Here is a 115,343-nt window from a genome sequence, read left to right as displayed (position 1 = left end):
CAATGGTCATAATTCCTCGAAACATTAAAAATATTGCTGCTATAAGAGCAATAATCCCTACGATTAATACAGGTATATAATATGGATGATCCTGATTATTAAATGCGGTAAACAGTACTGAAGGGCCTATTAAGCTTAGGGGCAAGGCAAACGCCAGGTACTTAACTCCTTTTCCTAATATTTTTTTGTTAGTATGTTTCATTTTAATTTCTTACTGCACAATATATGTAGTAGAATCGACTTCTGAAAGTCTAAAGTATCCAAATGGGTAATTTTCGGGATTGGTTTGGTTTACTATATTTCCTTTAACTGTTGCTGGTGGGGATTGAAACGGGCCTCCACCGCTATTGCCTCCCTGGGAGCGAAGTATGTATAGATAATTATAAAAGGCCTCTGAAATTCCTTCCATAGTAATATGAATTTCATTTTCTGCGGCCAAATCTTCGTTAGAATAGTTAGTGGAAACCTGGTTGCCGTCTGTAAATTCATCTTCATAAATTTCCAGGGTAAATTTTGAAGTAGATATATTACTAAAGCTAAAGAGATAAAAATTGTCTTGCCCGGCCGGGTCGGTAAAAAATACTTCAACTTCAAGGTCTTCCCGGGTAAACCCGCCTTCGTTGTTTTGCTCAATATAATCTATACCTGCTACAGGAACAAAACTGGACGTAGCCGTGTAAAGCTGGTCATTATAATTTATTTCCAGTGTATAATTTTTATCAAATTCCGGAATAAAATTGGAATTCAGGTATATACCATTTTCCTGGTGTGCAAATATAAATTCTTCGCCATTACCTGTATTAATAATAACTTCTGCATCAGTTACGGGTTCAACTCCTTCTTCGTAAAAGCCAATGGTCTCTGATAATTTTATTTGCTGATTATTCCCAGGAGTACCCAGGTACCAGAGCATAGATGCATCAATAACTAATCTTGGTTCACTTTCCTCCAAATCTAAATCTATTACTTCCTCACAGGAAGTGAAAGTAAAAAGAAGGGCTAAAAGTGATATAATATATAAATTTTTCATCTTAAAAATTGAAATTATAGGTTATGGAAGGAATAATTCCGAACAGGCTTAATTTTGCCGATTCGTTTCTTCCGGTATCGTCATTCTCTCTAAAACTTATAGAATTAGCGTTTTTTCTGTTGTAAACATTGTAAATGCCAAAATTCCATGAAGATTGAAAACCTTGTTTTTTATTAGGTTTCGGGATATAGGTAGCTGAAAGATCGAGCCTGTGGTAGGCCGGTAATCTATTACTGTTTCTATCTCCATAAACCGGGACATTTATTCCGTTAAAATCATATTGTCCCATAGGGTACGTAACCGGTAAACCGGTTTGAAAAGCAAAATTTGCGCTAAAATCCCATTTTTTATTATAATCGTAAGAGGCGGTAAGACTTATGTCGTGTGTTTTATCATAATTGGTAGCGTACCACTTTCCATTATTAATTCCGCTTTCAACCGCCGTTCTCCCGGGAGTTTGTTGTTCAGATCTGGACAAAGTGTAGGCTACCCAGCCGGTAAACCGCCCTTCGTTTTTCTTAGCTAAAAGTTCAAGACCATAAGCCCGCGATCTCCCATTTAAAATTATAGTTTCAATATTATCATTCGCGATAAGGTTTGCTCCATTTACGTAATCTATACGGTTTTGAATATCCTTATAGAAAACTTCAGTCTCTAAACTATATTTTCCGTCATTAATATTTCGAAAATATCCCAGTGCGTATTGGTCAAGAATTTGAGGTTTAATAAAAGGTCCACTGGGGGCCCACACATCTAATGGAGTGGGAGAGTTGGTATTAGAGATTAAATGTAAATACTGCGCCATCCTGTTATAGCTCGCTTTAAAGGACTGATTTTCGCTGAAATTATATGCTAATGCCAATCTTGGTTCAAGGTTGGAATAAGTTTTTATAACCTCAGACCTGGAATAGGAATTCTGGTCTACAGGTTGTGCTTCCTCATAAATATCAAGTGCTTCATTGTAAATAATCGGGTTGTCATTTTCATATTCATTTAAACTTTCCTGTCCCAGTCGTAAAAAATTACTAAACCTAAGACCATATTCTGCCGTAAGTTTATCTGAAATATTATGTTCTACCGAAAAGTAAGCTGCATTTTCAAGCGCATATTTATTGGTAAGTTTAAAGAAATTAATGCCAGAATTTTCATCTATTGGAGCAATCTCACCCGGGTTAAATTCGTGATAAGTGCTATGAAGCCCGTATTCTAGTTGAAAAGTATCGTTTAAATAATGGTTAAAATCATATTTAATATTTAGATTTTTAATACCACTGTCCCAATTGAAGCCCACAAAATTGAGGGTTAGTCCGTAGTAATAATCACTGTAAATAAGTGATAAATTGGTAAAAATATCATCTGAAACCACGTGATTCCATCTAAGGTTAAAGACTGAATTCCCGTAGGTATTCAGGAAATTCTGGTTGATATCAAAAACGTCGCGACCAAAATATCCTGAAAACAGTAATTTATTTTCATCATTTAATTTATAAGTCAGTTTGGTGTTGAGATCATAGAAGTAAGCAGAGTTTGGATTATCGGCCAGTTTCAGAAATAAGTGCGCATACGAACTGCGGCCAGCAACCAGGAAGGAACCTTTATCTTTCACAATAGGTCCTTCAGCCAGTAATCTGCTTGAAATCACCCCAATTCCGCCTTGTGCTTTAAACTCTTTACTATTTCCGTCACGCTGGTAAATATCCAGGACCGATGATACCCTGCCGCCATATTTGGCCGGAATTCCACCTTTGTAAAGTTTTAAATCTTTTACGGCATCTGGATTAAAAACCGAAAAGAAACCGAAAAGGTGAGATGAATTAAAAATAGTAGCTTCATCTAATAAAATTAGGTTTTGATCTACCGCACCACCCCGTACATTAAAGCCCGAAGCACCTTCTCCTGCATTAGAAACTCCCGGTAGAAGCAATAAAGATTTTACGATATCTACTTCACCAAATACAACCGGTAATTTCTGAATTGTATTTATAGAAAGTTTATTAACGCTCATTTCCGGGCTCTTAATATTAATACCTTCATTATTAGATTTTATAACAACCTCGTCTAAACTTTCAGAACCTTCAGTCATTTCGGTATTAAAGGTAGTATCTTCTGAAATTGTAATTGTTTCGCTTATCGTTTGAAAACCCAGGTAAGAAATTTCAAGTGTATACGTGCCTTCGGGTAGTTTTATGGAATAGAAACCGTATTCATTAGTAACCACACCTTTTTGTTCTTCGGGAATAATAACATTTACTCCTATTAATGTTTCATTACTAGATGCGTTGGTGATGGTTCCTTTAAGCGTATAGGTTTCCTGAGCATTGATTCCCATTGAGATACATAGGAAAAAGAGTAAAAGCGGAAAGTGAAATGATAAGTTCAAATTTTTCATGTAAAGATAGTGTAGAAACAGAGCAAATTAAAAATTTACAGAAATTATTAAGATTTGTTTAAAAACATTAAACAAAGAAATAATAAAAAAGCCGGAAAATTACTTCCCGGCTTTATAATCTATTAAAATTCTAACTAGTTTATCCTAGAATATCATTCAACAATTTGCTGGGTCTCATCGCCTTAGAAGTAAGATCTTCGTCTGGTTTATAATAGCCTCCAATATCTACCGAAGATCCCTGAGCATCGATTAATTCCTTATTGATTTGCTCTTCGTTTTCCTCTAATTTTGAAGCAACATTAGCGAAATGCTGTTTTAGCTCAGCATCTTTATCTTGTGCGGCCAATGCCTGAGCCCAGTATAGAGCCAGGTAAAAATGGCTACCGCGATTATCCAGTTCATTCACTTTTCTGGATGGCGATTTACTGTTCTCAAGGAATTTATTGGTTGCGTCATCTAAAGCTTCAGAAAGTACCAGGGCTTTTTTATTCTCATATTTTTCACCTAAATGCTCCAAAGAAGCTGCAAGTGCAAGAAATTCTCCAAGAGAATCCCAACGCAGGTGGCCTTCCTTAAGGAACTGTTGTACGTGTTTTGGGGCTGATCCACCGGCACCGGTTTCAAACAAACCACCACCATTCATAAGCGGAACGACAGAGAGCATTTTTGCACTCGTTCCTACTTCTAAAATTGGGAAAAGGTCGGTTAAATAATCTCTTAATACGTTACCGGTAACAGAAATCGTATTTTCTCCGGCTTTGACCCGTTCCAAAGTATATTTTGTTGCTTCAGCAACTGACATTATTTTAATGTCTACACCAGAGGTATCATGATTTGGCAGATATTCATTTACTTTTTTGATGAGTTCTGCATCGTGAGCGCGGTTTTTATCTAACCAGAAAATTGCCGGCCAACCTGTAGCTTTTGCCCGGTTTACCGCTAACTTAATCCAGTCCTGTACCGGTGCATCCTTTACCTGGCACATTCGCCAGATATCTCCTTCTTCCACTTCGTGCTCGGTTAAAACTTTTCCGTTTTTATCTACCACACGTACGGTACCAGCATTAGAAATTTCAAAAGTTTTATCGTGAGAACCATATTCTTCAGCTTTTTGAGCCATTAAACCTACGTTTGGAACAGTTCCCATTGTAGTGGGATCAAAAGCGCCGTGTTTTTGGCAGAATTCAATCGTTTCCTGGTAAAGTGGAGCATAACTACTATCTGGAATTACCGCCTTGGTATCCTGGGTTTCGTTATTTTTATTCCACATCTGGCCTGAAGTTCTTATCATTGCCGGCATTGAGGCATCGATAATTACATCACTTGGAACATGAAGATTAGTAATTCCTTTATCAGAATTTACCATCGCTAAATCGGGACCTTCTGCAATATCGGCCTTAATTTTAGCTTCAATTTCAGCTTTTTTATCTGCCGGAAGTTTTTCAATGGCATTCAATACATCTCCAAGTCCGCTGTTTGGATCGGCGCCTGCATTTTTAAGTTCTTCTCCATATTCAGTGAAAACATCTTCAAAAAATACACGTACTGCGTGACCAAAAATAATGGGGTCAGAAACCTTCATCATCGTGGCTTTCATATGTAAAGAAAATAGCACTCCTTTTTCCTTAGCATCTTTTACCTGTTCTCTAAGAAACTGTAGAAGCGCTTTTTTACTCATTAAAGTAGCATCAATAACTTCGCCTTTAAGCAGGTGCAGGTTATCTTTGAGCACTTTTTTGTCTCCACTTTTAGAAGTAAACTCAATTTTTACATCGGTTTCTTCACTTAAGGTTAAAGATTTTTCATTAGCTTTAAAATCACCACCGTTCATTGTCGACACATGAGATTTGGAATCTGAACTCCATTCTCCCATAGAATGAGGATGTTTTTTTGCAAAATTCTTTACAGCTTTTGGAGCTCGTCTATCTGAATTTCCTTCACGTAGCACCGGATTTACGGCACTACCTTTTACTTTATCATAAGTGGTCTGGATATTCTTTTCTTCATCATTTGAAGGTTCATCCGGGTAATCTGGTAATTTATATCCTTTCTCCTGAAGTTCTTTAATGGCAGCTTTTAACTGCGGAATAGAAGCACTAATATTAGGTAACTTAATGATGTTGGCTTCAGGTTTTTTAGCCAAATCTCCAAGTTCGGCCAGGTCATCACTTACTTTTTGATCGGCTGAAAGGTACTGTGGAAATTGAGATAAAATTCTACCTGCCAGGGAGATATCCTTGGTTTCCATCCCTACATTTGCCGCTTTGGTATACGACTTTACAATAGGATAAAAAGAATAGGTAGCTAAAGCCGGAGCTTCATCTGTTTTGGTATAAATGATCTTTCCAATCTGTGTCATTTTGTAATTTTTATAGCTGATTAATTTTGAAATGTCTAAACTCAATAAACGCCCAATTTTCACTGGGCGTTCGAGCTCTGCGCAATATAATATTTTTCAAGCTTTTATCATAGCTGAAGCAAGATTAAAGCTTGTTAATTATTCCAAAAAAGGCATGAAAAAAGCCACTTCATCTTAATAACTAAAATGAAATGGCTTCTACTGAAATAATACGTTCTCACTGAATTTTCGAAATTCATTAAGGGAAAAATCCCGGTGTGCATTATTTCAATGATTCAAAAATTAAAACTTCGAGAAGTTATATTTCTGAATCTAAGGGGTTTTTATCTTTCAAACTATTTTTGACCTGGCAAAACATGAGCGTTATATAGAAGATAAAAACCATATGTAAAGATTTTTAGACTTTACGCGGAATTTCAATTTAATAAGAAATCCTTTTGTCATTCCCTTCAACTAAACTCCATATTAAATATACAACAAAAGAATAGTAAAATAAAATTTTTAACTTTTTGTTATACAGGAACTTGAAGCTATATTGATTGCTGATATTTAAGTATAAAAAAAGCCCCGAGTTACGGGGCTTTCTATAATTTGAATAAGATGTATTCTATCTTTTAGCTTCCTTAATACGAGCTTTTTTCCCGGTAAGTTCTCTAAAGTAATAAATACGAGCTCTCCTTACTTTTCCTCGTTTGTTCAATTCAATTTTTTGAATTGCAGGAAGGTTTAAAGGAAAAATTCTTTCTACTCCAACAGTTCCACTCATTTTTCTAATGGTGAAAGTTTGTGAAGCACCGCTACCTCTTTTTTGAATTACTACCCCTTTAAAAAACTGGGTACGGGTTTTTTGACCCTCTTTAATTTCGTAATACACGGTAATGGTATCACCTGCAGAAAATTCAGGTAAATCTTTTCTTTCAACGAATTCGTCTTGTACGTACTTAATTAACGATTCCATAATTTCTTATTTAATGTAAAATCTAAAACAACATTCACGGACCTCGCCAGAGGTTATTTTAGAACGAGTGCAAAAGTATTAATTTTAATTTATAATGCAACTGAGAAATTGCAATTATTTTTCTGTTTCATCCAAAAGATCAGGCCTTAAGCGTTTGGTTCGCTCCCAGGCTTTTTCTTCCCGCCAGGCTTCTATCTTCGGAAAATTCCCCGAGGTTAAAATCTCCGGAACTTTCCATCCCTTATATTCTGCAGGCCTTGTATAAACCGGAGGAGCCAGTAAATTATCCTGAAAAGAATCAGTTAGGGCAGAGGTCTCATTACCCAAAACTCCGGGAATAAGCCTTATAATAGCATCACAGACCACCGCAGCACCAAGTTCCCCACCGGAAAGCACATAATCGCCAATAGATATTTCCTTAGTGATAAAATGATCACGAACACGTTGGTCCACTCCTTTGTAATGTCCGCAAAGAATAATTAAGTTTTCCTTTAAAGAGAGTGTATTTGCTGTTTTTTGATCAAAACGATCTCCATCGGGACTCATATAAATTACTTCATCATAATCCCGCTGACTTTTTAGGTCTGAAATACACTTATCTATAGGTTCTACCATCATCACCATTCCGGCGCCACCTCCAAATTGGTAGTCATCAATTTGTTTGTAGTTGTCGGTAACATAATCTCTTAAATTATGAAGTTGAATTTCTACGTGGCCGTTTTCTATAGCTCTTTTTAAAATTGAAGCTTCAAAAGGGCTTTTGAGCAAATCCGGCACTACCGTTATAATATCTATGCGCATACTTTCTTATAAAATGCAAAGATGAGAATTAAAAGTTTAGCTGAAGAAAAAGTTAATCCTTGGCTTTATTCTTCTCGTCCTGGAGCATGCGACCTAAACGTTGTTCTTTTTCTAAAGCTTTTGCGCGATAAAGGTCAAACTCTTTTTCGGTTTCGTCTAGTCTATGTCTTGCTTCTTTGGTAGTCGAATTGGAGTTTTTAAACTTATAGATAAAGAAAAGTAGCGCCAGGATAAGGACACCAACAATCCCCCACATTAAAGCCATATAACTTCCTTTGCTGAAAGGCATTCCAAGAAACTTGATCGCATCCTTTTCTTCATTTACGCGTTGAAGGTCTTCCTGGGTTTCTGCTAATTGATTTTCAAGGTTTTCGATTTCTTCATTTTGACTGGAAATAGTGCTTTGCTCTTCCTGAAGCTCGTTCTTTAAATCCTGAACGTGGCGTTTTGTATTATCCCGTAATTCAATTAAAGCATCATAGTCTACCACTTTGTAGCCCTGGTAATTATTTGAAGATTCAATAAGATTGTCAAATTCATCTTCAATAAAATTAGAGGTAGCCAAGGAATCCTGAGCCGATAAAAAACTGACTGAAAATATTAAAAGTAAACTTGAAAAAATAATGTTACGCATCATTTGGGTTTTTCTGGTTGGAATTTATATGCTTGAACGCCTTCTTTTTTTACTTATTGTAAAAGACCTCGCTATTTTGAATCTAATTTTTATAAATTCCTTTAAATTAATAATTTGAGCGCGCAAATGTAAAGCATTCCCAATAGAAAACCCACCAAATTTAGGTGGGTTTTTCGGTAATTTCGCTTATACCAAATATTAGTAATAAGTAAACCTTCTCACTTTCGCGATATACTTTGCCAGCCTTATTAATTGGTGGCTGTAACCATATTCGTTATCATACCAAATATAAAGAATCACATTTTTCCTATCTGCGGAAACTATAGTAGCCTTACTATCATAAATTGCCGGGGCGTTAGAACCCACAATGTCTGATGATACCAACTCATTATCCAGTGAATATTTAATTTGTTCCACCAGCTCGCCTTCCAACGCGTATTTCTTTAAAATATTATTTACATCTTCAACAGTGGTTTGACCTTCAATTTCCAGATTTAGAATCGCAAGCGAACCATTTGGGACAGGAACCCTAATTGCGTTTGATGTTAATTTTCCTTCAAAAACCGGTAAGGCCTTTGCTACAGCTTTCCCGGCACCGGTTTCGGTAATTACCATATTAAGAGCAGCAGCACGACCACGGCGGTATTTACTGTGCATATTGTCTACCAAGTTTTGGTCGTTCGTGTAGGCGTGAATGGTCTCTAAATGCCCATGAACCACGCCTAGAGTATCCTGAACCGCTTTTAAAACCGGAGTAATCGCATTGGTGGTACAGGAGGCTGCAGAGAAAATTGAAATTTTATCGGGATTATGTTCTTTATGGTTTACACCGTGCACAATATTGGGAATTCCTTTACCGGGAGCAGAAAGTAAAACCTTTGCCGCTCCTTTTGCTTTTAAATGCCGGCTTAAAGCTTCTTTGTCCCGAAAAGCACCGGTGTTGTCTATAATCAAAGCTTTATTGATTCCGAATTTTGTATAATCAATATCTTCAGGTTTATCTGCGGAAATCACTTTTACGGTGGTACCGTTTATAATAAGTGAACTGTTCTTTTCGTCTATGCTCACTGTGCCTGAAAAATCCCCGTGAACTGAATCATTCTTAAGCAAAGAAGCACGTTTTTCCAGAACGCTTTTGTCTACGGCACCACGGGTTACAATGGCTCTTAATCGCAACTGACTTCCCTTACCGGTTCTGGCCATAAGTTCCCGGGCTACTAAACGTCCAATACGTCCAAAGCCATACAGCACAACATCTTTAGGAACTACTTTATCATATTTTTTGGCATCTTTCAGTTTATCTGAAACAAAAGCCATTGCATTTAAATGTCCCTGGTCTTCTAAATGGTACTCATAAGTTAATTTCCCAATATCCAATTTTGCCGGTGGTAAATCCATATCCTGGATTGCTTTTGCTATTTCTACCGTATCAAATATTGAAATTGGTTTTTCTACAAATTCCCCGGCATATTCGTGTAGATTTAGAATATCGCTTACATTTCGGTTAAGTAATTGATTTCTGAATAAGACCAGCTCAATAGATTTATCGTACCAAAGATCACTTATAATATTGATGAATTGTACGGTCGCTTTGCGCCGGTTTGCCTGAAAAGAAAGTTCCTTTTCGTAAACTTTGTTGAAGCTCATGTGTGGTTTGTGTTGTTTTAATAATGTCGCAAAAGTATATATTTCAAACGTTTTCGTAAAGAATTTTTTGTATAAAAAAACTCCCTTACTACAAGGGAGTTTGTAAATATTATTCTTTGCTTTCTAGCGCCAAACCATTCGCTGCTTTTCGCCATTTCTATCAACTATGGTAATCACAATATCTTCGGCAAGATTTTTATTTCTAAAGATTCGTTCCACATCACTTACGCTTGATACGTTCTTATTATCTATGGCGGTAATAATAGTTCCTACCAATTCTTGTGCAGGTAGCCTGGGTGAAAGGGTTCGGTAAATTTTCACCCCGTTTTCAACATTCAATGCCTGTAATTCTTCCTTGCTTGCATTAGAAACTTCAATCTTTATAGGTTCTATGGTATAAGTTTCAAATTTGGTTAGCGTTACTTTAGCTTCTCGTTCCTCTCCATCCCTCAGAAATATCACTTCAATTTCATCATTTGGACGCTTGGAATTAATATAACCCGTTAGGTCAGAGAATTTATTGATATCTACATTATCTAACTTTCTAATTATATCGCCTTGTTTAAGTCCGGCTTTTTCAGCGCCGCTTCCTTCGGTTACTTCAGCAACCATAACGCCCTGGGTAGTTTCGAGGCCAAATTCTTCTACCGCCCTGGGGTTAATGCTACCACCTTTAATTCCTAAAATACCTTTTTGCACATCACCATACTCCATAATATCTTCTACGATCTTCCGGGTATTATTAGATGGTACGGCGAAGGCGTAACCTATATAACTTCCGGTTTGGGAAGTAATTGCAGTATTAATACCAACCAGTTCACCATTAATATTTACCAGGGCCCCCCCACTATTACCAGGGTTGATTGCCGCATCTGTTTGTATAAACGATTGCGGAGTAGCATCGTAGGTGTTTAAATCTCTGGCGGTTGCACTAATAATTCCCGCGGTTACCGTAGATTTAAGGTTAAAAGGATTTCCAACCGCAAGTACCCATTCGCCGAGTTTCACATTGTTAGAATCGCCAAAAGGAATATAATCTAAACCTTCGGCATCAATTTTTAATAAAGCGATATCTGAAGTTTCATCGGCACCAACAATCTCTGCGGTGTATGTTTTGTTATTGTTTAAGGTAACTTCCACCTCGTTTGCTTCTCTAATTACGTGGTTGTTGGTTACAATATAGCCATCCGGAGATATAATAACTCCCGAACCGGCACCCTGTAGTGCTTTTCCGCCACCATGATTTCCCTGAATTAGATCTCTCATAGAACGCGGACCTTTAAAAACGGCCACGTTTTTTACGTGTACAACGCCATTAACGGTATTTTCGGCCGCTTCAGTAAAATCGGCATTCGTGCCGTAGATATTTCCCGAATAATTTGCCGGGATTAATTCAGTACTGGTGTTAGAAACCGGGGGTAAACCTGCCGGAGTTTCTTCTTCAAAGAACATTTTATAGCTCCCTAAAGTCAGCGCGCCTCCCAGAATTGAAACGAGAAGTAGTTTAGATAAATTTTTCATTTTCATTGATGTTTTTATAAAATTCAACTTTAAAATTATAATATTAGTATTTTGAGTTTTTAACTTTAACGGACCTTTAACACGCCACAAAATCGTGTTATTTATAGTATCTTTGTAGCCCTTAAAATTCACCTAATGAAAATTCCATTTTATAAATATCAGGGTACCGGAAACGATTTTGTGATGATTGACAACCGTCAACAACTACTATCCAAAAACAATACCAGAATAATTAAAAAGCTTTGTGACCGTAAATTTGGCATTGGCGGTGACGGACTTATACTTTTGGAAAAACCTGACGTTGATGGTGACGATTTTAAAATGGTATATTTTAATGCCGATGGTAATGAAAGCAGTATGTGCGGTAATGGCGGGCGTTGCCTGGTAGCTTTTGCAAAATTCCTTGGAATTATAGAAAATGAAGCCACTTTTACGGCAATAGATGGTCCACATAAAGCGACGATTACCAACCACCAGGTTAGTTTACAAATGCAGAACGTTGCAGATATAAAACAACTGGGGAACAGTGCTTTTCTTGATACCGGCTCTCCGCATCACGTAATTTTCACTAAAAATGTCCCCGATCTTGATGTGAAAAAAGAAGGCGCTGTGATTAGATATTCAGATGAATATGCAGCTAATGGCGGTACTAATGTGAACTTTGTAGATATGCAGGAAGATAATACCTTTTTGGTTAGAACTTACGAAAGGGGTGTGGAAGACGAAACGCTTTCGTGCGGAACGGGGGTTACTGCAGTTGCTTTAGCTGCCCACGCTTCAGGGAAAGCAAATACAAATACTGTAAAACTAATTGTTCCGGGAGGTGAATTATCGGTTAGCTTTAATAAGGAAAACGAGACTTATACCAATGTTTGGTTAACAGGCCCTGCAATCCAGGTTTTTAAAGGAGAAATAGTATGTCAAGCTTAAGAGGGAATAAGGTTTACTTACGTGCTTTAGAGCCCGAAGATCTCGATTTTGTCCATACCGTGGAGAATACCGAAGACTTTTGGGAAGTAAGCGCAACCCAAACTCCTTATTCCCGTTTTCTTATTAAACAATACCTGGAAAACGCCCATCGTGATATTTATGATATTAAACAATTACGTTTGGTAATTTGTGATTTTCAGGATAATGAAGTTGGCCTAATAGACGTTTTTGACTTCGAGCCAAAAGACCAGAGAGCAGCCCTGGGAATATTAATTGCTGATCCTTCTGAACGCGGAAAAGGTTATGGTGCGGAAGCCCTAAAATTGCTTTGTAATTACTGTTTTACACATCTTGCCATGCACCAGGTTTATGCAAATATTACCGAAGGAAATGAGAACAGCGTAAAACTTTTTGAAAACCTGGGCTTCCAACGAGTAGGTGTAAAGAAAGAATGGACCCATTCTGAAGACGGATTTAAAGACGAAATTCTCTATCAATTGATAAAAAAATAATGTACATCAAAAAAATTCTACTGGCTATTGCCATTCTTGGGCTAATAGGCCTTTCTGTTTTTAGCTATTATATTTATACCAGTATTTTTTCGGGAAACACTAGTTTTTCAGGAGAAGAGAAGTTGGTTTACGTACCTACGGGTGCAAATTATCAAATCGTAATAGATAGCCTTCAGCCTTATGTTGAAGATATGGAGTCTTTTGATCTTGTTGCCCGAAAAAAAGGTTATGCTTCCAATATTAGAGCCGGGAGATATGCTATAAAACCGGGAATGAACAATAATGACCTGGTAAATGCTTTACGAAGTGGAAATGTACCGGTTAAATTGACTTTCAATAACCAGGAACGTCTGGAAAATCTTGCGGGAAGGATTGCCCAGCAAATAGAAGCCGACAGTACAACTTTAATTGAAGCTTTTAAAGATAAAGAATTTTTAGCTGAAAATGATTTCACTGAAGCCGAAGCTTTAGCTATGTATATTCCTAATCAATATGAATTTTACTGGAATACTTCAGCTGAAGAATTTAGAGATCGAATGAAGCGTGAATACGATCGCTTTTGGACCGAAGAAAAAAAGCAAAAAGCCGAAGAAATTGGCCTGAATCCTAAAGAAGTTTCAACATTAGCTTCCATAGTTCATAAAGAAACCGCTAAGGTAGACGAGCGCCCTAAAGTAGCCGGGGTTTATATGAACCGTTATAAAAACGGCTGGAAATTAGATGCCGATCCTACAGTCATCTACGCATTGAAAAATAAAACTCAAAAATGGGATACCATTATAAAAAGGGTGCTTTACAAAGATCTGGAATTAGATTCTCCTTATAATACTTATATATATAAAGAATTACCTCCGGGGCCAATTTTTATGCCCGATATTTCTGCAATAAATGCGGTACTTAATTATGAAGATCACGAATACTTCTATTTTGTAGCCGATGTAGAGAACTTTGGGTACCATAAATTCGCGAAGAATTTAGCCCAGCATAATCGAAATAAGCAGGAATATGTGCGTTGGATCAACAATCAAGGTGTAAAAAGATAAAAATAATTTTAGCTCAAAATTATTAAGAAAGCTCTAACGCCTTTACCTACGCTTTCTTAGAGCGATGTTAAGCCTTTACTTAACTTTACAATTTACTTAACAGGTTGTGCTTCAGATTTTTAAAATTTGTTGTACATTTGCACGGCAAAATTGAAAGGGGCGTAAGCTTAAGTTTTTAGCCCAAACCGTTAACCTTTCAGAAACAAAATGTAATGAGAAGGAAAATTGCAAAATTTTCAATCTTGCCTGTTCTTGCAGGCTGTATGTTTTTCAGTTTTTCAACTAGAGAAGCAGCAAATTTGGAAATTGAAGGTTATTCAACTTCCAATTTAGATCTAAACTATACTGTAGCCCTTGTAGAGGAAAGCGAGTTAGTAAAAGATCAAAGCCTTGAAAGGGCGTTACCTGAACTGGGAAAGTCCTATGTAGGTTTTAAAGAAGCGGTAGGTTTTAAAGAATCTCGCGGAAATTATCAAACAATTAATGAGTTTGGTTATATGGGGAAATACCAGTTTGGTATTGGAACCCTTGAATTACTCGGCATTTACAATAGTGCAGAATTCCTTAACTCACCCCAACTCCAGGAAGCGGCATTTTATACCAATGCTTCCAGAAACAAATGGATCTTAATTCGTGATATTGCCCGTTTTGAAGGTAAAGTAATTAACGGGGTAGAAGTAACCGAATCTGGTATTCTTGCTGCTGCTCATCTTGCGGGACCGGGAAGTGTAAAAAAATATCTTAGAAGCTGGGGCGCCCAGTCTTTTAGTGATGCTTTTGGAACTTCAATCAGGAATTATTTGAAAAAGTTCGGAGGTTATGATACTTCATTTGTAGAACCGGAGAAGAACCCGAGAGTGAATATCAAAGCTTTTAGGGCTTAAATTTCTCTCTGAAAGATAAAAATAGCAGGCCTCTTATGGAGGTCTGTTTTTGTTTTCTTCCATTCTGAAACCGGTTTGGTCATAATGTATTCCGTAGGAAGGGTAAGATCACAAGCCACGCACAGCCTGGTCGTGGGATTTAAGAGTTGAAACAGATCTTCAAGCAACTTATTGTTTCGGTAAGGGGTTTCAATAAAAATTTGCGCTTCCTGCTTTTCAAAAGAAAATCGTTCTAAATCTTTAATTTCTTTTTTGCGCTCTTTTTTATCTATGGGTAAATACCCGTTAAAAGTAAAACGCTGCCCGTTCATTCCGCTGCCCATCATAGCCAGTAGAATGGAGGAAGGCCCCACTAAGGGAATTACCTGTATGCCTTCGTTGTGGGCGATTTTCACAATTTCAGCACCCGGATCTGCTACACCGGGACAACCGGCTTCACTGAGTAAACCTATGTTTTTTCCTTCTTTACATTCATTTAAAAACGAAGGAATTTCTGAGGCTTCAGTGAACTTATTTAGATGAAAAAATTTCAGAGTAGATTGTTGCTTCTCTGGCACCAGTTGTTTTATATGTCTTCTGGCGGTTTTTTCATTTTCAGCAATAAAAATATCCAGGCTTTCCATAATTTCCTTCACCTGTTGTGGTAAAACCTGCATTGGGTTTGCCGCTCCCATAGTTGTGGGAATCAGGTAAAGTTTTCCGGAATACTGGAAGTCTGGCATTAAGCTTTGTTTTCTTCTTTAAGTTGTGCAGCTATCTTTTCGCAGGCTTCATCAAGCATCTGGTACACATTTTCAAACCCGTGATCGCCCCCAAAATAAGGATCTGGAACATCTACATTTTCAGAAGGGAATATTTCATTAAGAATTAAATGAACTTTCGCCCGGTCTTCATCATTTCTCGCCAGGGCCATTACATCCTGAAAATTGGAATTATCCATCACGTAAATGTGATCAAATTTATCAAAATCTTCTGTCTGAAATTGTCTTCCACGTTGGTAGGTGATATCCAGGTTGTTCTTTTTCGCAATTGCCACAGAGCGGGGATCGGGCGCATCGTCTATATGATAATCGCCGGTCCCGGCCGAATCTACAAAAACCTTAGATTGGTCCACCTTAGATTTCAAAATTTCCTCGGCAAGCGGTGATCTGCAAATATTGCCGAGGCACACCATCAATACCTTAGTCTTCATAAAATTGCTTTTATATGGTAAGTTTTTTGTTGAGGTCTTCAACAAATTTTTTGAATTGCTTATCGGTCGTAGCAAGGTTATCTACCGTTTTACAGGCGTGTAAAACCGTGGCGTGATCGCGTTTTCCAATTTGAGAGCCAATACTTGCCAAAGAAGCTTTGGTGAACTTTTTAGCAAAAAACATTGCCAGTTGTCTCGCCTGTACAATATGTCTTTTTCGGGTTTTAGACTGCAAAGTTTGCACATCCATCTGGAAATAATCGCTCACTACTTTTTGTATATAATCTATAGAAACTTCGCGCTTGGTATTTTTCACGTAGTTGTCTACGATCTTTTTTGCGAGTTCTAAAGTGATATCTTTTTTATTGAAAGAAGAGTGGGCGATAAGCGAAATAATTGCGCCTTCCAGTTCCCTGATATTGGTTTTAATATTATTAGCTAAAAACTCAACAATTTCTTCCGGCATTTCTACACCGTCACGATAAAGTTTGCTTTTAATAATAGAAATTCGAGTTTCAAAATCGGGATGTTGCAATTCAGCTGAAAGTCCCCATTTAAATCTTGAAAGCAGGCGTTGCTCAATATCCTGCATATCTACCGGTGCTTTATCACTGGTAAGTATAACCTGTTTTCCGTTTTGGTGTAAATGATTAAAAATGTGGAAAAATACATCCTGAGTCCCTGCTTTTCCTGAAAGCAACTGGATATCATCCACGATTAAAACATCAATAATCTGGTAAAAATGAATAAAATCGTTTCGGTTATTTTTCTTTACCGACTCAATGTACTGCTGGGTAAATTTTTCAGCAGAAATATATAAAACCGTCTTTTCCGGATATTTATCTTTTATTTCCACCCCAATAGCGTGTGCTAAATGCGTTTTTCCCAATCCCACACCACCAAAAATTAGCAGTGGATTAAAAGAAGTCCCTCCCGGTTTATTGGCTACTGCTAATCCCGCTGATCTTGCTAACCTGTTGGAATCTCCTTCCAGGAAATTTTCAAAATTATAACTCGGGTTAAGTTGAGACTCGATTTTTACATTTCTGATGCCCGGAATTATAAAAGGGTTTTTTAATTCGGGGTTCTTATTTTTTAAGGGCACATCTACTTCCTGGGAAGCCATATGACTGCGCTGCGTACTCGGGATTTTCTCGGTAAATGGCATTTTATTACCATAGGTATTTTCCATTTTGATCACATAGACCAATTTGGCTTTTTCGCCTAATTCTTTGGTAAGAGAAACTTTTAAGAGCTTAACATAGTGTTCTTCTAACCATTCGTAAAAAAACTTGGATGGCACCTGTATGCTAAGGGCACAATCTGTAAGTTTTACTGCTTGTATAGGTTCAAACCACGTTTTATAAGCCTGTGGAGTGATGTTATCTTTGATAAAAGCCAGACAGCTATTCCAAACTGATTGCGCAGTTTTTGACATGCTTTGTGTTGTATTATTTTAGATTAGTAGTGGTTTATTAGCAGTTAAAAGATTTAGGAGTCTCTCAACTTTGGTAGAACAAATATGTGAACAAATTATGTAATAAAAAAACCGGTTTAGGGTTGAATTTTAAGAAAATTATGTGCATACTTAATTCCGCTTATGAAAGTACAAAACCTCATTCAATTTACCTGTTAAATTCAATATGAAAAGTCACGTTTCTTATGTTAAAGTCCGTTATGCGGAAACCGATCAAATGGGTGTGGTGCACCACGGTAATTATGCCCAATACTTTGAAATTGCCCGTTTAGACTGGCTTTCGGCACTTGGAATTTCGTATAAGTCTATGGAAGAAAATGGGGTGATGTTACCTGTCTATGAGCTGAATACAAAGTTTTTAAAACCTGCAGTTTTTGATGATGAACTTAAAATTGAAGTGGGATTAAAAGAACTTCCGGCGGTAAAAATTACTTTTGAATATCTAGTTTTTAACCAACGTGAAGACTTAATCACAAAAGCTTACACAACATTGGTTTTTATGGACTCCAACACTAAAAAACCAATTCGTTGCCCCCAGGATATTTTAGATAAGCTGAAATAAAACTCCGACATCCTGTCCCGGAGCTTCGGGATTGTTCAGGATCTAAGCTGTTGGAAATTTTTTCATGCCCGAAGTGCATTCGGGATAAAATCTGAAACGAGTTCAGCTTGACGACATTTACTACAATTTAAATTCTTCAAATAATTAATTTATCTAGTATTTTACTCTTTCAACCTCTTAATCTCAACCTTATAGGTTGAATCAAACTTTTCAAAGATCTGATCAGCTTCTTTTTTCCGTACTGAAATATAAATCTTGCAATCCAGCTCCAGTTTTTGTTCAATGATATTAAGATTGTTTTCCTTAATTAAGCGCATCACAATATTCATTTCAGGATAATCAAAACTGATCTCAAAAACCTCGTCTATGGTTCGGGTTACGAGATTCGCCTCTTCCAGTGCCATCTGTGCGGCGGTTTTATAAGCATTTATCAAGCCGCCAACCCCGAGTTTTACACCGCCAAAATAGCGAACCACTACAACTAAAATATTAGTAACTTCAAAAGACTGAATTTGTCCGTAAATAGGCATTCCGGCAGAATTAGATGGTTCGCCATCATCATTGGCTCGATATTGAAAATCTGATTTTCCCAACTGCCAGGCATAGCACCAGTGTCGCGCTTTATGATGTTTGGTTTTTAATCCTTCTAACTGAATATTTGCTTCTTCTTCTGTCTTTACCGGAAAAGCATAACCAAAAAACTTGGAATTCCGGTCCTTAAACAGGACTTCAGGGGAGGCTGTGGTTATGGTTTTATAGGTGTCTTTCATTATGGTCGATATTGGATTCTATAATATGAAGAACCGCTCATTAATTGAAAAATAAATTACACATCATTTTTTCACCAACAAGGTCAAAAAAGAATCCTTGCAGGATAAGCCTTCCTGCGAGGTTTTTATAATCTCGTAGGTATATTCACTGAAACTTATTTTTAGACCTCACAGGTTTCAGAAACCTGTGAGGTCTTCTTGATAATACTACTGGCTGCTCGCCACCAGTATAATGCTTATTATGGCAAGTGCAATTCCAATCCAGTTTTTCTTTAGCAAAACTTCTTTAAAAAGCACAATTCCAAGAATTGTAGACGCCAAAACAATCCCAACATGGTTTAAAGTGAAAATAACCGAATTCTCAATGCCGGGAGCACGCAAAGCCATTACCAAGAAATAGATGGAAAAATAATTCGGAATACCCAGCGCGATCCCACCCGCTATATTTTTCCAGGTAATTTTTAATTTTCCTAAAACCGCCTGCCCAATTAAAATGCTTATCCCAATAATTCCGGCGATTCCAAAAATACTGGAAGAAAAAAGACCGACATCGGTTTCAGAAACATAAAAGTTTTCCAGGTAATTAAGGCTGGTGTCAATAATCCCACTTCCTATAAAAACCAAGAGCGGAAATATTAAATTCCTTTTCTTTATTTTAATGCCTTTTTCGGTTTTAATGGAACTCAAATAAACCGCTGCGAGTGCAAGCAAAATCCCCGAAATTTTTAAAAGGCCCAGGCTTTCATTATAAATAAATATTCCGAAGAAAACAGGAATCGCAACCGACATTTTTGTTGCAACCGAAACTACCGAAAGGCCGCTGCGTTGCGTGGTAATTGCAGCAAGATTGAAAACCGTAATAAACATAGCGCCCAGGAAAACCGTTCCTAAAAACCAGGGTTCTGAAGGAATTCTTATTAAATCGTCAACCCCTTCAATATATCCGAAAAATCCAACGATACAGGCAATAAAGTAATTCACGATAATTGCCTGAAGTGTATTTACACCATACTTTTTATAAAGCCTGAATACCACAAAAATAATTGTGGAAGATAAAATGCTAAGCAGCAGGTAGATCAAAATAATTCCTTTTTAGCGGTAAATAAATCGATCACATCTTCGCGGGTAGGTTCAATATTCCAGGTGTAAATTCCTAAATCTTCTGCTGCATCTGTATTTTCCCGGGTATCGTCAATAAACAGGCACTCTTGGGGTTTTAAGTCGTGTTTTTCCAGCACAAACTCATAAATTTCTGCATCCGGTTTTCTAAAATTAATCTCGTGCGAAAGGTAAAAAGCATCAAAACAAGCCTTGAAATCTTCAAAAAATGAAACATTTTTCTTGATCCAGTCAATATGAATTTCATTGGTGTTACTCAATAAAATAAGCAGGTAATTTTTTTCTTCGGAAAGTTTCTTTAAAAACTGGTAACGATATTCCGGGAAATCTACCAGAATAGCATTCCAGGAATTCTTGAAATGTTCTTTCTGAAGATGGGAATGTTCGCTCTGGTAAGATTTTACAAATTTTTCAGAAGAAATGAGTCCTTTCTCGTATTGCTGATTTATATCTAACAAATTCTCTGAAAGTTTTTCGATTTCATATTTATTCATTTCACGCATTATGGCCGGTTTATCCAGGTTTACGAATACGTCTCCAAAATCGAAAATTATCGTTTTAATCATTTCTGTAAATTTTTAAATTATCCCGCTCTAAACTGGTTTGGGAAACCATTTTTCCTGAAAATTCGGGTGCTTTTATTCCTTTGTGAAATTCAGCAATTCCGGTAAAAACCCTGGCTTCGTCCCAAAGTTTAGCATCAATAAAGCTTTGAAGCGTTTTTGCACCACCTTCAATAATTACCGATTGTAAATTATTTCGATATAAAACCTCACAAATTTGTTCAGGTAAATTTTGCTGAAAATCAAGCTTTTCAAAAACTAAATTCTCATTTTCAGGAGCCTTTTGAGGCTCTTTTTCAGTTAAAACAATGGTTTTTATACTGCCGTCCAACAAAGCAGATTCCTTCGGAATTTTTAAACCTTTATCGATCACCACCCGAACCGGATTTTTACCCTCCCAAAGTCTTGTATTCAGTTGGGGGTTATCGGCAATTGCGGTGTGGGTGCCCACTAAAATAGCCTGCTCTTCGCTGCGCCATTTATGCACCAATTGTTTGGAATATTGATTGGTAATCCAAACCGGTTCACGTTTTTCCTGAATTTCGGGAGCGATAAATCCGTCAGCGGTTTGAGCCCATTTCAAGATAATATAAGGGCGTTTTTTTTGATGAAAAGTAAAAAAGCGTTTGTTTAATTTCTGGCATTCTTTTTCCAGAAGCCCCACCTGAACTTCGCAGCCGGCTTCCATCAATTTTTTAATTCCCCGGCCTGCAACTTCAGCAAAAGGATCTACACAACCAATTACCACTTTTTTAATTCCTTTTGCGATAATTAAATCGCTGCAGGGAGGTGTTTTTCCAAAATGACTGCAAGGTTCAAGACTCACATAAATGGTTGATTTTTTTAAAAGCGATTTATCTTTTACAGAATTTACCGCGTTTACCTCGGCGTGTGGCGCTCCCGCTTTTTGATGCCAGCCTTCGCCAATAATCTTATCTTTATGTACAATTACGCTGCCTACCAGCGGATTGGGATAGGTAGATCCGAGCCCGTTTTTGGCCAGTTCATTACAGCGTTTTATATATTTTTCGTGTATATTCACGCCACTAAAATAGGATTATTTACCAAGAATGAGCACGCTAAAAATACGGGAAATTCAACCCGAAGACAATCAACAAGTTGCCGAAGTAGTAAGAAAGGTTTTGGTAGAAATGGGCGTTCCAAAAGTAGGAACTGCCTATGAAGACAAGGCCCTGGACAATATGTTTGCAACTTACCAGCATCCGCGAATGAACTATTTTGTGGTGGAAGACGAAGAAAAAATTATTGGAGGAGCGGGAATTGCCCCTTTAATTGGGCTGGAAGAAAAAATATGTGAATTACAGAAAATGTATTTTTTGCCCGAAGCCCGCGGAAAAGGCCTGGGAACGCAAATGATGGATACCTGCCTGAAATTCGCCAAATCCCAGGATTTTGAGCAATGTTATATTGAAACCCTGCCCTATATGGAAAGCGCCAGGAAACTCTACGGCCGCAGTGGCTTCAAATCTTTGGAAAAACCCCTAGGCGACACCGGACATTATAATTGTACGATGTGGATGATTAGGGAGGTGTAAAAGAATCAAGAGGCAAGAATAGAGATAAGAGAATAAAGAGAAGAGGGAAAATAAGAATTGATGAAAGTTTAAAGTTCTGGGTTTAAAGTTAATTGTTATACAAACACCCAGGACCGACAACTCACAAACCACCAAAAACCGACAACTCACAACTGAATGATGAGACTTAAAGCCCAAAAAGAAATCTTCGTAAAAACTCTGGAACACGAATATCCTGCGGAAGAAGTGCTTTCTTTTTTCTTTTTGCTAACTGAAGCTTTTTTTGGGATAAAACGGATAGACTTGGCTTTAGATCCTGAACTTGAAATCAATGAAAATCAGGTAAAAAAAATAGATTCGGCTTTGGTGCGGTTGAAAAAACACGAGCCTGTTCAGCATATTATGGGGGAAACCGAGTTTTTCGGATTGAGTTTTAAAGTCGATAAAAATGTTTTGGTGCCAAGACCGGAAACCGAAGAACTGGTGCAATGGATTTTAGACGATTTTTCTTTAGAAAATAAAGTATTAAAAATCCTGGATATTGGAGCCGGAAGTGGCTGTATCGCCATAAGCCTAGCGAAAAATCTTCCGGTGGCTAAAATTTCAGCAATAGATATTTCTAAAAATGCCTTGGAAATAGCCAGGATAAACGCCGAAAATAATAAAGTTCAAATCCAATTTTTTCAGCAGGATATCCTTCAAACTGAAAAGTTTTCGGAAGCCTTTGATGTTATTGTTTCCAATCCGCCATATGTGCGGGAGCTGGAGAAGAAAGAGATGTACCGAAATGTTTTAGACTACGATCCGCCCACCGCTTTATACGTAAAAGATGAAAATCCTTTAATTTTCTATGATAAAATCACGAAATTGGCTAAAAGTGCACTGAAGCCAGGAGGAAAACTCTATTTTGAGATCAATCAATATCTCGCAAAAGAAACCGAAGAAATGATGAAGAAGAATGGGTTTAAAACCGAATTACGAAAAGATATTTTTGGGAATTTCAGGATGCTAAAAGGGGAATTGCGCTAATTCCTGTAAGGTTTTAAAAACCTTTTAGGTATAACTTCAAAAACCAATAGTTTTGGATAACAACAGTAAAAATCAATTAAAAAGTATTGCCGTTTTTTGCGCGAGCAGCGAAGGCAATGACGAAAAAATATACACGGAGTCTTATCGTTTAGGGAAGGTTCTGGCTGAGAAAAATATCAAACTCATTTTTGGGGGAAGTAAACTAGGCTTAATGGGCCAGGTTGCTGCCGGTACGCTTCAAAATGGGGGAGAGGTCATTGGCGTAATTCCTGATTTTCTAAAAACAAAAGAAGTGGTTCATACCGAATTAACCGAGTTAATTACCACCAAAGATATGCACGAACGCAAGCTTAAAATGCATGACTTAAGCAATGGATTTATTGCCCTGCCCGGCGGATTTGGAACTTTTGAAGAACTTTTTGAGATCGTAACCTGGGGGCAATTAGGATTGCACCATAATCCTATTGGATTGCTTAATATTAATGGATTTTACGATGACCTGATCGCGATGCTAAAAACCATGGTAAGAAAAGGTTTGCTTAGAAAAGAGAATTTCGATCTTTTGATTATTGCCGAAGATATAGAGGAATTGCTGGAAAAAATGTATAATTTTAAACCTATGCCAGTTCCCAAATGGATAAATAAAGACCAGACCTAAAAAAACGCTATGAAAATCCATAAACTTCAAATTTATACCGATAATATAAAGGAGCAGCTTCGGTTTTACCGGGGTAAACTGAATTTTAAAATTACTGATTATTCCGATAATCATTTTGAAATTGAAACCGGATATTCTACCATAAGATTTCAGCATAAAGAAAACGCCACGCCTTATCATATCGCCTTTCATATTCCCGATAATCAGCATAATGAAGCACTGGAATGGGTGAAAGCACATGTTCCTGTTTTGGAAGGTAACGGGCAGGAAATTGTAGATTTTATGGCCTGGAGTGCTAAATCTCTCTATTTCTATGACGAAGATAAAAATATAATCGAATTCATTTCCCGTGAAAGTTTCAGTAAACCCAATTCGGCATTATTTTCGGAAAAAAGTATTGTGGGGATTAGTGAAGTTGGACTGGTAACGGAGAATATTCAGGAGAAATTCCATTTTCTAAATTCAAATTATCAATTGGAAAAATATGATGGGGATTTCGAGCATTTTTGTGCCATAGGTGACGATGAAGGTTTGCTTATTACCATTGATCAACAACTAAAAGATTGGTTTCCCACCGATGATAAAGCTTATAAATCTGAATTCGAGATTGAATTTACCCACAAAGGGGAAAAACATTCCTTTATTTTTGAAAACGATAAATTAAAAGCTCAGCACTAACTTACCAGCCCGATTTTTATGAGTACCGAAGAAAAGATCAAGCAATTACGCGAAGAATTACACAGGCATAATTATTTATATTACATAGAAGATAAGCCAGAGATCAGCGATTATGATTTTGATATGATGCTGAAGGAATTGCAGGAGCTGGAAGAGACAAATCCTGAATTTGATGATCCTAATTCGCCAACCAGGCGTGTTGGTGGCGCTGTAACCAAAAATTTTGAAACCGTAGTTCACGATTACAGGATGTATTCGCTTTCCAACTCCTATTCTAAAGAAGAGCTGGAAGATTGGGAAAAACGCATCGAAAAATCTATTGGAGGAAAGGTGCAATATGTTTGCGAATTAAAATATGACGGCGCCTCAATAAGTCTTACTTATGAAAACGGAAAATTAAAGCGCGCAGTGACGCGTGGTGACGGTTTTCAGGGCGATGATGTTACTAATAATGTAAAAACCATTCGCTCTATTCCTCTAAAACTGAAGGGAGATTTTCCCGAGAAATTTGATATTCGAGGGGAGATTGTTTTGCCTTACGAAGGTTTTGCAAAAATGAATGCCGAAAGAGTAGAAACAGGGGAAGAACCTTATGCAAACCCGCGAAATACGGCATCAGGAAGTTTAAAATTACAGGATAGTGCCGAAGTTGCCAAAAGACCATTAGACTGCCTGCTTTATAGTTTAGTTGCTGAAAAATTACCGGTAAAATCTCAGTTTGAAGGATTGGAAAAAGCCAGGGATTGGGGATTTAAAGTTCCGCCTGAAGCCGAATTAAAAAACAGTATTTCTGAAGTGCTGGATTATGTGAATTATTGGGATAAACATCGGCACGACTTACCTTATGAAACCGATGGGGTGGTGGTAAAGGTCAATAGTTTTGATCAGCAGGATGAATTGGGGTACACCGCCAAATCGCCGCGCTGGGCTATGGCCTATAAATTCAAAGCCGAGCAGGAAAGTACAAAATTAAATAAAATTACCTACCAGGTGGGAAGAACAGGAGCGATAACGCCGGTGGCAAATCTGGAGCCGGTTCAATTAGCGGGAACTACGGTAAAACGTGCTTCCTTGCATAATGCCGATCAAATTGAAAAACTTGATGTTAGGGAAGGCGATACCGTTTTTGTAGAAAAAGGAGGGGAAATTATCCCGAAGATTGTTGGGGTTGATTTCACCAAAAGGGACCCTGAAACTCCCGAAACCAAATATGCTGAAAACTGCCCGGAATGTGAGAGCGAATTAATAAGAAAAGAAGGTGAGGCCCAGCATTACTGCCCAAATTATAATGGCTGCCCGCCGCAAATTATAGGAAGAATTCAGCATTTTATTTCCCGAAAAGCAATGGATATAGAAGGCCTTGGTGGTGAAACTGTGGCTTTGCTTGTGAATGCAGATTTAATTACCAATTATGCTGATCTCTATATTCTCAAAAAAAAAGATATTCTCCCACTTGAGCGAATGGCAGAGAAATCGGCTGAGAATTTGATAAACGGAATTGAAAAATCCAAAGAAATTCCTTTTGAGCGTGTTTTATTTGCCCTTGGAATAAGGTATGTAGGGGAAACCGTGGCTAAAAAACTGGCAAAACACTATAAAAACATAGATGCCCTGGCTTCAGCTTCAACTGAAGATTTAACCGCTGTTGATGAGATTGGGGAACGCATCGCGGAAAGTGTAACCGATTTCTTTGCTTCCGAAGAAAACAGGAGAATCGTGCAGCGATTAAAAGATTACGGACTTCAGCTGGAAATTGCCGCAAAAGAGTTGGAAAACCAGAGTGATAAACTTGAAGGAAACACCTTTGTGATTTCAGGGGTTTTTGAAAAGGTTTCAAGAAACGAACTCAAGAAAATGATAGAAGATAACGGTGGAAAAGTTTCAGGCTCAATTTCAGGAAAAACCGATTATTTGGTTGCCGGTGAAAATATGGGGCCCAGCAAACTGGCAAAAGCCGAGAAACTCGGGACCAAAATTGTAAGCGAAGAAGAGTTTTTAAAAATGATTGAATGAAAAACTCAACATATTAAAGATTGAGTTCTTATTTTAAACCTCAATCTTTAATCCGTTAGCTTCAATATTATTTTTATCATCTAAATAAAAATCAATTCTCCCAAGGTAAAGTCCGTAGCAACCAACCTGGTTTACCAAAACCTTGTTTCCGGCCTTATTGGTTTCAATAGAGGGTTTATCAAGAAATGTATGCGTGTGACCACCAATAATAAGATCTATATTCTCCGTGGCTTTGGCCAGTTTAATATCAGAAATTTTATCGTGGCTGTAGTCGTAACCTAAGTGCGAAAGGCAGATTACCAGATCACAATTTTTTTCTTCTTTCAGGATTCGGCTTTGGTCCTGAGCAATTTCTACAGGATCCAGGTATTTTGTTTCTTTATAAAGACCTTTATTCACTAAACCCTGCAATTCGATACCCAAGCCAAAAATGCCGATTTTCACTCCGTCTTTGGTAAAAACTTTATGTTTTCGGGTATGCCCGTCCATTACCGTATCGCTCAAATCATAGTTAGAACAAATAAAATCGAATTCAGCGTGTGGCAGTTGAGCGTATAAACCGTCTATCCCGTTATCAAAATCGTGGTTGCCCAGGGTAGAGGCATCGTATTTCATTTTACTCATCAGTTTAAATTCCAGTTCTCCGCCGTAGAAATTAAAGTAAGGCATACCCTGGAAAATATCACCCGCATCTAATAATAAAGTATTGGGATTTTCATTCCTTATCTGCTGAATTAATGTGGCTCTCCTCGCCACTCCGCCCATATTGGGGTTTCTGGAATCATCAGGGCCAAAAGGCTCAATATGGCTATGTACATCGTTGGTGTGAAGAATGGTGATATGCTTTTTGTAATTCGGTTTAAACGAGAGCGAGCTTAAGCCACCAATTCCAATAAATGCAGTTGCCGCTGAGGTTTGTTGTATAAAATATCTTCTTTTCATGCCTTACTTTCTTATAAACCTATTGTCCTTTTCAACTTTTAAAGTGTCTGCTTTTTTAAAATAGTCTATGATGGCATTGCGCAATTTATAGTCTACTTTATATAGGTTGATAGGAGCTTTAAAAAAGTTCATATTGTCTCCACCCTGCTGTAAATAGTCTGAAGTTGCTACAAAATAGGACTTGTTTTCATCGATTTCTTCGCCGTTAATTTCAGCCCTGATAACTTTATAATTCTGATCCATTTCAATCTGAATTCCGCTAACGGGGTGAGCGGTTTTTGCGCGTTCCAGGTAAGAAAGCATTTCTTTAATTTTTTCTCCTGAAAGTTCAGCCACCACAATTTCATTTTCAAAAGGCATAAGCGCGTAGGCACTTCGGGTTGAAATATTTCCTTTATTCAGGCCAGATCTAATTCCGCCGTGATTTAGCAATACCATATCTATTTCATTGCCAGCCCTGCTTTTAAAAATTGGGTTGACCTGTTCCATCACGATATCGGCCATTAAGTTTCCAATCGCGGTGTTCAAGTCTCCATCACTTTTTACCATATCCTTCGGATTGTAGGCTAATGTACTATCCAGCGTTTTATTGAGATGTTCCTTATACGGCGCTACAAATTCTTCGATTTCGGGATCGGCTTCAATGTTTTCGTCTATAGCAATTCGTTTTCCTTTAATTTCGGCAGTTTCGACTTGGTTTCCTTTACAATTCAATAGAATTAGCGAAAGCAAGAGGAATAAACTTAATCTGATTTTATTCATTCGTATATAAATTTTCACCCAATTAAGAATTGACAGGAGTAGCGATAACCTTTCTTTAATTATCAATTCCAGGGATCCAGCATCACACTGGTTTTATCTGATTTTTTTAAAAACTCAAAGATAATTAGATTATTCGGGTCAATGTAAACTTTGACTGAAATTGAGATTAAAATGTTCTGATATTTATCGTCAAAACCAGAATTTATATTCAGGAAACACGTTCTTAACTTACTTTAAGTGGTTTTCCTTTAAAAATTTCAAGGTATTTCAACGGAATTATTAATCCTTTGGTCGAAAAACAGGTTAAAATATATAAAAATAGCAATGCTTTACTGAAATGGACTTTATTGGTAACATGAATTTTATATTTTCGGTCCGCAATTAAATGAAAATGAGTCTATTTCAATACATTCTTATATTACTTGTTCCGCTATTGGCTGTAAATTTATATGCAGCGGTAGCTGAAGCCGATTGGCTAATGCAGGCTACCCAGCTTATTTTTGTTCCGGGCCTTGCGGGAATTTATATTAAGCTTAAAAAGAATATGGGTTTAAATGCTATGGTCTTTTTTATCTTTTTCTTTCTGGCTCAAATTAACGGCTTCATATATAATACAAATAACTTAACTCTTCTATCCTTCTTTTTCTATATTATCGCCTATTTTGGTTTAAGCAGGGAAGCTTTACAGAATACCCAAATGGAAAGCGCCAGTAAAACCATACTGGTTTATTTTTTTCTCCTATTAGCGATAAATACTTATTTGCTATTTACCCACGTATTGGAACTTAAGCAATATATGAGCAGTGAACTGGAATTTGGTATTTATATCGCTTATTACGGGATTTTGCTAGTTATGGGTATTATTTCACTTATTTATTATTTGAATTCCTATTCTAAAAAGTCCATTTATTTTATCACGGTGGTGCTTACCTTTATATTTTCAGACGTTTTTAGGGATTCATCGCAATTTTATATGAAGGATTCTGCTATTTTAATTACCGCTAATTTACTCTGGTTTACAGGATTAATATTTAGTTTGCTATTCTTCTTAACTCCCGAGCGAAAGCTTCGTTTATTGAATCTCCTTTAAAAAGCTGAAGCTATTTCCTGTTTATTTTTTAACAGAAAAAACAAAGCTGTTAAATATGTGCTTTTCTTTAAATACAAAAGCAGATTTGAGTCGCTGAAATTGATGAATTCTATACATTTGTCGCCCGAAAATTTTGCATTTTTCAGTTGTAAGTCGAAATCCCGCAAATCTTTTCGATTATCATAAAAAATTAAAACAGCAATGAAATCATTTATTGGTACCGGTGTGGCTTTGATAACTCCTTTTAAGGAAGACTTATCTGTAGATGTGCAAGCACTGGAAAACCTGGTCGAAAACCAGATTGAAAATGGAATAGATTACCTGGTGGTTTTGGGAACTACCGCCGAAAGCGCCAGCCTTAATAAAGAAGAAAAGCAGCTGGTAATAAATACAGTTGTAAAACAGAATAATAAACGTTTGTCCCTGGTTTTGGGAATGGGCGGCAATAACACATACGCACTTTGTGAAGAACTAAAAGCTGCAGATCTTTCGGCTTTTGAAGCTATCCTTTCGGTTTCTCCTTTTTACAATAAACCAACTCAGGAAGGGATTTATCAGCATTTTAAGGCCGTTGCAGCCGCTTCCCCATTGCCAATAATTCTTTATAATGTGCCGGGAAGAACTGCCTCTAATATCCTACCGGAAACCATTAACCGTATTGCCAGGGATTTTGATAATGTAATTGGGGTAAAAGAAGCTGCTGGCGATATGGTGCAGGCAATGAAATTAATAAGCCTGGTACCCAAAGATTTCCTGGTAATTTCTGGAGACGATATGCTCACTTTGCCTATGGTTTTAGCCGGCGGAAAAGGAGTGATCTCGGTAATAGCACAAGGATTCCCTGCGGAATTCTCTAAAATGGTTGCGCTTGGATTAGAAGGTAAACCTGCCGAAGCCTACGAACTTCATTATAAAGTGCAACGTTCTATAGACCTGATTTTTTCCGAAGGGAATCCCGCGGGAATTAAAGCTTTACTTGCTCTAAAAGGAAGTATTCAGAATAACCTGAGATTACCATTGGTAAAAGCAACACCGACGCTTCAGCAGCAAATTGAAGATTTCCTGAAGAATTTCAGCTAAAATTTAAAGGTCTAATAAGTTTTTAAAATCGTCATCCTAAAAAAACACCTGGCGAAGAATTAATCGTTGCTGAGCTTCGCGAGCTTTAAATTCCGTGAGTGAGTGTAATAAACCAGCAGCGTCAAAAATTTTTGAAACCCCGGAAAAAATTTAGCTGCTGATTTACGATTTTTTGGCCTTGTTCCCAAAAACACACCTCTACGTAGGACGCCTTTCCTGTCCGTCCCGTCAGGCGGGTTTTGTTTCGTTTTTTGGGCGAGCAAAAAATGAAAAAGGATGCCGCGAATATTTTAATCTAGATTATCGAGTAGAAATCTTAATTTATCGCCTTTCAAAATAATAAAAAGGCCTTATTGGGGTTATCTAAGGTGATAACACAAAGTTTTTTTTATACTGAAGAAAAATGTACTTTTGCCAGATGTTTTTACAAATGATGAAGAAAGCAATTTTATTAGTAGCAGTTTTAACCTTGACTGTGTCCTGTGGGGAGTATCAAACTTTACTTAAAAGTGATGATGCCGGAGCAAAGTATACTTACGCTGAAGAGCTGTACAATGAAGCTCAGGAAGAAAATAGCAAGAAAAAATATCGCAAAGCCCTTAGGTTGTTTGAACAAATTGTTCCGCAATATCGTGGGAAACCACAGGGAGAGAAACTTAGTTTCTTATTTGCTAATACCTATTACCAATTAGGTGATTTTTACCTTTCTTCCTACGAATTTGAGCGTTTTCAGCAGTCTTATCCCAATAGTGATAAGCTAGAAGAAGCAGCTTATAAAAAGGCGAGAAGTTTTTACGAACTTTCCCCAAGATACGATCTTGATCAAACCGATACCCATAAAGCAATTGCAGAACTTCAGGCCTATTTAAACACTTATCCTGAAGGCGAGCACGCCGAAGCAGCTAACGATATGGCTGCCGAATTGCGTATAAAACTGGAAAGAAAGGAATATGAAATTGCCAAGCAATATCATTTAACCGGAGAAGCCAGAGCCGGTAATTACCAGGCGGCGATTACCTCTTTTACCAATTTCCTGTCTAATAATCCCGGGTCTCCGTTTAGGGAAGACGCCCAATATTATAGATTTGATTCGGCTTATCAACTGGCAGTAAACAGTTTTAGAGAGCTAATGCAAGAAAGACTTGAACAAGCCCTGGAATATTCCCAGGAATATAAAAAATATTACCCTGAAGGTGAATATTCTGAAGCCGTTGAAGCTTCAACCGAAGACATAAAATCACGCTTACAAAATTTTTAATAGTAGAAGAAAGATGGATATTAAAAAGACAGACGCACCAATTAACACAATTACCTTTGATAAGAACAAGGTAGACGAGCCAACAAGTAACATATATGAGGCTATTTCTGTGGTTGCGAAGAGGGCAAACCAAATAAATTCTGAGATCAAAAAGGAATTGTTGGAGAAGCTTGACGAATTTGCCACATATAACGACAGTCTTGATGAGATTTTTGAAAATAAAGAGCAGATTGAGGTTTCTAAGTTTTACGAAAAACTTCCAAAGCCACACGCTCTAGCTATCCAGGAATGGTTAGACGGTAAAATCTATTACCGGAACACTAAAGATTCTGAAGAAGCAGAAGCTTAATTAAGATGTCTGTACTAAAAGGCAAAAAAGTGCTTTTGGGCATAAGTGGCGGTATCGCCGCTTACAAATCTGCTTTTTTGGTACGATTATTTATTAAAGCCGGTGCACAGGTAAAAGTTGTGATGACACCGGCTGCAAAAGAGTTTGTTACTCCGCTTACGCTTTCAACCCTTTCAAAAAACGAGGTTTTTTCCTCTTTTACCGAAGATGATGAAGATGAGCAATGGAACAATCACGTAGAACTCGGCCTTTGGGCCGATTTTATGCTTTTAGCCCCTGCCACTGCCAATACCTTATCTAAAATGGCCACGGGCAATAGCGACAATTTTCTGCTCGCAACATATCTTTCGGCAAAATGCCCGGTTTTCTTTGCTCCGGCAATGGATTTAGATATGTATAAACACCCTTCTACAAAAAAGAGTTTTGAAAGTTTAAAATCCTACGGGAATATTATGATTCCCGCCGGTTCCGGTGAACTTGCCAGCGGATTAAAAGGTGAGGGAAGAATGGCAGAACCCGAGGAAATTATCAGTTTTATTGAAGCACATTTTTCTAAAAATCTGCCTTTAGAGGGTAAAAAGGTACTTATTACTGCCGGTCCAACATACGAAGCTATAGATCCTGTTCGCTTTATAGGAAATCATTCCAGCGGAAAAATGGGATTTGAACTCGCTAAAAAAGCCGCATCGCTTGGCGCTGAGGTGATCCTAATTTCCGGTCCTACACATTTAGAAATTGACGATCCAAAAATCAATTTAATAAGAGTGGTTAGCGCCCGCGATATGTATTTGGCCGCACATGATTATTTTGAAAATGTAGATGTGGCAATTGCTGCAGCTGCGGTCTCAGATTATAAGCCGAAAATAGTAGCAGCTCAAAAGATAAAAAAGGCTGAAGAAAACCTTAACCTGGAACTTACCAAAACCCAGGATATTCTTCTGTCCCTGGGCAAAAAGAAAACCCATCAAAAATTGATAGGTTTTGCTTTAGAAACCAATAACGAACTTGAACACGCCCGGGAAAAGCTAGCAAAGAAAAACCTCGATTTTATCGTGCTGAATTCATTAAACGATGCCGGGGCAGGTTTTAAAAAAGATACCAATAAAATTACTCTGGTCTATAAAGATTCAGAAAAAGCTTTTGATCTAAAAACCAAGGCTGAAGTTGCCAGCGATATTTTAAACGAAATCGTACATTTGTTAGATGCGTAAATTACTATTTCTTATTCTTTTAATTGCCGGGATGCCTTTTGCGGCTGCCCAGGAGCTCAATTGCGAGATAGTGATCAATACCGAGCAAACCGGGCAAAGCAATCTTTCTGTTTTTAGAACTTTAGAAAGTTCGCTTCGGGAGTTTGTGAATCAAACTTCCTGGACCAATAAAGAATTTGAACAGGGCGAGCGCATCAACTGCAGCATGTTTATCACTATAAACGAGTTTGAAGGCGAATCTTTCAGCGGGACCATCCAGGTGCAATCTTCAAGACCTGTGTACGGTTCTAATATGGTGAGCCCTATTTTTAACTTTAACGATTCTCAATTCAGCTTTAATTATCGCGAATATCAGCCTTTAAATTACAGCCAGAATTCCTTTTCAAATAACCTGGTTTCTGTGGTTTCATTTTATGTCTATACCATTTTAGGAATGGACGCCGACACTTTTGCTCCTGAGGGTGGCACCGATTATTACCAGGAAGCTAACCGAATTGTAAATACATCACAACAGAGTGGCCGATCGGGCTGGAGTGGAGCCGACGGACAAACCTCACGATTTCGGTTAAATTCTGATTTGCTTTCCAATATGTTTTCTGAATACCGAACTGCTTTATACCAGTATCACCGCCAGGGATTAGATGTAATGCATAAAGATCCTGAAGCGGGAAAAATTGCAATTGCTGATGCACTGGAAAGTTTAACAACTATGAATTCCAGGAGGGCAAATTCTTTATTGCTTAGAAGCTTTTTTGATGCAAAGGCAGATGAGGTAACACAAATCTTTAGCGACGGTCCCGAAATTAACCGTCCGGAATTAAGTCAGACCTTAAGTGGCCTGGCGCCCCGATATTCCCGCAACTGGAGAAACCTTCAATAAAGGATTTTTCACTCGATAATCTAGATTTTAATGCTTGCTCCTTTTATCCGGAGACTTCTAAATTCTAAATTTTCCATTTTATTACTGCGTGTTCACGCATTGGAAAGTTATTGTTGATTGGGAAAAATTTCTCCCGTATATTTAACCCAAATTTAGTACACTTTGCTCACAGCTCTATCCATAAAAAATTACGCCTTAATTGAAGATATAAATATCAAACTTCAGGAAGGCTTTACTATTATTACAGGGGAAACCGGTGCCGGTAAATCTATTATGCTGGGCGCACTCGGGCTCCTTTTAGGTAATCGCGCCGACTATGGCAGTATTCGCGATGCTGAGAAAAAATGCGTGATAGAAGGAAGTTTCAATATCTCTAATTATAAGCTGAAAGATTTCTTTGTTTCTGAAGACCTGGATTATGAAGAAAATACCATAATCAGGCGAGAAATTTTAGCTTCAGGGAAATCCCGCGCTTTTGTAAACGATACGCCGGTAAAACTCACTTCATTAAATAAACTGGGAGAATATCTGATCGATATCCACAGTCAGCACGAAACTTTGAGTTTGGGAAATAACGATTACCAGTTTCAGGTAATTGATACCATTGCCAACAGTGAGACTTTGCTTTTGGAATATAAAACCGAACTAAAAGCTTATAAAAAGTTACAAAAGCGACTGGTAGAATTAAAAGAAGAACAGGCCCAGGCCACCAAAGAATACGATTACAATTTATTTTTACTTAACGAACTTGAAGAAGCACGTTTAGAAAACGGGATGCAGGAAGAACTGGAGACCCGTTACGAGGAATTGAGCAATGTTGAAGAATTAACCGAAAATTTAAGTTCAGCTTTAAATTTACTGGAGCAGGAAGAAATTGGAAGTTTAGACAGCTTAAAACAGGCTCGTGCCTCGCTGTCCAGGATTGCTAGTTTATCTTCAAATTATGAAAATCTGCATCAGCGTATTGAAAGTGTAATTATTGAATTAGACGATCTTTCTTCAGAAGTTAGCGATGCGCTGGATAGGGTAGAAGCCAATCCGGAAGAGCTGGAAGCCACCAATCAAAAGCTTCAGCTGATCTATAATTTACAGAAAAAACATTCCGCAGAAAATATTGAAGAATTACTGAAGATCAAAGACGAACTTCAGGAGAAAGTTTCGGTAAGTGAAAATGCCGAAAATGCACTTTCAGAATTAGAAAATGCAATTGTAAAACAAGAAACTAAACTGGGAAGCATAGCGGCCAAATTACACGAAAAACGAAAAGCAATAGTTCCGGCCTTTATCAAGGAAGCTGAAAGTTTACTTGCCGATCTTGGTATGCCAAACGCCAGATTAAAAATTGAATTAAAAAAAGCTAAGAATTTCCTCGCTAACGGTCAGGATGAATTGTTTTGGTATTTGGCGGCGAATAAAGGTGGCGATTTTAAAGAAATTAAAAAAGCAGCTTCCGGCGGGGAACTTTCCAGGATTATGCTCGCGGTCAAAAGTATTCTCGCTGCGCAAAGCAAACTTCCAACCATTATTTTTGATGAAATTGATACTGGTGTTTCAGGAGATATCGCTCAGAAAATGGCAGGAATCTTACAGCGAATGGGGAATGCAATGCAGGTAATTGCCATTACACATCTTCCGCAAATTGCCGGGAAAGGAAACAGTCATTTTAAGATTTTTAAAGAAGATTCAGCTAACGCCACTACCACCAAGATAGAAGAATTAAAGGGCGGCGAGCGCGTAGAAGAGCTGGCAATGATGCTTGGCGGTAAGAATATTGGAGATTCGGCGCGGGCTCACGCACGTGCACTCCTGGATTAAAACTATGGTCTGAAAGTAATTTTGCTATCTTTACCAGCTAATAGAAATTTATTTATTTTCGGGCTAGCTTCGAAATAAAAATTTTATACTTAAAATGCCTTGTGAGCTTACTCCGGGCTGATTTATATTAACAAAACGAAAAAATTTATCACTATGTCATATAACCTGTTAAAAGGAAAAAAAGGAATCATTTTTGGCGCATTAGACGAGAATTCTATCGCCTGGAAAACCGCTGAGCGCGTTAAGGAAGAAGGGGGAGAGTTTGTGCTTACCAACGCTCCAATCGCGTTAAGAATGGGAACGCTTAAAGAGCTGGCCGAGAAAACCGGTTCAGAAATTATTCCTGCTGATGCTACCAAAATAGAAGACCTGGAAAACCTGGTTGAAAAATCTATGGAGATTCTTGGCGGTAAAATCGATTTTGTACTTCACGCTATAGGGATGTCTGTAAATGTTAGAAAAGGAAATCATTACACCGAGCAGAATTACGATTTCACCAACAAAGGCTGGGATATTTCTGCAGTTTCTTTTCATAAAACTATGCAGGTGCTTTACAAGAAAGAAGCGATGAACGAGTGGGGAAGTATTGTAGCGCTTAGCTATATGGCTGCCCAACGCGTATTCCCTGATTATAATGATATGGCCGACAATAAAGCGTTTTTAGAATCTATAGCGCGTAGTTTTGGTTATTTCTTTGGAAAAGATCATAAAGTGAGAGTGAATACTATTTCACAATCCCCAACCCCAACTACTGCAGGACAGGGTGTAAAAGGATTTGATGGCTTTATCGCCTACGCCGATAAGATGTCTCCCCTTGGTAACGCAACCGCATTAGAATGCGCCGATTACACGGTAAGTCTCTTTTCAGACCTTACAAAGAAAGTTACGCTCCAAAATCTTTTCCATGACGGCGGATTCTCGAATATGGGAGTTAGCCAGGAAGTTATGGAGTCTTTTATTAAAGGGCAGGAGGAGAAGTAGAAGATTATGTTTTCTCCTTCTGCTGTCCTCAAACTTCGTGATAGCAGGACGTGCAATAACAAACTAGTTTTCAGGGTAACGTTAGTTTTAATATTAACTTTACCCTAATTTTTCATTTTTACAGTTTCATAATTGCTCATAGGGATATTCTATTAAATCATTTTTCACACCAAATATTTTCTTGTTATAAAATATAATTTTACTTACCTTTAACGTTAGTAACGTGAAGCGAAATTAAAAGTGATTAGATCATTTAGAGATAAAGAAACTGATAAAATTTGGAAAGGAATTCAATCACGAAAACTTCCGGCCAATATTCAAAATGTGGCCAGAAGAAAATTGAGAATGATAAATAATGCTCATACAATAAATGACTTAAGAATTCCTCCCGCTAATCACCTGGAAAAACTGAGTGGAAATTTTGAAGGTATGTATAACATTAGAATCAATAAGCAATGGAGAATAATGTTTAAATGGGAAAATGATAATGCTTTTGAAGTTCAGATTATAGACTATCATTAACTTTAAAATCGTAAATATGAAAAAGTTAAATAACATACATCCCGGGGAAATATTAAAAGAAGAATTTTTAGATCCTTTAGAAATTAGTGCATACCGGCTTTCAAAAGAAACCTTTATTCCTCAAACCCGAGTAAGTGAAATTATAAAAAAGAATAGAAGAATTACTGCAGATACCGCTTTACGCCTTTCAAAATATTTTGGAACAACTGCTAAGTTCTGGTTAGGGTTACAGGATGATTACGATTTGGAAGTGGAAAAAAACCTAAAAGGAAAAGAATTCAATAATATTAAGCCCTTAGAAAATAATGCTGCTTAATTTTAGCAGCCTGAACGGAGGAGGAAGGTAGGAGGACGTTTTGAAGATAATTACGTTGTTACGCCATGCTGAACTTGTTTCAGACTTTATCCCGAATTGGCTTGGGGAATCTAACATGCTTTGAACTTTTGCTCTACTTAGATCCTAAAATAAATTCAGGATGACGTAGTTCTGAAATGTTCCATAACTTGCTTCGGGAATCTAACATGAAAATAGATTCAATGACGATAGACCCTGAAACAAGTTCAGGGTGAAGTATTAGAGAAATTAATAACTAAAAGCTCAAAAATCTCTACCCAATATGACCCTGGAATATTCTTTTATAATTCCTGTTTTTAACCGGCCCGGAGAGGTGAGGGAGTTGTTAGAGAGCATGCTCAAACTTCAGTTTGATCGGGATTTTGAGATTGTGCTGGTAGAAGATGGCTCCAGTATTTCTTCAGGAGGTATTGCAACCGAATTCCAGCAGCAACTCAATATTAGTTATTACTACAAAAAAAATACAGGTCCAGGAGATTCCCGGAATTTTGGGATGCGAAAAGCCAAAGGCAATTACTTTCTTATCCTGGATTCTGATGTTTTATTACCGGAAAATTACTTGCAGGAAGTAGATAAATTCCTTCAGCAGGATTATTGCGATTGTTTTGGTGGACCAGATGCTTCTCATCCTTCCTTCAGCAAGATTCAGAAAGCCATAGATTATTCCATGACCTCTTTTTTAACCACCGGTGGGATTCGGGGTAAAAAGTCTGCGGCGAATGATTTTCAGCCTAGGAGTTTTAATATGGGAATTTCAAAAAAAGCCTTTGAAGCTTCCGGAGGATTCGGGAAAATTCATCCCGGCGAGGATCCCGATCTTTCCCTTCGACTTAAAAAACTGGGGTATAAATTATGTCTAATTCCAGATGCCGTGGTATTTCATAAACGCCGCATAGACTGGTCAAAATTCTATACACAGGTTCAAAAATTTGGTATGGTACGCCCAATTCTAAATAAATGGCATCCAGGCTCGGGGAAAATCACCTATTGGTTTCCTGCGGTTTTTAGTGTAGGCTTTTTATTGGGTATTTTGCTTTTAAAACTGGGAATTTGGTGGTTATTCCTTTTATATGTACTATATTTTGTGATTATTGCCATAGATGCTGCTATAAAAAATAAAAGTTTAGGGATTGGTTTTCTGGCTGTTTATGCCACTTTGGTACAATTTTTTGGGTATGGTTACGGTTTTATGAAATCACTTTGGCATATTCATATTTTAAAACAGGATCCGGAACACGAATTCCCGAATTTATTCTTTAAAAATGTTTAAAAACATAAGATTTAAACGCATTTCCATTAAAAAATCCAGCTTAAAAAGCTTCGGGTTTTTCTTGTTGTTTTCTTCTCTTATCTGGTTTTTTGTTCAAATCTCTAAAGAATATACGCAGGTAATAGACATCCCGGTTTCTTATGAAAATGTGCCTTTAGATAAAACTATTTCTAAAGAGCGCCCCGATAATTTACAATTAAGAATTCAGGATAAAGGCTTTGCTATTTGGTATTACCAGATTTTTAAACCTGAGGTGGAGTTAGATCTCGGGAAAGCTTCAGAAGAAGATGGCCAGTTAGTTTATAATTTTGAAGCTAACCGCGAAGTGCTGGAAGAGCAGGTGAATATCAACTTTGAAAAAGCCCGTTTTATCCAAGAAAGCCTTTCGGTTGAATTTCAGCCTAAAAAGAATAAATGGGTACGGGTTACGCCGCGTATAGATTTAGGTTACGCGGTAGGCTATTCAGCCAGTGAACCGGTAAGCCTGCAACCCGATTCGGTACAGATAAGCGGACCCGAAAATATTATCGATACCCTTCAAAATTTAAATACAGTTTATTTAAAGATCAATAATATTAGTGCTGATGTTTCTGGCAGGGTGAAAATTGATACTACCAACCTGGGGATGTTGAGTTTTTACAACAACGAGGTTACCTACAGCCAGAAAGTGGAGAAATTTACTGAAGGCAGCGTGCAAGTGCCGGTAGAAATCCTGAATAAGCCGGAAGGTACCAATATTGCTATTTTTCCGAAGGAAGTTTTAGTCTATTACCAGGTGAATTTAAAGCAGTACGAAATGGTGAAAGCCGAAAACTTTAGGGTGGTTTGCGATTTTAATGATATTGATGATGGCGACGATTTTATTATCGCCAGGATTGCAGAAGCGCCTTTAATGGTGAGAAACCTTCGGCTTAACGAGCGTAAAATTCAATTTGTGATAAAACGATGATGGTAGTGGGACTCACCGGAGGCATTGGTAGCGGTAAAACCACCGTGGCAGGCTTTTTTAAAGAAAAAGGCATTCCGGTTTATATTGCAGATGATGCCGGAAAACGCCTCCTGGAAACTTCAGCAGAAATCAGGGAAAAAGTTACCGCGCTTATTGGTAAAGAAGCTTATTCGGGCAAAACTCCCAATCGCAAACATATCGCTTCCGTAGTATTTAATGAATCAGATAAACTGGAGGCACTTAACGGCATAATTCACCCAGCTGTAGCCAAAGATTTTGAGACCTGGAAGAGCAAACAAAATTCGGTTTATGTAATTTATGAAGCCGCAATTTTATTTGAGGCCGGCGGTTATAAAAAATGCGATATAAATATTTTAGTTACCGCAGATAAAGAAGAAAAAATAAAAAGATTACAGCAACGCGATAATAGTTCTCTGGAAGAAATTGAAGCCAGGATGGCCAAACAATGGAGTGACGAACGGAAGAAAAAACTGGCCGATTTTGAAATAGAGAATCACGATTTAGCCCTTACCAAATCGCGGGTTGACGAATTAAACGAGATTATCTTAAAACGAGGTAAAAATTAGCAGAAGTTTTGTTAACATTTGGTTAAACGCTTGAAGCACTAAATGTTAAAATCTTACTTTTGGCAGCATGAATAAAAAGCTTTTTTTACTTCTCGTTATCTTAATGAGTCTTTCCCTTATCGGTATTATTTTCGTGCAGGGATACTGGATTAAGAGTACCGTAGAGGACAAAGAAGCGCAGTTTACCTACGATGTTAAACAGGTACTCTTAAGAGTGGTTAATGAAATTGAAAACCAGGAAATTGAAGATTACTGGATGAAATTCAAAGATGCCGACAGCACAAACAGTCGGTTGCAAAACGCGACGATTACCGAATATTCTTACGTAAACGAAAACAAATTAAGAAACCAAACCCTCTTTCATTCAGATGCTATTCTGGAAGAAGATTACAAGGTTTCTTCCGGCTTTATAGAATCGGCCCGCGATAGCATACCGTTCACCAAGCTCATCAATAAAAAGGTGACCAGTATTGTGAATAACCGCAATAATATAGACGGCAGCGGACTTAGTTCTCAGCAGCAAATAGAGCGCATTATTCGTATGGACGAATATGAGAAGAATTTGCTTAAAGAATATATTGCCGAGCATACCAGCAGGCTTCCGCTGCACCAAAGAGTGAACGAGGCTACAATAGAAAGGCTTTTAGCCCAGGAATTGAGCAACCGCGATATCAATTCAGAGTTTGAATATGGCGTTTACAGCAATAGTATTTCTACCAACCTGCACAGTGAGAATTTTTCGCTAAGCCATCCCGCTACATACGGGGTTCCGCTTTTTGCAGACGATATGGGAAATAGCAATTACCAGCTGCTGGTTAATTTTACCGAAAAGAAAAAAGTAGTGCTTTCATCTATAACATTAATGGCCGCACTTTCTATAATTTTTACGCTTATTATCGTGATCGCTTATTCCAGCGCCTTATCGCAATTGATAAAGCAACGGCAAATTTCACAGATAAAAACCGACTTTATTAATAATATGACGCACGAATTTAAAACGCCTATTGCCACCATTAACCTGGCTTTAGACGCCATTAAGAATCCTAAGATTAGCAGCGATGAAGAAAAGAAAAAGCGCTATCTTAAGATGATTCGTGACGAAAACAGGAGAATGCACGCCCAGGTAGAAAATGTTTTACGAATTTCTAAACTGGATAAAAACGAGCTGGATCTTAAAAAAGAAAGGCTTCAGCTAAACGAGATTGTAGAAGATGCCATGACGCACGTAGAACTAATTGTAGAAGATCGTGGCGGTTATATACAAACGCATTTTGGAGCCCTGCGCTCTTCAATTTTGGCCAATCAGGACCATTTTACCAATGTAATAGTGAACATACTGGACAACGCGGTAAAATACTCACCAGAGACGCCTAAGATTGATATTTATACTGAAAATGTAAAGAACTACATCATTCTTAAAATTCGCGACCAGGGATCGGGAATGTCTAAGTTGGTGCAAAAGAAAATATTTGAAAAATTTTATCGCGAACATACGGGAGATATCCACAACGTAAAAGGTCACGGCTTAGGTTTAGCCTATGCCAAAAGAATTATTGAAGACCACCACGGGCAAATTTGGGTAGAAAGCGAAAAAGGAAAAGGAAGCACATTTATAATTAAATTACCTCTAATATCTTAAATATATGGAAACTGAAGACAAGAAAATTTTGTTAGTAGAAGACGATCCAAACTTTGGAACAGTCTTAAAAGATTATTTGGCGATGAACGATTACGAAGTAACGCACGCCAAAAATGGAATGGAAGGTTTTGAAAAGTTTAAAAAGGACGATTTTGATCTTTGTATTCTTGATGTAATGATGCCTTACAAAGACGGCTTTACGTTGGCTAAAGAGATAAGGGAGAAGAACGAAGAAATCCCAATTATCTTCCTTACCGCCAAAGCGATGAAAGAAGACGTGCTTAAAGGTTACAAAGTAGGAGCAGACGATTACCTAAACAAACCTTTTGACAGCGAAGTATTGCTTATGAAGATCAAGGCCATTATGCAGCGTAAAGCTACAGATAGCGTGGCAGACTCCAAGCAATTTGAGTTCGAAATTGGTGGTTTTCACCTTAACTCTAAACTAAGGTTTTTAACTTATAAGGAAGAGGAGCCACAAAAACTATCTCCAAAAGAGAACGAGTTGTTGCGTTTGCTTGCCCTGCATGAGAACGATCTGATGCCAAGAGAACTGGCGCTTACCAAAATCTGGAGAGACGATAACTATTTCACCTCCAGAAGTATGGATGTATATATCGCCAAACTGCGTAAATACCTTAAAAAAGACGAGAATGTAGAAATTTTAAACATTCACGGCGAAGGATTTAGATTGGTAGTAAAAAACAACGAAAATGCCGAAGCATAAAGCGAGGTAATTTTCAGTTTCCGGGAATAATGAGAGTGGCTAATATTTTATTTTAGTCCTTTTAGCGTTTTGTAGAACTTACGTCATGCTGAATTTATTTCAGCATCTAAGTTGATGGGAGTTCTAATATGTTAGATCCTGAAACAAGCCCGCCTCACCGGTCGGGCAGGTTCAGGATGGCACCTGCGTGACACATTTAAGGACGACTAATACCTAAAAAGTCATTCTCATTGTTTTCCTACCCGGAAAAATTTAACAAAACTCTCCCGGCCACTACTGGCCAGGCATTTTTATGCCCCGGTTTTAATTACGGAAAACCGTATAATTAACGTAATTTTTAAATCTTTCGCGCGACAATATTTATCTTTACTGCCGGAGGCGCTAAAATCCGGCTATGAAGCAAAGTTACTTTACATCACCCGGTTTTACTTTTCGGCTACAGCCGTTTGGTGCTACTACTGCGCTTTTTCTAATCTTTTTTTTATTGAATTTTTCTTTTGGGTTTGGGCAGGGTCCTGAAAATACTACTCCTGATTATAACCATGAGAATGATGAGGATATTGGTTCGGCAACGATAGCTGATACTGATGAAATTATTATTGCTATTGCGACAGATTCTGATGGATTTATTTACACTTTATCCTTTGGAAGCGGAGTAGAAAAACTTAATCCGGACGGAACCATTGCTGAAGCCAACTTTATTTCTGAAAATGAATTGGACGCACCATTGGATATTGAAATAAATAGTCGTGGGGAAATTCATATAACTGATTATTTTGAGAGCGGCAGCTGTGGAGATAATGGTAAAATTAAGGTTTTCAATACAGAAGGAAATTTACTGTCTGATAGAACAATTCTAACAGGATTTTATCGGCCATTAGGTATTGCTATTAATTCTGATGATCAAATTTATGTTGCAGAATATAATCCAGAAGGTCCAGGTTGTGAAAATGAGGAAAAAAGCAGAATAAATATCTATAAATCAGATGGTTCCGTAATTAATACCACTACAAATGTTCATGCACCTTATAGATTAGCAGTAGATTCAAACAACTTTATATATATAAGTCACGATAATAATGGTAATTCTGAAGTAGCAGTTTTTGATGATAATTTAATAAAGCAAAATTCTTTAGCAGTTGTTGAATCTCCAGGTAGTATAGAAATTGATAAATATGGATTTATTCATGTTGTGGATTATGTTGGGCGATTAGAATTCGGACAATTCTTAAATCTAGAGGACCTTGCGCCCTTGCAGTTACTTCCCATAGTAGTAGGAGTATTAGATGGAATTGAGGAACAAGATTTTATAATACAGATTTTTGATAGTAACAGAGAATATAGAGATTTTTTTAGAGATGATGAAGTGGATTTTCCTGTTGATATAGTTACTAGTAATATGACCTGTGAACAAAACTTTTTTATAAATAACAGCAATATTTTTATAAATAGCATTTTTCCTATCGATATTAATTTTGATTTTGATATTGAAGTATATAATAGAATACCTTCCTATGACACTGAAAACCCAATTGCAGTTTGTGAAAATGGTTTAGAATTAACTTTGGCGAATGGAGAAGTTACCATATCAGCCGAGGAGATAGATGGCGGTTCTACGGATAATTGTGAAATAGCAGATTTGGAATTATCCCGATATACTTTTGATGAAGCCAGGGATTATGATATTGAATTAATTGTTACAGATGCTGCGGGAAATACTGATACTTGTTCCACTAGCATTACAATTTTACCTGGAGAGGAAGAAACTCCACCTGAAGCAACCTGTAATAGTTTTGAAGTGGTTTTAGATAATAATGGTGAGGCTTCTATTACAGCAGGAGAAGTCTATGACGGAGAAGAAGATCTAGAGTTAAAAATTGATAAAAGTATTTTTACCTGTGAAGATATTGGGGAAAATGAAGTTACTCTTACAGCTACTGATCCTGACACAGAATTAACCGGTACTTGTACTGCTCTAATTACGGTAAGAGATGACCAGAATCCTGGGGTGAATTGTATTGATCCCGGAGAAGAGTTTCAGTTAGAAAATGGCAGTGTAACTATTGCAGTTTCAGATATAGAATTAAATTCTTCTGATAATTGTGGAATTGTCAGTCGAAGCCTTTCCCAGACTACTTTTACAACTTCCGGAACAAAAACTATAACGCTTACAGTAGAGGATGAAGCGGGTAATACAGCAATATGTAATACTACGATTGAAATTCTACCAGAAGAATCAGCACCGTTCAATTTCCAATGCGTAGAAGAATATAAAATAAGACTGGGAGAAGATGACCAGATTTCGGGGGTGACAGAAATCCCAACTTCAGAATTTGTGACCAGCGATATTTCAAAATTAGATTTTGAAATTACCAACCAGCAATTTACTTGTGACGATATCGGGACAAACTCACGTACTATTAATGCTACACATAGGGAAACTGGTGAGCAATATTCCTGTTCAGTAAGTTTTACCGTAGTAGATGAGGGAGCTCCATTGATTATTTGTCCTGCAGAACCCATAACTACAAATCTTCCAGAAGGAGGCTACGCAGTACCAAATTTCTTTGAAAACAGGGTTTCAGATAATTGTGATAATATAGAAGATTTAGAACTGGTGCAGGATATTGCTGCGGGAACAATATTAGATTCCGCAGAAACTTATACAATAAATTTAACCGCTACCGATTCTAACGATAATGAAGAAACCTGCCAAATCACTATAATTTTAGAAGAAAACGATCCCAACGCACCCGAAATAGATTGTGTAAACCACGAGCTTTTTCTCGATGAAAATGGGCAGGCCACTTTAGATCCAGAAGATATTTTTGCTGGCGAACTTGGCAATTTGGAATTAAGTACAGATATAGAAAACTTTGATTGTTCCAATCTTGGCGAAAATACCGTGATTTTAACCGCTACAGATCCTGATACAGGCTTAAGCGATACTTGTGTTACCGAAGTTTTGGTATTAGATGATATTGCTCCCGAAGCAAATTGTGTAGCACCGGGACGGGAATTCCGGTTAGAAAATGGAAGTGTAACAATATCAGCATCGGCCATAGATTTAAATTCCGAGGATAATTGTGACATTACCAGGACGCTTTCCGTAGATACTTTTACAACTCCCGGAATAAAAAATATTATTCTGAATGTAGAAGATACTGCCGGAAATACCGATGAATGTTCAACTACCATAGAAATTCTCCCAGAAGATACAGATCGTGTTTACCGCTGTATTGAGGAAGAAGATATCCCTAATATTAGGCTGGATGAAGATTGTGAGCTTAATATTCCCGATTATACCCGCTTAATTGAAACCGAACATTTTAACCCGGCAATCACGCAAACTTACGAGGAGCTAACCGAGGAGACTTATTTAATAACTGTGGAAATCAGGGATGCTGATACAGACGAATTTGTTGGAGAATGTGAATTTTCGGTAGGTATTGTAGATTTAATTCCGCCCACAATTTCCTGCCCTAACGATCAGTTAGAAAGCTTTGATCCCGATACCGGTTTTGAAGTTCCCAATTACGAAAATATGGCTGGGATTTCCGATAATTGCGGCGAAGTGAGTTTCCGCCAGGAACCCGCTGCCGGGGAGATAATTTATAATAACACCACGGTTAATCTTTTTGTGGAAGATGAAGGCGGCCTGGATGCCAGCTGTACTTTTGAGTTGGAATTAACCGAAAGTGATGTGTTAAATATCACCTGCCAAATAGATAAAAATGTAAGCCCGGATGATAATTGCAGTTTTTGGCTACCCGATTATACCGGGACTGCCGAAGTTAATTTTCCCGGTGCCGAGATCACGCAAACGCCACCGGCAGGCACCATACTAACCGAAAGCACCCAAATACAACTCACTGCCAGCCTTGACGGCGAAACAGATGACTGCTATTTTATGGTAAACCTGGTAGATGATGAAGCTCCGGTTGCAAATTGCGTTTCCGGCTATGTGGTTAATTTAGACAACAACGGTACCGCCACCATAAATCCCGAAGACCTGGACGATAATTCAACCGATAACTGCGGAATAGTTTCTATGGCTTTAAGTCAGACAGAATTCACCACCACCGATATTGGCGATGTGCCGGTAACTTTAACTGTTCGGGATGATGCCGGGAATATAGATTCCTGTGAGACCACGGTAGAAGTGCGAGGCGAAGCTTCAGGAGAATTTGAATGCCGGGAAAATATTGAAGTTTTTCTTGATGAAAACGGCCAAGCCAATCTCAACCTTCAGGATCTATACACCGGAGACGCCAGCGAAATTAACCTGGAAGCAAGTCAGTTAAATTTCACTTGTGAAGATGTAGGAACGGCAATTATTCAGTTAGATTATTCAGGAGATGAAACCGGCAGTTGTATGATAAAAGTAGATGTTCGGGATGAACTTCCACCGGAGATTAATACAAACCTGGTAGAGCTTACCCTAAACCCCGAAGGTTTCGCCTACCTGGAAGAAACCGATATTTTAGCCGAAGATAATTGCAGCGAAGAACTGATTTACCGTTTTAGCAAGTCGGTTTTCACCTGTAAATATGTTGGGATGAATTCAATAAATGTTGAGGTTGAAGACGTAAACGGAAACAGAACCGATCAAAATATCCAGGTAAGAATAAGCGGGGAATCCTGTGATTTTCCTGAGTCGGGAGGAAATGAATATTTATTCCTATACCCAAATCCCAACAACGGGATTTTCACCATTGCCACCCCCGAAGGAATGTTTATTGAGCAGGTTAAGGTTTTTGATTCCCGCGGGAGGTACATTATGCAGCAAGAATACAACGCCAACGCCCGCTTCTACAGAATGACCATCCAGGGCGTGGAAGAATCGGTCTACACCCTGCAAATCTTCACCAACGAAGGCGTATTAGTAAAACGCGCGATTATTAAAAGATAGGTTTTTCAGTATGCAGTGTTCCAGTGAGTAGTGATTCAGTTAGCAGCTGGCAGTCTCAGTAGGCAGGGGTTTGTTGTTTGGTGTTTCTAGTCACTTCGAGTTTCTGACGGGAGGAGGAAGTATCGAGAAGTAAACGTCATCGCGAGCTAGGAACGAGCGCGGCAATCTTTTCTAAGATCTTAAATCCCCCTTTGAGGGTTAGGGGCTTTACTTCCTCACCACATTAGGCACCATAAACTCATAGTCTCCATTATTGCGAATCACATCCCGAACCACGGTTGAGGAAATATGACTTTTTCCGGAAGAAGTGATAAAAAACAAAGTGTCTATTCCACTCATTTTGTAATTGGTTTGTCCAATGGCTTTTTCAAATTCCAGGTCCTGCGCATTTCGCAATCCGCGTAGGAGGAAAGCGGCGTTTTGTTCCTTACAGAAATCAACGGTAAGTCCTTTGTAAGTGGTTACGCTTATTTTGGGTTCATTTTTAAAAGTCTCTTTTAGAAAATGAAGTCGTTCTTCCAGCGGGAACATATATTTTTTATCGGAATTCGTACCAATAGCCAAAATAATCTCATCAAATAGCGGCAGCGCCCTTTCAATGATATCGGTATGGCCTAAAGTAATAGGATCAAAAGACCCGGGAAATACTGCTTTTCTCATCATAAATAATTTTGTCTTTCCCGTGAAGATGGGAAAACATAAACTCAATTTCGTCATTTCCGCTCAGACGGAAATCAATTTACTTCTTTCTCCCAATCTCAGCTTTCTGAATATTATTTGTTGAAGTAAACCTATCAAACTTCCCAGTAAATATAAGCCTTTAGCTGTGCAAAGAAAAATTTTAAAAACGGCTTAAAAATTTAGCTGGAAAAATATCAAAAATTTCCTGGAAATTATATTTTTGCGCATTAACATTATATATGAAAAATAGACTGTTTGTTTTGTTATTTTTTTTAGTTATCTCTTTAATTTCAGCGCAAAATAAAGATAATATTGAAAATGAAATATTGAGTTATACCAATTCTCAAACTCAAATAATATCAAAAGGGAGACTGCTTTTGGCTGATAGTTTTTTAGAAGGCGATTTGCAAAAGGTAGATGAAGTTAGAAATTATTTGCTCAAAGAAGTTGATTCTGAAAATTATATCGCGCTGCTGCCGGGCGAGCAGTGGTTAATTTCTTACTGGACCGGTGAATTTTATGATGTAATAGATTCGGTAAACTATTACTATACCAAAGGAAGTACCAATTATGAGGATAAAATCTTTCCGACGGAAGACCGTCTTTATTATAAACTGGTAGAGAAGTCCTGGAACGAACTGGAAAAACTGGAAGAGAAAATATTGACTTCCGGTTTAAATGAAGAAGAAAAGGATTTTTTATTACTTCATTTAAATTATATGATCTCGGGGCAACCTTTAAACACCCTTACCCAGGATGAAATAAATAAGATGGCCGATTTGTTCCTGGAGAAACATCCTACTGGGAAACTTACTGACTTAGTTAAAAGTAACATTCGGTTTAGATTTGAGGCTTCCAATTGGGGGTTTGCATTTGATTTTTTTATGGGCTACGCAGTTCAAAATGGAGCGCTTTCCTCTCAATTCAGTAATGGCTTTGCATTAGGACACGGTTTTGACGTTGAGTATAAAAAGTTTAGCCTCTACTTAAGAAACTATATAGGTTTTACAAAAACCCTGGAGGAAATGGAAGTAGAAGCTGTAGGCTGGCAAAAGGATATGCGTCTTATTCAATATTTGCCTGAAGCATCTATAGGTTACAGTGTGGTAGATAATAATAAGTTGAAATTAAGTCCTTTTGCCGGTATTGGGGGTGTAGCATTTAGCCCAACTGAAAGTGATATTAATAATCGCCCCGAACTTGAAGACAGTCAGGTGGGGTTTGTGACTGCTTATACCCTTGGGGCAAATTTAGATTTTAAGTTGGGATGGAACACGGGCGCTATCTTTCCGAATAATAAAACATACTGGTTTTTGCGTTGTCGATATGGCTATACTATGCCGCAAATGGGTAGTTATCCCGGCTATGAAGGAAATATACATTACTTTAACATTGGAATAGGTGGGGTATTCCGCGCGATTAAGCGGGATATTTAATAATCACGATAACTGTAAAAACGGCTTTCTATTTCAAAGCCGTTTCAATCGCACTTCCGTAGAGATCGGTTAAAGTGATGCCGGCGGCTTCAGCCTGTTGCGGTAAAATACTCGCCTGGCTTAAGCCCGGGGTGGTGTTCATTTCAATAAAATGTGGTTCGCCGTTATGGAAAATAAATTCCGAACGGGTAAAGCCGCGCATTTTGAGTTTTTTATAAATCAGTTTAGCGATTTCCTGTACCTGTTTGGTTTTCTTTTCAGAAATATTCGCAGGGGTGATCTCCTGGGATTTTCCTAAATATTTAGCTTCGTAATCAAAGAATTCATTTTCAGAAATAATCTCGGTAACCGGTAAGGCCTTTACTTTTCCTTTATAGGTAATCACGCCAACAGATACCTCGGTGCCGTCCAGGAAAGATTCAATAATTACTTCATCATCTTCTTTAAAAGCGGTTTTTGTAGCAGGAATAAGCTCTTCTTCAGTTTTCACTTTTGTAATTCCAAAACTACTGCCGGCACGATTGGCCTTTACAAAACAAGGTAACCCGACCTTCGCAATAATTTCTTCCGCATTAACTTTATCCTCTTTATTTAGGAAATAATTTACCGCAGTTTTAATTCCGTAAGGTTTTAAAACGCTTATCAGGTCACGTTTATTAAAGGTTAGAGCCGCCTGGTAATAACCACAGGTAGTTTGCGGAATTCCCACCAGTTCCAGGTAAGCCTGTAAAAGCCCGTTCTCGCCCGGAGTACCGTGAATGGTATTGAAAACACAATCGAAAGAAATAGTTTTTCCGGCAATTTTTACCGTAAAATCGTTTTTATTAATCGGGTAGGGAGTATCATCATCGGCTACCACAAACCATTCTTTTTGCAAAATATGCACACGGTACGGTTCATATAAATCACGGTTAAGATGTTTATAAACCATATTTCCGCTATTGATGGAAATCCGGTATTCACTGGAAAAGCCGCCCATGGCAATGGCAATTTTTTTCTTCATTTCTCCGTTATCAGTTATCAGTTATCTGTTTTCGGTTATCAGGTTTTCAGCTATTTGTTCCGGATATAAAGCGCTCGTAGAACTCAAAACCGGGAACCTATAACTGGTAGAACAAATCTACAAACAATCTGCCACCAAAAGCAGGGGTTTTATATCTTTGCTGCTTAGAAACAAATGTATGGGATTCTTTAAATTTATTTTCAGCAAAACATTTTTAATTCAATTAGTGATTGCTGCTATTGTAATTGTGGTACTTGCTTTTTTAGCTTTAAAATGGCTGGATTATTCTACAAACCAGGATCAGCGTATTGCAGTTCCAGACCTCTCTAAACAGTCTTTAGATGTGGTAGATGATCAATTGGCCGAACTCGATTTAAGATTTGAGATCCTGGATTCAGCGAATTTTAATCCCGATTTTCCTCGATATTCAGTAATAGAACAAGTACCGGAACCGGGACAGTTTGTAAAGGAAAACAGAAAGATCTATCTCACATTGAATCCGTCTGGTTACCGAAAAGTAATGATCCCAGATCTGATTAGAAGAACCCGCCGCCAGGCCGAACCAACCTTACGATCTTTAGGTTTTGAAATAGGTGACGTAAGTTATAAACCCGATATTGCCGAAGACGCGGTATTGGAGTTAAGGTATAAAGGTAAAAAACTGGAACCGGGAGATGAGCTGATGAAAACTTCTAAAATTGATCTTGTTTTAGGCGATGGTTCGGGAAAATATAGAATGGAAGGTGAAGAAGAGCAGGACAGTATAATTCCTGAAGAGGAGGAAATAGAATTTTAATGAAGGAAGACGAGCAACACGAAATAGAAGAACAGGACGAAACTTTATACGAACATCATAAATTTGAGGCTGGTCCCGGCCAGAGTCCGTTACGGGTAGATAAATTCTTAATGAATTTTATTGAAAACGCTACGCGTAATAAAATCCAAAAAGCCGCCAAAACTGGTAATATTTATGTTAACGAAGAACAGGTAAAACAAAATTATAAAGTAAAGGCCGGGGATGTGGTGCAGGTAATGTTTGAGCATCCGCCGTATGAGTTTTTGCTTACTCCAGAAAATATTCCGTTAGATATTGTTTATGAAGACGATACTTTGCTAGTGGTGAATAAACCTGCCGGAATGGTAGTGCATCCCGGACACGGAAATTACAGTGGCACCCTGATTAATGCCCTGGTTTATCATTTTGAAAACCTTCCGAATAATTCCAGCGACCGACCGGGGTTAGTGCATAGAATTGACAAAGATACCAGCGGACTATTAGTTGTCGCCAAAACCGAAGAAGCGATGGCGCATCTTTCTAAACAGTTTTTCGACAAAACCAGCGAACGGGAATATGTGGCTTTAGTCTGGGGAAATGTTGAAGACGATGAGGGCAGGGTAGAAGGTAACATTGGCCGACATCCTAAAAACCGCTTACAAAACACGGTTTATGAAGGCGATGAAGCCGAAAAAGGAAAAGCCGCCGTTACTCATTATAAAGTTTTAGAGCGCTTTGGTTATGTAACCCTGGTTTCCTGCAAACTTGAAACCGGTAGAACACACCAGATTCGGGTTCATATGAAGCATATTGGTCATACGTTGTTTAACGACGAGCGTTATGGAGGTGAAAAAATTCTTAAAGGAACCACTTTTAGTAAGTACAAACAATTTGTAGATAATTGTTTTAAGATATTACCCCGCCAGGCACTTCACGCCAAAACGCTTGGATTCATCCACCCAAAAACCGGAGAATCGATGAGTTTCAACACCGAGATCCCCGAAGATATCCAGGCTTGCATCGAGAAATGGCGTAATTACGCCAAAAACCAGAAAGAGGTTTTGTAGGGGATTTTCGTATCTTTAATAGAAAGCTTGGTGAGATGGAAAATATACACTTAAAAAGGTAGCACGAGGAAGCCTATAAAGACCTAATGCAATTTTTGGAAAAATTTAGCAAAAACGAACTGGAAATTATTTCAAAAACCGATTTCAAAAAACAAAAAGCAGAACTTGAAAAGGAGCTGGAAGCAATTAAAAAGGGAATTCTGATTTAATGGATATCGATGAATATGATAGCTATCTGGAAAAAGTAATAAATGAATATGAAGATTAAATTATCTTAAATTCAGAAATAACCTTGAGCGGCAGGTAAGATATATTGCGAAGGATAAACCCGGAGCAGCCAGAAAATTTAAAACCGACTTATTAACTGAAATTCGAAAAATTTCAGCCATCCTTACTCTTTTCGTCAATCAATATATTTTTAAAATGAAACTATCCGGGAAATGATTTTCAAAGGATATGGAATCATTTTCCGGATAGATGCTGAAAAGAAAATAATTGTGATTTTCGCTCTTCTCAAATTCGAAGAATTTTCTTGGTAAATTGTTTTAATAAAGTTCTAAGTAAGAATTTTCAATTATGAGATTGAAATTGTTATAGCAGAAACCCCTCCGGCCTGCGGCCACCTCCCCTTGGAAATCAGGGGAGGAGCTTTTTGGTGGTTTTGAATAAGTCGCAGGTTAGGTTTCTAACTCTTCGCAGTAGGTTTTATAAGCAACTCATTTACATTTACACTATCTGGTTGTGTAGTGGCGTAAAGCACGGCATCAGCTATATTCTTCGGAGCTAATTTAGGCTCGCCGTTGCCATAATCTTTGTCTTCCAGCAATTCCTCGTCCGTGATGTCTTCCCTAAGATCGGTTTCTACAGTTCCCGGTTCAATAGAGGTTACTCTGATATTAAAGTCGGGAGAAAGTTCCATACGCATTGCCCTGGAAAGTTCTATCACCGCAGCTTTAGAAGCACCGTAAACAGCGCCGCCTTCAAAGATCTCTTTTCCGTCTACAGAGGCAATGTTTATAATATGTCCGCTTTTTTGCTTCTTCATCATAGGTAGCGCGGCGTGGATACAGCGCAGTGTCCCCTTAACGTTTACTTCTATAGTTTGCAGCCAGTCTTCTAGCTTTCGGTTTTTAAGATAGGTGAGCGGCATCACTCCGGCAGAATTTACAAGGATATCTATCTGCCCAAATCTATCGTGTATTTTCTCAAAAGCTTCAGTAACACTTTTATCGCTGGTAACGTCCATTTCAACTTCAAAACTATCACTAAGACCTTTTCCTATATCTTTCAACTTATCCAGGCTTCGGCTAGCTAAAGTCACTTTACAGCCTTTTTTAGAAAGTTCTTCGGCAATAGATTTTCCAATTCCGCTACTTGCGCCGGTTACTACGGCTACTTTATCATTTAAATCCATGTTGTTTGTTTAGTGGTTGGTTTGCAAGTTGGGAGTAATTGGAAGTTTAAGGCGTTAAAGAAGTTTGAAATAACAGGAATTTAACGAGTGGGATTTTTTATTAGGGGATTAGGATGAAGAGTTTAGCGTCACCCCGAACTTGTTTCAGCATCTAACATGTCAATAATTTCTCGGTTGTTCTAAAGGTTTACAAAAGATTCTTTTGCGTAAGTTGCTCTCAATTCAACGAACAATTCACATTCGTCATCATCTTCCAGTCGCAGCTAAACTTGGGTAGTTTTTTAGCCGAATTCAGTTTTTTCTTAAACCTTATTTTTATGAATTTCCCGCCGGAAGTCCTGTATTGGTAATTCGCTGAATTAAGCAAACGCCCGTTATAATCTATAATAATTCCTCCGGTATTTTGCCACAGAAAACTGCCGCTAAAGGCTTTTACAAGCTTGGGATGTTTACGGGAACCTTCCATTTTCTGAGTTTTTTGGAAGTATAAGATAAGGAAAAGAAGTGTTAAACTGAAGTTTAGACCAAAATTAATTGATTTCCAGTGCTTTTAAAAAGCTTAATATTTTTTCTTTGAAATTCGATTCCCGGTAATTTGGCGTTGTGCCGAAGACTTAAACCTCGAGATCTCATTATCCCTTAATTTTGCGTGTTTGGTCTTTCTACCCTGAACCCTGGCGCGCCATTTTCTCCAGTTTCTCGGGTGCATTTGCTCCTGCATAAATTTAATCACGTCTTTTTCAGTAAGGCCAAACTGAAACTCAATAGCTTCAAAAGGCGTACGATCTTCCCAGGCCATCGCAATCACCCGGTCTTGCTGGCGCTCATTCAATTCAAATTTTTCAGCGATTTTCATTTTTACTCAATAATCGAGATTTAAAAATTAAACAATTTTTCACTACGAATGACTCGTGAGCCTGCTGCGAGATAGTTGACTCCAAATTTATAAAAATACAGGATTTTAGCCGTTAAACATTGGTGAAGGTTTTTGTGAATTAGAAAGATTATTTGGGCCTATAAGGTCGGGCTTTCCGCTGCAATTTTTTTGCTCGTACCTCGCAAAAAGGATTTCCACTGCAATCCCTAACGCGAGGGTTTTTATTTATGATATTTTACAGCATAAAGACTTCCTTGTTATGCCATTTTAGAGCTTCTTGAGATGGAAACCATTCTTCTTTTTCGGGTAATAAAATCTGCTTACCATCAAATGCTGAGAGTGGAAAACTAGAGTTTTCTTCTTTTATTGTTGGAGAAATTCTAACTAAGAAATCTGAATTAATTGTTATTAAACCTCGATCAAAAGCACGGTGAAGCGTTGGTGATAAAGCTATACCATTTGTTACAGTATCGTCATTTGAAATACTGAAGGGATAAATATGGCAGGCATCTACCATTTGGATATTATGAGCTGAATTTATTTTTAAACCTGAAATACAACAAGTGTAATCGTAAATTTTAGGAACTGTTCTTTTAAATAAACCTCCACGGACAAATATTTCTTCTTCGAACTCATTTTCTTCTAAAGTTTCTTTTAACTGCTGAATGTGATTCTGATAAAGTTCACTGGGCTCATTTAGAATTTCATTTTCAATTTTATCTTCTTCGTAATAACTATCTGGTCTTAAATAATTAACCTTGAAATCTGGGAAATAAGATTCGATTAAAAGCTGTTCAAACCATAACTGATTTTCGGGCTGCTGAAGTAATAAAAATAACTCCTTGTCAATTTCAGCAAAGGCAATAGATTCATTTAAATTATTAAAGCTTTTTATACTTTTAGAACGGGTTGTTTCTATTCTTTTTCCAGGTTTTGCTACTAAATACCAGAAGGGTTCTGATCTCATATGAAAACACGGTAGTGCAAAATTTCGAGAATGATCGGTGTGTACCAATTGCTCCCAATTTTGCTTAAATGCCAGAAGAATTTCTGATGTAATGAAAATTCGATTTGAGATTATTTTTCCTTTAGCAATTAATTGAATTATGGAAAGTAGAAGTATAGGTTTATGAGGAGCCCTGCCAAGTTTTTTATTAAAACCCCGGTTAAGTTTCTTGAAATAGTTCGAATATTTAAAGATTAACTCTTCTAACATATTTTTAACCAACAGCTAATTTCTGACTTTCCTTTAAAATATAAGACGGCATTTCTTCGTGCAATCTCCATTCAACGTTCATTGGTTTAGCTCCTTTCGATTTCACGAAATCGGCTTCGCCTAAAAAGGTGTAAGACATTGTAAAACCGTATTCATCTACATTTTGCTCTCTAACAAACAAGAGTATTTTTTTATCTTTTTCGCGATGTTTAATATAGGACTCACCTTTTGGAGAATCTGGCGCAGTACTGTTTTGGGATTGCCAGTGAAAAAGTTTTTTATTTAATGCATAATCTTCATACATAGTAGTAGGGGAATATTCTTTTTCAGTTTTCTTAAGGGTTACAAAGAGTGCTTCAATATTCAATTCCTTGTTTTGAGCTACACCTTCACGATTTGATGATTTTTTCTGAAAGGTACTCAATCCTAAAGAAGCTAAAATTTCTTCCCGATTATATCTACTGTGTAGTTTTAATGCGAATGGAAATTTTAAATCAATATTTTTTTCTACAAATTCTATTTTTTCAATTAAATGCTCAAGATATTCTTTTAACTCCTGCAGCATAATTTTATTCTTTTTTAAAATTTCAATACTGATTGTAAGATCTGTGAATTTTAATTTTGTTCCACTTTCTTGCCATAGATCGTAATGAAACATAAGAAGAAACATTTCCTGCTCTTTTGAGAGCAGTCTTAAGTTTAAATCATCCCTGATTAATTCTTGAATAAATCTAAAGTAACTTAAAGAATTACAATTTATCAATTTTCTTTGCATACACGCAGTAAACTCTTTTTCCTGTGGCTCTTTAAAATCAGGAATTACCCCGGCGTCTGAACATAAACGTTTCCAGCTTCCTTTCCTGTAAATTTGACGAATATCTAAGTGATGAAATTCCAGGAAGTTATTTAAAGTAAGCGGTAGCGTAGAATGATGTTTAAATGCTTTTATTTTCTGAAGAAGTTGAGGTCTTCTAAATTCCGTTGCTTCACGAATATTTTTTAGAATTACTTCTTTTGCCTTTTTCTCCAGAACGATAGAACATCCAAGCGGTAAATGTGGAAACTCGTCTTCAATTTCCTTGGTTATTGAGGTGTGAGTTTTTCCAACCAAAGCTCGGAATTTATGCTCAAAATCGTATTCCGGCCTTGCATTTCCAACGAAATCGAGAACTGTTAAGCAGTCTTTGTTTTTAGCAAGTCGAAGTCCACGACCTAATTGCTGTAGAAATACGGTTAAACTTTCAGTAGGCCTCAGAAAGAGAACTGTGTCAATATTAGGAATATCAACTCCCTCGTTAAAAATATCAACCACAAATAGATAATTTATCTCCTTTCGAAGTAGTTTATTCCGAATTACATCTCTTGAACTACTATTACCACTAACCAAATAATCCGCTTTAAGATTGGCGAGTGTAAATTTTTCTGCCATAAATTTTGCGTGTTCCTGGCTTACGCAAAATCCCAAAGCTTGCACATCATTTATATCGGTTAAATATTCTTCGCAGTTTTTAATAATATCAGCAACTCGGTGGTCATCTTCGGTGTATAATTTAGTGAGTTCTCTAATTTCATACTTGCCGTTCCATTTTACATTACTTAAATCAACTGTATCAGAAAGAGCAAAGTATTGAAAAGGGCTAAGCAGCTTTCTATTTAATGCTTCAGGTAATCTTATTTCGGCTGCTATTTTATTATGAAAATCGTCTGCAATATCTCCACCATCCATTCTCTCGGGAGTTGCGGTAAGTCCTAGTAAGATTTCAGGTTTAAAACGATGAAGTATTGGACGGTAGCTGTTTGCTTTTATATGATGAACTTCATCTACAATTATATAATCAAAAAAACCTTCAGCTAAATCAAGGTTTTCCAAACGGCTATGTAATGTCTGGACCGAAGCAAAAAGGTGGTTATAACGTTCGGGCTCATAACCATCTACCCATAATTCTCCGAAATTGGCATCTTTTAGCACGTGTTGAAAAGTTGCTTGGGCTTGTTGAAGAATTTCTTTTCGGTGTGCTACAAATAAGAAATTTGCATTTGGTTCTTTGTCTTTAAACCTTTTAAAATCGAAGGCAGAAATCACAGTTTTTCCGGTTCCTGTAGCCGCGACTAATAAGTTCCTATTTCTATTATGAATTTCTCTTTCTGCCTGTAATTTTGATAAAATTTCTTTCTGATATGGATAAGGCTTAAGATCAAAGAAAGTGCTAATTTGATTTGTGTTATAGGTGTTTTCTCTGTTGAGAGCCTTACTTAATTTTGTACGATCAGTTTGATATTTGTAGTTTTCAAACTCTGGATCTTCCCAATATGTTTCAAAGGTTTTTTGAAATTTATCGATGATATGTCCAATTTCCTGAGTGGTAACTTTAAGGTTCCATTCTAAACCATTGGTAAGTGCAGAACGTGAAAGGTTAGAAGACCCGATATAACCGGTATGAAAACCCGAATTTCGCAAAAATAAATATGCTTTGGCGTGCAACCTTTCATGCTCTGAATTATAAGAAACCTTTATTTCAGTATTTGGTAAGGAAGAGAGATATTCTACGGCTTTTACATCTGTAGCTCCCATATATGAAGTTGTAATAATTTTTAGTTTTTTACCACTTCTTGTAAATTCTTCAAGTTCCTTTTTAAATATTCTTATACCTGAAAATTTAATGAAAGAGACCAGCCAGCAAATTTCGTCAGCAGAAAGAATTTCCTTTTTAATTTCACTCTCCAAAGAAATTCCAACATTATTTCCTGTAAAAAGTTCACTTTGGCTTAACCGGGTGTAAGGTGTAATTTCTTTCAACCTCGCTTCCAGATTGGAATAGGGAAAATCTAGTTTTAAAAATACAGCTTGTAAAATCCTCCCTTCATTTTCAATTAAATTATCTGAAAATTCAACATTTTTGAACTCTTCAACTAGTAAGCTAATAATTTTGTTGGATAGTTCAATCTGTTTTAGAGGGCGGTCTTTGTCTTTGATTTCATTTAGTGCAAACTTGATGGTTTCAGCCAAATAAATGCTTAAGTACTGAGCAGCTTCTTCTTTATCTAAAGCTGATTCACTGACGTGGAACTTTTGTAAATCAACATCCTCAAGTTTATTGGACACTAATTTGGTGATTAATTGTTCGTAAAGACCGGTTTCAAAACTCATTTATAATTTTTACAATAATAATTTACAATAGGGATATCTGCCTCTGCCCAATCTAAAGATTTCAAATTTTGAATATCTAACCATTCTACTCGTGAATGCTCAAGTAGCAAAAAATTGAAAGTTTGTAATGAGCAGCGAAAAGGTATCAATTGGATTTCTTTTGATCCTGAATAGGTATGTTCCTTGGTAGGTAATTGCTCCAGAATTTTAATTTTAACTCCCTATTCTTCTCTAATTTCTCTTATTAAGCATTCTTCAAAAGTCTCTTCTTTTACTTTTCCGCCAGGAAACTCCCATTTGGAGGGTAACTCCATTTTGCTGCTCCTTTGTGCGCATAAAACTTTGCCATTATGTTCAATAATAGCACAAGAAACCTTTATCATAAAGAGTATGATTTAATGGAATAGTTTCATTGTGAGAAAAGATATTTTTCAGAATAAAATTTAAGATTGCTAAATTTAACATTTAATTCAGAAACCAAAAAAGGTTTTCCTTAATGCTACAAATTTTTATCAACTATAAAATTTTCGTTTAATCAATCCCTATTTTAAGTAGGGCTCGGTTATCAATAAAAAATCATAGCTTGAAACAAAAATGCTACAGCAACAATTCTTCTTGTTTTTAATAACCTTGACAATGAGTAAATTACTTCTTTTTGATTTTAGCGCTATTACCGATTGGTCTGCCTGGGAAGTAGAGAACGACGTGGTGATGGGTGGTAATTCCAGCAGTAAGCTGGAACGTAGTGACGAGGGGAATGCTATTTTTAGAGGTTCGGTTTCCTTAGAGAATAACGGCGGCTTCGCTTCGGTGCAGTATCATTTTCCCTCTAAAAACATCAAAGGCTATAAAAAAGCGCTTATTTTATTAAAAGGGGACGGTAAGTCTTATCAATTCAGGATGAAATCTAATTTAAAAGATAGAGCTTCTTATATCTATACTTTTAAAACTACCGGGGACTGGCAAACAGTTGAGGTCCCGCTACTGAAAATGAAACCGGTATTTCGCGGCAACAAATTAGATCTTCCCAACTTTCCTGCAGAGACAACTCAGGAAATTCGATTTTTAATTGGTAATGAAAAAGCAGAAGATTTCAGGCTGGAAATCGATAAGATAGAACTGGAATAAGTATTTTACAGCAGAACATGATTTTCGAAATATCTTGTTTTTCAATGATAATAACTCTTAACTATCTTTCCATAAAATCTAATAATTCGCAGTTTTCCTAATTGTATTGCTTTCACTTATCTTTGAAATAAAACTACCTACATATGAAAATTGTTGTTTCCCCGGCCAAAAGCCTGGATTACGAATCTAAGTTACCTACCACCCGCGGCACACAACCCGCTTTTCTGGAAACCACTGCGAAACTCAATCGCAAAATGTCCAGGATGACCAAAAATGAAATTTCCGAATTAATGAGCATCAGCGATAAGCTGGCCGATCTTAATTATATCCGCTACCAGGAATTTGAGGAAGAACACAACAAAAAGAATTCCCGCCCGGCGATGTACGCTTTTGCCGGCGATGTTTATACAGGGCTGGATGCCTATACAATTCCCACCGAAAAGCTGGACCGCCTCCAGGATAGTCTTCGAATCCTTTCCGGACTCTATGGCGTATTAAAACCATTGGACCTGATGCAGCCTTATCGCTTAGAGATGGGAACTTCGGTAGGGATAGAGCGTAAGAAAAGCCTTTATGAAGTTTGGCAACCCAAAGTCACCAAACTGCTTAACGAGGAAATGGAAAAAGGCGAACTCTTTATCAACCTGGCCAGCAACGAATATTTTAAAGCGGTAGACACAAAAAAGTTAAATGCTGAAGTGATCTCACCCGTTTTCAAAGATTTCAAGAACGGAAAATTAAAGATCATTAGTTTCTTCGCCAAAAAGGCCCGCGGTGCTATGGTGCGTTATATTATAGACAAAGACATTAATACCCTGGAAGAGCTTAAAGGTTTCGATTATATGGATTACCGATTTAGCGAAGAACATACCGAGAAAGCGAACGAACCGGTTTTTATTAGATAGTTCTCTTCAGTTGGCAGTAAGCAGTCTCAGTTTGCAGTTCCCTCCAACCTCATCGCGAGCGAAGAATGAGCGCGGCGATCTTTCGTAGAGGATCGGGAAGTGCAATGCAGTTGCCTCGATACAGCGTTATTTGCGTTCCCGCTCAAATACCGCCACTCGAACTGACGACCAAACGGAATATAAATAAACAAGAGAAAAGAGTCAGAAAATAAGACTCTGAAATATGCCCAAACCTGCAACAACAAACCATAAACACTAAACACCATTGCCAAACCCGCACCCGGCTCAACTGGGAACCGACAACTGAGACCACACACCTGAGAACAGTGAAGAAATTATTTGTGTATAGGTGGGGGAAACAATAAACCCGCAACCCGAATAACAAAACACATAACACAAACTCCAAACAACAAACAGCCAACCAATAACCCAAAACTCACAAGCGAGAACACTACAACTTTTACCAATCCCACAACAAATTATTAACGCTTCCTTGGCAGCTGAAAAAAGATTAGCGATCTAATTTCGTATTCGTATAGGAAAGTTTTATTTCCCTCACACACAACCTAAATCTGCCAATTTTGAAACAACAATACACTACATTATTCCTGCTTTTTTCTGGAGTTATTCTTTTAATTTTTACTGCCTGTAATAATAATGCGCAGGAACCTAAGAAAGAAGTTCAACCGAGGCAATTAGATACTATTTCCATGGAGCCACCGGTTTTTAAAACTTCGTACCGGTTGGATTCTATTCAGAGTATAGAGCATTTGGATAGTCTTTTTAATGATTTTTCAGAAGAAGAAGCAAAACTGGTTTTTACACTTAACCGAATTGACGAACACCGCGTTAAACCCGGGACCAAACTTATAATTCCTGATTCTTTGGTGAACGATTTACAAGCGTATGCTCCATTTCCGAAGCTATTGGAACCCCTGGATTCCATAGATAAAACCGTGATAATTTCGAAAAGAATTCAGGCTTTTGCGCTTTATGAAAATGGAAATTTAATGCATTGGGGGCCGGTGAGTACCGGGAAACAAAGCACTGGCACACCTTCGGGTTTATACTACGGCAATTATAAGGCGAAACGAAAAATAAGTACCATAGACCAATCCTGGATTATGCCTTATTATTTCAATTTTATGAATTTTGAAGGAATTGGTACGCACGAATATACATTGCCGGGCTATCCAGCCAGTCACGGTTGCGTTAGGATGTACCAGGAAGATGCGAAAACGATTTACGATTGGGCGAATATGTGGCAACTGGAAAGTGATGTAATTGTACAAAACGGAACCCCGTTTATGGTGATTGGCGAATATGATTTTAAAGATATTCAGCCCTGGTTTAAACTCGCGGAAAACCAGAGAAGCAATGAGTTAAGTAAGTCAGAGAGGGATACGCTTAGAGTTTATGCCCAGCGATATAAAAACGATCCTTTAAACTTTAAATTCGAAGATTTAAGCGATCAGGAAATTGTGCTTTAGATGCCTGCATATTTTGTATTTTAGTAAGAAATTCGGTTTTATGAAATTCAGATTTTCGATTCTAAGCTTATTTTGTGCATTTTTATTTTGCTTCGGGAGCCTTGCAGCCCAAGAAACATCGGTTATGGTCCGAGCTTTGGCAAAAGACGCAAAATTTATAGGAAGCTCTATTGGCGGTGCTAAAGTTATTATTAGAAATGCTGAAACGGGAGAAATCCTGGACCTGGGTTTAACTTCCGGAAGTACGGGAGATACCAAATTAATTCTGCAAACTCCAAAAGAGCGCTACGATAAACTCACCGATAAAAACACAGCTGGATTTGAAGCTAAATTAAATATTGAAGAACCTACTTTTATAAACGTGGAAGCCCACGCACCAATCAATAAAAAACAGGCAAAAGTAGTTTCAAGCACGCAACTTTGGGTGATTCCCGGAAAAGATATCACCGGCGACGGGGTAGTGCTGGAAGTACCCGGATTTGTAGTAGATATCTTATCGCCACAAACGCACGAACGCATTAATGCTTCTGATGAACTTAGTCTAAAAGCCAATATTATTATGATGTGCGGGTGTCCCGTAACCGAAGGCGGCGTCTGGGATGCCAATCAGTATGAAGTAAAGGCAATAATAAGTGCTGAAGATAAGGAAAGTCGGGAAATTACTTTAAACTCCACCGATAAACCCAGTACCTTTGCTGCAAATACAAGTTTAGAAAAAGGTTACTATACTATCACGATTTACGCTTTTGACCCTGTAACGGGAAATACGGGCGTAGATAAAACGAATATTATTATTAATTAGGTTTTCGGTTCTCGATTGTAGGTTGTCAGTTTACAGCCTCTCTTGCATTTGTCATCGCGAGTCTCCCGTCACTTTAGAGTTTCCGAAGGGAGGAGGAGGTATCGAGAAGTGCTAGGCAGGTAGAACTTCTTAGGGTTCTCGATACAGCGTTATTTTAGCTCTCGCTCCAATTTCACCACTCGAACTGTCGCCCAGAGATTGTGCAAGCAGAAATATTAGTGGATTCGTGGCGAAACAATAACCCGAAACAATAACCCAAACACAGATTGCCACGTCCTGCTCTCGCAGTCTTCGCAATGACGGAAACGACAAACTCAAAACTCCAAACAATAAACTGTAAACTGAAACCCTAGCTTCCGCATTCAAAGCATTTGATTAAATCCGGACTTATTTTTGCGTCTTCAGAGCCTTTTAGAGGTTTGTCCAGCAATTCTTTTTCTGAGATATTTCGGTGGAATTCTTTGGCGTATGCTTCTAAATTTTCCCGTCGGGATTTTATCTTTTCAGCAATCTCTTTTCCGTCTAATTCGTAGATTTCCCTGGGCCAAACTTTAAAGGAATCGGATATCGCTTCATCGGTCATTAATTCCTGTAAATTTTTTGCTTCCGAAATAAAGATTTCTTTAGGGGTATCAGTTAGAAAATAAACATCGTTAGGGTATACCAATCCCGGCATATAATCTATTTCCTGTTCAAAAGGCCTTACTTTAGGTTCAATATACTTATTTGAAATTATTCCGGGAATAATGCCTTCTAAATTGAAAAAAGCATTGTCTCTATCACCGGCAACGGGAATGGCTCTAAAGGTATCATCTTCCTCCTGAATTGCCCAGCCCCATTGCTTGGCGTGCCTGTCCCAATCGCCAATTAGCAAATCGAATAAGCGGGCTCTTACCAAAGCATTTTTGTTAACTGAAACTTTTTCAGGATGTTTATCTTTTAATTCCTGCAGGTGTTTGGTGTCAAGAATTTCATCTACATTTTCATAATCTGTCCAATTCTCTTTCCCTTCGGTTTCATATTCCAGCAGGAAGAGTCGGTTGCCGTATTTCTCGTTGTATTTTTTACCTAAAAAATCCTGTTTTGGAACAAAAACCACTGTGGGATGCGTGTGCAAAACATTAGCTTTTTCTGAAAGTTTAGCGGTAAGAATGGCGCCGTATGGGTGCGAAGCCGAAATTGCATCTATCACAATATTTTCAAGCCCCAGGCTACGTGCAAATTCAGGAACGTGGGTAGATGGATCTTTGTTTACACTGCGTAAGGAATACAAATAACCTTCTTTATCTTTTAAACGAAGCGAATGGGTTTGGGTGCCTCCACCTTCTTTTACGATCTCCATCCCGCCGTAAAGTGTATCGAGAAAAAGTACCGGAACTTTTACCGGGGTGGCCCAGGCTTCACGATAATTTTCTCCCTGCATAATATTTTTAAGTGGATAGGTTTCATACAAACTGCTGGCAGCCACGAGAACTGAATCGTGCTCCCGAAAATCTATGTTTTCAATATCTTTAAATTCTTTTATCGTTATGGTTTCAAATTCCTTTTCTGTCCCAGAAACCGAAAAATAGATGAGTCCGATAAAACCAATAAGAAAAATTAAAATTAGCCAAGGCAGTTTATTCATTTTCTGTAATTTTCTAGCGATTTAAAAATACAGAATTATCAATAAAAGTTCGAAAAAAAGCACTTATACATGCTGAGGTTGTAGTTGTATTTCATCTAAAAGATCGGTAAGCTGATTAAGGGATTGGGAAGCGACCAAACCTTTATGAATTCTAATATTTTTACCTTCTGATTCCAGGACAAAACTATTTCTATTTTTCCTAATAGCAGTAACTTGCCTGAGATCTATACTTTTGGGAAAGAGTGAATTTTTGGTAAGAATATTATGATCTATGTGCAGGTAGTGATATTTCTTTTCGTAATACCAGGTACCAATTTCTAAAAAGCCCAGGATTACCCAGGGGTATATAAAAATAGGTTCGGAATCAATGATAAACGCGAAACTGCCAATAATTACTGATACGATGCCGTACAGCAATTTATACTTTAGCCTTTTCTGTGGATAATATATGATCATAACTTAAACTTTAAAGTAATATTTGAATATATACTATATCAAGTTCGATGCCTGTTAAGGGGCTAAGCGAAATAATGAAGTAAATTCAAATAAATTAAGATTAAGTTATTGAAAGATTATGGGTGCAATTTTAATGAAATTAAGAAAAAAATATCAATTTTTCAATAATTCTTTAATATTTTCTTTTAACTCATCATCGCTTAAGTTACGGCCTACCACGCGTCCTTCTTTATTTATAAGATAATTGGAAGGAGTTCGTTTTATCCCATAATTGCTAAAAACCTGACCTTCCCAACCCTCCAAACCGCTGAGGTGCTGCCATTTTAAATTGTCTTTTTCTATAGATTTAATCCAGTCAGTTTTTGAAGTATCGCGGGAAATAGCTACAATTTCAAGTCCCTCTGATTTATATTTTCGGTATAATTTTTTTAGCTCGCGGTTTTGCATTTTGCTGGGTTCGCAGGTAGAAGCCCAGAATTGGAGCAGGGTGATTTTTCCGGTTAAAGCTGAAAATTTTTGCTTTTTTCCATTTCTATCAGGTAATTCAAAGTCAGCATACTTTTCACCAAGTTGCGGGATATTATCGTTATTCAAAATGCTAAGTATTCGCTTTCCAAGAGCGCTATCCTGAATTTCTTCAGGAAACATTTTAAAATAATGGCCAGTAGTTTCCTGGCCCCATTTTCCCGAAACTTCATAAAGCATTCGGACACTAATCAGGGCGTTAGGATTATTTTTTATAAATTCTTCCTGGCGTTTTCTAAGTTCGGCTTTACTAATTTTATCAAAGTCTTCGTAAACCGCTTTTACTGTTTCCACTAACAGTTGTGAAATGGAACCGGTTATTTCAGCTTCTTCAAAATCTTTGTTACTTGCATCAAACTGCATAGGTTTATTTTGAAGCCAAAGTTCTACGAATTTAGACCGGTCTTTAGTATGCAGCATCACCCACATCCTGGGTTCAGGAAGTTTAGTGTCAAACTTAAACCGGTTATTTTTTACTTCTGCGGAATCCAATGTACCTCCATTTACGAGGTCTTGAAAATAAAGCCAATTCCCATCTTTTATATCACTTGTTGTTCCTGTTAAAGAAAATGAGGATTCCTGCGCTTGAAGCGTGGGAAAAATGAACAAGAGAAGGAAAAAAGTTAAGAATAATCGCATAAGTATCTCGTAATTACAATTAATTAAGATCAAGATAGCGATTAAAAGTTAAAAAGCAGGGAGATAGGTAAGGTCTTACAGCTAAACGATTCTTTAATAAAATATATAAACTGATTTAGCTTAATAAGAGTCTATTTTCCATTTCCAATAACGGAAGCGTCCCGTGAGTAGAAAGGGAATACCAGCCCCGATTAAAATTCCGGCAAAGAAATCAATATTATTTTCTTCGAAATAATAACTTATAACCAGACCACTATTATGAGAAGCAGACCAAAAAACCTTGCTTTACTCATATAATTATAATGCCGCTATGGCCGATTTCAGAGCGAAATCCAGAAAAATTACCAACATTAAAGCTGTAAAAATAATTCCTATTAATTTTAAAATATTAAGCTGATCTTTCTTCATGGTGAAATAATTTTTTAAGTCTCAATAAAGTCTTTAAAGAATGTTTTTTGGGGAAAAAATCCTGAATTTAGGAAACGCCAGACCTTTGAGAAATCGATGTTTTTGCAACCGATTTTTATAAAACTAACGGTAAATATAAGAAATTTTTAGTCTTTTAGCCAAATTTATATTTAATCCAGAGTGTTTTAATTGGTTTTTGATTAAAAAATTATTTTTATTTTGAGTTTAGGTAGAGATTTTTTTATAGAAGAAAGAATTTTCCTGAAGGCCCAGGAAAATATGTTATTGAAGTATAAACGCAATAATTATGCTTGTTGGGATTTCAGTTCTATTTGGTTTATAAAATCGGTGAGTTTGTATAAAGATTCATCCTCCATTAAATCTTTGTCGATTTTAATTTTAGTAGTATTGGTTTCCAGAGTAAAACTATTTTTATATTTCCAAATAGCTTTAAGTTCACTAAACTTTATACTGCTTGGTGACAGGGCGTTTTTAGTTAAGGATTCTTCATCTATATACAGATATTGATACTTTCTCTGATAAAACCAGGTGCCAATTTGTAGTAGACCAAATAAAATCCAGATAGAATAGATTCCAGTTGAAGTGTCCAGGATAAGAATTGAAATACCAAAAACCAATATTGCTAATCCGGAAATTAGTTGATATTTGAGTCTTTTCTTTTTATAATAAATAATCACGGTTTAGGGTATTAAATTAAAATATATAAAGGTTTTTTATACCGCTGAAACTACCAGAAATGAAACAAGAAATAAAACCTTACATTGGGTTATTCCACCCGTCTAAAGCTGCTTCTATGGTAAAATCCAGGAAGTAGATCGCAATAATTATCAGCGCTATTATTCCCAGTATTTCCAGAAAAGTAAAATTATACTTTCTGGTGGATTCTTGCTTTTTCATAAATAGTTTTCGTAATAAGGGGTTAAATATATTAAAATGTTACAGAAAACTCTAAAAAAACTCTGATTTCAATTACAGTTATTCAAATTTAAACTCACAATGCATATGCCACTGCTTTCCATCATGTTTTAGCAGTGCCAAGGATTTTGCAGTAAAAGAAGCCTGGAATTCCCGTTCTTTAAAGTTGGCCCAGGCATTTGGAAATTGTTTGTAATGAAGATCTCGTGAGGCGAGCGTAATATGCGGATGAATTTTTGAAAATTTCTCGTGCTTTTTAAAGTTGAAATTTTTATTTAGAACTTGCTGTAAATTGGCATGAAGCTTAATAATCTCTTTGTGCTGCTGAATATTGATAAAGATTACTTTTTGAGAAAACCTGCCGAAATCTGTTAAACTAATTTTAAAAGCCTTCTGGTTTTCAGTAAAATATATAAGCAGCTCACCAAGTTTTTCTTCTTCTGATTCAGGAATTTTAAAGGGGATTTGAAGGGTTATATGTGCCGGTAGTTTCAGCGCATGTTTTGCTTCATATTTTTCCGCAATTTCCTCTTTTAACGACTTAACCCGTTTACAAATATTTTCCGGAGGAATTATAGCGAGAAAATATAAAGGCATTTCAGATCAAATTTTCGAGATTAATTTACTTCCCTTTCCTGTATAAAAACAGTTTTCTTATTAAAATAATAGATCAATAAGCCAAAAGTGAATAAGAGTAGATTTTGCACAAGGCTGTCTACCATAAAATTTAGATCGTCTCCCGTTGCCATTTTTATGAGCTTTCCTATAATTGAAAGTCCGGGGCCTACCATCATGATAATTGCCCAAAAGTGGATGGCCATTTTTGCAAGTCTGTGTTTGTTAAATAGTAAATACAGCAACGCTAATTCTATTACTACGGCAATTAATCCCAGGTAATTACCAGAAATAACCATATAGGTATTCCAAATAAGAATGAGGAAAATATAAATTATGAGCAGCCTGTAAAACCATCTGTTTTTAAAAACTGTTTCCATAAATTATTTAGAACTTTTTGCAGTTTTTGGTGTAAAATCTATAACTTTTTGATGTCTTAGCAAATCCTCAAAAGTTTCGCGTTCCCTTATTAAATGTCCTTTACCCTTGTACCATAAAACTTCTGCCGGGCGGTAGCGTGAATTAAAATTACTGGCCATAGAGAAAGAATAGGCCCCGGCGTTGCTAAAAGCAAGGATGTCACCTTCGGTGATTTCAGCAATTCGGCGGTTATTGGCAAAAGTATCGGTTTCACAAATATATCCTACCACCGAGTAAAACCTGAATTTCCCCTCTGGATTGGAGACATTTTTAATATCGTGATGAGACCCGTAAAACATTGGTCGAATTAAATGATTAAACCCGGTGTCAACTCCAGCGAAGACCGTAGAAGTGGTTTGTTTAATCACGTTGACTTTAGCGAGGAATCTTCCGGCTTCGCTCACTAAAAATTTTCCTGGTTCAAAAACTAAAGTAAGTTCGCGCCCATATTCTTTACAGAAATTTTTAAATCGCTCGGTTAATTTTTCTCCCAGTTCTTCAATATCGGTTTCAATGTCATTTTCACGGTATGGTACTTTAAATCCGCTTCCAAAATCAAGAAATTGAAGATTTTTAAAGTTTTTAGCCGAATCGAATAGAATTTCTGAAGCACGCAGGAAAACTTCAATATCAAGAATATCGCTTCCGGTATGCATATGGATCCCGTTTATATTCATCCCCGTATTTTCAACAATGCGCAGCAAAAGCGGCATTTGATGAATAGAAATCCCGAATTTAGAATCTACGTGTCCAACAGAAATTTTAGAGTTTCCGCCGGCCAAAATATGCGGATTAATACGAATACAAACCGGAACATCGGGATGCTTGGCACCAAATTGTTCCAGAATAGAAAGGTTATCTATATTAATTTGAACTCCCAACCGCACCACCTGTTCAATTTCCTCTAAGGAAACTCCATTTGGTGTATAAATAATATCTTTTGGTGCAACCCCGGCTTCCAGCGCAAGCTTAACTTCCTGTACAGAAACCGTGTCCATCCCGCTGCCCAGGGAATTTAAATATTTCAGGATAGAAATATTAGAAAGCGCTTTTACCGCATAATGAATACGTAAATCTTTAATTTCAGAAAACGCATTTTTAAGTCGGTTAAACTGGAAAGCAATTTTTTCGGCATCATATACATATACTGGGCTTCCAAATTCTTTAGCAACGGCGAGCAGATCTTGATTGGTCATAACAATTGAAAAATTTAAGTGGCAAAAAACAGGAGAAAATTCAACTCCCACAAGTGCAAGTCTCAAAAATAACGAATTTCCCGAAATTGTTAATATTTAGAGAGAAGATACTTTAACTCGCTGTTGCAACAGCACTTTCCTTTCTTTTTCGAATAAGAATAATCGCGAGTGCGATAAACACACCTAACCCGGCCATTACAGCGCCAACCAGGGATGCAGAGGTGAAGCCATAACCAAAAGCAATTGGCAAACCGGCAAAATAGGCCCCGGAAGCATTTCCCATATTAAATGCGCTCTGGTTCATAGAAGAGCCCAAACTCTCTGAGCCTTTTGCTGAATTGATCATCACCATTTGAATAGGCGTGGAGAGGCAAAAAGCAATAGTAGCGATAAGAAATGTCATTACCAGAATAGCGATTTGGTTTTCGGCTACGTAGGCGTTGGTAATTAAGGCAAACACCATTAAAACCATACTCATGATCACCGCATAAATAGGAGAAAATTTTTCGGCGAGTTTAGCACCAATTAAATTTCCTATGACCATTCCAACTCCGGCAAGAATCATAACGTAGCTTACAAAACCTTCGGGGTGTCCCGCTACATCGGTAACTAAAGGCGCGATATAACTATACCAGGCAAAAAAGCCACCGGTTCCAATTGTAGTAAGTAAAACCACCATCCAGAGTTCACCGCGTTTCAGCACATTTAAATCTTTTCTAATTCCTTCTGAAGAAGATTTTGGAAGTACGGGCATCCAAAATTTTACACTGGCAATTGCCAGTAAACCCACAATTCCCACCAACATAAAAGAAACATTCCAGCTATAATTGTGGCCCAAAAAAGTTCCCAGCGGAACGCCAAATACGTTGGCCAGCGTTAGGCCGGTAAACATAATGGCAATAGCTTGTGCCGATTTCCCGGGTTTGGCCAGCTGGCCCGCAACCACCGCGCCAATTCCGAAAAATGCCCCGTGTGGTAAACCCGATAAAAAGCGGGAAACCAGTAACAACTCGTAAGAATTTGCAAAAGCTGAAAGGGAATTAAAAACTGTAAACCAAACCATAAGAAGGAGTAGCGTTTTATGCGCCGGCCATTTTCCGCCAAAAGCAGTAAGTAAAGGCGCCCCCACCACAACTCCCAAAGCATAGGCAGAAATAAAGTGCCCGGCCTGTGGAATGCTAATATCTAAAGCCGAAGCTACATCGGGAAGAATTCCCATAATCACGAATTCGGTCAATCCAATGCCAAATCCGCCAATAGCCAGTGCCACAAGTGCTTTATTCATTTTTAGGTTAATTTTTAAGCAAAGGGCAAAATTAAAAGGGATTAACTTAATAATGCATAATTTCCTCAAAAATTTACGATAAGCTTATAGTAGCGAAATCGCAGTAATAACGGGGATTTTAAAAATCTGTAATCCTTAAGGAAATGCTAAATTTTCTTCTGGCTTTAGATTATGGCAGGGCTGGGGATATCCTAAAAAAGATTGGTACAATAGCTATACATTTGTTACTTTTGCTAACCGTAATTAATACTGAAGAAATAGCTGATTATGAACATACACGAATATCAAGGAAAAGAAATTTTAAGCAGTTTTGGCGTACGCATTCAGCGTGGTTTAGTTGCACATAATGCAAAAGAGGCCGTAGACGCCGCCAAAGAACTAACAGAACAAACCGGTACCGGATGGCACGTTATTAAGGCCCAGGTACACGCCGGTGGACGTGGAAAAGGTGGTGGTGTAAAACTGGCCAAGAACCTTAAAGAGGTAGAAGAAATAGCAGGAAACATTATTGGAATGAACCTGGTAACTCCGCAAACTTCGGCTGAAGGTAAAAAAGTACACCAGGTGTTGATAGCTGAGGATGTATACTATCCCGGAGACAATGAGCCCGAAGAATATTATATGTCTGTTTTACTTAACCGTGCAACCGGTCGTAATATGATTATGTATTCTACTGAAGGTGGTGTTGATATTGAAACTGTTGCTGAAGAAACTCCGCATTTAATTTTTACTGAAGAGGTAGATCCTGCAACAGGACTTATGCCTTTCCAGGCTAGAAGAATAGCTTTCAACCTTAAGCTAAGCGGAGCTGCTTTTAAAGAAATGACAAAATTTGTAATGTCTCTTTACAAAGCTTTTGAAAAATCTGATTCTTCTCTTTTCGAAATCAACCCGGTTTTAAAAACCAGCGATGATAAAATTCTTGCAGTAGATGCAAAAGTAACCCTTGATGATAATGCGCTTTTCCGTCATAAAGACTATGCTGAAATGCGTGATATTCGTGAAGAAAATCAAACTGAAGTTGAAGCTAAAGAAGTTGGACTTAACTATGTGGACCTTGACGGGAACGTTGGTTGTATGGTTAATGGTGCCGGCCTGGCTATGGCAACAATGGATCTGATTAAACAAGCAGGTGGCGAGCCGGCTAACTTCCTTGATGTTGGTGGTACCGCCGATGCCAAGCGAGTTGAAGAAGCTTTCCGTTTGATTTTAAAAGATGATAAAGTAGAAGCAATTTTGGTAAATATTTTTGGAGGAATTGTTCGTTGTGACCGTGTGGCACAGGGAATTGTAGATGCTTACAAAAACCTAGGAGATACTATAGACGTGCCAATTATTGTACGTTTACAAGGGACCAATGCAGATATTGCCAAGAAATTAATTGACGATAGCGGATTCAAGATCCACTCTGCAGTACAGTTCCAGGAAGCTGCTGATAAAGTACAGGAAGTACTTAAATAATATATTAACGGGAATTTATTCCTGTTTAATTAAAACTGTCTAAAGTTTAATTTTATTGCTATTAGATCCTGGAACAAGTTCAGGATATTGATGGTAAATAAGAGAATTTTAGACAGTTTTTTTATGCCTTAACGTTTCGTTGGTTAAATGATATAGGTTTAATTTCCGTGGAAACTGAAATTGTATACAGCTTAAGCGTCATTCTGTCCCGAGGCCCCGAATATTTTAGAATCTAACTGGCTAAACTTGTTAGACCCACACAATTCCGAAACTGCAAGACAGGGTGACCGTTATGACAGAACCGGTTCATCACCGGTCTTTTATTGTTATATAAGTTAAAATTTACTGAAATTAATATAATCCTGTAACATTTAAATGATTAGACCGGTCTTTATGATGTATAACCTTTAAATTTTATTATTATGAAGATTTTAAAATTAGTAGTATTTGCGTTAGCTATTAGCGCCGGAAGTTTACTTCACGCAGCCCCGGGAAATTCTCCTGAAACTTCAGCTTCCTTTAAAAAGGAAATCCATGATTTATTAAAGAATATCGAACTTGATATTGAAGAAGAAGTAGTGGCAAATTTGGTAGTGAGTTTTAACGAAAACAATGAAATGCAGGTGCTTTACGTGGGGACAACCCATACACCGGCTGGAAAGTTGATTAAACAACATCTAAATCATAAAAAGATTAAAACAGTTTTAGATCCTTCTATCAAAAAATATAAGTTACCTATAAGATTAAAACCTTAAGTATTTTTTCAATCAAAGAATGTAAAAAACAAAAAACCCGGCTCATCACCGGGTTTTATTTTTATAAAAAAATTGAATTTATTCTTCCTCTCTATCAGGATACCATTCCAGCATTTCGACTTCAATATCTTTATTGCCTTCGTTTACCAGTTCTTTAAATTTTTCTACATCGGCAAAACCATCTTCCCCTCTAAAATGATAAGGAATCACTTTTTTAGGTGCAAATGCTAAAACGCCATCGGCAGCATCTTCGGCTGTCATCGTGTAAGGCAGGTTCATTGGGATTAAGGCAATCTCAATATTTTCCAATTCCTTCATTTCAGGAATATTTTCCGTATCACCCGCGATATAAAGTCGTTGTCCGTTTCTTTCTACTACATAACCATTTCCACGACCTTTAGGATGATAAGCTTCAGGATCTTCCGGAAGATTATACATTGGGATAGCTTCAATATAAAACTCGAGTACACGGGTTGTAGCGCCATTTTCTAAAACCCTAACTTTATCTTTCATTTCTTCAGGCATTTCATCTCTTACGGCTTGCGGAACTATAATATGTGTTCCATTAAGACTCAAGGACTCCAGGGTTTCTATGCTCATATGATCTCCGTGAATATCGGTAATTAAGATGAAATCTGGTTTCTCAATTCCTTCAAAAGCCTCGGCGCCTCCAACAGGATCTAAGTAGAAAGTGGCATCACTCCAAGTTACTGCCGCAGTAGCGTGAGAGATGGGTTGAATATCTATCGAAGCCGAATCAGCTTCCAATACGTTGTTTTCCTCCCCGTACGGATTTTCATTTATTTGATCTTCAGATTCAGTGTTTTTTCCTTCATTCTTACAGCCGGAAAATAGAATTCCCACTGCGAGTAAAGTGAATAAATATTTCATAGTTGATTATTTTGCATTAAAATTAATTAACCTGCACTAGAATAGCCTCGTTTTTTAAATTTTTATGCCAAATCCAGTCGCATTTTTATATCTCCACGGCTATAGGGGTTATTTTCTCCAATAGGAATTTCTTTAAAACCATATTTTTTATAGATATAAATGGCATTTTCAAGTTTTCGGTTAGAAAAAATAATTAAATGATCCCAGCCTTGGTCTTTAGCAAATTCCAGGCTATGTTCCATTAATTTTTGACCAATTTTTTTTCCCTGGTATTCCGGGCTTACCGACATTTTAGTCAACTCAAAGACCCCATCCTCAATTTTCATTAAAGCCACGCATCCAATTATTTTTTTATCATCTTTCACGAAAAATATATTACCGCCGGTTTCAATAATATATTTTTCAGGCCTACCCAGCACTTCTTCATCGTGGGGCTCTACCCAAAAATACTTTTCTAGCCAGGCGAGGTTTAAATTTTTAAAATCTTCGGCGTAGGCTGATTTAAAAGAGATAATTTCCATTTTTATAAAGCTAAATTTTCGGCTAAAATAGAAAATAAAGCGGTCTCTGCCCATTTTCCGGATAACAGAGATTTAATTGCTGCGAGCTGGTTTACTCCCGGGCCAAAAACGCGAATTATAAATAATTTTTTACTTTCACACCGGCTAGTTAATCAAAAATGAATTTTATGAAAAAGCTTTCTATAAATTTTCTGTTCTTGTGTTCCTTTTTACTTTTTAGCGCTTGTTCTTCAGCAGTTAAAACAGAAGGAAATAAACCTGAAGAAATTCAGGTAGAGGAAAAGCAGCTTAGTATTCTGCCACCGGAAGAGCTTTATGGCAAATTGTTTTTTGATGTTCAAAAGAATGAATCCCTGTTTACAGATAGCAAAACGTTTGTTGATGCCGTGCCGCGCATTGCTCCCGAAGAAATTCGGAAGAAATATGCTGAAATTAAACCCGAAAGCAATACTGAATTAAAGACTTTTTTAAATGAAAATTTTGAAATCCCGGAAGCAGACAGTGATTATAAAACCGATTCTTCTTCAATAAATCTGCATATCAATAAATTATGGGATGTGTTGAAGCGCCCTGCAGATGAAAAGCTTTCCGGTACTTTGATTCCCTTACCAAATCCTTATATAGTTCCCGGCGGAAGATTTCGAGAAATCTATTACTGGGATAGTTATTTCACGATGCTTGGTCTCCAGGAAGACGGCGAAACTGAAACCATTAGAAATATGGTAGATAATTTTGCCTGGCTCATTGAAAATTATGGTTTTATTCCTAACGGAAATCGTACTTATTATTTAAGCCGGTCCCAACCGCCATTTTTTGCGAAGATGGTAGAACTGCTCGCCCAAACTGATGGGGAAGAAACTTATATAAAATATCTTCCGGCTTTAGAAAAGGAATATGACTTCTGGATGAAGGGCAGTGAGAATCAAGAACCGGGAGCTTATAAAAGGGTGGTGAGGCTTTCTAATGAAGAAATTCTAAATCGGTATTGGGACGATAAAAACACTCCAAGACCAGAGAGTTATCGCGAAGATGTGGAAACTGCTGAAAAAGCCATTAGCAAAAATCCAGATCGAACAAAGGAAGAGGTTTATCGGAACCTAAGAGCGGCTGCCGAATCTGGTTGGGATTTTTCCAGTCGGTGGCTGAGTATAAATGGCAATGGTGATTTTAACTTGTATAGCATTCATACCACGCAAATTATTCCGGTAGACCTTAACAGCCTGCTTTATAACCTGGAGCAAACGCTCGCCCGGGCTTACAATTTAAAAGTACAACCGGAAAAAGCTGTAACATTTCAAGAAAGGGCAGAAAATAGAGAGGCTGCTATTCAAAAATATCTTTGGGAAGAAGAGACCGGGTTTTATTTTGATTATAATTTTAAAAAAGAACATAGAACAGGAATCTATTCGCTCGCCGGGGTTTACCCGCTCTTTTTTGAAATTTCAGATGAAAAACAGGCCGGTAAAATTTCTGAAACTATGGAGCAAATCTTTCTTAGACCGGGCGGGCTGGTGAGTACGCCGCACAATACCGGGCAGCAATGGGATGCGCCAAATGGTTGGGCACCTTTGCAATATATGAGTATTGAAGGATTACGAAATTATGGTAAAGACCTGTTGGCTTCAGAAATTAAGCAGCGCTGGTTAAATCTTAATCAAAGCGTATATGAAAACACCTATAAATTGCTTGAGAAATATAACGTAGAAGACCTGAGTAAAGAGAGCGGGGGTGGAGAATACCCAACCCAGGACGGTTTTGGTTGGACCAACGGGGTATATCAAAAACTTTCAAAAGAAGAATAGGATAAAGAGCGTCCGGGGTTTCTACTTCTGGCCTGTAGTTCTGTTTTTGGATTGTTTCCAGGGTAATTTTCCTTCTATTTCAACTTCAAGTGTAAAGCTCAAAAAGGTTCGAATCAGGATTATGAGCCCAAGGTTGAGGATCTGCTCCATTTCGGCCCCGTAAACCACGGTGGCAATAATATCTGCAGCAATTAGAATTTCGAGTCCCAGTAAAATGGCACGGCCTAATTCTTCCCTTATTTTTTGAAAACTCCTTATATTTTCTCCCTGCAGTTTAAATGCATACCGGCCCAGGGCGAGAAAAGTTCCAATCACCATTACGAGAATTCCCACCACTTCTATTACCAGGGCTGTTATTTCAATAAGTTCTTCTACCTTCTCTGTCATGCTTTCATAAAATCTGTTATAAAAAATGATAATGCTTTTCCTACTTGCGCGTAATTCTCCTCTTTGGGGGCAGCTTCGCAAATATGTAAATATTTACAATTTTTTTCTTCGGAAGCAATTTGGAGAAAATTTCTGACCATATTTAGGGCAAAACCCGAGGGAGACTTGGCGCTGGATGGAAAATTTATAATAGCATCACAGTCTAATTCTAAACCAAAAGCCTGTTTATTCAAGAATTCCAGTTGTGAATTAAAAGCTGCCATTTTTCCCTGGTGGGTTTGCAAAATAAGATCTTCAAAAAGATGAAATTTAATATTTGAAAGCGAACTTATCTCGTCGAAAATATATTGTGGTGTATAATTTTTATGAATTCCAAACATCAAATATTTCCCCAGGAATCCATCTCTTTGTGCAAAGCTGAAGCCATTTCCACTATGCCGATGTTCTAACTTTCTTAAATCGGTATGCGCATCGATATTCAGAATATTTAGCGGTTTTTTGATTGCTTTAGAAGTACCTTTAATATTGCCATAAGCGTTGTTGTGGCCACCACCTATAATGATTGGTGTTTTTCCTGCTGAAACTATTTTCTCAACTAAAAAACTTACTTTTTCGTCAATTTTTTCTACCAGGTCGCCAAGTTTTAGATAGTAATTCGGGTCGGCCTCATCGATATTGGCCGCTTTTTGCATTTCCGATTTACAATCAATTTCACCAAGTAAAATGATATTTTCCGGAGCGGTAAATTCATTTTTCTGAATATTCAACAACGAATTTAAACAGGTGTCCCAAGCTTTGGAAGCGCCGGGTTTCCCATGATTGGCCCTCACGCCAATATCTTCGGGAATACCAAAAAGCACAAATTTTGCTTCTGTTTTTGCTAATTCCTCCAGGTTTCCAACGAAACTTATTTTTTCGCCGAACCGGGTTTCACCATCACGGAGAGAAATTAGCTTTTCAACCGACTTATAATTATAAATTTTTAAGCCTTCCATTATTCCAGCATTTTTCCGTTAATAAAAACCGACTCTATGGAATTCGTGCCGAAAGCATAAGGCAAAAAGGTATAAGACGGAATTTCTTTTGTCAATATAAAATTGGCCTTTTTTCCCTTGGTGATACTTCCGTGGGTTTCGCTGAGTTCCATTGCATATGCGCCATTTATGGTAGCTGCGTTAATCGCTTCTTCCGGAGTCATTTTCATTTTTATACAAGCCAGGGAAACAACTAAATTCATATTTCCACTTGGTGTACTGCCCGGGTTAAAATCGGTTGCTAATGCTAAAGGCAAACCGGCGTCCAGCATTTCTCGTCCCGGTGTATACGGAATGCTTAAAAACAGCGAACAGGAGGGAAGCGCGACGGGCATTGTATTTGTTCCTTTTAGACTTTCAATATCTTCAGGGCGCATTACTTCCAGATGATCTACGCTTAAAGCATCGTGTTCAATTCCCGCCTGGATACCGCCAATAGCATTAAATTGATTTACGTGAATTTTCGGCTTTAAACCAAATTTCGTCGCTGCGGAAAGCAGTTTATGAGTGTCATCTACGCTGAAATAACCTTTTTCGCAAAAAATATCAATGTACTCTGCGAGTTTTTCTTCGGCTACTTTCGGTAAAATTTGATCAATGACCAAATTCAAATAAGCATCTGGTTTTTCTTTATATTCCTTTGGAATAGCGTGCGCGCCTAAAAAAGTTGCTTTGATGGGAAGCTCATAATTCTGCTGCAGTTTTTTTATCACCCGAAGCATTTTTAACTCACCTTCTTCAGTTAAACCATAACCTGACTTAATTTCCACCGCACCGGTACCGAGTTTCATCACTTCCTCCAGACGTTTAGCCGATTGTTCATAAACTTCGTCTTCCGAAGTTTCTTGTAGTGTTTTAGCGGAATTTAGAATTCCGCCTCCACGTTTAGCGATTTCTTCGTAAGAAAGTCCGTTAATACGATCGGCGAATTCCTGTTCCCGGTTCCCAGCATAAACAATATGCGTGTGGGAATCGCACCAGCTGGGAAGGATTATTTTACCTTCAGCATTAATAGTTTTATCTGCATTTATTTCCGGCAGGGAATTCATTTCTCCATAATCGGAAATTTTATCATTTTCAATAAGTAACCAGGCATTTTTTAGGCTGGGCAATTCCTTCATTTCAGCTCCGGAAAGTTTTTCTACCGGTTCGTCTCTTACTTGCAAGAGTTCTTTTATATTGATAAATAATTGTTTCATTCTGGTTAGTTTTATGTCTGTTTTCTATTGAAATCGGGTTAAACAAATATAAAAACTAAGCCGGGAAAACCGGCTTTTTCAGGAAAACAAAAAGGCTGACTTAATATACTTGGTCCGTCAAGCTAAACTTAGTTAAGCTTCTAACACAATACTTGCTTAAATCATGTTAGATCCTGAAACCAGCCCGTCTGGCCGGACGGGCTGGTTCAGGATGACGCCTGGAAAAATCATTTTCAGTCAGCCTTTGTAATAGTTTAGAATTAAGTAAAACTGAAGGTCCTAATTTTGATTCTTCAGCGACTTCATATCAATCACAAAACGATATTTTACATCAGAATTCACCACACGCTCGTAAGCTTCGTTGATATTTTGTATATCTATCATTTCAATATCTGAAACAATATTATGCTCACCACAGAAATCTAGCATTTCCTGAGTTTCTTTGATGCCGCCAATCACCGAACCGGCAATGCGTTTACGCCCACCAATCAACCCACCGCCGTGAACAGGATCAAGAGGTTCTATCGCGCCAACCAAAACCATAGTGGCATCTCTTTTCAATAAAGCGATGTAGGGATTTATATCGTGACCAACCGGTACGGTATTCAGAAGAAAATCGAAAGATCCGGCTTGTTTTTTCATATCATCTTCATTCTTTGAAACTAAAACTTCATCAGCTCCCAGTTTCTTCGCGTCTTCCGATTTTGAAGGCGAAGTAGTGATCATCACTACATGCGCTCCTAAAGCAGCGGCAAACTTTACTCCCATATGACCAAGTCCGCCAAGGCCAATTACACCAACCTTATCTCCTTTTTTTACATTCCAGTGGCGAAGGGGAGAATAAGTAGTAATTCCGGCGCAAAGTAGGGGAGCGGTTGCTTTTGCATCTATATTCTCTGGAATTCTAAGTACAAATTCTTTATCTACCACGATTTGCTCAGAATAACCACCAAAAGTATGTCCGCCTAAATGCTTGTCTTTACTGTTGTAGGTTAGCGTGGCTCCTTTTTCGCAAAATTGCTCCAGGTCTTCCTTGCAGGAATCGCACTCCTGGCAGGAGTCTACCATACATCCAACGCCAACAAGATCTCCTTTTTTAAAATTACTTACGTTTTTTCCAACCCGGGTTACACGACCAATAATTTCGTGGCCCGGTACCACGGGATATTTGGAATTCTTCCAGTCGTTTCTAACCTGATGGATATCGCTGTGGCAAACGCCGCAATATTCTATTTCAATTTGAACATCGTCTGCGGTCATTTCCCTGCGTTCAATGTTGAGTTCTTTTAAATCGGCATCGCTGGATTGCGCGCCGTATGCTTTTACTTCACTCATATCAATACATTTTTTCTTAAAGATAAAGAATAGAGAAGCTAATATTAAATCCCGGTATTGGTTTAACTTAATTTAACTTCTGTTTGAATTTGGAAAACTTCGTAATAGGAAACAGCCTAAAAACACAGGACATTTAGAATATTTCTTTTTACATTAGGGCGAATTTTGAAAGCTTTAAAAATGACAAAGAAACATCCCGGAATAAATACGATTTGCACACATAGCGGTGAGCTGGAAGACAAACAATTTAAAGGCGCGATTTCGCCATTATATATGGCAACCTCTTATGCCTTTGAAGGTGTGGAGGTGAAGCGTTACCCAAGATATTTTAATACCCCAAACCAGGTAGCCCTGGCGCAAAAAATGGCAGCCCTGGAACACGGGGAAGCCGCCTTGATCTTCGGAAGTGGGATGGCCGCGGTAAGTACTGCGCTTATGGCTTTCGCGCAAAAAGGGGATCACGTTGTTTTTCAGAATACACTTTACGGCGGAACCAGTAATTTAGTTACCGAAGAATTTGAAAAATTCGGAATTGAATTTACCTTTACAAAAGACTCTAAACCAGAATCTTTTGAAGCCGAAATTAAAGAAAACACGAAGGTGATTTATATTGAAACACCTTCAAATCCATTGCTTACCGTAACTGACATTAAAGCGATTGCAGAAATGGCCAAAAAGCATAATCTGGTGAGTATGATAGATAATACTTTTGCTTCACCGGTGAATCAGAATCCTATAGATTTTGGAATTGATGTGGTTTTACATTCGGCTACCAAATATATGGGCGGGCATAGTGATATTCTTGCAGGAACAGCTATTGCTTCTGAAGAGCATTTAGATAAGATTTTTCAGCTGGCTAAGAATTTTGGAGGAAGTTTAAGCGATTTTACCGTGTGGATGCTGGAACGTAGTTTAAAAACAATGGGATTACGCGTAAAAGCTCAAAATGAAAATGCGTTGGAGTTAGCCCGTTTCCTAGAGAAACACGAAGATATTTCCAGGGTTTATTATCCCGGATTGGAATCGCACCCAGATCACGAACTGGCAAAATCTCAAATGAAAGGTTTTGGTGGAATGATGTCTTTTGAATTACGCGACGGACTCGATTTTGATCTCTTTCAGAAGAAATTAAAATTGATAAAATCTTCTATGAGCCTTGCCGGCGTAGAATCTACCATCTTATCACCATCAAAAACCTCACACGGGTTGCTAACTCCCGAAGAACGGGAAGCCCAAGGAATTAGAGACGGATTAATGCGATTTTCGGTAGGAATTGAAGAAAAAGAAGATTTAATGGAAGATCTTGAACAAGCGCTGAAAGTGGTTAGGGGATAGAATATTTTTTAACTTAAAGTTAGATTTCCGTCGCAGTTTATCCCGATTTTTTCGGGACGGAAATGATAAAATAGATTTCCGTCTTCACGGAAATGACTAAAAATTAATTATGAAACTAGATATATTGGCTATAGGCTCACATCCAGACGATGTGGAATTAAGTTGTTCGGGTACTATTGCAAAGGAAGTAGACAGAGGGAAAAAGGTGGGGATTTTAGATCTTACCCGTGGCGAAATGGGCACGCGTGGAACTGCTGAAACCCGTGATAAAGAAGCAAATGAAGCGGCAAAAATTTTGGGAGTTTCGGTTAGGGAAAACCTGGAATTTAGCGATGCTTTTTTTGAAATTAACACCGCACATAAACTGGAGGTTATAAAGATATTGCGACGTTTTCGTCCCGAGATTGTTTTATGCAATGCGGTAGACGACAGGCATATCGACCATGGAAAAGGGGCAAAGTTGGTAAGTGATGCTTGTTTTTTAAGCGGATTGCGCAAAATAGAAACTATTGTTGATAGGAAAAGTCAGGAGGCCTGGCGCCCAAAACACGTTTATCATTATATCCAGTGGAAAAATTTAAAACCCGATGTGGTCGTGGATATTTCGGGGTATATGGATAAAAAAATGGAATCGGTTTTAGCTTATAAAACCCAGTTTTACGATCAGGATTCCAATGAGCCTGAAACCCCAATTTCCAGCAGTAACTTTTTGGATAGTATTAATTACAGGGCGAGAGATCTTGGCCGGTTAATTAACACAGAACACGCCGAAGGTTTTACGGTAGAGCGCTACCCGGCGGTAGATTCCATTTTCGATTTAATCTAAAATTAATTTTAGTTTTTGCTAATTATTTAATTTGAAGCTTCTTAGCTTTATTTACAGTAAATAGCACTAAAATTCATTCTAATATTGAAAATTTTTCTTTGGGAAATAGCTAAAATAACCTACATTTGCAACCGCAATTAAAATGGTGGTTGTAGCTCAGCTGGTTAGAGCGCCGGATTGTGGTTCCGGAGGTCGCCGGTTCGAACCCGGTCTTCCACCCCTTTATTCAAGCCTTCAGTTTTCTGAAGGCTTTTTTTATGGAGTTATTTATAACCCACGTGATGCTGAACTTATTTCGGTATCTAACATGTGTTAAGTCCAAACATTTTAAATCCTGAAATAAACCCGCCTGAACGGACGGGTAGGTTCAGCGTGACGAAACCTACTTTAGACAATTGTGATTGTTTCAGTATCTAACCGGAATCCAGTAACTATATTTTTTTTAATAAAGCTTCTAAAAGCCTCAAATCAATCCTTATTTTTACGTTTAAAAATTTCTAATATGAATTCCAGAGAAGAGCAGCTAAAGGCATTTGATAGATTGTTAACTATTATGGATGAGCTTAGGGAACAATGTCCCTGGGATAGAAAACAAACCATGGAATCGCTGCGGCATCTTACCATTGAGGAAACCTATGAACTTGGTGATGCGATTTTGGATAAAGACCTAGAAGAAGTGCGAAAGGAGCTGGGCGATGTTTTACTTCACCTTGTATTTTATGCAAAAATTGGAAGTGAAACCGAAGATTTTGATATCGCCGATGTTGCCAATGGAATTTGTGATAAGTTGATCGCTCGGCACCCACATATTTACGGAGATGTTGAAGTTGCAGATGAAGAAGAAGTGAAGAAGAACTGGGAAAATCTAAAATTGAAAGAAGGCAAAACCAGTGTTTTAGAAGGAGTGCCGCGCTCTTTACCGGCAGTGGTAAAGGCCAGCAGGATTCAGGAGAAAGTAGCGGGGGTGGGTTTTGACTGGGAAAAACCGGAGCAGGTTTTTGAGAAACTCCAGGAAGAATTGGGAGAATTACAGCACGAAATAAATACAGATAATAAAGATAAAATAGAAGCTGAATTTGGGGATGTAATGTTCTCTATGATCAATTATGCCCGTTTCCTTGATATTAATCCGGAAAACGCTCTGGAACGTACTAATAAGAAGTTTATCACCCGGTTTCAGTATTTAGAAGGTAAAGCAAAAGGACAAAATAAAGCTTTAAAAGATATGACTTTAGCTGAAATGGATGTTTTTTGGAATGAGGCTAAGCTGTTGTAATTACTACTTATAAAAAACAATTACAGTAGGATGAATTTCCAATGCTGAAAACCCCAGGTTACTTTTTATCCATTCCAGGCAATTTGCCGTGTAAAAAAATACGTGGGTAGGATCATTTTTATAATACCAGTTATCAAAATCTATTTCTTCAGAATAAATTGAAGTTTTGCAATACAATTTCCCTTCCAAATTTAATCTTCGTGCTAATTCGCTGAATTCTCGCTTTGGCTCGTAAAAATGCTCCATCACTTCACAGCAAATTATAAAATCGTATGTAGCCTTTAAGACTTCGGTATTAGGGTGAAAAAAGGGATCGTAAAGAGTAACAAAATATCCTTCTTTTTCTAATTCGGTAGTAACAACCGGGCCAGTGCCACAGCCATAATCAAGGCCTTTATGCTTTGGAGTAAATTCCTTTAAAATTCGTGAAGTTATCGGGCTCACAAAATCCTGGTACCTGGCATCTTCTACGTCGTTATTATGGGTGAGATATCGGTCTTCCTCGGCTTTTTTGGAAATATAGAATTCGGGTAAAAGTTGAATGCCACCGCAATTGGTGCATTCAACAAATTCCCTCTTCTTACTTTTCCAAAACTCTTTAGTAGAACCTCCGCAAAGAATACATTTCATAATCGCTTCTGTTAGTAAAGCGACTTGATTTTGCGAAGTTTTTCTTTCCAAACTTCCAGTTGTTCCTTCTGATCAGCTATATTTTTGTGTACATCCTGTACCAGTGGATTGTCTTCATCTACATTAGAGAAAAACTGTAAATTATTTTCAAGCTGACGAATTTCAGCTTTTGTTTCTTCAACTTTCTTGGTTAGGAAATAATGCTCGTTACGAAGTTGTTTATCATCATCGGCATCATTTAAAGCCTGTACCTTGTTTTCGTATTTCAGCATTTCTGCTTTGGTGTGATCTACATCTAATTTATTGAAAAGCTGATCTAAAGCTTTGTTGAATTTACCTTCAATAAAACGCTTATTATAAGGTACCTTTCCAAGGTTTTTCCAATCTTCAATAAATTGCTTAATCTTAGGCAGATCTTCCTTTTTATCGCCGCTTAATTCTAGAGATTTTACTTGCTCCAGCAATTCTTTTTTCTTATCAAAAGCTTCGAATTCCTCTTTATTTTCATCGTCACGGGTTTCATGCATCCGTTCAAAATAATGATTACATGCAGCTTTAAATTGCTTCCAAACTTTATCGCTGTCTTTTCTTGGTACGTGGCCAATTTTCTTCCAGTCGGCCTGGATTTTCTTCATTAATGGCGTTACCGTTTTAAAATCGTCGCTATCTTTATTGTCTTCGGCAATTTTAATAAGCTCTTTTTTCTTTTCAAGGTTATCGTATTGCTGCTTTTTAAGGTTTTTATAGAAAGCGTTTTTATTTCGGTTAAATCGGCGAACGTTTTGTTTAAAATCGGTCCAGGTTTCTTCATTTTTACTGCGCGGAACTTTCCCCGCGTTAAAAAATTCTTCCCGAAGCGCTTCAATTTCCTTAATTTTTTGTTGCCATTTATTGTGGCTTTTATACTCTTCGTCTGCGATTTCCCTAATCTTCTCAATAATCACCTGCTTGACCTTCCAGTTCTCTTCATACCGCTCATCCATTGTATTGAAGAATTCCTGGCGCTTATCGTGAATTTGTTTGGTGGCGCTGCTAAAACGCTCCCAGATGTCTTCCCTGAACTCCTTAGCAACCGGCCCAAGTTCTTCTTTCCACATTTTGTGAAGCATTTGCAACTCCCTGAAAGCGCGGTTTACATCGTCTTCCTGCACAAGTTCTTCGGCACGGTCAATTACTTTTAACTTCTGGTCCAGGTTATGTTTAAAATCCAGATCCCGGAATTCACGATTCAAGTGAAGAAAATCATAGAAATTCTCTACGTGATGATGATAAGTATTCCATACATCGTTATACTTTTCTCGTGGAATTGGGCCCGCAACACGCCAGCGATCCTGAAGCTCTTTAAAGTGCTTGTACGTGGTATTTATATTTTCTTCAACATCAATGAGACCTTTTAATTCTTCAATAATTTCCAGGCGCTTGGCCAGGTTTTTATTAAGGTCTTGTTTTAGTTGTTTGTAGTAATTATTGCGTTTTTCGCGGTAATCAAAGTAAAGCGAATTAAAACGTTTTTTGAGCGGAGTAGAGTAGTGGAAGTCTATAATATTCCCGCCCTCGGCAAGAAATTCTTCTTTTTTCTCCTCTTCTTCTTCGTTGAATTTGGCATTAAATTCCGCACGAATTTCAATTACGTGGTCTTTAATTGCCTGTACTTTTTCCTTTTTAAGCAGCGATTCAAATTCATCTACCAGCTGTTCCTTGCTCATAGCGTGATAATCTTTCTTCGGAATATCATGCCGCTCGGCCTTAGTCTCATCTTCGCTATCTTCAGCAACCGAATCGTCTATATGCTCCTGGTGATGTTTTGAAGTTCTACCTTCTTCTTCTTCTGAAGTTTCCTCATCCTCATCAGAGTCTTCTTCGGAATCGGTTCCTTCTGATTTTTCAGAGCTGGATTTATCTGAATTTTCTTCAGCTTCAGCACCGGTTTCAGCTTGAACTTTTTGCTGCTCGGGTTTTGTTTGCTTCCGACTTTCTTCAAGGAGAGGATCATCATCGTCGTCTTGCTCCTTACTCGCTTTATTTTCTTCTGAAGTATTTTTTGTATCGCCGGCTTCAGCTATCATTGCATCTTCCAGGTTGTCGTCTTCAGATTTTATTTCAGAGGCAGTTTCTGCCGGTTCAATTACAGCATCTTTCTCTTCTGAAGTTTTTTCGGTTTCAGACTTTTGAGAAAATGAATTTTCCTCTGCATTAGTTTCCTTGTTTTCGTCGGTCAACTTTTTCTTATCCTGAGTTTGTTCAGAATTATTGGTTGATTCGTTAGAAAACTCCTCTTTGTTTTTATCATTTTCTTGCTGAGCCATATCTTTCAATGTAAAGGTTCGTGTAAATTAATTAGGCTGAAAGATAGTAACTCCACTAAAATTGGGCAAACAATTCGCTTTTTTTGTAGCATTTAAAAGGAAAAAGTATTGGTCATTTTGTCCATATCTTCCAGGCACTTTCGGCTTGTAATTCCAACATTTTTAAACCATCGGTTACCGTGGCTCCTTTTGCCAGGGCGCGAGCCATTAATTTAGTGGTGCGCGGATTGTAGATAAGGTCGTAAACCAGGTGTTGTGAAGTTATAAACTTAAAAGGAATTTCCGGATGTGCATCTACATCGGGGTAGGTACCTACGGGAGTTGTATTTATTATAAGGCTATATTCCTTCATTATTTTTTCTGAAAGATCATCGTAACCCAATTTGCCTTCTCCTGAAGATCTGGAAACAAATTTATAGTCAATACTGAAATTTTTCAAGGCGTAAGCCACCGCTTTAGAGGCTCCGCCCGTCCCCAGGATAAGGGCTTTTTTATGATGTTCTTTCAGGAAAGGTTTTAAAGATTCAGAAAAGCCAATATAATCGGTGTTATAGCCAATTAATTTATTGCCATTTACATTAATTGTGTTCACGGCGCCAATTTCCTTAGCTTCAGGAGCTAAATCGTCTAAGAATGAAATAATCTCCTGTTTATAGGGAATGGTAACGTTTAAACCCTGGAGGTTGGGCGTTTCTTTTATAACATCCCTGAATTCTTTTAAATTATCCAGATCAAAATTTTGATATTCTGCCTCAATATTTTCTTTCTTAAATTTTTCAGTAAAATAAGTTCGGGAAAAAGAGTAGCTGATATTTTTTCCTATTAGCCCAAAATTTTTCATGGCTTTGCGGTTTTTTGGTTTTTCTTTTCGTACCAGGCGAGTCCAAGTACAATAAGTATTCCTACAAAGATAAAGAAAATTGCGAGCCAGGTTTCGGCAGAGAAGAAGGCAGGAAAATACCGATCGTAATAATCTATTATGGCATTCCCCTGACTATCTAAAATCATTTCACCGTCTGCACCAACTTTAAAGATCTTTTCTTTCCAGGGCCAAACCACGCCAAGGGAGCCGGTAATAAACCCGATAATCGCAGCAAAAGTATCTGTTTTATAATTTTTTAACACGAAACCGAGAAGATGGGAAAGTGTTACCAATCCGGCCAGTGAACCTGCACCAAATACCAGTAGGACTTCCAGTAATCTTAGGCGTTCAGGATCGGCAAGAAAGCTTAGATCCCAGAGCAATAAATCGGCAATAGTATCATAAAGCGCGTTTACAGAATCTACTAAAAGAAGTACATAATTTCCCAATAAAATTAGGATAAAAGATCCTGAAAGCCCCGGAAGCGTCATTCCTGAAACGCCTATAATTCCGCAGAAAAATACAAACCAGAGGTTATCATTTTCCTTTGCCGGTTCAAGGAAACTAATGGCAACACCTACGATGATTCCGAGCAGAACGAAAACCAGGGAACGTTTGCTCCATTCTTCAAAATCTTTACTTATATAGTAAATGGAGCCTACAATCATCCCAAAAAAAGCGGCCCACACGTATAGTTCGTAGTGGAGAATTAAGTAGTCCAGCACCTTGGAAACACTGAAATAACTAATAAGCATCCCTAGAATAAGTAAGCTGAGGAATTTTCCGTTAGTGTAATAATATAAGCTTCTGAAACGCCCGTTAATGAGCAGGATGAAAGCCTTGTAATTTATTTTTTGAAGGGAATATATGAATTCTTCGTAGAAACCTGCTACAAAAGCTACCACACCACCAGATACACCGGGAACTTTGTTAGCTGCTCCCATAGCTAAACCTTTAAGCACCAGAAGCACTTTATCTGTAAAGGTTCTAGTTTGTTGCATTGGCTTTGGTTGAACTTTTTGCGGCGAAAATTTCCAAACCTAGAATTAAGGAAAATCCTGCAAGCATCAAAATAACGGCAAATAAAGTTTGCGGATCACCATCAAAATTCCAGGGTAAAACCGAGGCTTCTCTTAGCACAACTTCTTTATCGCCGTACATTTCGGTTTGTAAAACGTGTTTCCAGGGCCAAATTTTATTCAGGGAGCCGGCAATAAAACCGGTTAGCACCGCCAGGGTGATACTGCTGTAATGTACAAAAAGCCATTTAAGGATTTTAGAAAAACTAAGTAAACCAATAACCGCTCCTACGGCGAAAATTCCAAGGGTTTGGAAGTCGAAATCGTGCGCGGCTTCAGTAATTCTTTTATAGGCTCCTAAAAGCACTAAGATAAATGCGCCGGAAATGCCGGGAAGTATCATTGCACAAATTGCAATGGCACCCGAAAAAAAGATAAATAAGTTACTGTCGTTTGCCGCCATTGGGGGCAGGGAAACAATATAAAAAGCTACTCCAGCACCAATGAGTAGGGCCAGGACGATCTTAAAATTCCATTTAGGGATTTGTTTGCCAACATACCAAATGCTGGCAAGTACAAGGCCGAAGAAAAAAGACCAGATTAAAACCGGGTGATTTTCCAATAAATAATTTGCAATCCTCATCAATGAGAAAACACTGATAAGAATCCCTATAAAAAGAGCAACAATAAATGGTCCGTTAAGTTGGTGCCACATCGCTTTAAAACCCTTCTCTTTCCAGGTTTTAATCAGTGAAAAATTCACCCCGCTAATGGTAGAGATTAGTTCTTCGTAAATTCCGGTAATAAAAGCAATGGTACCTCCCGAGACACCGGGAACAACATCTGCCGCGCCCATCGCCATACCTTTTAAGGTTACGGGAAAATAGTCTTTAAAGCTTTTTCGCATGTGTACAAATTAAAATTCCGGCTCAAAGTTAGCAAAATAACTAAGAGAGGTTTATAAAGGAATTTATAATTTGCTTTACGCTTTTTCGGTTAAAGATTTGTGGAAATAATTCTTCTATAACAATATAATACTCGGCGTCTAACTTTAGTCCTTTATTAAGGTGAAAATAAGCTTTTTCTCCTTCATTATGGCTAAAATAAAGTCCTGCCAGTCTAAATTCAATCTCGGCAGTATCAGGATAAAATTCCAGCGCCTGATTAAGATTTTGAATGGCGGTTTCAAATTCGCCAAGATCTATTAAAATATCGCAACGTCTAACCCAGGTTTCCAATTCATAATTACCAAGATCTAGACTTTTTTTATAGCCGCGTTCAGCTTCTTCAAAAAACTTAAGACGGTTATTAATTTTGGCGTAACGTTTCCAGTATAAAACGTTTTCCTCGTCTATATTTATCGCTTTATTAATGTAATAAAGCGCTTTCTGGTAATTCTTCTTTTTAATATAGAAATCGGTAATAGCAATCCAGCCTTTATCCAAAAGTGGATCTTCATGCACACAATCTTTATAATGTTTTAGTGCAAGCTCGTTTAAACCTAATTTCTCAAAACATTTCCCAATTCTTAAGTATGCGAAAGAAGTAGGATCGTCTAACTCAAGGGTTAAACGATAGTTTTCTATGGCTTCGTGAAAACGACCTAATTTTTCCAATACCTTTCCTTTTTCCAGATAAGCCCCTATAAAGTAATCGTCACTAATTATGGCAAAATCGAAAGCAGAAAGTGCTTTGTCATAATCCTTTAAGTCAAAATATTGTTTTCCTACCTGATGCCAGGCTACTTCGCAATATGGATTTTTATCCAGATACATATTCAGGTATTGAATAGCTTCGGTTTTTTGATCCAGAAAATCAAAACAATACATAATATTGTAAAGCGCTGAATAATCCTCTTCATCGGCTTCCAGACATTTCATAAAGCTGAATTTTGCATTCTCAAAATCTTCAAGGAATAAATATTCCATCCCGATTAGGGAATAAACTTCAGCAGGATCCAGGGTAATATCAAGCGCCATTTCTAAAACCTGGATCGCGTGAGCGTGCCGGTCTCTTTTAGAAAGAATTTGCGCTTTTTGTATATAAATTTCTTCATTAGAAGATTCTAATTGTTGTAAATCGGTAAGCATTGCTTCAGCAACATCCAGTTTATCTTCAAAAACCAAAATCTCAATTTTAAAAAGTTTTAGGTTTGTAGAAGTTGGGTGTTGCGCCAGGCCTAATTTCACGGCTTTTTTAGCCAATGCAAATTTCCCGTTCTCTAAATAGTAGTTAATAATATCTTCAAATTCCGCTGAATCAAAGAATAAAACATCGTTAGTTTTAAGCATAGATTCAAATCGGGAAAGTGAGAAATTGTCTTCGTCGTTATGGCTTAATTGCATACGTAGGTAATTACGGGATTTCTACTTTACTCACTAAGTGAGATTTAATACATTCCAGGTTTTAACTGGAATTATTGATCTTTTTGACTTCATGCCTTGCAGCACTGCTTTAAGGTATTTCCTAAAATTAAAAATGAATAGCGTTAAAAAGCTCAAATATCAATATTGTTGTTAACAAATTAATTAACAGTCTCCTGTTGTTTCATTATATCCTCCAATACGTCAATAATGATGCCACAGCCTTCTTTTATTTCTTCTTCAGAAATGGTTAGTGGCGGGGTAATTCTCACCGCTTTTTTCTCGAATAAAAGCCAGAAAAGAATAAGGTTTTTTTCTTTACTTTTTAAGATTAATTGATTTGCAATTTCTTCTGAAGGTATAATAATAGCAAGCATTAAGCCTATTCCTCTTACTTCTGAAATTAACGGATGTACTAGTAATTTTCTAAAGAGTTTTTCCTTTTCCAGGCTTGCTGCCATTAAGTCTGATGAAACGATTTCTTTTAATGTAGCTAAAGCTGAAGCAGCAATTACAGGATTTCCCCCAAAGGTAGTAATATGTCCCATTTTCGGATTGTCAGAAAGCGTATCCATCACTTTAGCTGAAGCCGCAAAAGCGCCAATTGGCATCCCGCCGCCCATTCCTTTACCCAAAGCCACAATATCTGGAACCATATCAAAATTCTGAAATCCAAAGAGTTTTCCTGTTCTGCCGAATCCAGGCTGGATTTCATCTAAAATCAATAACGCACCGACTTCCTCACAGCGTTGTTTTACTTTTTTTAAATAATTATTCTTCGGCAGTATAAACCCGGCTCCCCCCTGAATACTCTCCAGGATTACCGCTGCGGTTTTTTTGGTAATCTTCTGAAGGTCTTTTTCCTGGTTAAACTGAATAAATGAAATTCCCCCCAACAGTGGCCTGAAAGGTTTCTGGCGTTCTTCGTAATCCATTAAGCTTAAGGAACCCATTGTATTTCCGTGGTAAGCCTGATGGGCTGCAATAATTTCAGCTCGGCCAGTATAACGCCGAGCAAGTTTTAAAGCACCTTCAATAGCCTCGGTTCCCGAATTGGTGAGATACGTTTTTTCCAGCGGTTTCAGGAAATGCTCAGCAAGCAATTTGGTTAATTCAACGGCAGGTTGCTGGGCGTATTCGCCGTAAACCATAACGTGCAGGAATTTTTCAGCCTGCTCTTTTATTGCGTTTACCACTTTTGGATGACAATGTCCTAAACTGCAGGCGGAAACTCCGGCAACAAAATCAAGGTGTTTTTTTCCGTCCGTAGTAAAAATATAAGAACCTTTGGCCGATTCCACTTCCAAACCTAATGGGTGGGGAGTGGTTTGCGCCTGATATTTCAGGAAATCTTTATTCATCGGGTTTATCTTCTTCAGCTTCTTCCTGTTTCTTTTTTGCGTTTTGTAGTGATTGCGATTTTTTCAATTTTGGGATGCTATCTCTCACTCTATTCTGTAATTCTTCGGCTTCAGTTTCCGCTGCATTTTCTTCTTCTTCTTCAGCATTAATCAATTGCTGTGCTTCTTTTAGCTGCGGAATACTATCTTTTGCCCTGTTTTGAAGGTCTTCGGGTTTCAGTCTTGATTTTTCGTTCAGCAGCATATCGTCTCCTGCTTCGCGTTCATCAAAAAACTCTTCATCTTCCTCCGGCAACGGAATTCCTTCTATTTTAACCAATTCCGGAGCCGGTTTGCCTTTAAATAAGTCTTCCTTGGTTAGTAATCTTTCATCGCCACGCCAGTTAAAACCAATCAATTCCCGCACGTTTTCGGGAAAATCTTCTTCTGGAGTTAAATTTCCCTCTACATTGGTGAAATAATCTATGTATTCTATTTCCTGGTTTTCAAACATTATAGTAATAGAACTGGAAAGGGTTTTATTAATCCCTATAAGTTCCTGGTCGCTGTTACGGCTGTAATATAGAGTTTCTGTGTTTTTATTGATATCTACCTGCCTTAATTCGTTGTTTTCAAACAAGCCTACCAGGTCCATTCCTTTTACCTGGTTGTATCCCTCAATGGTATCTTTTTGAATTAAAAATGCATTATTAAAAACCCGCATAGAATCGAGCTGTTCGGTTTTGGTGTTGCTTTGTAGATGAATGGTGTCTCCCGTCATTTGGCTAAGACCGCTCCAAAGCACAGGACTTCGCCGTTTGGTGACCGAAGTAACCGGGCCGCTGGTTAAATTAATCATTTTGGTGAGGCCGGTTTCCTGGTTTATATGCACCGAATCACTCTTCCCGCTCATATCGCTTTTGTAAAGCCGCACGTCATAAAACCCACGGATAATACGCTTCTCGGGTTTGCCGGTGATCATAATGGTATCGCCGTGAATAAATAAGGAATCACTATCCTGAACACTTGCTGCAACCGCCCTTTTTGTAATAAAAACCGAATCTTTATCGCGGAAAACTTCAGCATAATGCCCCGTGACGACACTTTCGTTAATGGTATCTATCACTTCAATATTATTGGTGGCCGAAGCGAAATTTGTATTCCGGTTAAAATACATGCTATCACCTTTAACCGTTCTGTTTTCGTAATCTATTCTTGAATTTCTTACAAAGTAACCAGTATCACCCCGAGTATCGTAGAATCCACGTTCGCAGTAGACCGTGCTGGTTTCACTTTCTATGGTTGAAGGACCATACAGATAGGCGTGGCCGGTTTCGCCGTAAAAATCAAGTTGTTCTGAATTGATGACATATTCAGGATTGGTAAGTACCACATCGGAGACAAAAGAATATTTATCATCTTCCATAAAATAACGGCCAATATTACTGGTAATAACCCCGCCGGTGTCAATCACTTTACCGCCGCTTCTGTAATAAGCCTGCTGTTTTAACCTGTCAAAGAAGAGGCTATCAGATTCCAGGGTGGTTTGTGGCCGTTTCATTACTACTTCGCCACTGGCGAAGGCAAACTGGGAGTTCCCGTTATATTCGGCATAATTACTATTTAACTTTACGGTATCGCCCTGTTGCATTCTCACATTTCCGAAAGCCCTGAAGAAATTTTCATCTTTATAATGGATGGCGAGATCGCACCAAACTTCAATACCTTCGTGCTTAAAATACACCTGGTTTTCAACTTTGCTTAAAACAAAGGCCCCGGGATACTTTTCATCCTGAATATTTCTGTCGGCACTATAGTCAATTTCTTTTGCTTCCTGCGCCTGGGTTAAAGCAGGAAATGCAAGGAAGGCAAACACTATAAAAAGAATGAATTTTTTCAAGCTGATAATTTTTTCAAAAGTAATTAAAATTTAACTGAATAGGGTTTTTAAAAGCCAGCGGACCATATATACGCTTCTCCCTTGAGCAAAAGATATCGGCAGGGAGACTCAACCCAGTGATATGTAATTAAGATTTTAATTATTTTATTTTGAAAACTTTAACTATCTACATAAAACCTTGGCCGTGGCGACTGCGTAAATATTATAAATAACTTAAAACTTAAATTATGGAAAAACCACGTGTTAAGGTAGATGCAATTTCTATGCAGCCTTTAAAAAACAGTAAATCCCGAAGAAAATTTCTAAAAATCGGAGGTCTTGCAATGGCAGGTTCAGGATTGTTTCTTTATGGATGTAGCAGTGATGATGACGTTAATAATCCAGAACCTATGCCAGGTGAAGTTTTTGACCTGGGTAGTGGTGATGTAGGTATTTTAAATTATGCTTATGCCCTAGAGCAACTGGAAGCTGCATTCTATACCAACGTATTAGATGGTTCTTATTGGGCCGGAGCGAATGCTGAAGAGAAATTGATTCTGGAAGATCTCTATGACCACGAGGTAATTCACCGGGAATTTTTTAAAGCTGCAATTAGTGCAAATGCTGAAACCAGCCAGGTTTTACCAGAACTTGAATTTGATTTTAGCAGTGTAAATTTTGCCGACAGAGATTCTGTACTGGCTACAGCTCGTGTCCTGGAAGATACCGGTGTGGCTGCATATAATGGTGCGGGCAGGTTACTGCAAACACCGGACTTTTTGGTAATTGCAGGAAAAATAGTTTCGGTAGAAGCAAGACATGCTGCTGCTATAAGGTCTATCTATCTGGAAAACGATACAGCTTTTGCAGGTGATGATATTATTGATAGTAATGGTTTGGATCAGGCAAAAGACCCGCAAACCATTCTTAGTGAAGTGGGAGCTACAGGCTTTGTGGTTACAGAGTTTAGTGCTAATAACTTACCTCAATAATTATTAATCAACTTAAAACAATATTATGAATATTATAAAATTTTTAGATGAATTTACTTCAGAAGATCTTACTAAAAAGGCTTCTTCCAGAAGAGAAATGTTAGGAAACTTAGGAAGCTTAGGGAAGAAAGCGGCTATGGTAGCTGTTCCCTTTGGTCTTGCTTCAACATCCGGAAAAGCATTTGCTCAAAGTAGTGGGAATGATGCAATAAGCGCATTACAATTAGCCCTTACCTTAGAATATCTTGAAGCTGAATTCTATATAAAAGCATTAGATTCTGGTGTATTGCCAAGCGGAGGAAGAGCTGAAGCGGTATATAACCAAATATCCAAACACGAATCTGCCCACGTTGCGTTTTTACAGGCCGGTTTGGGTGATAATTCAGTAGATTCACCAGAATTCGATTTTACGGCTGGTGGGGCTTTTGATCCCTTCAATCCCAATAACGATATGGCGTATGCTCAATTATTGGCCTTAGCCCAGGCATTTGAGGATACGGGAGTAAGAGCCTATAAGGGGCAGGCGACAAATCTAATGGGAACCGAATTTTTAACCCCAGCATTGCAAATACATTCCGTAGAAGCAAGGCATGCCTCAGAAATCAGAAGGTTAAGAGCCGATGTCCTGGGTGATAATACTAATGAAAATGCACTTGGCTGGATTACTTTAAACAATCGCGGGCCGGGAATGCCGGAAGCAACGCAGGCTGTCTATGATGGAGAAGAGAATGCAGTACAGGGTGGAGTAAACCTGGTAGATGCTACAGGATTTAGTGCCGAAGCGGTATCACAATCTTACGACGAGCCTATAAGTGGTGAATTGGCTCAACAAATCGCGGGGCTGTTTATTGTTTCATAAGAATATTTGCCTCAATCCTAATTTTTTGTTATAATGAATTTTGTGCTAAAAAAAGCCGTTTCAACTGAAACGGCTTTTCGATTTTATAATTGCTTTTATTAGCGTTCTATTGTTTGAGTCCTGTCCGGTCCGACTGAAACCACTTTGATTGGGATTTCCAGTTCTTTTTCAAGAAACTCAACGTACTCATTAAATTCCTTCGGAAGTTCATCAGCTTTTGTCATTCCTGTAAGATCTGCTGCCCAACCTTTAATTTCGGTATAAACAGGAGTTACATTTTCTGCTTCAATATTGTAAGGTAAATGATGAATTTCTTTTCCTTTATAATTATAAGCGGTACATACTTTTAGGGTTTTAAATCCGCTAAGTACATCACCTTTCATCATAATTAACTGGGTAATTCCGTTAACCTGAACCGCATATTTTAAAGCTACCAAATCTAACCATCCACATCTGCGGGCGCGACCGGTGGTAGCACCAAATTCGTTACCAACCCGTCCCATAGTTTCACCGTCTTCATCAAAAAGCTCGGTAGGGAAGGGGCCGCTTCCAACGCGGGTGGTATATGCTTTAAAAATTCCGTAAGCTTCGCCAATTTTATTTGGAGCCACACCGAGACCTGTACAGGCTCCTGCAGCCGTTGTAGTAGAAGAGGTTACAAAAGGATAAGTCCCGAAATCTATATCGAGTAATGATCCCTGAGCCCCTTCTGCCAGAATGGTTTTCCCTTGTTTCTGCGCTTCGTGTAAATAAGATTCACTATCTATAAAAGTTAGTGATTTTAAAGTCTGAATGGCATTAAAGAATTCTTTCTCTAATTCGGCAAGATCATACTGAACATCTACATCGTAGAATTTGATCATTTTCTCATGCTTATCGGCCAGCGTTCGGTATTTATCCTTCCAGTTAGAAAGCTCTAAATCTCCTACACGAATTCCGTTTCTTCCGGTTTTGTCCATATAAGTTGGGCCAATACCTTTTAAAGTAGAACCAATTTTGGCTTTTCCCTTGGAAGCTTCAGAGGCAGCATCTAAAAGCCTGTGGGTGGGCAAAATTAAATGTGCTTTCCGTGAAATAAGGAGTTTAGATATGTAATCTATATTATGTTTGCTAAGGTTGTCCAGTTCCTTTTTAAAGATTACAGGATCTATCACCACGCCATTTCCTACAAGGTTAATGGTTTCATCGTGAAAAATTCCTGAAGGAATGGTATGCAATACGTGTTTTTGACCGTCGAATTCCAGAGTGTGACCTGCATTTGGCCCGCCCTGAAATCTCGCAATAATATCGTATTTAGAGGTGAGTACATCAACAATTTTTCCTTTGCCTTCGTCACCCCATTGGAGACCGAGTAGTAAATCTACCGCCATTGAAATCTTAAGTTAGTTGGTTGTTTTTTTGTTGCCGTAAAAATATAAAGAATGTTTGGTAATTTCTATATCAAACACTTCTTCGATAGTTTTTTTAATAGATTGAATACGCGGATCGCAGAATTCTATTACTTCACCGGTATCGGTAAGAATAACATGGTCGTGCTGCCTGTCAAAATACGATTTCTCATATTGAGACTGGTTCTGGCCAAACTGGTGCTTTCTAACAAGTCCGCATTCCAGTAATAATTCTATGGTGTTATAGAGGGTGGCACGACTTACCCTGTATTTCTTGTTTTTCATTTTAATGTAGAGTGATTCTATATCAAAATGATCGTCGTTATTGTAGATTTCCTGAAGTATCGCAAAACGTTCGGGGGTTTTTCTATGCCCTTTTTCTTCCAAATAATTGGTAAAAACGTTTTTAACTACTGCCTGATCGTTCTTATTTACAACTTTTTTGCTCATAGTTCTTTGTACCTTACAAAGGTATAGGATTATTCACGGCTAACCTTGTCGATGCCGTTAATTTTTTTGAGTCGGTTCATGATTTTTGTAAGTATCGCATTGTTCTTAACCCTTAGCGTAATTTGCCCGCTAAAAACACCGTCTATACTTTCAAAATTAATCTTTTGCATATTCACATTCAGGTTACTGGAAATTTCCCTGGTGATCTCACTTACCAGGCCTAAATTGTCAATTCCGGTTAATTTTACCACTGCTTTAAAGTCCTGTTGCGAAGAATCTATCCATTTTGCAGGAATAATCCTGTAGGCGTAGTTACTCTGAAGCTGAAGCGCATTCGGACAGTTTTTCTTATGAACTTTAATACCATCATTTACCGTTACAAAACCAAAAACCTGGTCTCCCGGAATTGGGTTGCAGCAATTGGCTAATTTATACTCTAAAGTTTCATCTTCATCCCGGCCAAAAACAAGCTGGTCGTATTTTGAAGTTATTTCATCTTTATTAAGATCTTCGGCAATAACGGGTTTTTTGATCTTTCGCTTAATATAACTTACCAGGGCGTTGCTTCTGGATGCAGCAAATTCTTTAAGTTTCTGGTTATCAATTTTTCCAATTCCAACGCGATAAAATAAATCCAGGCTGGTTTTAAGGTTAAAATGAACCACCAGCTCGTTAATTATTTTCTCGTTAAACGGAATTTTTTGAGCCCTTAATTTTCGGGTAAGAATTGCTTTTCCTTCTTCGGCGATTTCCCGTTTTTCGTCTTTCAAAGAAGTTTTTATCTTAGCGCGAGCCCTTGCAGTTGTTGCATAATCTAACCAGTTTACGTTAGGTTGCGCGTTTTCTGAAGTAATTATTTCTACCTGGTCACCGCTTTTTAATTCGTGACTTAAAGGCACTAGTTTATTATTAACCCGTGCACCCCTTGTTTTTAAACCTATTTCGGTATGAATACTAAAAGCAAAATCTAAAGGAGTAGAGCCTTTTGGTAAAGATTTTAAATCTCCCTGCGGGGTAAAAACAAATATTTCTTTTGAGTAGAGATTGAGTTTAAACTGCTCTACAAAATCTACAGCATTCACATCAGGATTTTCTAAAGCTTCCTGAAGCCGGTTTAACCATTCTTCTATTCCGTGGTCATCCTGGGTATCGCCTTGCTTGTATTTATAATGAGCTGCGTAACCTTTTTCTGCAATCTCATTCATACGCTGACTTCTAATCTGAACTTCTACCCAGCGACCTTTGGGTCCCATAACGGTGATATGCAGCGCTTCGTAACCGGTAGATTTAGGTGAAGAAATCCAGTCGCGAAGTCGGGTTGGGTTTGGCCTGAAATGATCGGTTACTATGGAATAAATCTTCCAGGCTAGGAATTTTTCGTTTGCCTGGTCACTTTTATAAATTATTCTAATTGCAAATTTATCGTAAACCTCGTCAAAGCTCACATTCTGAGCTTTCATTTTACGATGAATAGAGTAAATTGACTTAGGTCTGCCTTTAATATCATAATTAAAATTCTCCTGAGTCAGGGAATCTTCAATTACTTTAGAGAATTCTCTAATATAGGCATCCTGTTCTTCCTTACTCTCCTTTATTTTTGTATGAATTTCGGTATAAACCTCTGGATCTGTATATTTCAGACCAAGATCTTCGAGTTCGGTTTTAATATTATAGAGCCCAATTCTGTGAGCCAGCGGGGCATAAATGTAAAGGGTTTCTGAAGCAATTTTTTCCTGTTTATCACGCCGCATAGCATCCATAGTTTGCATGTTGTGCAATCTGTCGGCTATTTTGATAATAATTACCCGGATATCGTCATTGAGGGTAAGCAGCATTTTTCGGAAATTTTCGGCTTGCAGTGAAACATCCTTATCTTTCTTTAAACTTGAAATTTTTGTGAGTCCATCAACAATCGTCGCGACGGTTTCTCCAAACATTTCTTCAATATCTTTCAACGTGTACTTCGTGTCTTCTACTACATCGTGTAAAAGTGCGGCAATAATAGAAGTAGCATCCAATCCAATTTCTGAAGCTACAATTTTTGCCACCGCAATGGGGTGAAAAATATAAGCTTCGCCAGATTTTCTGCGTTGCTCTTTATGCGCATCTACAGCAGTATCAAAAGCTTTTCTAATTTGTTTTTTATCATCATCACTTAAACTGCGGTAACTTATGCGCAGCAGTTCTTTATATTGCCTCGCAATTTGCTTGTTTTCTTTTTCTATAGCTGCTTCTGTCATAATTTAAAAGTACAATTAAGATGGTAAAGAAACAACTACAAACCGCGCTTTAAGTTTCTGAATCTTTGTAAAAGTGTGGGATGCGAATAATGCATAAAAACATAAGCTTTATGCGGAGTAAGATTGCTTAAGCTGTTTTTGGTAAGTTTTTTTAAACTCGAAATTAATGGTTCCCCGCCATAAGTGTTTTTCGCATAATTATCTGCTTGGTATTCATACTTTCGGGATAAGTAATTCATTAATAATCCTGTAATTTCCGAAATAGGACTGTATAAAATCCCGAAGGCAATTAAACCAATATGAAAACTTGGTTCTTCTACACCCAGCGCTTGCGATAGGGCAGGGCTGCCAACGAATAACGATAAAAGCCAAAGCGTAAAGCCTGTGGTTAAAATTGAAGCAACCAGGTTCACGATAATATGGTTCTTTTTATAATGCCCAACCTCGTGCGCCAAGACGGCTACAATTTCCTCTTCCTCCAAATCTTTTACCAAGGTGTCAAAAAGGGTAATGCGTTTTTCCTTTCCAAACCCGGAAAAATAAGCATTGGCTTTTGTACTTCTTTTAGAACCGTCTATGATAAAAATATTATCTAAGGTGAAACCAACACTTTTTGTATAGGTTTCGATCTTTGTTCGCAGGGAACCTTCTTCCAGCGGGCTTTGCTTATTGAATAAAGGCACGATGAGTTTTGCATAAAACATATTGAGAATTATGGAAAAAACTGCAACAAGTATCCAGGCATACCACCAGAAATCGTTTCCGGCAAACTGATAGAACCAAACGATCAGCGCTAAAATTCCACCCCCGAGAATGCCCATCATGAACCATCCCTTTATTTTATCAAGGAAAAAAGTTTTTTTCGTGGTTTTATTGAAACCGTATTTCTCCTCGATAACAAAGGTGCTGTACCAGGAGAAAGGCGTGGTAAGAACATCACTGCCAATCATTATTATTCCAAAGAAAATAAGGGCTACCAGAATTGGATTATCGGTGAAACTTCTTGCAATTCCATCCACCCAGGCGAATCCGTCAAAAATGATAAAACCTAATGTGAGTAATACCGAAAAAGTTGAGGTGATAATTCCAAAGTGGTAACGTTCCTTTTTGTAGCGTTGTGACTTTTCGTATTCTTCTTTATCATAGACATCGCTGAGTTCCGGGGGAACGGGATCATCAAAATGTTTCGCGTTTAAAGTATCCAGAATTTTATCGATTATAAAGTCGATAACAATAATGGCAATTATGATATAAAATAGGGTTTCGGGATTCAAATGCTGATATTTTATGCTGGATTATATTTGCTGTCTACGGTGTTTTTTCTAAAAACCACGCTGTCTTTTTGCTTCAAAAATAAGTATTCCCGCTGCAACTGAAAGATTCATAGAATCAATTTCACCCCGCATAGGAATAATAATATTTTGGGTTGAATTTTCGCGCCACTCTTCGCTTAAACCCGTTGCTTCGGTGCCAACTACAATCGCTGTAGATTCTGTGAAATCTATGTCGTTATACGGTTTAGAAGCTTGCAGAGTCGCAGCGTAAATTGAGATGTTATTTTCTTTCAAAAAATCAATAATTTCTGAAGTGCTTCCAGTAGCGATTTGATTGGTAAACACACAACCAACGCTGGAGCGGATAATATTTGGATTGTATAGATCGGTTTTAGGATTGGCGATAAGAACAGCATCTACTTTTGCAGCATCGGCAGTCCTTAATATCGCACCTATGTTTCCGGGTTTCTCGGGAGCTTCAGCAACAAGAATTAAAGGGTTTTTAGTTTCAAATTTAATGCTTTCAAGGCTGTTTTTCTTGGTTTTAAAAATCGCTAAAACACCTTCCGTACTACTTCTATAGGCTATTTTTTCATAAACTTCTGAAGAAATTTCAGTAATTTGAATTTCGGTCGAAGTGAATTTCTGAACTTCCTCTAAACTTATTAAATTCGGGCAGAAATAAACCGCTTGAAGTTCAAATTTTCCCTTTAAAGCTAACTGAATTTCCCGTTGGCCTTCTACTAAAAACATACCTTCTTTTCGGCGTAGTCGTGATTTTTCCTGAAGCTGGAGCAGGTGTTTTACTTCCTTGTTTTGCGTACTGCTAATTTGCTTAACCATAGGTGTAAAAATAGGGAGTTAAAACCTATTGCAAAGAAAAGAGATTAACAAAATACCAACTTGGGCATAAATGCTAACCTCTTTATTTTTTTGATTTACTTCTATTTACTTGCGCTGTCGTATTTGTCCATATAGCGCTTATAAAGTTCGGTCTGGTGGGTTTCAAGACTTACTTCGCGGCCCTGGATAAAAGCGTGGGTTAAAACGTTCCCACGCATATCTAACGCATCACCTTCACTAATAAACAGGGTAGCTGTTTTTCCTTTTTCCAATGTTCCAACCATATCATCTATACCAAGAATTTTGGCGGTGTTGGAGGTAATTAATTTTAGAGCTTCCTCTTTCCCTAAACCGTAAGCACCGGCAGTTCCTGCGTAAAAGGGAAGGTTTCTGGTATTCATACGTTCCATACTTCCGCTGCTTTCCAGGGCTACTAACACGCCTTTATTATGAAGGATTCCCGCTAATTTATACGGGAAATCATAATCGTGATCTTCACTGTTTGGCTGGTCGTGCGGACGCTGGACTAAAACCGAAATATTATTCTCTTTAAGTTCTTCGATAGCCTTATGAGCTTCGTAACCGCCAACAATTACCAGGTGCTCTAATTCGTGGTCTTGCTTAAAATCAATAACATCCAGGATTTCCTTTTTGCCATCTACGTGAATAAAAACACGTTTTTCTCCGTTAAACACGTTTTTCATTGCATCGTAAGCAAGGTTGGTTTTATCGTTACCTCCTTCTAAATATGCTTTTGCAGAAGCAAAAAATTCTTCTAATTTCAACAAGTCTTCCTGGTAACCTTCGCTGGGTTTAATCCCGGGTTCTTCCCCGGCCCACCAACGGCCCCTGGTAAAACTGCTTGGCCAGTTAATATGCAACCCATCGTCTTCCTTAATTACTGCGTCTTCCCAGTTCCAGGCATCAAATTGTACAATAGAAGAAGTTCCCGAAATCGTACCACCTCTCGGTACAATTTGCCCCATCAAAACGCCGTTTGGACGCATACTTTCTACCAGTTTGCTTTCCGCATTGTAAGCGATTATACTTCTAATATGCGGAAGCATAGATCCAATTTCATCCTCATCGTCGGTAGCACGAACTGCATCAACCTCTACTAGGCCTAAAGTAGCGTTGGGAGCAATAAAACCTGGGTATACGTGCTTTCCTTCGGCTTCAATGATTCGGCCGCGGTATTGCATTTTTGTAGCCGTGGCATCCAAAACCTGAGTAATTTTCCCATCTTCAAAAATTATTAAACTGTTTTCTATTGTTTCACCATTTCCTAAGTGCGCTGTGGCACCAACTATTGTGATTGCTTCGGTTTGTTTAGAAGCAGGGGTTTGTTGTGCAAAAGAATTTCCTATGCAGGTAAATAGTGCAAGTAATACTAAATATTTCATCTTCATTTGTTCTTTTTAATGGATTTCTTCCAGGGTGTTACAATGGATATGCTGTTCTTCTTTCTTCGTTACCGGTTGAGTTTTTAAGCCTTTATTTTTGGCCTCCAACATTTGGGTGATTAATTCACTTCTTTGCTGCTGAATTTCTTCTCGCAACTTTTCATCTCTTTCTATATCAAAGAAAACTTTTCCCTGAATTAAGGTTTTTTCTGCTTTTGCGTAAATCGATAAGGGATTATCTGACCACAAAACCAAATCAGCATCTTTTCCGGTTTTTACACTTCCAACACGATCGTCTATATGCAATAATTTTGCCGGATTCAAGGATACAAATTTCCAGGCATCTTCTTCAGAAACTCCTCCATATTTAACAGATTTTGCTGCTTCCTGGTTTAATCTTCTGCTCATTTCGGCATCATCACTGTTAATGGCGGTTACAATTCCCTGGCTATGCATAATTGGCGCGTTAAAAGGAATCGCATCGTTCACCTCATATTTATAAGCCCACCAATCAGAAAAGGTTGAGCCACCGGCGCCGTGTTCCTTCATTTTATCCGCTACCTTATAACCTTCTAAAATATGTGTGAACGTATTAATTCTGAAATCAAAATTTTCAGCAACTTTCATCAACATATTAATTTCACTTTGTACGTAAGAGTGCGCTGAAACAAAGCGTTCCCTATTAATGATCTCGAGAAGGGTTTCCATTTCAAGATCTCTCCTGAAATCGTCATCATTTTCTTTAGCTTCTTCATACTCCTTTGCACGGGTAAAATAATCAGTAAAAACCTGCTCTACACCCATCCTTGTTTGCGGAAACCTGGAACGGCTTCCCCAGTTGGATTGCTTTACGTTTTCACCCAATGCGAATTTTATAAATTTTGGTGAATTTTCAAAGATCATATCTTCAGCATCTTCACCCCATTTCAACCTTAAAATCGCAGAACGCCCACCAATAGGATTAGCCGAACCATGTAAAAGCTGAACCGTCGTTACTCCACCTGCAAGATTTTGGTAAATATTGATATCAGTAGGGTCTACTACATCTTCCATAGTTACTTCGGCGGTAGAATTATGCCCGGCCTCGTTAATAGCTGAAGCCGCGATATGAGAATGTTCATCTATGATTCCTGAAGTAAGGTGTTTTCCAGTGGCATCAATAATTTTGGCATTTCCAGCGTTAAGGTTTTCTCCAATTCTGGAAATTTTTCCATTTTTTACGAGGACATCGGTGTTTTCTAAAATTCCTTCCTCTTCATTGGTCCAAACTGTTGCATTTTGAAAAAGGATGGTTTCTTCTTTCGGCATTTCTGAAAATCCGTAAGCTTTATTCGGAAAACTTACCGGCATAATTTCTCTAATGTCTTCCTCTTTATCTTCTCCATTTTCTTCTTCGTCTTCTTCCGCTTCAGCGGTTTCAGTTGAAGTTTTCTTAGTCGCGGTAAAATCAGTCTCTGAACCATCGCTTAAATACGCTGTTCCTGAAATGTCATCTTTACTATCATCAGTTTTAGCCACTAAACGAGTAAACCCGGTTTTTGTAGTATCTGCCGGAGAAAGTAGTAAATTCATCCAGTTATCAGAAAAACTAAGTTTAGCACCCAACTTCATCTCTCCGGATTTTACACTTGCTTTTTGGGATTCGGGTTTTCCTGAAATCTTCAATTCATAAGTAGTGCCTTCTAAATTAAGATCGTAGGTTCCGGTGATATCGGTAGTATTCATTTTATTGATCACCATTTTTTCTCCCTGGATCCAGTTTTCGAAAACACTGGTTTCTTTATCAAAATAATCACCGGAAGTTATAAGAAAATTCGCCCAGGCGCCTTCTTTTAAAGTCCCTAAACGCTCTTCTTCTCCAAGAATTCTTGCCGGAGTAGTGGTTAAAGCGGCAAGCGCATCTTCTTTACTTAATCCATAAGAAACGGCTTTTAGTAAATTATTTCTGAAATCTTTTTCAGCCTCAAGGTCGTGGGCGGTGATGGTAAACGGAATTTCATTTTCGGCAAGCATTTTAAGGTTAGCCGGGGCCTGGTTCCATGTTTTCATTTCTTCCAGCGTTACATGTTCGGCCAAAAAAGGATTTTCCACATCGTAAGCATCGGGAAAATTAAGCGGAACAATAAATGTGCTTCCGGTTTCTTTTATTTCCTGAAGACGCTGATATTCTTCTCCGTTTCCCAGAATCACATAATCCACATTGAATTCGTTACCGATTTTACCTGCTCTTAGAGCATCGAGAAGATTATCTGTAGCGAAGATTTGAGTAAGATTTTTATTTCGGTTTAAGGCTTCCAGGGCTAAATCCTTGTTGTCTGATTTTCCTTTTCCATACCATTCGGCATCTAAATAAGCCTGGCGAATTAAAGCCATCGCACCCATTGTTGAGGTTGGATAAGACTGTCGGGAAAGTTTACTTTTATCAAAAGAAAGGTATTGTGCAGAGCGATCTTTTAAAATGCGATCACCTTCGGTGCCGCCGGGGTTTAAAGCTACAAGCATCCCTGTACCACGAATAATTCCGTCGGTAACGTGTGTATTTACGGCGCCAAACCCGGCTTTATGAAGTGAAGTTGCAGCTTTTTCATCGTAATTGAAATAGTTAACTGCACCGGTTTCCGGCCTAATATGGTCGTTCCAGTAATACCCTTCGCGATTCGCATCATATTGTGGCTGGTCGTTACCGCTACTGGCTTCTTTGGGTTCTTTTATTCCAAAACTGCTGTATAAGTCAATAAATGACGGATAAACTTCTTTACCTTCTAAATCTATAACAATACTGTTTTGCGGTTCGCTAACTGATTTTCCAATGGCAGTGATTTTGCCATCTTTTACCACGAACGTTCCGTTTTCTATTGTTTCCTGCGGACTTACGTGAATCTTTGCGTTTTTAAATACAGTGTAGTTGGTTTGCGGATTTTTCACCCCATCGTTTTTGGGAAAGTATTCCTGGGCGTTGGATTGTAAACCGACCAGAAATACCAGACATAGTAAAAGTCTTATTTTCATAAATTGTAGTTGAATTAAATGTGGCTTAGAAATTAAAGGCGGTAAATTAAGAAAATTATAACAAAGCCGAAATTGGTTTTTACACTAAGTGAGAAATTATTTTTCTTAGTCCCAAATTCTTTATAATTACTTTAAATTCTATTTTTTTCTTCAGAAAAATAATTAACTAAAAGCGCCACCACGTAACTGTAGCTTTTCATTCCGTCGGCCTGGTTATTTACAATTAAAAACCGGTTGTAAAATGCCTGAAATACTGGTTCCATCGGGTTTTGGTGCGCCAACCAAAATTCTTCAACTTCACGGTAGTTTTCTAAAATTCCAGGATTGAGTTTTGCTTTTAAAGTTTCAAACTTTTCTGGATCTCTTCGGTATAATTCATTTAAACAATATCGCAGGGCAAAAGTATATCCTGAATACCTGAAATAAGCATCGGGATGATTCATCGTACTAAGGCAGGCAATAAAATTCGCTTCATTTTCCTTTGCAAATCCTAATTGATGGCCAATTTCATGACTGGCGGTAGTGGGGATTTTATAAGGCACAATCTGGGTATTGACCTGGGCTTCCCCGGTAAGTGGATTTAGATAACCATTGAAACCCATATAAGAAAGTGGAATACTGTATAAAGAGCGTTTTAGGGATTCCCCTTTATAAGTGAGTTCAGGGAAATCTTTGCTGATATTGGTATAGCCTTCTATGGTTTTTTTAAAGATTTCGTTCTTGGAATATGGAATTACCACGCTAACCGAATCGTTTTCGCTAAGTTGATTATGGAGTTTGTTAGATTCGGTGATTAATATTTCAGAAAGTTGATGGAGTTCTTCGGTAGTATAATCGTTTTCAATTTCCAAGGCCTTATGAAGCGGTAAACGGTAATAATTAAATCCCCAGAAAATATGAAAACAGGCGTACACCACAGATAAAACAGCAAGAGCATCTACAACCCAAAATCTTGAATTTTTAAATTTCTGCTTAAAACGTCTAATGAACCAACGGAGTATTAGAATTCCGAAGAGTGTATATAAGAGGTCGCCAAGTGAAAACGGTAAAAATCCATGCCCGTATCGCATTAATTTTGAAAATTGCGGATATAGAAGTCGGCTGTACCAATTCTCTACCAGCTCGGGATATCCGGCCAGGAACATGATAAAAATGATCTGCACGGGGAGCAGAAATGCTAAAATGTATAGTGCTTTCTTCTTCACTCGATAATCGAGATTTGATTCTCCGAGGTCTGTCTCGAAATTAATAACATTATTTTCTATAATTGCTTCAAGAGCTCGCTACGAGGTAGTTTTCTTTTTAAAATTACAATTATTAGCAAAACACGGCTTAAAATTTTAAATAACTGTTCTTCATTTGGTTAAATAAGTTTTAAAAAGCCTGTAAATTTTCCTTCTTTGTTTAATACCAATACCTTTGTGAAAGACCAAAATATAAAACAATGAACGAAGAAATAAGGGAATTAGAACCGAAAATTTTATGGAATAAGTTTGCCGATCTAAACGAAGTGCCACGACCTTCAAAAAAAGAAGAGCGGGTTATTGAGTTTATGAAAAATTTTGGAAATAAACTTAACCTTGAAACCCTGGTAGATGAAACCGGAAATGTGGTTATAAAAAAGCCGGCTACTTCGGGGATGGAAGATAGAAAACCCATCGTATTACAGGCGCATTTAGATATGGTGCACCAGAAAAATAACGATACCGATTTTGATTTTGAAACCAGCGGAATCAATATGTATGTAGATGGAGATTGGGTGCGCGCCAAAGGTACAACCCTGGGTGCTGATAATGGCCTTGGCGTTGCCAGTATGATGGCAATTTTAGAAAGCAATGATATTGAGCATCCCGCTCTTGAAGCTTTATTTACTATAGATGAAGAAACCGGAATGACCGGTGCCAAAGGTTTGGATTCTAATTTACTGGAAGGAGATATTCTTTTAAACCTGGATACCGAAGAAGACGATGAAATTGGTATTGGATGTGCCGGCGGAGTAGATATTACAGCGGTTAGGGATTATGAAGTAGAGCATACTCCAGATAATTCGGTTGGTTACCAGATAAAAGTAAAAGGCCTGCAAGGGGGGCATTCCGGGATGGATATTATAAAAGGTCTGGCTAATGCCAATAAGATTATGGCGCGTGTACTTTTCGATTCTAATCGGGATTTTGGTTTGCGCGTTTCCAGCATTCTAGGTGGCGGACTACGAAATGCCATTCCGCGCGAAAGTGAAGCAATTGTTGTAGTAGATAAATCTAATACCGAAACTTTTTTAACTGAAATTATTCAACAGGTTCGTGATATAAAAGCTGAATTTGCTTCCCTGGAACCCAATATGGATATTGAAATTTCTGAAACCGAAGTTCCAAATGAAGTAATGAAGGTTGAAGACCAGCAAGAGGTAGTTAAGGCGATTTCTGCAGCGCATAACGGCGTTTACAGAATGAGTCCTGATATTAAAGGTTTGGTTGAAGCTTCTAACAATATTGCCAGCGTAAAAGTTGGTGAGGGAAAAGTGAAAATTAACTGCCTTACAAGATCATCAGTAGAATCTTCAAAAGATGATTTAGCCAATAGTTTAGAAGCGACTTTTGAACTGGCGAAATTCAAGGTTAAATTATCTGGGGAATATCCCGGTTGGGCGCCAAATCCTAAATCGGATATTTTAAAGGTGGTAGATGAATTATACCAAAAACTGCATAATGAAAAAGCGGATGTGGCTGCCTGCCACGCCGGATTGGAATGCGGAATAATTGGAAACCATTATCCTGAAATGGATATGATTTCTTTTGGGCCTACAATTAGAGGAGCACATTCACCTGATGAACGCGCCAGTATTACTTCAGCCCAGAAATACTGGAAATTTTTACGTGAAGTTTTAAAGAACATTCCAAAAAAATAATTCGGGAATATTGTAAATAGAAAAAGGCTGTTTGAGTTATTTTCTCACGTCATCCTGATCTTGTTTCAGGATCTTGTTTCAATTGAACTTAGAAGCTGAAATAAATTCAGCTTGACGAAAGAAATATTTTAAACTCAAACAGCCTTTCTTATATAAAATCAGAAAATTATTCCTGTATACCTACCAATTCTACTTTAAAAACAAGATCGGTATTTGGAGGAATTACACCACCGGCACCTCTTTCACCATAACCTAAATGACTAGGGATATATAGCAAGACTTCATCACCAACTTTTAACTGTTGAATGCCTTCTTTAAATCCTGGAATCATTGGTGCATCGGGGCCGTAAACTACAGCCATAGGACCATAACCGCCCTGGTTTTTTCTTGCTTCATTAAATAAGCCCATTTCTTTAGCCAGTTCTTCTTTATTGGTGTCAAAGATCTCACCATCACTAAAATAGCCTTCGTAAAGCACTTCTACCATTTGCCCGGTTTTTGGTCGGTCACCATCACCTTCATTTAAGTAATGAATTTTTAGTCCGCTGTCTAAAGTTTCAGCATCACCTTCGTGGCTTTCAAATTCTTCAGCTTTGGCGCTTTTAGCTTCCTGGCGCTTTTTAGCTTCAGCATCTTCCTTATCTTTTATTGCCTGCAGTTCTTCTTCAAATACCTTTGGTGCTTCAAAATCTTTAGCGTCGTTTCCTTTTCTAATGATATTTACCTCTTCCATGGTAACCTTTTTTGAAGGTCTATCTTGAGGGCCGGTTTCAACTTTACCTATAGAATCTACAACATCCTGGCCTTCTACAACCTTCCCGAAAACAGTATGCCTGCCATCAAGATTTGGAGTAGGAGCAAGCGTTACAAAAAACTGACTTCCATTTGTTCCTGGACCGGCATTAGCCATAGAAAGAATTCCTTTAGAATCGTGACTTAAGCTATCTACAATTTCATCTGGAAATTTATAACCGGGGCCTCCGCTTCCTGTTCCTGAGGGATCACCTCCCTGGATAACAAAACCGTCTATAATTCTGTGAAAAGTTAAGCCGTCGTAATATTTTTTTCCTTTATGGGTGCTGTCTACCATTTTGTTATTGCCTTCGGCAAGGGAAACAAAACTGGCTACGGTTATTGGAGTTTGCTCAAAATAAAGTTCAGAGACAAAAGTTCCGTAATTAGTTTTAAATTCAGCATACATCCCATCTTCCAAATCGGGATATTCATCATTACACGAAATCATGGTAAATACCATGGCGCAAATTAGTAGAAATTTACTGGTTCTCATTTATTATAAAAATTAAAAAGGCTTTATATAGCCTGGGTTTACTTATTGTTGATTTTGAATTTCTTCTTTTTCAGTAATATTATTTAGCGTGACTTTTGTTTTTATAGGCCAATTAGTACCTATTTTATTTTTATCACCATAATATCCAAATGCTTTATACGAAGGAAATAAAAAAGTTACGGTTTCTCCTTCTTTCATTAATTTTAAGCCTTGTCTTAATCCGCTAAAAAGTTCCTCCTGGTCTATAGCATATGTTCTGGTGGCTTTTTCTCCTTCAGCGTAAATCACTTCATCATTTATGGTTGAGATACTATAGTCGAATTCTACTATATCGCCAAATTCCGGCGTAATAGAGTCGGTAGAATCTTCAATTTTCTTATGGTAAGTGTACCAAAAACCATCCTGAGACGATTGATATTCTCTAGTAGAATCCCGGTTTATAGCAGTTTCAATAAGTGCTATTTCTTTTTCCAGGAGTTCCTGGTTTTTAGCGATAGATTCGCTAATGTGCGAACCAGATTTCTGAGTAACAGGATAACGGGCTTCGGGAGATTTACAGGCTCCAAATGCGAGTATTGTTATAAAGATTAGGTATTTATTCATTGTTGCAATTCCTTATAATCAGGAAGAATTGTACTGAATTTTGTAATGGTGTCTTCCATAGAAAGTTCACTTTTTCCTCCGGCTGCATTATTATGGCCACCGCCTTCAAAATGAGCCCTTGCAAATTCATTTACGTTAAAATCACCTTTAGATCTAAACGAGATTTTTATAATTCCTTCCTGTTTATTTTCTATAAAAATAACGGCAAAAATCACATTTTCTATTGCCAGGCCGTAATTTACAAAACCTTCGGTATCTCCTTTTTGAAAATTATGTTTATCCAGTTCTTCCTGTGTTAAACTAATGTAAGCCGTTTTAAACTTAGGTTTTACACGTAAGTTTTGCAACGCAGTTCCTAAAAGCTGAAGCCGGTCTTCATTATAGGTATCAAAAATATTATTATGAATTTCGTGATTTACGGCGCCTTTATCAATTAGATCGGCAATTACGCGGTGGGTTTCAGCACTTGTGGCACTAAACCTAAAAGACCCCGTGTCGGTCATAATCCCTACATAGAGGCAGGTTGCGATTTCTGGAGTGATTTTAGGAACGGCTCTTAATTTATCAATAAAATGATATACCATTTCGCAGGTAGAACTCATTTCGGCATCGCTATAGGTATAATTAGCAAAGTCTGATGGTTCGCGATGATGGTCAATCATAATAAAAACTGCTTCAGAAGCTGTTAAAATCTGCTGCATATCGCCAGACCGGTCTAAATGATTAAAATCCAGTGCAAAAACCAGATCGGCTTCTGTTATAAGATTTTCGGCATTAGCTTTATCTTTTTCATAAATAATGACTTCGTCATTTCCCGGTAACCATTTTAGAAATCGGGGATAATCGTTAGGGGTAATTACATTTACTTTGTGGCCTTTATCTTTTAAAAAATGCATTAAGCCTAAAGTGGAGCCCATGGCGTCACCATCGGGGCCTTTGTGGGGTACAATAACTATATTTTTGGCCTGGGAAAGTTCGGCAGTGATCTCTAAAATTGCTTGTTCTATCATAATTTAATGTAAAGCATCCTTCCATAGGTGCTAAGTTGAAAAAAATGAAACATAAAAAGTTTCAAATCTCATTTTCCTTAGTTTAAAATCCCAAGGCTGTAATTTCTATAGCTCGCTTATCGAGTAATCAGTAAAGATACAATTTATTAATACCAGCTTAAAAAACCAATCTGTATTTTTGTATTCAACAAATCAACAAAAAATGAAGGTAATTTTATCGCTCTTTCTAAGCTTTTTTCTATTTATTTCCTGCGGAAGTAATTCTAAGACTCCCCACAATGAAGCCAGAGATGCTCCTGAAACTTTCGATTTTATAATTGCTTTTGGAAGTTGCAACCGGCAGGATGAGGCCCAGCCTTTATGGGACGCTATTTTAGAAGAAGAACCGGATCTTTTTCTTTGGGGCGGCGATAATATTTATGCTGATACCGATGATATGAACGAGCTGGAAGCCGATTACCGGGAACAGAAGAACCACCCCAATTATAAAAAGTTATGGAAAACTATACCGGTTCTTGGTACCTGGGATGACCACGATTATGGTAAAAATGATGCCGGAAAAGACTGGGAATTTAAAGAGGAAAGTCAGCAGTTGTTTCTCGATTTCTTTGATGTTCCTGAAAATGATCCCCGCCGGGAGAGGGAAGGTGTTTACCATTCACAAACTTTTACAGAAGATGGAAAATCAATTAACGTAATTGTTTTGGATACGCGTTATTTTAGATCTGATTTAGAACCGAGTGATAAACCGGGGCAGCGCTATAAAATTAATGCTGAAGGAACAGTGCTGGGAACTCAGCAGTGGAAATGGCTGGAAAATGAATTAAAAAATAGTACTGCCGATTATAATGTGATCTTAAGTTCTATTCAAATACTTTCAGCGGAACACGGATTTGAAACCTGGGGAAATTTTCCTTCAGAAACAAAAAAACTGGAAGAGCTTTTACAAGCTTCTGAAGCTAAAAATGTAATTATACTTAGCGGAGACAGGCATATTTCAGAATTTTCAGAGCAAAGAATGGAAGGTTTGAATTATCCATTGGTCGATTTTACTTCAAGCGGGATGACGCATTCGTATTCCGATTTCAGAGGGGAACCCAATCAATACAGAATAGGAGAGGTGGTGAGCGATTTGAGTTTTGGGCTACTAAAATTCGATTTTGATTCTGGAGAAGTAAAAATGGAAATGCGAGGCGTCGGGAATAAACTTCAGCAGGAATATTTAGTTAAGTACATAGAATAAGAACAGCTTTAAAAATGCAGCTGCCTGAATGCTAAATTCATATAAAACTTAAAGGAGCTTGTATTTGCAGCTTATTTAATTATTTTTGCCAAAATTAAAAAAACCATAAGATGGCAGGAAAAAGAACATTCACCATGATAAAGCCCGATGCTGTTGAAGCCGGGAATGTAGGTGCGATATTAGAACAAATTACCGCTTCAGGATTTAGAATTGTTGCTTTGAAAATGACTCAAATGACTACCGCTGATGCTGAAGAATTTTACGCAGTACACAACGAACGTCCTTTCTTTGGAGAGTTGGTAGAGTTTATGACAAGAGGTCCAATCGTATCGGCGGTGTTGGAAAAAGACAATGCTGTAGAAGATTTTAGAGCTTTAATTGGAGCTACAAACCCCGAAGATGCTGCTGAAGGAACTATTAGAAAGAAATACGCAAAATCTGTTGGTGAAAATGCCGTTCACGGAAGTGACAGTGATGAAAACGCACAAATAGAAGCTGCTTTCCATTTCTCTGGAAGAGAAATGTTTTAAGTAAAAGGTTTTATTTTATATAAAAACCACCAGTGTTATTCGCTGGTGGTTTTTTTGTGGTGTGCCGTGCATGGCATATCACTTGACGGTGCAAGTCCGTTATGGGGGTTTATAGCTACCTATCATTAGCCAAAGGCAAGGGTGTCCATCGTGAGGTGGAATCTGAAGGAAGCCTGCGGCAAAGTTCCGGTCCGAGGAACACGAACATCATATAAGGCATAGCTGATCTGGATGAGCTTGCCATACAAAGCGAAGTCCTAAAGCTATACGGAGATCAGGGTGTAGATGATGCGGATATATGGAATGAAAGTGATATGTCTTACCGCGGGAGATCTCACAGACATAGGTGAAACAGTGTATGAGCCTATGGTTGAAACAAGATTTATTGTGAGAATTCAGCAAA

105 protein-coding genes and 1 tRNA gene (1 of these 106 running past the window's edge) are annotated in these 115,343 nt (G+C 37.8%); 46 read left to right on the top strand and 60 right to left on the bottom strand.

Annotated elements, in window-relative coordinates; genetic code table 11:
* From B5X53_RS15030 to B5X53_RS14990, 9 genes are all read right to left on the bottom strand, one after another.
* Positions 1-202, bottom strand: partial view of a DUF6095 family protein gene (locus B5X53_RS15030; RefSeq protein ID WP_075327581.1) — the 5' portion only. The gene continues 20 nt to the left of window position 1, outside the view; only the first 202 of its 222 coding nucleotides appear in the window; its start codon is at positions 200-202; its stop codon lies off the left edge, out of view.
* A 9-nt stretch (positions 203-211) separates the two neighbouring features.
* Positions 212-1,030 (bottom strand): DUF4249 domain-containing protein, encoded by an 819-nt coding sequence (locus B5X53_RS15025; RefSeq protein WP_079714056.1) that lies wholly within the window; start codon positions 1,028-1,030, stop codon positions 212-214.
* Position 1,031: 1 nt separating this feature from the next.
* On the bottom strand, positions 1,032-3,359 hold the full coding sequence (locus tag B5X53_RS15020; RefSeq protein ID WP_232764077.1) for a TonB-dependent receptor: 2,328 nt from the start codon (positions 3,357-3,359) through the stop codon (positions 1,032-1,034).
* Positions 3,360-3,558: 199 nt separating this feature from the next.
* Positions 3,559-5,778, bottom strand: a complete 2,220-nt coding sequence (locus tag B5X53_RS15015) for an NADP-dependent isocitrate dehydrogenase (protein WP_079714053.1) — start codon at positions 5,776-5,778, stop codon at positions 3,559-3,561.
* 607 nt (positions 5,779-6,385) lie between these two features.
* A complete protein-coding gene (gene rplS / locus B5X53_RS15010; protein ID WP_037319936.1) occupies positions 6,386-6,736 on the bottom strand; it encodes a 50S ribosomal protein L19 in 351 nt (116 codons plus the stop codon).
* Positions 6,737-6,850: 114 nt separating this feature from the next.
* Positions 6,851-7,537, bottom strand: coding sequence for a tRNA (guanosine(37)-N1)-methyltransferase TrmD (gene trmD, locus B5X53_RS15005; RefSeq protein WP_079714051.1), 687 nt, complete (start codon positions 7,535-7,537; stop codon positions 6,851-6,853).
* 52 nt (positions 7,538-7,589) lie between these two features.
* Complete coding sequence (locus B5X53_RS15000) at positions 7,590-8,174, bottom strand: hypothetical protein (protein WP_232764076.1); 585 nt, start codon at positions 8,172-8,174, stop codon at positions 7,590-7,592.
* A gap of 195 nt (positions 8,175-8,369) precedes the next feature.
* Positions 8,370-9,818 carry a glyceraldehyde-3-phosphate dehydrogenase gene (locus B5X53_RS14995; RefSeq protein WP_079714050.1) on the bottom strand — a complete coding sequence of 483 codons (1,449 nt, stop codon included), beginning with the start codon at positions 9,816-9,818 and terminating at the stop codon, positions 8,370-8,372.
* 123 nt (positions 9,819-9,941) lie between these two features.
* Positions 9,942-11,339: a S1C family serine protease gene (locus B5X53_RS14990; protein WP_079714059.1), complete on the bottom strand. Its 1,398-nt coding sequence runs from the start codon at positions 11,337-11,339 to the stop codon at positions 9,942-9,944.
* Positions 11,340-11,474: 135 nt separating this feature from the next.
* Between B5X53_RS14990 and dapF the strand changes: the two genes are divergently transcribed.
* The 4 genes from dapF to B5X53_RS14970 all read left to right on the top strand — a co-directional run bounded on the left by dapF (position 11,475) and on the right by B5X53_RS14970 (position 14,708).
* Complete coding sequence (dapF, locus tag B5X53_RS14985) at positions 11,475-12,269, top strand: diaminopimelate epimerase (protein WP_079714048.1); 795 nt, start codon at positions 11,475-11,477, stop codon at positions 12,267-12,269.
* Positions 12,257-12,781, top strand: a complete 525-nt coding sequence (locus tag B5X53_RS14980) for a GNAT family N-acetyltransferase (protein WP_079714047.1) — start codon at positions 12,257-12,259, stop codon at positions 12,779-12,781. Before dapF ends, B5X53_RS14980 begins: the two co-directional genes overlap by 13 nt.
* Positions 12,781-13,824, top strand: a complete 1,044-nt coding sequence (gene mltG / locus B5X53_RS14975) for an endolytic transglycosylase MltG (RefSeq protein ID WP_079714046.1) — start codon at positions 12,781-12,783, stop codon at positions 13,822-13,824. Before B5X53_RS14980 ends, mltG begins: the two co-directional genes overlap by 1 nt.
* Positions 13,825-14,036: 212 nt before the next feature.
* Complete coding sequence (locus B5X53_RS14970; protein ID WP_079714045.1) at positions 14,037-14,708, top strand: peptidoglycan-binding protein LysM; 672 nt, start codon at positions 14,037-14,039, stop codon at positions 14,706-14,708.
* Here the strand turns inward: B5X53_RS14970 and B5X53_RS14965 are convergent.
* The 3 genes from B5X53_RS14965 to dnaA are packed head-to-tail and all read right to left on the bottom strand — an operon-like array spanning position 14,705 to position 17,338.
* Positions 14,705-15,430 carry an SAM-dependent methyltransferase gene (locus B5X53_RS14965; RefSeq protein WP_079714044.1) on the bottom strand — a complete coding sequence of 242 codons (726 nt, stop codon included), beginning with the start codon at positions 15,428-15,430 and terminating at the stop codon, positions 14,705-14,707. The genes B5X53_RS14970 and B5X53_RS14965 overlap by 4 nt on opposite strands.
* The gene (locus tag B5X53_RS14960) at positions 15,430-15,900 is read right to left on the bottom strand and encodes a low molecular weight protein-tyrosine-phosphatase (RefSeq protein WP_079714043.1); all 471 of its coding nucleotides are present in this window, start codon (positions 15,898-15,900) and stop codon (positions 15,430-15,432) included. Before B5X53_RS14960 ends, B5X53_RS14965 begins: the two co-directional genes overlap by 1 nt.
* 10 nt (positions 15,901-15,910) lie before the next feature.
* Positions 15,911-17,338, bottom strand: coding sequence for a chromosomal replication initiator protein DnaA (gene dnaA / locus B5X53_RS14955; protein ID WP_079714042.1), 1,428 nt, complete (start codon positions 17,336-17,338; stop codon positions 15,911-15,913).
* Positions 17,339-17,543: 205 nt separating this feature from the next.
* Between dnaA and B5X53_RS14950 the strand changes: the two genes are divergently transcribed.
* Positions 17,544-17,939, top strand: a complete 396-nt coding sequence (locus B5X53_RS14950) for an acyl-CoA thioesterase (protein ID WP_079714041.1) — start codon at positions 17,544-17,546, stop codon at positions 17,937-17,939.
* Between the two features lie 161 nt (positions 17,940-18,100).
* On the opposite strand, the gene B5X53_RS14945 is transcribed toward B5X53_RS14950, so the two are convergent.
* From B5X53_RS14945 to ribD, 4 genes are all read right to left on the bottom strand, one after another.
* A complete protein-coding gene (locus B5X53_RS14945; protein ID WP_079714040.1) occupies positions 18,101-18,709 on the bottom strand; it encodes an IMPACT family protein in 609 nt (202 codons plus the stop codon).
* 207 nt (positions 18,710-18,916) lie between these two features.
* Entirely contained in the window at positions 18,917-19,789 is an 873-nt protein-coding gene (locus tag B5X53_RS14940; RefSeq protein ID WP_079714039.1) for an EamA family transporter, read from the bottom strand.
* Positions 19,786-20,394 carry an HAD family hydrolase gene (locus tag B5X53_RS14935; RefSeq protein WP_079714038.1) on the bottom strand — a complete coding sequence of 203 codons (609 nt, stop codon included), beginning with the start codon at positions 20,392-20,394 and terminating at the stop codon, positions 19,786-19,788. The genes B5X53_RS14940 and B5X53_RS14935 overlap by 4 nt, the downstream gene beginning before the upstream one ends.
* Complete coding sequence (ribD, locus tag B5X53_RS14930) at positions 20,387-21,433, bottom strand: bifunctional diaminohydroxyphosphoribosylaminopyrimidine deaminase/5-amino-6-(5-phosphoribosylamino)uracil reductase RibD (protein WP_079714037.1); 1,047 nt, start codon at positions 21,431-21,433, stop codon at positions 20,387-20,389. The genes B5X53_RS14935 and ribD overlap by 8 nt, the downstream gene beginning before the upstream one ends.
* 28 nt (positions 21,434-21,461) lie before the next feature.
* Between ribD and B5X53_RS14925 the strand changes: the two genes are divergently transcribed.
* The 5 genes from B5X53_RS14925 (at position 21,462) to ligA (ending at position 26,304) form a co-directional block, all read left to right on the top strand.
* Positions 21,462-21,947 carry a GNAT family N-acetyltransferase gene (locus B5X53_RS14925; protein WP_079714036.1) on the top strand — a complete coding sequence of 162 codons (486 nt, stop codon included), beginning with the start codon at positions 21,462-21,464 and terminating at the stop codon, positions 21,945-21,947.
* Between the two features lie 156 nt (positions 21,948-22,103).
* The gene (prmC, locus tag B5X53_RS14920; protein WP_317042331.1) at positions 22,104-22,955 is read left to right on the top strand and encodes a peptide chain release factor N(5)-glutamine methyltransferase; all 852 of its coding nucleotides are present in this window, start codon (positions 22,104-22,106) and stop codon (positions 22,953-22,955) included.
* A 52-nt stretch (positions 22,956-23,007) separates the two neighbouring features.
* Positions 23,008-23,613 (top strand): LOG family protein, encoded by a 606-nt coding sequence (locus B5X53_RS14915; protein ID WP_394341606.1) that lies wholly within the window; start codon positions 23,008-23,010, stop codon positions 23,611-23,613.
* Between the two features lie 9 nt (positions 23,614-23,622).
* On the top strand, positions 23,623-24,291 hold the full coding sequence (locus tag B5X53_RS14910) for a VOC family protein (protein WP_079714033.1): 669 nt from the start codon (positions 23,623-23,625) through the stop codon (positions 24,289-24,291).
* An 18-nt stretch (positions 24,292-24,309) separates the two neighbouring features.
* Positions 24,310-26,304, top strand: coding sequence for an NAD-dependent DNA ligase LigA (ligA, locus tag B5X53_RS14905; protein ID WP_079714032.1), 1,995 nt, complete (start codon positions 24,310-24,312; stop codon positions 26,302-26,304).
* 33 nt (positions 26,305-26,337) lie between these two features.
* Here ligA and B5X53_RS14900 read toward each other — a convergent pair whose 3' ends face one another.
* On the bottom strand, positions 26,338-27,246 hold the full coding sequence (locus tag B5X53_RS14900) for a bifunctional metallophosphatase/5'-nucleotidase (protein WP_079714031.1): 909 nt from the start codon (positions 27,244-27,246) through the stop codon (positions 26,338-26,340).
* Between the two features lie 3 nt (positions 27,247-27,249).
* Complete coding sequence (locus B5X53_RS14895; RefSeq protein WP_079714030.1) at positions 27,250-28,008, bottom strand: 5'-nucleotidase C-terminal domain-containing protein; 759 nt, start codon at positions 28,006-28,008, stop codon at positions 27,250-27,252.
* Between the two features lie 391 nt (positions 28,009-28,399).
* On the opposite strand from B5X53_RS14895, the gene B5X53_RS14890 reads away from it, so the two are divergent.
* From B5X53_RS14890 to B5X53_RS14810, 16 genes are all read left to right on the top strand, one after another.
* Positions 28,400-29,098: a hypothetical protein gene (locus tag B5X53_RS14890; protein ID WP_101023034.1), complete on the top strand. Its 699-nt coding sequence runs from the start codon at positions 28,400-28,402 to the stop codon at positions 29,096-29,098.
* 201 nt (positions 29,099-29,299) lie between these two features.
* Positions 29,300-30,178 carry a 4-hydroxy-tetrahydrodipicolinate synthase gene (gene dapA, locus B5X53_RS14885; protein ID WP_079714028.1) on the top strand — a complete coding sequence of 293 codons (879 nt, stop codon included), beginning with the start codon at positions 29,300-29,302 and terminating at the stop codon, positions 30,176-30,178.
* A gap of 430 nt (positions 30,179-30,608) precedes the next feature.
* Complete coding sequence (locus tag B5X53_RS14875; RefSeq protein WP_317042330.1) at positions 30,609-31,436, top strand: outer membrane protein assembly factor BamD; 828 nt, start codon at positions 30,609-30,611, stop codon at positions 31,434-31,436.
* 13 nt (positions 31,437-31,449) lie between these two features.
* Positions 31,450-31,785 (top strand): DNA-directed RNA polymerase subunit omega, encoded by a 336-nt coding sequence (locus tag B5X53_RS14870; protein ID WP_079714025.1) that lies wholly within the window; start codon positions 31,450-31,452, stop codon positions 31,783-31,785.
* A gap of 5 nt (positions 31,786-31,790) precedes the next feature.
* Positions 31,791-32,996 carry a bifunctional phosphopantothenoylcysteine decarboxylase/phosphopantothenate--cysteine ligase CoaBC gene (coaBC, locus tag B5X53_RS14865; RefSeq protein ID WP_079714024.1) on the top strand — a complete coding sequence of 402 codons (1,206 nt, stop codon included), beginning with the start codon at positions 31,791-31,793 and terminating at the stop codon, positions 32,994-32,996.
* Complete coding sequence (gene porD / locus B5X53_RS14860; protein WP_079714023.1) at positions 32,989-33,876, top strand: type IX secretion system protein PorD; 888 nt, start codon at positions 32,989-32,991, stop codon at positions 33,874-33,876. The genes coaBC and porD overlap by 8 nt, the downstream gene beginning before the upstream one ends.
* Positions 33,877-34,038: 162 nt before the next feature.
* A complete protein-coding gene (gene recN / locus B5X53_RS14855) occupies positions 34,039-35,691 on the top strand; it encodes a DNA repair protein RecN (RefSeq protein WP_079714022.1) in 1,653 nt (550 codons plus the stop codon).
* 153 nt (positions 35,692-35,844) lie between these two features.
* A complete protein-coding gene (locus tag B5X53_RS14850) occupies positions 35,845-36,672 on the top strand; it encodes an enoyl-ACP reductase FabI (RefSeq protein WP_079714021.1) in 828 nt (275 codons plus the stop codon).
* Positions 36,673-36,912: 240 nt separating this feature from the next.
* A complete protein-coding gene (locus B5X53_RS14845; RefSeq protein WP_079714020.1) occupies positions 36,913-37,194 on the top strand; it encodes a type II toxin-antitoxin system RelE/ParE family toxin in 282 nt (93 codons plus the stop codon).
* 16 nt (positions 37,195-37,210) lie between these two features.
* Positions 37,211-37,510 (top strand): HigA family addiction module antitoxin, encoded by a 300-nt coding sequence (locus B5X53_RS14840; RefSeq protein WP_079714019.1) that lies wholly within the window; start codon positions 37,211-37,213, stop codon positions 37,508-37,510.
* Positions 37,511-37,811: 301 nt separating this feature from the next.
* Positions 37,812-38,819, top strand: a complete 1,008-nt coding sequence (locus B5X53_RS14835) for a glycosyltransferase family 2 protein (protein ID WP_079714018.1) — start codon at positions 37,812-37,814, stop codon at positions 38,817-38,819.
* Positions 38,812-39,768 carry a CdaR family protein gene (locus B5X53_RS14830; protein WP_079714017.1) on the top strand — a complete coding sequence of 319 codons (957 nt, stop codon included), beginning with the start codon at positions 38,812-38,814 and terminating at the stop codon, positions 39,766-39,768. The genes B5X53_RS14835 and B5X53_RS14830 overlap by 8 nt, the downstream gene beginning before the upstream one ends.
* A complete protein-coding gene (gene coaE, locus B5X53_RS14825) occupies positions 39,765-40,355 on the top strand; it encodes a dephospho-CoA kinase (protein ID WP_079714016.1) in 591 nt (196 codons plus the stop codon). Before B5X53_RS14830 ends, coaE begins: the two co-directional genes overlap by 4 nt.
* Positions 40,356-40,422: 67 nt before the next feature.
* On the top strand, positions 40,423-41,994 hold the full coding sequence (locus B5X53_RS14820) for a sensor histidine kinase (RefSeq protein WP_079714015.1): 1,572 nt from the start codon (positions 40,423-40,425) through the stop codon (positions 41,992-41,994).
* A gap of 4 nt (positions 41,995-41,998) precedes the next feature.
* Positions 41,999-42,721: a response regulator transcription factor gene (locus B5X53_RS14815; protein ID WP_079714014.1), complete on the top strand. Its 723-nt coding sequence runs from the start codon at positions 41,999-42,001 to the stop codon at positions 42,719-42,721.
* A gap of 394 nt (positions 42,722-43,115) precedes the next feature.
* Entirely contained in the window at positions 43,116-47,633 is a 4,518-nt protein-coding gene (locus tag B5X53_RS14810) for an HYR domain-containing protein (protein WP_079714013.1), read from the top strand.
* A gap of 207 nt (positions 47,634-47,840) precedes the next feature.
* On the opposite strand, the gene coaD is transcribed toward B5X53_RS14810, so the two are convergent.
* Complete coding sequence (gene coaD / locus B5X53_RS14805) at positions 47,841-48,293, bottom strand: pantetheine-phosphate adenylyltransferase (protein WP_079714012.1); 453 nt, start codon at positions 48,291-48,293, stop codon at positions 47,841-47,843.
* Between the two features lie 260 nt (positions 48,294-48,553).
* Between coaD and B5X53_RS14800 the strand changes: the two genes are divergently transcribed.
* The gene (locus B5X53_RS14800) at positions 48,554-49,750 is read left to right on the top strand and encodes a hypothetical protein (RefSeq protein ID WP_079714011.1); all 1,197 of its coding nucleotides are present in this window, start codon (positions 48,554-48,556) and stop codon (positions 49,748-49,750) included.
* 28 nt (positions 49,751-49,778) lie between these two features.
* Here B5X53_RS14800 and B5X53_RS14795 read toward each other — a convergent pair whose 3' ends face one another.
* The gene (locus tag B5X53_RS14795; protein WP_079714010.1) at positions 49,779-50,753 is read right to left on the bottom strand and encodes a D-alanine--D-alanine ligase; all 975 of its coding nucleotides are present in this window, start codon (positions 50,751-50,753) and stop codon (positions 49,779-49,781) included.
* Between the two features lie 178 nt (positions 50,754-50,931).
* Between B5X53_RS14795 and B5X53_RS14790 the strand changes: the two genes are divergently transcribed.
* From B5X53_RS14790 to B5X53_RS19495, 3 genes are all read left to right on the top strand, one after another.
* Positions 50,932-51,549, top strand: coding sequence for a PASTA domain-containing protein (locus tag B5X53_RS14790; protein ID WP_079714009.1), 618 nt, complete (start codon positions 50,932-50,934; stop codon positions 51,547-51,549).
* The gene (locus tag B5X53_RS14785) at positions 51,549-52,595 is read left to right on the top strand and encodes an RluA family pseudouridine synthase (protein WP_079714008.1); all 1,047 of its coding nucleotides are present in this window, start codon (positions 51,549-51,551) and stop codon (positions 52,593-52,595) included. The genes B5X53_RS14790 and B5X53_RS14785 overlap by 1 nt, the downstream gene beginning before the upstream one ends.
* 86 nt (positions 52,596-52,681) lie before the next feature.
* Positions 52,682-52,804, top strand: a complete 123-nt coding sequence (locus B5X53_RS19495) for a hypothetical protein (RefSeq protein WP_262507296.1) — start codon at positions 52,682-52,684, stop codon at positions 52,802-52,804.
* A 476-nt stretch (positions 52,805-53,280) separates the two neighbouring features.
* Here the strand turns inward: B5X53_RS19495 and B5X53_RS14780 are convergent, their stop codons facing one another.
* From B5X53_RS14780 to B5X53_RS19380, 6 genes are all read right to left on the bottom strand, one after another.
* On the bottom strand, positions 53,281-54,009 hold the full coding sequence (locus B5X53_RS14780; protein WP_079714007.1) for an SDR family oxidoreductase: 729 nt from the start codon (positions 54,007-54,009) through the stop codon (positions 53,281-53,283).
* 217 nt (positions 54,010-54,226) lie between these two features.
* Positions 54,227-54,475, bottom strand: a complete 249-nt coding sequence (locus B5X53_RS14775; RefSeq protein ID WP_079714006.1) for a hypothetical protein — start codon at positions 54,473-54,475, stop codon at positions 54,227-54,229.
* A gap of 93 nt (positions 54,476-54,568) precedes the next feature.
* Positions 54,569-54,865, bottom strand: a complete 297-nt coding sequence (locus tag B5X53_RS14770) for a TIGR03643 family protein (protein WP_079714005.1) — start codon at positions 54,863-54,865, stop codon at positions 54,569-54,571.
* Positions 54,866-55,121: 256 nt separating this feature from the next.
* The gene (locus tag B5X53_RS14765) at positions 55,122-55,853 is read right to left on the bottom strand and encodes an HNH endonuclease (RefSeq protein WP_232764075.1); all 732 of its coding nucleotides are present in this window, start codon (positions 55,851-55,853) and stop codon (positions 55,122-55,124) included.
* Between the two features lie 253 nt (positions 55,854-56,106).
* Entirely contained in the window at positions 56,107-59,250 is a 3,144-nt protein-coding gene (locus B5X53_RS14760; protein WP_079714003.1) for a DUF3427 domain-containing protein, read from the bottom strand.
* Between the two features lie 221 nt (positions 59,251-59,471).
* Positions 59,472-59,633: an NUDIX domain-containing protein gene (locus B5X53_RS19380; RefSeq protein WP_232764074.1), complete on the bottom strand. Its 162-nt coding sequence runs from the start codon at positions 59,631-59,633 to the stop codon at positions 59,472-59,474.
* A gap of 253 nt (positions 59,634-59,886) precedes the next feature.
* Between B5X53_RS19380 and B5X53_RS14750 the strand changes: the two genes are divergently transcribed.
* From B5X53_RS14750 to B5X53_RS14735, 4 genes are all read left to right on the top strand, one after another.
* Positions 59,887-60,378, top strand: a complete 492-nt coding sequence (locus B5X53_RS14750; protein ID WP_232764072.1) for a CIA30 family protein — start codon at positions 59,887-59,889, stop codon at positions 60,376-60,378.
* 143 nt (positions 60,379-60,521) lie between these two features.
* Positions 60,522-61,283 carry a peroxide stress protein YaaA gene (gene yaaA / locus B5X53_RS14745; protein WP_079714001.1) on the top strand — a complete coding sequence of 254 codons (762 nt, stop codon included), beginning with the start codon at positions 60,522-60,524 and terminating at the stop codon, positions 61,281-61,283.
* A gap of 581 nt (positions 61,284-61,864) precedes the next feature.
* Positions 61,865-62,773 (top strand): L,D-transpeptidase, encoded by a 909-nt coding sequence (locus tag B5X53_RS14740; protein WP_101023032.1) that lies wholly within the window; start codon positions 61,865-61,867, stop codon positions 62,771-62,773.
* Positions 62,774-62,813: 40 nt separating this feature from the next.
* Positions 62,814-63,575 carry a hypothetical protein gene (locus B5X53_RS14735; protein WP_079713999.1) on the top strand — a complete coding sequence of 254 codons (762 nt, stop codon included), beginning with the start codon at positions 62,814-62,816 and terminating at the stop codon, positions 63,573-63,575.
* Between the two features lie 349 nt (positions 63,576-63,924).
* Here the strand turns inward: B5X53_RS14735 and B5X53_RS14730 are convergent, their stop codons facing one another.
* The 9 genes from B5X53_RS14730 to B5X53_RS14695 all read right to left on the bottom strand — a co-directional run bounded on the left by B5X53_RS14730 (position 63,925) and on the right by B5X53_RS14695 (position 71,682).
* Positions 63,925-65,202 (bottom strand): hypothetical protein, encoded by a 1,278-nt coding sequence (locus B5X53_RS14730; RefSeq protein WP_079713998.1) that lies wholly within the window; start codon positions 65,200-65,202, stop codon positions 63,925-63,927.
* Positions 65,203-65,265: 63 nt separating this feature from the next.
* The gene (locus B5X53_RS14725; RefSeq protein WP_079713997.1) at positions 65,266-65,658 is read right to left on the bottom strand and encodes a hypothetical protein; all 393 of its coding nucleotides are present in this window, start codon (positions 65,656-65,658) and stop codon (positions 65,266-65,268) included.
* A gap of 153 nt (positions 65,659-65,811) precedes the next feature.
* Positions 65,812-66,822 (bottom strand): TlpA disulfide reductase family protein, encoded by a 1,011-nt coding sequence (locus B5X53_RS14720; protein ID WP_079713996.1) that lies wholly within the window; start codon positions 66,820-66,822, stop codon positions 65,812-65,814.
* Between the two features lie 713 nt (positions 66,823-67,535).
* The gene (locus B5X53_RS14715) at positions 67,536-67,928 is read right to left on the bottom strand and encodes a hypothetical protein (RefSeq protein WP_079713995.1); all 393 of its coding nucleotides are present in this window, start codon (positions 67,926-67,928) and stop codon (positions 67,536-67,538) included.
* A gap of 79 nt (positions 67,929-68,007) precedes the next feature.
* On the bottom strand, positions 68,008-68,148 hold the full coding sequence (locus tag B5X53_RS19060) for a hypothetical protein (protein ID WP_157822082.1): 141 nt from the start codon (positions 68,146-68,148) through the stop codon (positions 68,008-68,010).
* A gap of 78 nt (positions 68,149-68,226) precedes the next feature.
* Positions 68,227-68,763 (bottom strand): 2'-5' RNA ligase family protein, encoded by a 537-nt coding sequence (locus B5X53_RS14710; RefSeq protein WP_079713994.1) that lies wholly within the window; start codon positions 68,761-68,763, stop codon positions 68,227-68,229.
* 20 nt (positions 68,764-68,783) lie between these two features.
* Positions 68,784-69,161 (bottom strand): hypothetical protein, encoded by a 378-nt coding sequence (locus B5X53_RS14705; RefSeq protein ID WP_079713993.1) that lies wholly within the window; start codon positions 69,159-69,161, stop codon positions 68,784-68,786.
* Positions 69,162-69,164: 3 nt separating this feature from the next.
* The gene (lysA, locus tag B5X53_RS14700) at positions 69,165-70,397 is read right to left on the bottom strand and encodes a diaminopimelate decarboxylase (protein WP_079713992.1); all 1,233 of its coding nucleotides are present in this window, start codon (positions 70,395-70,397) and stop codon (positions 69,165-69,167) included.
* A gap of 112 nt (positions 70,398-70,509) precedes the next feature.
* On the bottom strand, positions 70,510-71,682 hold the full coding sequence (locus tag B5X53_RS14695) for an MFS transporter (protein ID WP_079713991.1): 1,173 nt from the start codon (positions 71,680-71,682) through the stop codon (positions 70,510-70,512).
* Positions 71,683-71,949: 267 nt separating this feature from the next.
* Between B5X53_RS14695 and sucC the strand changes: the two genes are divergently transcribed.
* Both sucC and B5X53_RS14685 read left to right on the top strand, forming a co-directional pair.
* Positions 71,950-73,143, top strand: coding sequence for an ADP-forming succinate--CoA ligase subunit beta (gene sucC / locus B5X53_RS14690; RefSeq protein ID WP_079713990.1), 1,194 nt, complete (start codon positions 71,950-71,952; stop codon positions 73,141-73,143).
* A 422-nt stretch (positions 73,144-73,565) separates the two neighbouring features.
* The gene (locus B5X53_RS14685; RefSeq protein WP_079713989.1) at positions 73,566-73,898 is read left to right on the top strand and encodes a hypothetical protein; all 333 of its coding nucleotides are present in this window, start codon (positions 73,566-73,568) and stop codon (positions 73,896-73,898) included.
* A gap of 78 nt (positions 73,899-73,976) precedes the next feature.
* On the opposite strand, the gene B5X53_RS14680 is transcribed toward B5X53_RS14685, so the two are convergent.
* Together B5X53_RS14680 and B5X53_RS14675 are read right to left on the bottom strand one after the other, a co-directional pair.
* On the bottom strand, positions 73,977-74,789 hold the full coding sequence (locus B5X53_RS14680; protein ID WP_079713988.1) for an MBL fold metallo-hydrolase: 813 nt from the start codon (positions 74,787-74,789) through the stop codon (positions 73,977-73,979).
* Positions 74,790-74,851: 62 nt separating this feature from the next.
* Entirely contained in the window at positions 74,852-75,310 is a 459-nt protein-coding gene (locus tag B5X53_RS14675; RefSeq protein WP_079714058.1) for a GNAT family N-acetyltransferase, read from the bottom strand.
* 167 nt (positions 75,311-75,477) lie between these two features.
* Between B5X53_RS14675 and treF the strand changes: the two genes are divergently transcribed.
* Positions 75,478-77,112 carry an alpha,alpha-trehalase TreF gene (gene treF / locus B5X53_RS14670; protein WP_232764070.1) on the top strand — a complete coding sequence of 545 codons (1,635 nt, stop codon included), beginning with the start codon at positions 75,478-75,480 and terminating at the stop codon, positions 77,110-77,112.
* Between the two features lie 21 nt (positions 77,113-77,133).
* Here treF and B5X53_RS14665 read toward each other — a convergent pair whose 3' ends face one another.
* From B5X53_RS14665 to B5X53_RS14650, 4 genes are all read right to left on the bottom strand, one after another.
* Complete coding sequence (locus B5X53_RS14665; protein WP_079713986.1) at positions 77,134-77,499, bottom strand: DUF1622 domain-containing protein; 366 nt, start codon at positions 77,497-77,499, stop codon at positions 77,134-77,136.
* Complete coding sequence (locus B5X53_RS14660) at positions 77,496-78,494, bottom strand: formimidoylglutamase (RefSeq protein WP_079713985.1); 999 nt, start codon at positions 78,492-78,494, stop codon at positions 77,496-77,498. Before B5X53_RS14660 ends, B5X53_RS14665 begins: the two co-directional genes overlap by 4 nt.
* A complete protein-coding gene (gene hutI, locus B5X53_RS14655) occupies positions 78,494-79,732 on the bottom strand; it encodes an imidazolonepropionase (RefSeq protein ID WP_079713984.1) in 1,239 nt (412 codons plus the stop codon). The genes B5X53_RS14660 and hutI overlap by 1 nt, the downstream gene beginning before the upstream one ends.
* 279 nt (positions 79,733-80,011) lie before the next feature.
* Entirely contained in the window at positions 80,012-81,067 is a 1,056-nt protein-coding gene (locus B5X53_RS14650) for an NAD(P)-dependent alcohol dehydrogenase (RefSeq protein WP_079713983.1), read from the bottom strand.
* A gap of 180 nt (positions 81,068-81,247) precedes the next feature.
* On the opposite strand from B5X53_RS14650, the gene B5X53_RS14645 reads away from it, so the two are divergent.
* From B5X53_RS14645 to mazG, 4 genes are all read left to right on the top strand, one after another.
* Positions 81,248-82,402 (top strand): trans-sulfuration enzyme family protein, encoded by a 1,155-nt coding sequence (locus B5X53_RS14645; RefSeq protein ID WP_079713982.1) that lies wholly within the window; start codon positions 81,248-81,250, stop codon positions 82,400-82,402.
* 109 nt (positions 82,403-82,511) lie between these two features.
* On the top strand, positions 82,512-83,228 hold the full coding sequence (gene bshB1, locus B5X53_RS14640) for a bacillithiol biosynthesis deacetylase BshB1 (protein WP_079713981.1): 717 nt from the start codon (positions 82,512-82,514) through the stop codon (positions 83,226-83,228).
* Between the two features lie 144 nt (positions 83,229-83,372).
* Positions 83,373-83,448: transfer RNA gene (locus B5X53_RS14635), tRNA-His, on the top strand.
* A gap of 282 nt (positions 83,449-83,730) precedes the next feature.
* On the top strand, positions 83,731-84,504 hold the full coding sequence (gene mazG / locus B5X53_RS14630; RefSeq protein ID WP_079713980.1) for a nucleoside triphosphate pyrophosphohydrolase: 774 nt from the start codon (positions 83,731-83,733) through the stop codon (positions 84,502-84,504).
* 3 nt (positions 84,505-84,507) lie between these two features.
* Here the strand turns inward: mazG and B5X53_RS14625 are convergent, their stop codons facing one another.
* From B5X53_RS14625 to B5X53_RS14590, 8 genes are all read right to left on the bottom strand, one after another.
* Complete coding sequence (locus tag B5X53_RS14625; RefSeq protein ID WP_079713979.1) at positions 84,508-85,134, bottom strand: class I SAM-dependent methyltransferase; 627 nt, start codon at positions 85,132-85,134, stop codon at positions 84,508-84,510.
* An 11-nt stretch (positions 85,135-85,145) separates the two neighbouring features.
* A complete protein-coding gene (locus B5X53_RS14620) occupies positions 85,146-87,440 on the bottom strand; it encodes a DUF349 domain-containing protein (protein ID WP_079713978.1) in 2,295 nt (764 codons plus the stop codon).
* Between the two features lie 112 nt (positions 87,441-87,552).
* Positions 87,553-88,281 (bottom strand): shikimate dehydrogenase family protein, encoded by a 729-nt coding sequence (locus tag B5X53_RS14615; protein ID WP_079713977.1) that lies wholly within the window; start codon positions 88,279-88,281, stop codon positions 87,553-87,555.
* Complete coding sequence (locus B5X53_RS14610) at positions 88,278-89,303, bottom strand: DUF368 domain-containing protein (protein WP_079713976.1); 1,026 nt, start codon at positions 89,301-89,303, stop codon at positions 88,278-88,280. The genes B5X53_RS14615 and B5X53_RS14610 overlap by 4 nt, the downstream gene beginning before the upstream one ends.
* A complete protein-coding gene (locus B5X53_RS14605; RefSeq protein WP_079713975.1) occupies positions 89,290-90,228 on the bottom strand; it encodes a polyprenyl-phosphate transporter in 939 nt (312 codons plus the stop codon). The genes B5X53_RS14610 and B5X53_RS14605 overlap by 14 nt, the downstream gene beginning before the upstream one ends.
* Positions 90,229-90,268: 40 nt before the next feature.
* On the bottom strand, positions 90,269-91,666 hold the full coding sequence (locus B5X53_RS14600; protein ID WP_079713974.1) for a tetratricopeptide repeat protein: 1,398 nt from the start codon (positions 91,664-91,666) through the stop codon (positions 90,269-90,271).
* A 179-nt stretch (positions 91,667-91,845) separates the two neighbouring features.
* On the bottom strand, positions 91,846-93,045 hold the full coding sequence (locus tag B5X53_RS14595) for an aspartate aminotransferase family protein (protein ID WP_079713973.1): 1,200 nt from the start codon (positions 93,043-93,045) through the stop codon (positions 91,846-91,848).
* Positions 93,038-94,924, bottom strand: coding sequence for an OstA-like protein (locus tag B5X53_RS14590; protein ID WP_079713972.1), 1,887 nt, complete (start codon positions 94,922-94,924; stop codon positions 93,038-93,040). Before B5X53_RS14590 ends, B5X53_RS14595 begins: the two co-directional genes overlap by 8 nt.
* A 227-nt stretch (positions 94,925-95,151) precedes the next feature.
* Between B5X53_RS14590 and B5X53_RS14585 the strand changes: the two genes are divergently transcribed.
* Together B5X53_RS14585 and B5X53_RS14580 are read left to right on the top strand one after the other, a co-directional pair.
* Positions 95,152-95,895, top strand: coding sequence for a ferritin-like domain-containing protein (locus tag B5X53_RS14585; RefSeq protein WP_079713971.1), 744 nt, complete (start codon positions 95,152-95,154; stop codon positions 95,893-95,895).
* Positions 95,896-95,920: 25 nt separating this feature from the next.
* Positions 95,921-96,754 (top strand): ferritin-like domain-containing protein, encoded by an 834-nt coding sequence (locus B5X53_RS14580; protein WP_079713970.1) that lies wholly within the window; start codon positions 95,921-95,923, stop codon positions 96,752-96,754.
* A gap of 98 nt (positions 96,755-96,852) precedes the next feature.
* On the opposite strand, the gene B5X53_RS14575 is transcribed toward B5X53_RS14580, so the two are convergent.
* The 8 genes from B5X53_RS14575 to B5X53_RS14540 form a co-directional block, all read right to left on the bottom strand.
* Entirely contained in the window at positions 96,853-98,124 is a 1,272-nt protein-coding gene (locus tag B5X53_RS14575; RefSeq protein ID WP_079713969.1) for an adenylosuccinate synthase, read from the bottom strand.
* A 12-nt stretch (positions 98,125-98,136) separates the two neighbouring features.
* The gene (locus tag B5X53_RS14570; RefSeq protein WP_079713968.1) at positions 98,137-98,592 is read right to left on the bottom strand and encodes a Fur family transcriptional regulator; all 456 of its coding nucleotides are present in this window, start codon (positions 98,590-98,592) and stop codon (positions 98,137-98,139) included.
* A gap of 29 nt (positions 98,593-98,621) precedes the next feature.
* A complete protein-coding gene (locus tag B5X53_RS14565; RefSeq protein WP_079713967.1) occupies positions 98,622-100,832 on the bottom strand; it encodes a RelA/SpoT family protein in 2,211 nt (736 codons plus the stop codon).
* Positions 100,833-100,867: 35 nt separating this feature from the next.
* Complete coding sequence (locus B5X53_RS14560; RefSeq protein ID WP_079713966.1) at positions 100,868-102,106, bottom strand: M48 family metallopeptidase; 1,239 nt, start codon at positions 102,104-102,106, stop codon at positions 100,868-100,870.
* A gap of 48 nt (positions 102,107-102,154) precedes the next feature.
* Positions 102,155-102,949 (bottom strand): TrmH family RNA methyltransferase, encoded by a 795-nt coding sequence (locus tag B5X53_RS14555; RefSeq protein ID WP_079713965.1) that lies wholly within the window; start codon positions 102,947-102,949, stop codon positions 102,155-102,157.
* 101 nt (positions 102,950-103,050) lie between these two features.
* Positions 103,051-104,352: an amidohydrolase family protein gene (locus B5X53_RS14550; protein WP_198550721.1), complete on the bottom strand. Its 1,302-nt coding sequence runs from the start codon at positions 104,350-104,352 to the stop codon at positions 103,051-103,053.
* A 15-nt stretch (positions 104,353-104,367) separates the two neighbouring features.
* The gene (locus B5X53_RS14545) at positions 104,368-107,361 is read right to left on the bottom strand and encodes an amidohydrolase family protein (RefSeq protein WP_079713963.1); all 2,994 of its coding nucleotides are present in this window, start codon (positions 107,359-107,361) and stop codon (positions 104,368-104,370) included.
* Positions 107,362-107,492: 131 nt separating this feature from the next.
* Positions 107,493-108,566, bottom strand: a complete 1,074-nt coding sequence (locus B5X53_RS14540; RefSeq protein WP_232764068.1) for a DUF3810 domain-containing protein — start codon at positions 108,564-108,566, stop codon at positions 107,493-107,495.
* 239 nt (positions 108,567-108,805) lie between these two features.
* On the opposite strand from B5X53_RS14540, the gene B5X53_RS14535 reads away from it, so the two are divergent.
* Positions 108,806-110,266, top strand: a complete 1,461-nt coding sequence (locus B5X53_RS14535) for an aminoacyl-histidine dipeptidase (RefSeq protein WP_079713961.1) — start codon at positions 108,806-108,808, stop codon at positions 110,264-110,266.
* Between the two features lie 166 nt (positions 110,267-110,432).
* Here B5X53_RS14535 and B5X53_RS14530 read toward each other — a convergent pair whose 3' ends face one another.
* The 3 genes from B5X53_RS14530 to B5X53_RS14520 are packed head-to-tail and all read right to left on the bottom strand — an operon-like array spanning position 110,433 to position 113,167.
* Entirely contained in the window at positions 110,433-111,554 is a 1,122-nt protein-coding gene (locus tag B5X53_RS14530; protein ID WP_079713960.1) for a peptidylprolyl isomerase, read from the bottom strand.
* A 42-nt stretch (positions 111,555-111,596) separates the two neighbouring features.
* Positions 111,597-112,157 (bottom strand): gliding motility-associated peptidyl-prolyl isomerase GldI, encoded by a 561-nt coding sequence (gene gldI / locus B5X53_RS14525; RefSeq protein WP_079713959.1) that lies wholly within the window; start codon positions 112,155-112,157, stop codon positions 111,597-111,599.
* Positions 112,154-113,167, bottom strand: coding sequence for a DHH family phosphoesterase (locus B5X53_RS14520; RefSeq protein ID WP_079713958.1), 1,014 nt, complete (start codon positions 113,165-113,167; stop codon positions 112,154-112,156). The genes gldI and B5X53_RS14520 overlap by 4 nt, the downstream gene beginning before the upstream one ends.
* 202 nt (positions 113,168-113,369) lie before the next feature.
* Between B5X53_RS14520 and B5X53_RS14515 the strand changes: the two genes are divergently transcribed.
* A complete protein-coding gene (locus B5X53_RS14515) occupies positions 113,370-114,410 on the top strand; it encodes an alkaline phosphatase D family protein (protein WP_079713957.1) in 1,041 nt (346 codons plus the stop codon).
* A 110-nt stretch (positions 114,411-114,520) separates the two neighbouring features.
* Positions 114,521-114,940, top strand: coding sequence for a nucleoside-diphosphate kinase (locus B5X53_RS14510; protein WP_079713956.1), 420 nt, complete (start codon positions 114,521-114,523; stop codon positions 114,938-114,940).
* Positions 114,941-115,343 lie beyond the last annotated feature (403 nt).

This window comes from Salegentibacter salinarum, from assembly GCF_900168115.1.
Taxonomy (GTDB): Bacteria; Bacteroidota; Bacteroidia; order Flavobacteriales; family Flavobacteriaceae; genus Salegentibacter; species Salegentibacter salinarum.
This window is presented reverse-complemented; position numbering and strand designations above follow the sequence as displayed.

Coding starts and splice junctions, on each gene's coding strand:
- B5X53_RS14815 (WP_079714014.1), top strand. CDS start 41,999: ATGGAAACTGAAGACAAGAAAATTTTGTTAGTAGAAGACGATCCAAAC.
- mazG (WP_079713980.1), top strand. CDS start 83,731: ATGAATTCCAGAGAAGAGCAGCTAAAGGCATTTGATAGATTGTTAACT.
- B5X53_RS14750 (WP_232764072.1), top strand. CDS start 59,887: ATGAGTAAATTACTTCTTTTTGATTTTAGCGCTATTACCGATTGGTCT.
- bshB1 (WP_079713981.1), top strand. CDS start 82,512: ATGAAACTAGATATATTGGCTATAGGCTCACATCCAGACGATGTGGAA.
- B5X53_RS15020 (WP_232764077.1), bottom strand. CDS start 3,359: ATGGGAATCAATGCTCAGGAAACCTATACGCTTAAAGGAACCATCACC.
- B5X53_RS14645 (WP_079713982.1), top strand. CDS start 81,248: ATGACAAAGAAACATCCCGGAATAAATACGATTTGCACACATAGCGGT.
- B5X53_RS14545 (WP_079713963.1), bottom strand. CDS start 107,361: ATGAAAATAAGACTTTTACTATGTCTGGTATTTCTGGTCGGTTTACAA.
- B5X53_RS15015 (WP_079714053.1), bottom strand. CDS start 5,778: ATGACACAGATTGGAAAGATCATTTATACCAAAACAGATGAAGCTCCG.
- B5X53_RS14720 (WP_079713996.1), bottom strand. CDS start 66,822: ATGCGATTATTCTTAACTTTTTTCCTTCTCTTGTTCATTTTTCCCACG.
- B5X53_RS14810 (WP_079714013.1), top strand. CDS start 43,116: ATGAAGCAAAGTTACTTTACATCACCCGGTTTTACTTTTCGGCTACAG.
- B5X53_RS14695 (WP_079713991.1), bottom strand. CDS start 71,682: ATGAATAAAGCACTTGTGGCACTGGCTATTGGCGGATTTGGCATTGGA.
- B5X53_RS14765 (WP_232764075.1), bottom strand. CDS start 55,853: ATGAGATCAGAACCCTTCTGGTATTTAGTAGCAAAACCTGGAAAAAGA.
- B5X53_RS14760 (WP_079714003.1), bottom strand. CDS start 59,250: ATGAGTTTTGAAACCGGTCTTTACGAACAATTAATCACCAAATTAGTG.
- B5X53_RS19495 (WP_262507296.1), top strand. CDS start 52,682: ATGCAATTTTTGGAAAAATTTAGCAAAAACGAACTGGAAATTATTTCA.
- B5X53_RS14680 (WP_079713988.1), bottom strand. CDS start 74,789: ATGAAATATTTATTCACTTTACTCGCAGTGGGAATTCTATTTTCCGGC.
- B5X53_RS14990 (WP_079714059.1), bottom strand. CDS start 11,339: ATGAAAAATTTATCTAAACTACTTCTCGTTTCAATTCTGGGAGGCGCG.
- mltG (WP_079714046.1), top strand. CDS start 12,781: ATGTACATCAAAAAAATTCTACTGGCTATTGCCATTCTTGGGCTAATA.
- coaBC (WP_079714024.1), top strand. CDS start 31,791: ATGTCTGTACTAAAAGGCAAAAAAGTGCTTTTGGGCATAAGTGGCGGT.
- B5X53_RS14945 (WP_079714040.1), bottom strand. CDS start 18,709: ATGAAAGACACCTATAAAACCATAACCACAGCCTCCCCTGAAGTCCTG.
- B5X53_RS14770 (WP_079714005.1), bottom strand. CDS start 54,865: ATGAAAATCGCTGAAAAATTTGAATTGAATGAGCGCCAGCAAGACCGG.
- ligA (WP_079714032.1), top strand. CDS start 24,310: ATGAGTACCGAAGAAAAGATCAAGCAATTACGCGAAGAATTACACAGG.
- B5X53_RS14705 (WP_079713993.1), bottom strand. CDS start 69,161: ATGGAAACAGTTTTTAAAAACAGATGGTTTTACAGGCTGCTCATAATT.
- dapA (WP_079714028.1), top strand. CDS start 29,300: ATGAAATCATTTATTGGTACCGGTGTGGCTTTGATAACTCCTTTTAAG.
- B5X53_RS14675 (WP_079714058.1), bottom strand. CDS start 75,310: ATGGAAATTATCTCTTTTAAATCAGCCTACGCCGAAGATTTTAAAAAT.
- hutI (WP_079713984.1), bottom strand. CDS start 79,732: ATGAAACAATTATTTATCAATATAAAAGAACTCTTGCAAGTAAGAGAC.
- B5X53_RS14895 (WP_079714030.1), bottom strand. CDS start 28,008: ATGAATAAAATCAGATTAAGTTTATTCCTCTTGCTTTCGCTAATTCTA.
- B5X53_RS14555 (WP_079713965.1), bottom strand. CDS start 102,949: ATGGTTAAGCAAATTAGCAGTACGCAAAACAAGGAAGTAAAACACCTG.
- lysA (WP_079713992.1), bottom strand. CDS start 70,397: ATGACCAATCAAGATCTGCTCGCCGTTGCTAAAGAATTTGGAAGCCCA.
- B5X53_RS14665 (WP_079713986.1), bottom strand. CDS start 77,499: ATGACAGAGAAGGTAGAAGAACTTATTGAAATAACAGCCCTGGTAATA.
- B5X53_RS14710 (WP_079713994.1), bottom strand. CDS start 68,763: ATGCCTTTATATTTTCTCGCTATAATTCCTCCGGAAAATATTTGTAAA.
- B5X53_RS14780 (WP_079714007.1), bottom strand. CDS start 54,009: ATGGATTTAAATGATAAAGTAGCCGTAGTAACCGGCGCAAGTAGCGGA.
- B5X53_RS14565 (WP_079713967.1), bottom strand. CDS start 100,832: ATGACAGAAGCAGCTATAGAAAAAGAAAACAAGCAAATTGCGAGGCAA.
- B5X53_RS14785 (WP_079714008.1), top strand. CDS start 51,549: ATGAAGGAAGACGAGCAACACGAAATAGAAGAACAGGACGAAACTTTA.
- B5X53_RS14925 (WP_079714036.1), top strand. CDS start 21,462: ATGAGCACGCTAAAAATACGGGAAATTCAACCCGAAGACAATCAACAA.
- porD (WP_079714023.1), top strand. CDS start 32,989: ATGCGTAAATTACTATTTCTTATTCTTTTAATTGCCGGGATGCCTTTT.
- B5X53_RS14870 (WP_079714025.1), top strand. CDS start 31,450: ATGGATATTAAAAAGACAGACGCACCAATTAACACAATTACCTTTGAT.
- dnaA (WP_079714042.1), bottom strand. CDS start 17,338: ATGTCAAAAACTGCGCAATCAGTTTGGAATAGCTGTCTGGCTTTTATC.
- B5X53_RS15000 (WP_232764076.1), bottom strand. CDS start 8,174: ATGATGCGTAACATTATTTTTTCAAGTTTACTTTTAATATTTTCAGTC.
- B5X53_RS14935 (WP_079714038.1), bottom strand. CDS start 20,394: ATGATTAAAACGATAATTTTCGATTTTGGAGACGTATTCGTAAACCTG.
- B5X53_RS14775 (WP_079714006.1), bottom strand. CDS start 54,475: ATGGAAGGTTCCCGTAAACATCCCAAGCTTGTAAAAGCCTTTAGCGGC.
- B5X53_RS14620 (WP_079713978.1), bottom strand. CDS start 87,440: ATGGCTCAGCAAGAAAATGATAAAAACAAAGAGGAGTTTTCTAACGAA.
- B5X53_RS14615 (WP_079713977.1), bottom strand. CDS start 88,281: ATGAAAAATTTTGGGCTAATAGGAAAAAATATCAGCTACTCTTTTTCC.
- B5X53_RS14730 (WP_079713998.1), bottom strand. CDS start 65,202: ATGAATAAACTGCCTTGGCTAATTTTAATTTTTCTTATTGGTTTTATC.
- B5X53_RS14795 (WP_079714010.1), bottom strand. CDS start 50,753: ATGAAGAAAAAAATTGCCATTGCCATGGGCGGCTTTTCCAGTGAATAC.
- B5X53_RS14725 (WP_079713997.1), bottom strand. CDS start 65,658: ATGATCATATATTATCCACAGAAAAGGCTAAAGTATAAATTGCTGTAC.
- B5X53_RS14575 (WP_079713969.1), bottom strand. CDS start 98,124: ATGGCGGTAGATTTACTACTCGGTCTCCAATGGGGTGACGAAGGCAAA.
- B5X53_RS14550 (WP_198550721.1), bottom strand. CDS start 104,352: ATGAAATATTTAGTATTACTTGCACTATTTACCTGCATAGGAAATTCT.
- B5X53_RS14980 (WP_079714047.1), top strand. CDS start 12,257: ATGTCAAGCTTAAGAGGGAATAAGGTTTACTTACGTGCTTTAGAGCCC.
- B5X53_RS14600 (WP_079713974.1), bottom strand. CDS start 91,666: ATGCAATTAAGCCATAACGACGAAGACAATTTCTCACTTTCCCGATTT.
- B5X53_RS14625 (WP_079713979.1), bottom strand. CDS start 85,134: ATGAAATGTATTCTTTGCGGAGGTTCTACTAAAGAGTTTTGGAAAAGT.
- B5X53_RS14510 (WP_079713956.1), top strand. CDS start 114,521: ATGGCAGGAAAAAGAACATTCACCATGATAAAGCCCGATGCTGTTGAA.
- B5X53_RS14875 (WP_317042330.1), top strand. CDS start 30,609: ATGATGAAGAAAGCAATTTTATTAGTAGCAGTTTTAACCTTGACTGTG.
- B5X53_RS14570 (WP_079713968.1), bottom strand. CDS start 98,592: ATGAGCAAAAAAGTTGTAAATAAGAACGATCAGGCAGTAGTTAAAAAC.
- B5X53_RS14535 (WP_079713961.1), top strand. CDS start 108,806: ATGAACGAAGAAATAAGGGAATTAGAACCGAAAATTTTATGGAATAAG.
- B5X53_RS14660 (WP_079713985.1), bottom strand. CDS start 78,494: ATGGAAGGCTTAAAAATTTATAATTATAAGTCGGTTGAAAAGCTAATT.
- B5X53_RS19060 (WP_157822082.1), bottom strand. CDS start 68,148: ATGAAAAAGCAAGAATCCACCAGAAAGTATAATTTTACTTTTCTGGAA.
- B5X53_RS19380 (WP_232764074.1), bottom strand. CDS start 59,633: ATGATAAAGGTTTCTTGTGCTATTATTGAACATAATGGCAAAGTTTTA.
- B5X53_RS14650 (WP_079713983.1), bottom strand. CDS start 81,067: ATGAGTGAAGTAAAAGCATACGGCGCGCAATCCAGCGATGCCGATTTA.
- B5X53_RS14585 (WP_079713971.1), top strand. CDS start 95,152: ATGGAAAAACCACGTGTTAAGGTAGATGCAATTTCTATGCAGCCTTTA.
- coaE (WP_079714016.1), top strand. CDS start 39,765: ATGATGGTAGTGGGACTCACCGGAGGCATTGGTAGCGGTAAAACCACC.
- B5X53_RS14595 (WP_079713973.1), bottom strand. CDS start 93,045: ATGAATAAAGATTTCCTGAAATATCAGGCGCAAACCACTCCCCACCCA.
- B5X53_RS14970 (WP_079714045.1), top strand. CDS start 14,037: ATGAGAAGGAAAATTGCAAAATTTTCAATCTTGCCTGTTCTTGCAGGC.
- rplS (WP_037319936.1), bottom strand. CDS start 6,736: ATGGAATCGTTAATTAAGTACGTACAAGACGAATTCGTTGAAAGAAAA.
- B5X53_RS14910 (WP_079714033.1), top strand. CDS start 23,623: ATGAAAATCCATAAACTTCAAATTTATACCGATAATATAAAGGAGCAG.
- B5X53_RS14610 (WP_079713976.1), bottom strand. CDS start 89,303: ATGCAACAAACTAGAACCTTTACAGATAAAGTGCTTCTGGTGCTTAAA.
- B5X53_RS14530 (WP_079713960.1), bottom strand. CDS start 111,554: ATGAGAACCAGTAAATTTCTACTAATTTGCGCCATGGTATTTACCATG.
- B5X53_RS14735 (WP_079713999.1), top strand. CDS start 62,814: ATGAAATTCAGATTTTCGATTCTAAGCTTATTTTGTGCATTTTTATTT.
- B5X53_RS14995 (WP_079714050.1), bottom strand. CDS start 9,818: ATGAGCTTCAACAAAGTTTACGAAAAGGAACTTTCTTTTCAGGCAAAC.
- B5X53_RS14820 (WP_079714015.1), top strand. CDS start 40,423: ATGAATAAAAAGCTTTTTTTACTTCTCGTTATCTTAATGAGTCTTTCC.
- B5X53_RS14515 (WP_079713957.1), top strand. CDS start 113,370: ATGAAGGTAATTTTATCGCTCTTTCTAAGCTTTTTTCTATTTATTTCC.
- dapF (WP_079714048.1), top strand. CDS start 11,475: ATGAAAATTCCATTTTATAAATATCAGGGTACCGGAAACGATTTTGTG.
- B5X53_RS14520 (WP_079713958.1), bottom strand. CDS start 113,167: ATGATAGAACAAGCAATTTTAGAGATCACTGCCGAACTTTCCCAGGCC.
- B5X53_RS14830 (WP_079714017.1), top strand. CDS start 38,812: ATGTTTAAAAACATAAGATTTAAACGCATTTCCATTAAAAAATCCAGC.
- B5X53_RS14685 (WP_079713989.1), top strand. CDS start 73,566: ATGAAGATTTTAAAATTAGTAGTATTTGCGTTAGCTATTAGCGCCGGA.
- B5X53_RS14835 (WP_079714018.1), top strand. CDS start 37,812: ATGACCCTGGAATATTCTTTTATAATTCCTGTTTTTAACCGGCCCGGA.
- B5X53_RS14800 (WP_079714011.1), top strand. CDS start 48,554: ATGAAAAATAGACTGTTTGTTTTGTTATTTTTTTTAGTTATCTCTTTA.
- B5X53_RS14965 (WP_079714044.1), bottom strand. CDS start 15,430: ATGCCAGACTTCCAGTATTCCGGAAAACTTTACCTGATTCCCACAACT.
- B5X53_RS14840 (WP_079714019.1), top strand. CDS start 37,211: ATGAAAAAGTTAAATAACATACATCCCGGGGAAATATTAAAAGAAGAA.
- trmD (WP_079714051.1), bottom strand. CDS start 7,537: ATGCGCATAGATATTATAACGGTAGTGCCGGATTTGCTCAAAAGCCCT.
- coaD (WP_079714012.1), bottom strand. CDS start 48,293: ATGAGAAAAGCAGTATTTCCCGGGTCTTTTGATCCTATTACTTTAGGC.
- prmC (WP_317042331.1), top strand. CDS start 22,104: ATGATGAGACTTAAAGCCCAAAAAGAAATCTTCGTAAAAACTCTGGAA.
- B5X53_RS14850 (WP_079714021.1), top strand. CDS start 35,845: ATGTCATATAACCTGTTAAAAGGAAAAAAAGGAATCATTTTTGGCGCA.
- B5X53_RS14605 (WP_079713975.1), bottom strand. CDS start 90,228: ATGCGAAAAAGCTTTAAAGACTATTTTCCCGTAACCTTAAAAGGTATG.
- B5X53_RS15025 (WP_079714056.1), bottom strand. CDS start 1,030: ATGAAAAATTTATATATTATATCACTTTTAGCCCTTCTTTTTACTTTC.
- B5X53_RS14790 (WP_079714009.1), top strand. CDS start 50,932: ATGGGATTCTTTAAATTTATTTTCAGCAAAACATTTTTAATTCAATTA.
- gldI (WP_079713959.1), bottom strand. CDS start 112,157: ATGAATAAATACCTAATCTTTATAACAATACTCGCATTTGGAGCCTGT.
- treF (WP_232764070.1), top strand. CDS start 75,478: ATGAAAAAGCTTTCTATAAATTTTCTGTTCTTGTGTTCCTTTTTACTT.
- B5X53_RS14960 (WP_079714043.1), bottom strand. CDS start 15,900: ATGAAGACTAAGGTATTGATGGTGTGCCTCGGCAATATTTGCAGATCA.
- B5X53_RS14950 (WP_079714041.1), top strand. CDS start 17,544: ATGAAAAGTCACGTTTCTTATGTTAAAGTCCGTTATGCGGAAACCGAT.
- B5X53_RS14900 (WP_079714031.1), bottom strand. CDS start 27,246: ATGAAAAGAAGATATTTTATACAACAAACCTCAGCGGCAACTGCATTT.
- yaaA (WP_079714001.1), top strand. CDS start 60,522: ATGAAAATTGTTGTTTCCCCGGCCAAAAGCCTGGATTACGAATCTAAG.
- B5X53_RS14890 (WP_101023034.1), top strand. CDS start 28,400: ATGAGTCTATTTCAATACATTCTTATATTACTTGTTCCGCTATTGGCT.
- sucC (WP_079713990.1), top strand. CDS start 71,950: ATGAACATACACGAATATCAAGGAAAAGAAATTTTAAGCAGTTTTGGC.
- B5X53_RS14580 (WP_079713970.1), top strand. CDS start 95,921: ATGAATATTATAAAATTTTTAGATGAATTTACTTCAGAAGATCTTACT.